The sequence below is a fragment of the Halorhodospira sp. 9628 genome (assembly GCF_022228075.1).
GTDB lineage: Bacteria > Pseudomonadota > Gammaproteobacteria > Nitrococcales > Halorhodospiraceae > Halorhodospira > Halorhodospira halophila_A.
This window is the reverse complement of the sequence record NZ_JAJNRF010000001.1, coordinates 57,410-168,541: the sequence shown is the minus strand read 5'-3', so window position 1 is coordinate 168,541 and position 111,132 is coordinate 57,410. Positions and strand designations below refer to the sequence as shown.

General features: G+C 66.9%; 105 protein-coding genes and 3 tRNA genes (2 of these 108 only partly in view). 71 read left to right on the top strand and 37 right to left on the bottom strand.

All coding sequences use genetic code 11. The annotated features are described in order from the left end of the window. The 6 genes from LRG10_RS00785 to metF form a co-directional block, all read left to right on the top strand. Nucleotides 1–406, top strand: the end of a protein-coding gene (locus LRG10_RS00785; protein ID WP_238634426.1) for a hypothetical protein. Its footprint begins 1,370 nt before the window's first position; the window shows 406 of its 1,776 coding nt (coding positions 1,371–1,776); its start codon lies beyond the left edge, outside the window; it ends in the stop codon at nt 404–406. 349 nt (nt 407–755) lie between these two features. Beyond that, a complete protein-coding gene (locus LRG10_RS00780) occupies nt 756–1,562 on the top strand; it encodes a glycine/sarcosine N-methyltransferase (protein WP_201171175.1) in 807 nt (268 codons plus the stop codon). A gap of 4 nt (nt 1,563–1,566) precedes the next feature. Further along, nucleotides 1,567–2,403, top strand: coding sequence for a sarcosine/dimethylglycine N-methyltransferase (locus tag LRG10_RS00775; RefSeq protein WP_201171173.1), 837 nt, complete (start codon nt 1,567–1,569; stop codon nt 2,401–2,403). Between the two features lie 96 nt (nt 2,404–2,499). Next, nucleotides 2,500–3,666 carry a methionine adenosyltransferase gene (metK, locus tag LRG10_RS00770; protein ID WP_201171171.1) on the top strand — a complete coding sequence of 389 codons (1,167 nt, stop codon included), beginning with the start codon at nt 2,500–2,502 and terminating at the stop codon, nt 3,664–3,666. Between the two features lie 28 nt (nt 3,667–3,694). Further along, nucleotides 3,695–4,987, top strand: a complete 1,293-nt coding sequence (gene ahcY / locus LRG10_RS00765; protein WP_201242169.1) for an adenosylhomocysteinase — start codon at nt 3,695–3,697, stop codon at nt 4,985–4,987. A 162-nt stretch (nt 4,988–5,149) separates the two neighbouring features. Continuing rightward, the gene (metF, locus tag LRG10_RS00760) at nt 5,150–6,064 is read left to right on the top strand and encodes a methylenetetrahydrofolate reductase [NAD(P)H] (protein WP_201171167.1); all 915 of its coding nucleotides are present in this window, start codon (nt 5,150–5,152) and stop codon (nt 6,062–6,064) included. A gap of 96 nt (nt 6,065–6,160) precedes the next feature. Here metF and LRG10_RS00755 read toward each other — a convergent pair whose 3' ends face one another. Then, complete coding sequence (locus LRG10_RS00755) at nt 6,161–7,939, bottom strand: phosphoenolpyruvate carboxykinase (GTP) (protein WP_201171165.1); 1,779 nt, start codon at nt 7,937–7,939, stop codon at nt 6,161–6,163. A gap of 141 nt (nt 7,940–8,080) precedes the next feature. Between LRG10_RS00755 and LRG10_RS00750 the strand changes: the two genes are divergently transcribed. Next, a complete protein-coding gene (locus LRG10_RS00750; RefSeq protein WP_201171163.1) occupies nt 8,081–8,407 on the top strand; it encodes a HigA family addiction module antitoxin in 327 nt (108 codons plus the stop codon). On the opposite strand, the gene LRG10_RS00745 is transcribed toward LRG10_RS00750, so the two are convergent. From LRG10_RS00745 to LRG10_RS00730, 4 genes are read right to left on the bottom strand one after another with little or no spacing between them, the layout of a single operon-like run. After that, a complete protein-coding gene (locus LRG10_RS00745) occupies nt 8,382–9,053 on the bottom strand; it encodes an SDR family oxidoreductase (RefSeq protein WP_238632506.1) in 672 nt (223 codons plus the stop codon). The genes LRG10_RS00750 and LRG10_RS00745 overlap by 26 nt on opposite strands. Before the next feature lie 11 nt (nt 9,054–9,064). Beyond that, nucleotides 9,065–9,646: a class I SAM-dependent methyltransferase gene (locus tag LRG10_RS00740; protein WP_201171155.1), complete on the bottom strand. Its 582-nt coding sequence runs from the start codon at nt 9,644–9,646 to the stop codon at nt 9,065–9,067. After that, entirely contained in the window at nt 9,643–10,704 is a 1,062-nt protein-coding gene (locus tag LRG10_RS00735) for an FAD-binding oxidoreductase (protein WP_201171154.1), read from the bottom strand. The genes LRG10_RS00740 and LRG10_RS00735 overlap by 4 nt, the downstream gene beginning before the upstream one ends. A gap of 19 nt (nt 10,705–10,723) precedes the next feature. Continuing rightward, nucleotides 10,724–11,617 (bottom strand): deoxyribonuclease IV, encoded by an 894-nt coding sequence (locus tag LRG10_RS00730; RefSeq protein WP_201171153.1) that lies wholly within the window; start codon nt 11,615–11,617, stop codon nt 10,724–10,726. Between the two features lie 89 nt (nt 11,618–11,706). On the opposite strand from LRG10_RS00730, the gene LRG10_RS00725 reads away from it, so the two are divergent. Further along, nucleotides 11,707–12,153 (top strand): host attachment protein, encoded by a 447-nt coding sequence (locus LRG10_RS00725; RefSeq protein ID WP_201171150.1) that lies wholly within the window; start codon nt 11,707–11,709, stop codon nt 12,151–12,153. Nucleotides 12,154–12,256: 103 nt separating this feature from the next. On the opposite strand, the gene LRG10_RS00720 is transcribed toward LRG10_RS00725, so the two are convergent. The 6 genes from LRG10_RS00720 to rlmM all read right to left on the bottom strand — a co-directional run bounded on the left by LRG10_RS00720 (nt 12,257) and on the right by rlmM (nt 17,025). Continuing rightward, nucleotides 12,257–12,628 (bottom strand): hypothetical protein, encoded by a 372-nt coding sequence (locus tag LRG10_RS00720; protein WP_238632504.1) that lies wholly within the window; start codon nt 12,626–12,628, stop codon nt 12,257–12,259. 29 nt (nt 12,629–12,657) lie between these two features. Next, nucleotides 12,658–14,043, bottom strand: coding sequence for an NAD(P)/FAD-dependent oxidoreductase (locus LRG10_RS00715; protein ID WP_201171137.1), 1,386 nt, complete (start codon nt 14,041–14,043; stop codon nt 12,658–12,660). Nucleotides 14,044–14,223: 180 nt separating this feature from the next. Next, nucleotides 14,224–15,249 carry an alpha/beta hydrolase gene (locus tag LRG10_RS00710; RefSeq protein WP_238634423.1) on the bottom strand — a complete coding sequence of 342 codons (1,026 nt, stop codon included), beginning with the start codon at nt 15,247–15,249 and terminating at the stop codon, nt 14,224–14,226. A 19-nt stretch (nt 15,250–15,268) separates the two neighbouring features. Next, nucleotides 15,269–15,427, bottom strand: a complete 159-nt coding sequence (locus LRG10_RS00705; protein ID WP_201171187.1) for a hypothetical protein — start codon at nt 15,425–15,427, stop codon at nt 15,269–15,271. Between the two features lie 74 nt (nt 15,428–15,501). Further along, nucleotides 15,502–15,918: a SufE family protein gene (locus tag LRG10_RS00700; RefSeq protein WP_201171135.1), complete on the bottom strand. Its 417-nt coding sequence runs from the start codon at nt 15,916–15,918 to the stop codon at nt 15,502–15,504. A gap of 84 nt (nt 15,919–16,002) precedes the next feature. Beyond that, nucleotides 16,003–17,025, bottom strand: a complete 1,023-nt coding sequence (gene rlmM, locus LRG10_RS00695) for a 23S rRNA (cytidine(2498)-2'-O)-methyltransferase RlmM (protein WP_238634421.1) — start codon at nt 17,023–17,025, stop codon at nt 16,003–16,005. Between the two features lie 84 nt (nt 17,026–17,109). On the opposite strand from rlmM, the gene LRG10_RS00690 reads away from it, so the two are divergent. Both LRG10_RS00690 and xerD read left to right on the top strand, forming a co-directional pair. Next, nucleotides 17,110–17,919 (top strand): slipin family protein, encoded by an 810-nt coding sequence (locus LRG10_RS00690; RefSeq protein WP_201171132.1) that lies wholly within the window; start codon nt 17,110–17,112, stop codon nt 17,917–17,919. 89 nt (nt 17,920–18,008) lie between these two features. Beyond that, nucleotides 18,009–18,884: a site-specific tyrosine recombinase XerD gene (gene xerD, locus LRG10_RS00685; RefSeq protein WP_238632550.1), complete on the top strand. Its 876-nt coding sequence runs from the start codon at nt 18,009–18,011 to the stop codon at nt 18,882–18,884. A gap of 14 nt (nt 18,885–18,898) precedes the next feature. Here xerD and fdxA read toward each other — a convergent pair whose 3' ends face one another. Together fdxA and mutS are read right to left on the bottom strand one after the other, a co-directional pair. After that, nucleotides 18,899–19,222, bottom strand: coding sequence for a ferredoxin FdxA (fdxA, locus tag LRG10_RS00680; protein WP_011814444.1), 324 nt, complete (start codon nt 19,220–19,222; stop codon nt 18,899–18,901). 105 nt (nt 19,223–19,327) lie between these two features. Beyond that, nucleotides 19,328–21,937, bottom strand: coding sequence for a DNA mismatch repair protein MutS (gene mutS / locus LRG10_RS00675; protein WP_238634419.1), 2,610 nt, complete (start codon nt 21,935–21,937; stop codon nt 19,328–19,330). A 37-nt stretch (nt 21,938–21,974) separates the two neighbouring features. Between mutS and LRG10_RS00670 the strand changes: the two genes are divergently transcribed. The 8 genes from LRG10_RS00670 to LRG10_RS00635 all read left to right on the top strand — a co-directional run bounded on the left by LRG10_RS00670 (nt 21,975) and on the right by LRG10_RS00635 (nt 28,810). Then, nucleotides 21,975–22,475 carry a CinA family protein gene (locus tag LRG10_RS00670; protein ID WP_201171127.1) on the top strand — a complete coding sequence of 167 codons (501 nt, stop codon included), beginning with the start codon at nt 21,975–21,977 and terminating at the stop codon, nt 22,473–22,475. Nucleotides 22,476–22,739: 264 nt separating this feature from the next. Then, a complete protein-coding gene (recA, locus tag LRG10_RS00665; protein ID WP_201171181.1) occupies nt 22,740–23,804 on the top strand; it encodes a recombinase RecA in 1,065 nt (354 codons plus the stop codon). Then, the gene (recX, locus tag LRG10_RS00660; protein ID WP_201171124.1) at nt 23,801–24,286 is read left to right on the top strand and encodes a recombination regulator RecX; all 486 of its coding nucleotides are present in this window, start codon (nt 23,801–23,803) and stop codon (nt 24,284–24,286) included. Before recA ends, recX begins: the two co-directional genes overlap by 4 nt. A gap of 4 nt (nt 24,287–24,290) precedes the next feature. Then, nucleotides 24,291–26,882, top strand: coding sequence for an alanine--tRNA ligase (alaS, locus tag LRG10_RS00655; protein WP_201171178.1), 2,592 nt, complete (start codon nt 24,291–24,293; stop codon nt 26,880–26,882). A gap of 71 nt (nt 26,883–26,953) precedes the next feature. Then, nucleotides 26,954–28,204: an aspartate kinase gene (locus tag LRG10_RS00650; RefSeq protein WP_201171121.1), complete on the top strand. Its 1,251-nt coding sequence runs from the start codon at nt 26,954–26,956 to the stop codon at nt 28,202–28,204. Nucleotides 28,205–28,327: 123 nt separating this feature from the next. Then, nucleotides 28,328–28,543, top strand: a complete 216-nt coding sequence (csrA, locus tag LRG10_RS00645; protein WP_201171118.1) for a carbon storage regulator CsrA — start codon at nt 28,328–28,330, stop codon at nt 28,541–28,543. 49 nt (nt 28,544–28,592) lie between these two features. Beyond that, a tRNA-Ser gene (locus LRG10_RS00640) sits at nt 28,593–28,682 on the top strand. A gap of 51 nt (nt 28,683–28,733) precedes the next feature. Continuing rightward, nucleotides 28,734–28,810, top strand: a tRNA-Arg gene (locus tag LRG10_RS00635). A 62-nt stretch (nt 28,811–28,872) separates the two neighbouring features. Here LRG10_RS00635 and LRG10_RS00630 read toward each other — a convergent pair. Both LRG10_RS00630 and LRG10_RS00625 read right to left on the bottom strand, forming a co-directional pair. Continuing rightward, on the bottom strand, nt 28,873–29,040 hold the full coding sequence (locus LRG10_RS00630) for a hypothetical protein (protein WP_238634417.1): 168 nt from the start codon (nt 29,038–29,040) through the stop codon (nt 28,873–28,875). Between the two features lie 406 nt (nt 29,041–29,446). Further along, on the bottom strand, nt 29,447–30,247 hold the full coding sequence (locus tag LRG10_RS00625; protein ID WP_238634415.1) for an NF038132 family protein: 801 nt from the start codon (nt 30,245–30,247) through the stop codon (nt 29,447–29,449). Nucleotides 30,248–30,981: 734 nt separating this feature from the next. Between LRG10_RS00625 and LRG10_RS00620 the strand changes: the two genes are divergently transcribed. After that, nucleotides 30,982–32,034 carry a glycosyltransferase gene (locus LRG10_RS00620; protein ID WP_238634414.1) on the top strand — a complete coding sequence of 351 codons (1,053 nt, stop codon included), beginning with the start codon at nt 30,982–30,984 and terminating at the stop codon, nt 32,032–32,034. Nucleotides 32,035–32,433: 399 nt separating this feature from the next. On the opposite strand, the gene LRG10_RS00615 is transcribed toward LRG10_RS00620, so the two are convergent. Continuing rightward, entirely contained in the window at nt 32,434–33,315 is an 882-nt protein-coding gene (locus LRG10_RS00615) for an ATP-binding protein (RefSeq protein ID WP_201242179.1), read from the bottom strand. 63 nt (nt 33,316–33,378) lie between these two features. Here LRG10_RS00615 and LRG10_RS00610 point away from each other — a divergent pair, with 63 nt between their 5' ends. Further along, complete coding sequence (locus LRG10_RS00610) at nt 33,379–35,307, top strand: ATP-binding cassette domain-containing protein (RefSeq protein ID WP_238634652.1); 1,929 nt, start codon at nt 33,379–33,381, stop codon at nt 35,305–35,307. 65 nt (nt 35,308–35,372) lie between these two features. On the opposite strand, the gene LRG10_RS00605 is transcribed toward LRG10_RS00610, so the two are convergent. Beyond that, nucleotides 35,373–35,933, bottom strand: coding sequence for a hypothetical protein (locus LRG10_RS00605; RefSeq protein WP_238632499.1), 561 nt, complete (start codon nt 35,931–35,933; stop codon nt 35,373–35,375). 170 nt (nt 35,934–36,103) lie between these two features. Then, the gene (locus LRG10_RS00600) at nt 36,104–36,973 is read right to left on the bottom strand and encodes a LysR substrate-binding domain-containing protein (protein WP_201171089.1); all 870 of its coding nucleotides are present in this window, start codon (nt 36,971–36,973) and stop codon (nt 36,104–36,106) included. Between the two features lie 145 nt (nt 36,974–37,118). Here LRG10_RS00600 and LRG10_RS00595 point away from each other — a divergent pair, with 145 nt between their 5' ends. Beyond that, nucleotides 37,119–38,054: a DMT family transporter gene (locus LRG10_RS00595; protein ID WP_238632548.1), complete on the top strand. Its 936-nt coding sequence runs from the start codon at nt 37,119–37,121 to the stop codon at nt 38,052–38,054. Here the strand turns inward: LRG10_RS00595 and LRG10_RS00590 are convergent. Continuing rightward, the gene (locus tag LRG10_RS00590; RefSeq protein ID WP_238634413.1) at nt 37,952–39,463 is read right to left on the bottom strand and encodes an SDR family oxidoreductase; all 1,512 of its coding nucleotides are present in this window, start codon (nt 39,461–39,463) and stop codon (nt 37,952–37,954) included. The two genes, LRG10_RS00595 and LRG10_RS00590, sit on opposite strands and share 103 nt — an antisense overlap. A gap of 126 nt (nt 39,464–39,589) precedes the next feature. Here LRG10_RS00590 and LRG10_RS00585 point away from each other — a divergent pair, with 126 nt between their 5' ends. Then, complete coding sequence (locus LRG10_RS00585) at nt 39,590–40,156, top strand: lipocalin family protein (protein ID WP_201171082.1); 567 nt, start codon at nt 39,590–39,592, stop codon at nt 40,154–40,156. A gap of 34 nt (nt 40,157–40,190) precedes the next feature. On the opposite strand, the gene LRG10_RS00580 is transcribed toward LRG10_RS00585, so the two are convergent. Further along, nucleotides 40,191–42,095 (bottom strand): ATP-binding protein, encoded by a 1,905-nt coding sequence (locus LRG10_RS00580; protein WP_238634411.1) that lies wholly within the window; start codon nt 42,093–42,095, stop codon nt 40,191–40,193. Between the two features lie 176 nt (nt 42,096–42,271). Between LRG10_RS00580 and LRG10_RS00575 the strand changes: the two genes are divergently transcribed. Together LRG10_RS00575 and LRG10_RS00570 are read left to right on the top strand one after the other, a co-directional pair. Beyond that, nucleotides 42,272–43,636 (top strand): TrpB-like pyridoxal phosphate-dependent enzyme, encoded by a 1,365-nt coding sequence (locus LRG10_RS00575; RefSeq protein WP_201171074.1) that lies wholly within the window; start codon nt 42,272–42,274, stop codon nt 43,634–43,636. Nucleotides 43,637–43,677: 41 nt separating this feature from the next. Next, nucleotides 43,678–44,130 (top strand): hypothetical protein, encoded by a 453-nt coding sequence (locus LRG10_RS00570; RefSeq protein WP_201171072.1) that lies wholly within the window; start codon nt 43,678–43,680, stop codon nt 44,128–44,130. On the opposite strand, the gene LRG10_RS00565 is transcribed toward LRG10_RS00570, so the two are convergent. Beyond that, entirely contained in the window at nt 44,113–45,375 is a 1,263-nt protein-coding gene (locus LRG10_RS00565) for a coenzyme F420 hydrogenase/dehydrogenase beta subunit N-terminal domain-containing protein (RefSeq protein WP_201171069.1), read from the bottom strand. The two genes, LRG10_RS00570 and LRG10_RS00565, sit on opposite strands and share 18 nt — an antisense overlap. 85 nt (nt 45,376–45,460) lie before the next feature. Beyond that, a complete protein-coding gene (locus LRG10_RS00560; RefSeq protein ID WP_238632491.1) occupies nt 45,461–46,072 on the bottom strand; it encodes a helix-turn-helix domain-containing protein in 612 nt (203 codons plus the stop codon). Between the two features lie 300 nt (nt 46,073–46,372). Between LRG10_RS00560 and bchF the strand changes: the two genes are divergently transcribed. The 12 genes from bchF (at nt 46,373) to LRG10_RS00500 (ending at nt 61,027) form a co-directional block, all read left to right on the top strand. Continuing rightward, a complete protein-coding gene (bchF, locus tag LRG10_RS00555) occupies nt 46,373–46,885 on the top strand; it encodes a 2-vinyl bacteriochlorophyllide hydratase (RefSeq protein ID WP_238634410.1) in 513 nt (170 codons plus the stop codon). Continuing rightward, nucleotides 46,882–48,156 (top strand): ferredoxin:protochlorophyllide reductase (ATP-dependent) subunit N, encoded by a 1,275-nt coding sequence (locus tag LRG10_RS00550; protein WP_201242185.1) that lies wholly within the window; start codon nt 46,882–46,884, stop codon nt 48,154–48,156. The genes bchF and LRG10_RS00550 overlap by 4 nt, the downstream gene beginning before the upstream one ends. A gap of 3 nt (nt 48,157–48,159) precedes the next feature. Beyond that, a complete protein-coding gene (gene bchB, locus LRG10_RS00545) occupies nt 48,160–49,740 on the top strand; it encodes a ferredoxin:protochlorophyllide reductase (ATP-dependent) subunit B (protein WP_201171054.1) in 1,581 nt (526 codons plus the stop codon). Beyond that, the gene (locus LRG10_RS00540; protein ID WP_238634409.1) at nt 49,715–53,467 is read left to right on the top strand and encodes a magnesium chelatase subunit H; all 3,753 of its coding nucleotides are present in this window, start codon (nt 49,715–49,717) and stop codon (nt 53,465–53,467) included. The genes bchB and LRG10_RS00540 overlap by 26 nt, the downstream gene beginning before the upstream one ends. Beyond that, the gene (bchL, locus tag LRG10_RS00535) at nt 53,464–54,369 is read left to right on the top strand and encodes a ferredoxin:protochlorophyllide reductase (ATP-dependent) iron-sulfur ATP-binding protein (RefSeq protein WP_201171042.1); all 906 of its coding nucleotides are present in this window, start codon (nt 53,464–53,466) and stop codon (nt 54,367–54,369) included. Before LRG10_RS00540 ends, bchL begins: the two co-directional genes overlap by 4 nt. Beyond that, nucleotides 54,369–55,073, top strand: a complete 705-nt coding sequence (bchM, locus tag LRG10_RS00530) for a magnesium protoporphyrin IX methyltransferase (protein WP_238632487.1) — start codon at nt 54,369–54,371, stop codon at nt 55,071–55,073. The genes bchL and bchM overlap by 1 nt, the downstream gene beginning before the upstream one ends. Continuing rightward, nucleotides 55,070–56,497 carry a BCD family MFS transporter gene (locus LRG10_RS00525; protein WP_201242187.1) on the top strand — a complete coding sequence of 476 codons (1,428 nt, stop codon included), beginning with the start codon at nt 55,070–55,072 and terminating at the stop codon, nt 56,495–56,497. Before bchM ends, LRG10_RS00525 begins: the two co-directional genes overlap by 4 nt. Before the next feature lie 121 nt (nt 56,498–56,618). After that, nucleotides 56,619–57,455 (top strand): photosynthetic reaction center subunit H, encoded by an 837-nt coding sequence (gene puhA, locus LRG10_RS00520; protein ID WP_238632486.1) that lies wholly within the window; start codon nt 56,619–56,621, stop codon nt 57,453–57,455. Continuing rightward, nucleotides 57,452–58,090, top strand: a complete 639-nt coding sequence (gene puhB / locus LRG10_RS00515; RefSeq protein ID WP_201242189.1) for a photosynthetic complex putative assembly protein PuhB — start codon at nt 57,452–57,454, stop codon at nt 58,088–58,090. Before puhA ends, puhB begins: the two co-directional genes overlap by 4 nt. Nucleotides 58,091–58,130: 40 nt before the next feature. After that, the gene (puhC, locus tag LRG10_RS00510; RefSeq protein WP_201242190.1) at nt 58,131–58,616 is read left to right on the top strand and encodes a photosynthetic complex assembly protein PuhC; all 486 of its coding nucleotides are present in this window, start codon (nt 58,131–58,133) and stop codon (nt 58,614–58,616) included. Continuing rightward, nucleotides 58,616–59,437: a putative photosynthetic complex assembly protein PuhE gene (puhE, locus tag LRG10_RS00505; RefSeq protein WP_201242191.1), complete on the top strand. Its 822-nt coding sequence runs from the start codon at nt 58,616–58,618 to the stop codon at nt 59,435–59,437. The genes puhC and puhE overlap by 1 nt, the downstream gene beginning before the upstream one ends. Nucleotides 59,438–59,446: 9 nt before the next feature. Beyond that, the gene (locus tag LRG10_RS00500; RefSeq protein WP_238634406.1) at nt 59,447–61,027 is read left to right on the top strand and encodes an alpha/beta hydrolase; all 1,581 of its coding nucleotides are present in this window, start codon (nt 59,447–59,449) and stop codon (nt 61,025–61,027) included. Between the two features lie 22 nt (nt 61,028–61,049). Here the strand turns inward: LRG10_RS00500 and bchJ are convergent, their stop codons facing one another. The 3 genes from bchJ to LRG10_RS00485 all read right to left on the bottom strand — a co-directional run bounded on the left by bchJ (nt 61,050) and on the right by LRG10_RS00485 (nt 64,016). Then, the gene (gene bchJ, locus LRG10_RS00495; RefSeq protein WP_238634405.1) at nt 61,050–61,658 is read right to left on the bottom strand and encodes a bacteriochlorophyll 4-vinyl reductase; all 609 of its coding nucleotides are present in this window, start codon (nt 61,656–61,658) and stop codon (nt 61,050–61,052) included. A 10-nt stretch (nt 61,659–61,668) separates the two neighbouring features. Continuing rightward, a complete protein-coding gene (gene bchE / locus LRG10_RS00490) occupies nt 61,669–63,345 on the bottom strand; it encodes a magnesium-protoporphyrin IX monomethyl ester anaerobic oxidative cyclase (protein WP_201171021.1) in 1,677 nt (558 codons plus the stop codon). Nucleotides 63,346–63,587: 242 nt separating this feature from the next. Continuing rightward, the gene (locus tag LRG10_RS00485) at nt 63,588–64,016 is read right to left on the bottom strand and encodes a high-potential iron-sulfur protein (protein ID WP_201171020.1); all 429 of its coding nucleotides are present in this window, start codon (nt 64,014–64,016) and stop codon (nt 63,588–63,590) included. A 218-nt stretch (nt 64,017–64,234) separates the two neighbouring features. Here LRG10_RS00485 and idi point away from each other — a divergent pair, with 218 nt between their 5' ends. The 7 genes from idi to LRG10_RS00450 all read left to right on the top strand — a co-directional run bounded on the left by idi (nt 64,235) and on the right by LRG10_RS00450 (nt 71,508). After that, nucleotides 64,235–64,762: an isopentenyl-diphosphate Delta-isomerase gene (gene idi, locus LRG10_RS00480; RefSeq protein WP_238634404.1), complete on the top strand. Its 528-nt coding sequence runs from the start codon at nt 64,235–64,237 to the stop codon at nt 64,760–64,762. Between the two features lie 96 nt (nt 64,763–64,858). Further along, on the top strand, nt 64,859–65,887 hold the full coding sequence (gene bchI, locus LRG10_RS00475) for a magnesium chelatase ATPase subunit I (RefSeq protein ID WP_201242195.1): 1,029 nt from the start codon (nt 64,859–64,861) through the stop codon (nt 65,885–65,887). Beyond that, entirely contained in the window at nt 65,884–67,767 is a 1,884-nt protein-coding gene (locus LRG10_RS00470) for a VWA domain-containing protein (RefSeq protein WP_238634403.1), read from the top strand. Before bchI ends, LRG10_RS00470 begins: the two co-directional genes overlap by 4 nt. Nucleotides 67,768–67,783: 16 nt before the next feature. Continuing rightward, nucleotides 67,784–68,695 (top strand): alpha/beta fold hydrolase BchO, encoded by a 912-nt coding sequence (gene bchO / locus LRG10_RS00465; protein ID WP_201171011.1) that lies wholly within the window; start codon nt 67,784–67,786, stop codon nt 68,693–68,695. Between the two features lie 31 nt (nt 68,696–68,726). Beyond that, nucleotides 68,727–70,253, top strand: coding sequence for a phytoene desaturase (locus LRG10_RS00460; protein WP_201242196.1), 1,527 nt, complete (start codon nt 68,727–68,729; stop codon nt 70,251–70,253). Beyond that, nucleotides 70,234–71,328, top strand: a complete 1,095-nt coding sequence (locus tag LRG10_RS00455; RefSeq protein ID WP_238634402.1) for a phytoene/squalene synthase family protein — start codon at nt 70,234–70,236, stop codon at nt 71,326–71,328. Before LRG10_RS00460 ends, LRG10_RS00455 begins: the two co-directional genes overlap by 20 nt. 33 nt (nt 71,329–71,361) lie before the next feature. Then, the gene (locus LRG10_RS00450) at nt 71,362–71,508 is read left to right on the top strand and encodes a hypothetical protein (protein WP_201171005.1); all 147 of its coding nucleotides are present in this window, start codon (nt 71,362–71,364) and stop codon (nt 71,506–71,508) included. Nucleotides 71,509–71,563: 55 nt separating this feature from the next. Here the strand turns inward: LRG10_RS00450 and LRG10_RS00445 are convergent, their stop codons facing one another. Both LRG10_RS00445 and crtD read right to left on the bottom strand, forming a co-directional pair. Further along, nucleotides 71,564–72,283 carry a carotenoid 1,2-hydratase gene (locus LRG10_RS00445; protein ID WP_238634401.1) on the bottom strand — a complete coding sequence of 240 codons (720 nt, stop codon included), beginning with the start codon at nt 72,281–72,283 and terminating at the stop codon, nt 71,564–71,566. Nucleotides 72,284–72,438: 155 nt separating this feature from the next. Then, nucleotides 72,439–74,001: a 1-hydroxycarotenoid 3,4-desaturase CrtD gene (crtD, locus tag LRG10_RS00440; protein ID WP_201242198.1), complete on the bottom strand. Its 1,563-nt coding sequence runs from the start codon at nt 73,999–74,001 to the stop codon at nt 72,439–72,441. 84 nt (nt 74,002–74,085) lie between these two features. On the opposite strand from crtD, the gene LRG10_RS00435 reads away from it, so the two are divergent. The 12 genes from LRG10_RS00435 (at nt 74,086) to pufC (ending at nt 84,949) form a co-directional block, all read left to right on the top strand. Further along, nucleotides 74,086–74,961, top strand: coding sequence for a polyprenyl synthetase family protein (locus tag LRG10_RS00435; RefSeq protein ID WP_238634400.1), 876 nt, complete (start codon nt 74,086–74,088; stop codon nt 74,959–74,961). Continuing rightward, nucleotides 74,958–76,103, top strand: a complete 1,146-nt coding sequence (locus LRG10_RS00430; protein WP_238634398.1) for an acetylserotonin O-methyltransferase — start codon at nt 74,958–74,960, stop codon at nt 76,101–76,103. Before LRG10_RS00435 ends, LRG10_RS00430 begins: the two co-directional genes overlap by 4 nt. A 43-nt stretch (nt 76,104–76,146) precedes the next feature. Next, nucleotides 76,147–77,130, top strand: a complete 984-nt coding sequence (gene bchC, locus LRG10_RS00425) for a chlorophyll synthesis pathway protein BchC (RefSeq protein WP_201242201.1) — start codon at nt 76,147–76,149, stop codon at nt 77,128–77,130. Beyond that, on the top strand, nt 77,130–78,056 hold the full coding sequence (locus tag LRG10_RS00420) for a chlorophyllide a reductase iron protein subunit X (protein ID WP_238634397.1): 927 nt from the start codon (nt 77,130–77,132) through the stop codon (nt 78,054–78,056). The genes bchC and LRG10_RS00420 overlap by 1 nt, the downstream gene beginning before the upstream one ends. A gap of 22 nt (nt 78,057–78,078) precedes the next feature. Next, nucleotides 78,079–79,446, top strand: a complete 1,368-nt coding sequence (gene bchY, locus LRG10_RS00415) for a chlorophyllide a reductase subunit Y (RefSeq protein ID WP_201170984.1) — start codon at nt 78,079–78,081, stop codon at nt 79,444–79,446. Further along, nucleotides 79,446–80,975: a chlorophyllide a reductase subunit Z gene (gene bchZ, locus LRG10_RS00410; protein ID WP_201242202.1), complete on the top strand. Its 1,530-nt coding sequence runs from the start codon at nt 79,446–79,448 to the stop codon at nt 80,973–80,975. The genes bchY and bchZ overlap by 1 nt, the downstream gene beginning before the upstream one ends. A 112-nt stretch (nt 80,976–81,087) precedes the next feature. Further along, entirely contained in the window at nt 81,088–81,321 is a 234-nt protein-coding gene (locus LRG10_RS00405; RefSeq protein ID WP_238632474.1) for a hypothetical protein, read from the top strand. Nucleotides 81,322–81,489: 168 nt separating this feature from the next. Next, nucleotides 81,490–81,714 (top strand): light-harvesting antenna LH1, beta subunit, encoded by a 225-nt coding sequence (gene pufB / locus LRG10_RS00400; protein ID WP_201170961.1) that lies wholly within the window; start codon nt 81,490–81,492, stop codon nt 81,712–81,714. Between the two features lie 12 nt (nt 81,715–81,726). Beyond that, complete coding sequence (gene pufA / locus LRG10_RS00395) at nt 81,727–81,930, top strand: light-harvesting antenna LH1, alpha subunit (protein WP_201170958.1); 204 nt, start codon at nt 81,727–81,729, stop codon at nt 81,928–81,930. Nucleotides 81,931–82,052: 122 nt separating this feature from the next. Further along, the gene (pufL, locus tag LRG10_RS00390; protein ID WP_201242203.1) at nt 82,053–82,883 is read left to right on the top strand and encodes a photosynthetic reaction center subunit L; all 831 of its coding nucleotides are present in this window, start codon (nt 82,053–82,055) and stop codon (nt 82,881–82,883) included. Between the two features lie 6 nt (nt 82,884–82,889). Beyond that, on the top strand, nt 82,890–83,861 hold the full coding sequence (gene pufM, locus LRG10_RS00385; protein ID WP_201242204.1) for a photosynthetic reaction center subunit M: 972 nt from the start codon (nt 82,890–82,892) through the stop codon (nt 83,859–83,861). Beyond that, complete coding sequence (gene pufC / locus LRG10_RS00380) at nt 83,861–84,949, top strand: photosynthetic reaction center cytochrome PufC (protein ID WP_201242205.1); 1,089 nt, start codon at nt 83,861–83,863, stop codon at nt 84,947–84,949. Before pufM ends, pufC begins: the two co-directional genes overlap by 1 nt. A 424-nt stretch (nt 84,950–85,373) precedes the next feature. Here pufC and LRG10_RS00375 read toward each other — a convergent pair whose 3' ends face one another. The 5 genes from LRG10_RS00375 to serB form a co-directional block, all read right to left on the bottom strand. Continuing rightward, nucleotides 85,374–86,591, bottom strand: coding sequence for a geranylgeranyl diphosphate reductase (locus LRG10_RS00375; protein WP_238634395.1), 1,218 nt, complete (start codon nt 86,589–86,591; stop codon nt 85,374–85,376). Continuing rightward, nucleotides 86,591–87,934, bottom strand: coding sequence for a BCD family MFS transporter (locus tag LRG10_RS00370; RefSeq protein ID WP_201170942.1), 1,344 nt, complete (start codon nt 87,932–87,934; stop codon nt 86,591–86,593). The genes LRG10_RS00375 and LRG10_RS00370 overlap by 1 nt, the downstream gene beginning before the upstream one ends. Further along, nucleotides 87,931–88,848 carry a chlorophyll synthase ChlG gene (gene chlG / locus LRG10_RS00365; RefSeq protein ID WP_201170941.1) on the bottom strand — a complete coding sequence of 306 codons (918 nt, stop codon included), beginning with the start codon at nt 88,846–88,848 and terminating at the stop codon, nt 87,931–87,933. The genes LRG10_RS00370 and chlG overlap by 4 nt, the downstream gene beginning before the upstream one ends. Before the next feature lie 76 nt (nt 88,849–88,924). Continuing rightward, the gene (locus LRG10_RS00360; protein ID WP_238634393.1) at nt 88,925–90,028 is read right to left on the bottom strand and encodes a BamA/TamA family outer membrane protein; all 1,104 of its coding nucleotides are present in this window, start codon (nt 90,026–90,028) and stop codon (nt 88,925–88,927) included. Between the two features lie 90 nt (nt 90,029–90,118). Beyond that, complete coding sequence (serB, locus tag LRG10_RS00355) at nt 90,119–91,333, bottom strand: phosphoserine phosphatase SerB (RefSeq protein WP_201170935.1); 1,215 nt, start codon at nt 91,331–91,333, stop codon at nt 90,119–90,121. 148 nt (nt 91,334–91,481) lie between these two features. On the opposite strand from serB, the gene LRG10_RS00350 reads away from it, so the two are divergent. Beyond that, nucleotides 91,482–92,216, top strand: a complete 735-nt coding sequence (locus LRG10_RS00350; protein WP_338018467.1) for an NAD-dependent deacylase — start codon at nt 91,482–91,484, stop codon at nt 92,214–92,216. A gap of 18 nt (nt 92,217–92,234) precedes the next feature. Here the strand turns inward: LRG10_RS00350 and LRG10_RS00345 are convergent, their stop codons facing one another. Continuing rightward, on the bottom strand, nt 92,235–94,274 hold the full coding sequence (locus LRG10_RS00345) for a CocE/NonD family hydrolase (RefSeq protein ID WP_238634391.1): 2,040 nt from the start codon (nt 94,272–94,274) through the stop codon (nt 92,235–92,237). A gap of 166 nt (nt 94,275–94,440) precedes the next feature. On the opposite strand from LRG10_RS00345, the gene msrB reads away from it, so the two are divergent. From msrB to minE, 7 genes are all read left to right on the top strand, one after another. Further along, entirely contained in the window at nt 94,441–94,845 is a 405-nt protein-coding gene (gene msrB / locus LRG10_RS00340; protein ID WP_201170932.1) for a peptide-methionine (R)-S-oxide reductase MsrB, read from the top strand. A gap of 178 nt (nt 94,846–95,023) precedes the next feature. Continuing rightward, a complete protein-coding gene (gene ilvB / locus LRG10_RS00335; protein WP_201170929.1) occupies nt 95,024–96,913 on the top strand; it encodes a biosynthetic-type acetolactate synthase large subunit in 1,890 nt (629 codons plus the stop codon). Nucleotides 96,914–96,932: 19 nt separating this feature from the next. Then, nucleotides 96,933–97,442 (top strand): methylated-DNA--[protein]-cysteine S-methyltransferase, encoded by a 510-nt coding sequence (locus tag LRG10_RS13040; protein WP_304118975.1) that lies wholly within the window; start codon nt 96,933–96,935, stop codon nt 97,440–97,442. Nucleotides 97,443–97,545: 103 nt separating this feature from the next. Further along, complete coding sequence (gene htpG, locus LRG10_RS00325; protein ID WP_238634388.1) at nt 97,546–99,447, top strand: molecular chaperone HtpG; 1,902 nt, start codon at nt 97,546–97,548, stop codon at nt 99,445–99,447. Nucleotides 99,448–99,458: 11 nt separating this feature from the next. Next, nucleotides 99,459–100,199 carry a septum site-determining protein MinC gene (minC, locus tag LRG10_RS00320; RefSeq protein WP_201170921.1) on the top strand — a complete coding sequence of 247 codons (741 nt, stop codon included), beginning with the start codon at nt 99,459–99,461 and terminating at the stop codon, nt 100,197–100,199. A 22-nt stretch (nt 100,200–100,221) separates the two neighbouring features. Further along, nucleotides 100,222–101,031 carry a septum site-determining protein MinD gene (minD, locus tag LRG10_RS00315; protein ID WP_201170918.1) on the top strand — a complete coding sequence of 270 codons (810 nt, stop codon included), beginning with the start codon at nt 100,222–100,224 and terminating at the stop codon, nt 101,029–101,031. Between the two features lie 8 nt (nt 101,032–101,039). Further along, nucleotides 101,040–101,321, top strand: coding sequence for a cell division topological specificity factor MinE (gene minE / locus LRG10_RS00310; RefSeq protein WP_011814375.1), 282 nt, complete (start codon nt 101,040–101,042; stop codon nt 101,319–101,321). A 78-nt stretch (nt 101,322–101,399) separates the two neighbouring features. On the opposite strand, the gene LRG10_RS00305 is transcribed toward minE, so the two are convergent. Both LRG10_RS00305 and gloB read right to left on the bottom strand, forming a co-directional pair. Then, the gene (locus tag LRG10_RS00305; protein ID WP_238632468.1) at nt 101,400–103,025 is read right to left on the bottom strand and encodes a LysM peptidoglycan-binding domain-containing protein; all 1,626 of its coding nucleotides are present in this window, start codon (nt 103,023–103,025) and stop codon (nt 101,400–101,402) included. Between the two features lie 92 nt (nt 103,026–103,117). Further along, nucleotides 103,118–103,885 (bottom strand): hydroxyacylglutathione hydrolase, encoded by a 768-nt coding sequence (gene gloB, locus LRG10_RS00300; protein ID WP_201170915.1) that lies wholly within the window; start codon nt 103,883–103,885, stop codon nt 103,118–103,120. A gap of 148 nt (nt 103,886–104,033) precedes the next feature. Here gloB and LRG10_RS00295 point away from each other — a divergent pair, with 148 nt between their 5' ends. From LRG10_RS00295 to LRG10_RS00265, 7 genes are all read left to right on the top strand, one after another. Continuing rightward, nucleotides 104,034–104,765 (top strand): class I SAM-dependent methyltransferase, encoded by a 732-nt coding sequence (locus LRG10_RS00295; protein ID WP_201242211.1) that lies wholly within the window; start codon nt 104,034–104,036, stop codon nt 104,763–104,765. After that, a complete protein-coding gene (rnhA, locus tag LRG10_RS00290) occupies nt 104,762–105,211 on the top strand; it encodes a ribonuclease HI (protein WP_201242212.1) in 450 nt (149 codons plus the stop codon). Before LRG10_RS00295 ends, rnhA begins: the two co-directional genes overlap by 4 nt. A gap of 80 nt (nt 105,212–105,291) precedes the next feature. Further along, nucleotides 105,292–105,567 (top strand): HU family DNA-binding protein, encoded by a 276-nt coding sequence (locus LRG10_RS00285; RefSeq protein WP_201170905.1) that lies wholly within the window; start codon nt 105,292–105,294, stop codon nt 105,565–105,567. Between the two features lie 12 nt (nt 105,568–105,579). Further along, nucleotides 105,580–105,912 carry a hypothetical protein gene (locus LRG10_RS00280; RefSeq protein WP_201170903.1) on the top strand — a complete coding sequence of 111 codons (333 nt, stop codon included), beginning with the start codon at nt 105,580–105,582 and terminating at the stop codon, nt 105,910–105,912. A gap of 218 nt (nt 105,913–106,130) precedes the next feature. Further along, the gene (gene glnA / locus LRG10_RS00275; RefSeq protein ID WP_201242213.1) at nt 106,131–107,546 is read left to right on the top strand and encodes a glutamate--ammonia ligase; all 1,416 of its coding nucleotides are present in this window, start codon (nt 106,131–106,133) and stop codon (nt 107,544–107,546) included. A gap of 164 nt (nt 107,547–107,710) precedes the next feature. Beyond that, nucleotides 107,711–107,787: transfer RNA gene (locus LRG10_RS00270), tRNA-Met, on the top strand. Nucleotides 107,788–107,875: 88 nt separating this feature from the next. Further along, nucleotides 107,876–108,076: a hypothetical protein gene (locus tag LRG10_RS00265; protein WP_238634387.1), complete on the top strand. Its 201-nt coding sequence runs from the start codon at nt 107,876–107,878 to the stop codon at nt 108,074–108,076. Nucleotides 108,077–108,132: 56 nt separating this feature from the next. On the opposite strand, the gene LRG10_RS00260 is transcribed toward LRG10_RS00265, so the two are convergent. Then, nucleotides 108,133–108,984 (bottom strand): hypothetical protein, encoded by an 852-nt coding sequence (locus LRG10_RS00260; protein WP_238634385.1) that lies wholly within the window; start codon nt 108,982–108,984, stop codon nt 108,133–108,135. Nucleotides 108,985–109,206: 222 nt separating this feature from the next. After that, complete coding sequence (locus LRG10_RS00255) at nt 109,207–110,169, bottom strand: sensor domain-containing diguanylate cyclase (protein WP_238634383.1); 963 nt, start codon at nt 110,167–110,169, stop codon at nt 109,207–109,209. 341 nt (nt 110,170–110,510) lie between these two features. On the opposite strand from LRG10_RS00255, the gene LRG10_RS00250 reads away from it, so the two are divergent. Further along, nucleotides 110,511–111,132: the 5' portion of a sigma-54-dependent Fis family transcriptional regulator gene (locus LRG10_RS00250; RefSeq protein WP_238634382.1), read on the top strand. Its footprint extends 584 nt past the window's final position; 622 of the gene's 1,206 nt are visible here — the first part of the coding sequence; its start codon is at nt 110,511–110,513; its stop codon lies off the right edge, out of view.

Below are 111,132 nucleotides of genomic sequence, written 5' to 3'. Positions count from 1 at the left end.
GGCCGTTGCGCAGATCGATCGGCAGACCGCCGAGCGTCTGGTGCTTCGCCGCCGGGGCGGCGAGTACCGCAGCGTGATGGACCTCATCATCCGCGGTTTCGGGGGTACGGCGCCGGCGCAGCAGATTGAGCCGCTGATCTTCTCCGGTGCATTGGATCCGTTCGGCCGGGATCGCTGGCGGTTGCGCAGGGAACTGGACGAGGCGCGGGTCGGCCAGGGGTGGCAATACGCCGCGGATGGGTGGGCAAGCTCCTCTGTGCCGGGCGGTTTGGATGCTTGGGGGGGTGTCGACCCCGGGGAGGGGTGGGCCTTCCAGCGCGAACTCGACGTGCTCGCCTGTGTCCCGTCACGTCAGTACTTTCCGGAATCCGCGTCGGCCGAGCAGCGCCTGCGTCCGGTCCGGTGACCCTGCGGGGCCGGGGCTTGAATTCGCCGCCGATCTCGCGCACAGTATGCCCACGCTAACGGCCGACGCGGTCGTATAGGCATGTAAAGGAAGGTGCCGAGACCCGGAGTCGCTCGACGGCCCGCGGCTGGCTCGGCATCGTCAAATGGGCCTAGGCCCCTGTCCGAGACACGCCCCGCACGGTGCGCGGGCGCATGCCGCACAAGAACCATCGGAAGCAGTAGAGAGGCGAACAATTCGCAACCTGCCCAAGCGTTGGCGGTGACGTGGAAGTCTCCGATCCGAAGCGGGGCACTGTATCCATGGCGCGCGTGCGCCGATAGGGAAGATCGCCAGACAGAGGTGACCTATGAGTGTTCAGACTGAGCAGGACTTCGGGGCGGACCCGACCCAGGTGCGGGACACCGACCACTACACGGAGGAGTACGTCGACGGGTTCGTGGACAAGTGGGACGACCTGATCGACTGGGACAGTCGGGCCCAGAGCGAGGGTGACTTCTTCATCCAAGAGCTCAAGAAACGGGGTGCCAAGCGGGTACTCGACGTCGCAACCGGCACGGGTTTTCACTCGGTTCGTCTGCGCGAGGCCGGTTTCGAGGTCGTGAGTGCCGATGGTAGCGCGGAGATGCTGGCCAAGGCCTTCGAGAATGGGCGAAAACGTGGCCATATTCTGCGCACCGTCCAGGTCGACTGGCGATGGCTGAACCAAGACATCCACGGTCGCTACGACGCCATCATCTGCCTCGGCAACTCCTTTACCCACCTATTCAACGAACGCGACCGCCGCAAGACCCTCGCCGAGTTCTACTCCGCCCTCAACCACGACGGTGTCCTGATCCTGGACCAGCGCAACTACGACGGCATCCTGGATCACGGCTACGACTCCAGCCACACCTACTACTACTGCGGAGACGACGTCTCGGTCTATCCCGAGCACGTGGACGACGGGCTGGCGCGGTTCAAGTACGCGTTCTCCGATGGGTCGACCTATTTCCTGAACATGTTCCCGCTGCGCAAGGAGTACACGCGGCGGCTGATGCGGGAGGTCGGCTTCCAGAAAATCGAGACCTACGGCGACTTCAAGGAGACCTATCGGGACGCCGATCCGGACTTCTTCATCCATGTCGCCGAGAAGGCCTATCGGGAGGAGGAATAACCTGATGAGTCAGTATGATGACGAGGCCATCGAGGTGGCCCGCCAATATTACAACAGTCGCGATGCGGACAACTTCTACTTCCACATCTGGGGTGGTGAGGATCTGCACGTCGGCATCTATCATGACGAGGACGAGCCGATCTTCGACGCCAGTCGTCGGACCGTCGAGCGCATGGCCTCGAAGCTGAGCAACCTGAGCGCCGACAGCTACGTGCTGGACGTGGGCGCCGGTTATGGCGGCGTGGCGCGCTACCTGGCGCATACCTACGGCTGCCGTGTGGTCGCCCTGAACCTCTCCGAGCGCGAGAACGAGCGCGACCGGCAGATGAACAAGGAGCAGGGCGTCGATCACCTGATCGAGGTGGTCGATGGTGCCTTTGAGGACATCCCGTTCGACGCCGAGACCTTCGACATCGTCTGGTGCCAGGACTCGTTCCTGCACAGTGGTGATCGCCCCCGGGTGATGAGCGAGGTGACCCGTGTGCTCAAGAAGGGCGGCGAGTTCATCTTCACCGACCCGATGCAGGCCGACGACTGCCCCGAGGGCGTCATTCAGCCGATCCTGGACCGGATCCACCTCTCCACCATGGGCACGCCGAGCTTCTACCGCGACGAGCTGAAGAAGAACGGCATGACGGAGCTGGAGTTCGAGGACAACACGCCCCAGCTTCCGCGCCACTACGGCCGTGTCCACAAGGAACTGGAGCGGCGCGGGCACGAGCTCGACGGCATCGTCTCCGACGATTACGTCGCCCGCATGAAGAAGGGTCTGCAGCACTGGGTCGAGGGTGGCAACAACGGCTACCTGACCTGGGGCATCTTCCACTTCCGGAAGGACTGATCCCGCGCACTTATCCATTTCTCCCGGGCCGCGCGCGGCTGCGGCCGCGCCGCCGGGTTTGTATAACCTGAGAATCCTTAGCGAGAAGGAGTAACCATGAGCAAGCGCTACCTCTTTACGTCTGAGTCGGTGTCCGAGGGCCATCCGGACAAGATGGCCGATGCCATCTCCGATGCCCTGCTGGACGAGTTCCTGCGCCAGGACCCGAAGTCCCGCGTCGCCGCCGAGACCATGATCCAGACCGGCATGGTCGTCGTTGCCGGCGAGATCAAGACCACGGCCAAGATCAACGTCGAGCCGCTGGTCCGCGACGTGGTCCGGGAGATCGGCTACACCAGCTCGGACATGGGCTTCGACGCCGACACCTGCGCGGTCCTGAACGCGCTGGGCGAGCAGTCGCCCGACATCAACCAGGGCGTCGATCGCGAGAAGGAAGAGGAGCAGGGCGCTGGCGACCAGGGCCTGATGTTTGGCTACGCCACCAATGAGACCGACGTGCTCATGCCGGCGGCCATTCACTACTCCCATCTGCTGGTCAAGCGCCAGGCCGAGGTGCGCAAGAACGGGAAGCTGCCGTGGCTGCGCCCGGACGCCAAGAGTCAGGTCACCTTCCAGTACGAAGGCGACAAGATCGTTGGCTGCGATGCGGTGGTGCTCTCCACCCAGCACGACGAGACCGTGGACCAGAAGACCGTCCACGAGGGCGTGATGGAGGAGATCATCAAGCCCGTGCTCGGCAGCACCGGCTGGCTGACCAACGACACCAAATACCACATCAACCCGACCGGGCGCTTTGTTACGGGCGGCCCGCTGGGTGACTGTGGCCTGACCGGCCGGAAGATCATCGTCGACACCTACGGCGGCATGGGTCGCCACGGTGGTGGCGCCTTCTCGGGCAAGGACCCGTCCAAGGTCGACCGTTCGGCCGCCTACGTCGGCCGCTATGTGGCGAAGAACGTCGTCGCCGCCGGCCTGGCCGATCGTTGCGAGGTGCAGCTCTCCTACGCCATCGGCGTCGCCGAGCCGACCTCCGTCAACGTCGAGACCTTCGGTACCGGCAAGGTCGACGAGGAAGTGATCAACAAGCTGGTCCGCGAGAACTTCGACCTGCGTCCGTACGGCATCCTCAAGATGCTGGGTCTGGAGCAGCCGATCTACCGCCCGACCGCCGCTTATGGCCACTTCGGCCGCGAGGACATCGACGTGCCGTGGGAGCGCACCGACCGTGCTGCTGCCCTCAAGGACGCCGCTGGCCTCAAGTAACTGAATACGCAAGGAGTAACTCGATAGCATGAGTAATCAAGACTACAAGGTTGCCGATATCTCCCTGGCCGACTGGGGCCGCAAGGAGATCAAGATCGCCGAGAGCGAGATGCCGGGTCTGATGGAGACCCGGCGCGAGTTCGCCGCGCAGAAGCCCCTCAAGGGTGCGCGCATCGCCGGCTGCCTGCACATGACCATCCAGACCGCGGTCCTGATCGAGACCCTGCAGGAGCTGGGGGCCGAGGTTCGCTGGTCCTCCTGCAACATCTTCTCCACTCAGGACCAGGCGGCCGCTGCCGTTGCGGCCAACGGCACCCCGGTCTTCGCCTGGAAGGGCGAGACCGAGGAGGAGTACTGGTGGTGCATCGAGCAGACCATCAACGGTCCGGACGGCTGGAAGCCGAACATGCTGCTGGACGACGGTGGTGACCTGACCGCCGTGATCCACGAGCAGTACCCGGACATGATGAAGGACATCTACGGTGTCTCCGAGGAGACCACCACCGGCGTGCACCGTCTCTACGAGATGAGCCGCAAGGGCGAGCTCGGCATGCCGGCGTTCAACGTCAACGACTCGGTCACCAAGTCGAAGTTCGACAACCTCTACGGCTGCCGTGAGTCGCTGGTCGACAGCATCAAGCGCGCCACCGACGTCATGATCGCCGGCAAGGTGGCTGTCGTGGCCGGCTTCGGCGACGTCGGCAAGGGCTCGGCGCAGTCGCTGCGTGGCCTGGGCGCCCAGGTGTGGGTCACCGAGGTCGACCCGATCTGTGCCCTGCAGGCCTCCATGGACGGCTACAAGGTCGTCACCATGGAAGAGGCCGCCCCGGTGGCCGACATCTTCGTCACCGCCACGGGCAACTACAATGTGATCACCCACGATCACATGAAGGCGATGAAGGACGAGGCCATCGTCTGCAATATCGGCCACTTCGACAACGAGATCGACGTGGCGAGCCTGAAGCAGTACAAGTGGGACGAGATCAAGCCGCAGGTCGACCACATCGAGTTCCCGGACGGCAAGAAGATCACCCTGCTCGCCGAGGGCCGTCTGGTGAACCTGGGCTGCGCCACCGGCCACCCGTCCTTCGTGATGTCCAACTCGTTCACCAACCAGGTCATGGCTCAGATGGAGCTCTACAACAACCCTGGCAAGTACGAGAAGGACGTCTACGTGCTGCCCAAGCACCTGGACGAGAAGGTTGCGGCGCTGCACCTGGGCCGCGTCGGCGCCAACCTGACCCGTCTCAGAGAGGAGCAGGCCGAGTACATCGGCGTCTCCGTGGATGGGCCGTTCAAGCCGGAGTGGTACCGCTACTAAGCCGGTAAGCCACTACGGCTTGACCGACAGACCCGGGGGCGGCCCAGCAGCCCCCGGGGTCTCGGTTGAGCGCCCAGAGCGTTCAGCGTTCAGCGTTCGGGCCAAGCGGTCCGAACGCTGAACACTGAGCACTGAACGCTTCGAGTCAATCGGAGGGGTTCAATGGAAAGTCAAAAGAAACACCCCCGCGTCTTCAGTTTCGAGTTCTTCCCGCCCAAGACGGACGAGGGGGCCGAGAACCTGAAGGCCACGCGGGAGCGCTTGGAGCGGCTGAACCCGGCCTACTTTTCGGTGACGTTCGGCGCCGGGGGGTCGACCCAGGATCGCACCTTCGAGACGGTCATCGACATCCAGCGCAGCAGCACCGCCGACGCGGCGCCCCACCTGTCGTGCATCGACGCCAGTCGGGATCGGCTCAAGCAGATGATCCTCGACTACAAGGAGCAGGGTGTGAAGTACATCGTTGCCCTGCGCGGCGATCGGCCGTCCGGCTCCGGATCCATGGGCCAGGGCGAGCTGAGTTACGCCAACGAGCTCGTCGAGCTCATCCGCGAGGTCACCGGTGACCACTTCTACATCGAGGTGGGTGCCTATCCGGAGTTCCACCCGGAGGCCCCGGACGCCCTGACCGATATTGAGAACTTCGTCCGCAAGGCCAAGGCCGGCGCGGACTCGGCAATCACGCAGTTCTTCTACAACGCGGATTGCTACTACCGCTTTGTCGAAGATTGCGAGAAGCGCGGGGTGGACATCCCGATCGTCCCCGGCATCATGCCGCTGATGAACTTCGAGCAGCAGGCGCGTTTCGCCGCGGCCTGCAAGGCCGATATGCCGCGCTGGCTGGCACAGCGGATGGAGGCCTGGAAGGATGACCCGCAGTCGCGGATGGAGTACGGCATCGACGTCGTGACGCGGCTGTGCGAGGACCTGCTGGACAACGGTGCGCCCGGTATCCACTTCTACGCCCTGAACAAGGCGCCGGTGGTCGAGCGCATCTGGCACAACCTCGGGCTGTCGGAGCAGACCGGCGGCGAGGTGCGCAAGCCGGACGAGGTCGAGGTGCCGGCGCAGCCCTGAGACCGGCGCTGCACCAGAATCGGCCGGAACGAGACCCCCGCCGGGCAGGTGCCTGGCGGGGGTCTTTTGCAATGGGCTGGGGCCGATGGGTCGGTTTTAGAGGTTCTCCTCCAGCCATTCCAGCTCCTGCCAGAGCTGCGCCGGGAGCCGGTCGCCGAACTGCGCGTAGTGATCGCGGATAAGCTCGATCTCCCGCCGCCAGCCCGGGGCGTCCACCTCCAGCAGGTCGGTGAGGGTCTCCGGGCCGATCTCCAGGTCGCTGAGGTCGACGTCGCCGGGGCGAGGCAGCCGCCCGATCGGGCTCTCGAGGGCGTCGATCTCGCCTCGGTTGCGCTGGAAGATCCACTTCAGGACCCGGGCGTTATCGGAGAAGCCCGGCCAGATGAAGCGGCCGTTGTCGTCCTTGCGGAACCAGTTGACGTGATAGATCGTCGGTAGCTGGCGTCCCGACTGCTCGCCCAGCCGGAGCCAGTGGGCGAAGTAGTCAGCCATGTTGTAGCCGCAGAACGGCAGCATGGCCATGGGATCGCGGCGCAGGGCCCCCAGGTTGCCGGTGGCAGCGGCGGTCTTCTCGCTGCCCATGACCGAGCCGAGGAAGACCCCGTGCTGCCAGTCTCGCGCCTCCTGGACCAGGGGGATGGTCTCGCCCCGGCGGCCACCGAAGATGATGGCGTCGATGGGCACACCCGCCGGGTCGTTCCACTCGGGGGCGATCGCCGGGCACTGGTGGGCCGGGGCCGTGAAGCGGGCGTTGGGATGGGCTGCCGGCTCGCCGCTGTTCGGCGTCCACGGGCGTCCTTTCCAGTCGGTGAGTTCGGCCGGCGGCTCGTCGGTCATCTCTTCCCACCAGACGTCGCCCTCGGGCGTTCCGGCGACGTTGGTAAAGATGACGTTGCCGTGGAGGGCCTCCATGGCGTTGGCGTTGGACTTGTACGAGGTGCCCGGCGCCACCCCGAAGAAGCCGGCTTCGGGGTTGATGGCGTAGAGGCGCCCGTCAGAGCCGAACTTCATCCAGGCGATGTCGTCGCCGATGGTCTCGACCTTCCAGCCCGGCATGGGCGGCCGCAGCATGGCCAGGTTGGTCTTGCCGCAGGCCGACGGGAATGCCCCGGCCATGTACTGGACGTCGCCATCGGGGCTGGTGAGCTTGAGGATCAGCATGTGCTCGGCCAGCCAGCCCTCGTCCCGGGCCATGGCCGAGGCGATGCGCAGGGCGAAGCACTTCTTGCCGAGTAGCGCGTTGCCGCCGTAGCCCGAGCCGTAGGACCAGATCTCCCGGGACTCGGGGAAGTGGACGATGTAACGGTTGTCCGGATCGCAGGGCCAGGGCACGCCGGGGTCGCCGTCACGCAGCGGATAGCCCACGGAGTGGAGGCAGGGGACGAAGCGTCCGTCACGGCCGAGGACGTCGAGCACCGGCTGACCTACACGGGTCATGATGTGCATGTTGGCCACGACGTAGGGCGAGTCGGTGAGCTGGACGCCGATGTGCGCGATCGGCGAGCCCACCGGCCCCATCGAGAAGGGAATCACGAAGAGGGTGCGGCCCTCCATGCAGCCGTCGAACAGGCCGCGGAGGTGGCTGCGCATCTCCTCCGGGTCGGCCCAGTTGTTGGTGGGGCCGACGTCGTCGGGATCGGTCGAGCAGATGAACGTGCTGTCTTCAACCCGAGCCACATCGGCCGGGTCCGAGCGAATGAGCAGGCTGTTGGGGCGTAGCTCGGGGTTGAGCCACTGGGCGGTTCCGTCGGCGACCATGAGCTGGCACATGGCCTGGTACTCGTCCCTTGACCCGTCACACCAGTGGACGTTGCTCGGTCGGCACAGCTGGCGGATCTCCTCGACCCAACGAAGCAGCTGTTGGTGTTCCGTCATGGTTCCTCCCGTGGGGCACGGCGTCGGTTTTAGCAACGACCTATCAATGAACATGATGGGTCATGGTTTCGCGATTGTTAAGTCGCAGCCTACCACGGTGTCCGCGTTTGCGGCCTGAACGGGGTGCGTTATGGTTACGGCATGAGCCAAAGACGGAACACCACCGCCGGGATGCCTATCCACCCGGGCGAGGTGCTGCTCGAGCAGTTCCTTGAGCCGGCCGGGTTGTCCCAGTACAAGCTGGCCCGCGCCATCGGCGTGCCGCCCCGGCGCATCAATGAACTGGTATTGGGCAAGCGCGGCATCTCAGCGGATACCGCGCTGCGTCTGGCCCGTTTTTTCGGCACTGCGCCGGAACTGTGGCTGCAGCTGCAGAATCAGTACGACCTGGATCGTGCGCAGATCGTTTTGCAGGGCAAGTTGGAGACGATCCAGCCGCTGGCTACCAGGGAAGGATCTCCCGGTTAGGGGCGTGCCAGAAGCGCCCCGAGTCCTCCAGGCTGACGTGGTCCATCCGGTCGATCAGCCCGGCAGCGGACTCCGGCGGGTCGATTAGGCCGTTTTGGCTGGTCATGTCCGTGCGCACCCAGCCGGGGTGTAGCAGGGCCACGGCGATCCCGCGCGGGCGTAGGTCGTGGGCCAGCGAAACGGCCGCCATGTTCACCGCGGCTTTCGACATCCTGTATCCGTAGCTATTGCCAGAGGTGTTGTCGCCGATCGAGCCCATGCGACTGGTGACGATCCCCAGTTTACCGCCGTCGCTGAGCAGGGGATGGAGAGCTTCCGCGGCCATCAGCGGGCCGAGGGCGTTGGTCTCGAACTGGGCGCGGATACCCGCCACTGCGGCCTCGTCGAGGGCGCCCAGGCGCTGGACCCGCATCAGCCCGGAGACCACCAGGACCCATTCCAGGGGTTGCCCGGACAGTTGGTCGGCCAGGGCATCGAGCGTGTCGTGCCGGGTGATGTCCACTCCTTCGTGGACCTGGGCGCCGGTGTTGCGCAACTCCTCCGAGGCGCTGCGCGCGGTAGCGATTACGTGGTCGCCGCGCGCACAAAGCTGCCGCGTGGTCTCCAGGCCGATGCCTCGGTTGGCGCCTAGGATCAATTTCGCCATTATGCTGCCTCCTAGTGGTGATCGCCCTCGGCGCGGCGCCAGAGCAGGTGGAGGATCGGGGCGGTATCGCCGCCACTCCCCCGCTCCTGCCAGAGGTCGCCGGCGGCCGCGGCGGTGGCCATCCAGCTCGCCACACAGCGGGCCTCATCCGGACCGCCGGGATGCCCCCGGTAGGCGATGACGCTGATCAGGCCGCCGGGCCTGAGCAGTTGCCGGGCGGCGTCCAGTGCCGGCCTGGTCCGCTCCGGGTGCGTCGTGACGCTTCGGTCGCCTCCGGGCAGGTAGCCGAGGTTGAACATGACGGTATCGACGCTGCCGTGCCAGTCCGGCGGCGTCAAGCCGGCAAGGTGCCGATGATCGGCCTGGACCAGGTGGCAGGCGGGCAGGTGTCCGCGTGCTGCTAGGCGAGCCCGCGTATTCTGCAGGGCGTCCCACTGCAGATCGATGACCAGGATACTGCCTCCGGGGTTGGTCTGGGCGGCCAGGAAGCAGGCATCGTGGCCGTTGCCGGCCGTGGCGTCGACCGCGCGGCCGCCACGGCCCAGCACCTGGGCCACGTGGCGGTGAGCGGTCTGCGTCAGGGGTTCGCTCATTCCGGGCGAGCGGGTGCCAGGCAACCCTCGGGCAGTGGTGCGTCCTCGAGCAGGTGCTCGGCCAGCCGCTCGGCTAGGTAGGGGGCCTGGAGCATGGCGCGGGCGCCGAGGCCGTTGAGTACGGCGGCCGGTCGGCCGGGGATTCGGCCGAGCACCGGGCAGCGCTGCGGGGTGGCCGGTCGGGTGCCGGCCCGATGCTCGACGACCTCCATCCGTGGCGGCCGAGAAAGCAAACGGGGGAGCTGGCCGAGCAGGGTTTCGCGACCGGACTCGGTGGCTGCGGCAGGGGTGTCGGGCTTGCCGTAGGTGGCGCCGAGCCGGAAGACGCCGCGCTGTCCGGGCTGCGGTGCCAGGTAGCCAGCTCGGCCATGGTAGATGTGGTTGGGGATCGGGTGCGTGGGGCGCACGGTGAGCACCTCGCCGGGGACGCACTGCAGACCGACGCCGGCCAGCCAAGGGTTGTCCGAGCCGCTGGGGCCGTCGCAGAAGACCACCTCACGGTAGCGCTGGCCCTGCCAGGTGACTCCATCGGCATCGGTTCGGAGCGCCTCGGTCGTTACCATCCCGTCGCGCAGCGAGTCCCGATCGCGCAGATAGTCGGCGACGTGACCGAGCAGCGCCGGGACGTTGACCTGCCCACCGCGGATCTCGAACCCGCCCCAGGGGTCGGCCAGAACGCCATCGTGATCGCCGGGTGAGAACTGCCGCCCGAGCCAGCGGGCAAATGCCGGGTCGAGGCTGCGCTTCTGGAATTGCCGCAGTTCTTCGCGGCCGCCGGCCATGTGCAGGATGTCGTGGGACTGCAGCAGACGCTGCCCGAAGCACCGCTCCAGGCTGCGATAGCGCCGCCACGAGCCGGCGGCGGTCTCCGCGCCGCTAGGGGGGAAGGTCAGGCGCGGACCGGCGATCGGTGTGGCCAGTCCCGGGGTGACCCGCGAGGGGGCGTCGGTCTTGCCGTCATCCACCACAGTCACCGCCGCTCCGCGTTCGAGCAGACTCAGGGCGACCAGGCTGCCGGCGAGGCCCTGGCCGACGATAAGGAAGGGGGGTTGGCTCATTGGGGACTCCTCACAGCGGTCACAGGTTGATGTTGCGGTCTTCGATCTCCGGCAGAGCAGGGCGCTCGCCACGGGCGCAGCCACGCAGCCATTCGATCTCGCGCGCCCAGCCCTCGGGGCCGGCGGGCGTCTCGAGCAGTTGTGGCAGGGCGCGGGTGCGGGCGTCGGTGACCGCGCGCTCAAAGGCGTCGGGGCCGATCTCGCCACGGCCGATAAGCGCGTGCCGATCCTTGCGACTGCCGCAGGGTGGGCGCGAGTCGTTCAGGTGCAGCGCGACCAGCCGGCGCAGGCCGATATGGGTGTCGAAGGCTGCCCACATGGCCTCCCAGCCCGTAGCGGTATGCAGCTCGTAGCCGGCGGCAAAGGCGTGTGCGGTGTCGATGCAGACCCCGAAGCGTTCCGGGGTCTCCAGCCGTTCCAGGATGGCGGCCAGCTCGGCGAAGTCGGCGCCCACGGTGGTGCCCTGGCCGGCGACGTTCTCCAGGACGAGACAGACATCCGTTTTGTCCGGGTGGTTGCGGCAGATGGCATTGAGCGTGGCCGCAATGGCCTCGATCCCGGCCTCGGTTCCGGCCTGGAGGTGGGCACCGGGATGGAAATTGAGCAGTTCAATGCCGAGCCGGTGGCAGCGCTCGAGTTCGGCTTCCAGCGCTGCCTGCGACTTGGCGTGCTTTTCCGGATCGGTGGCAGCGAGGTTGATCAGGTAGGAGGCGTGGCTCATCACCGAACCGATGCCCTGCTCCGCCCGAACGCGTCGGAAGGCTTCGGCCTCCTCGGCAGTGATCGGCTTGACCTGCCAGCTGCGCTGGTTTCGGGTGAAGACCTGGATGCTATCGCAGCCGATCTCCCGGCCGCGTTCCGGGGCGCGCTGCGGCCCGCCGGCCGCCGAGACGTGAGCGCCGAGTTCGGGCATGGCTTGTCCTCCTCGGGAAAGGGGCGCAGTCTACTAATATTGGGGTAGGCACGCATGGGTTATGACATCAGCGCGAAGGAGGTCGCAACATGTCGAAAGTGTGGGTAGTGGCAGCCGACGCAGCCCAGGCACGGGTCTTTGCCAGCGACCAGCGCTCGGGCCAGTCCCTGCAGGAGGTCGAGACTTGGGTGAACCCGGAGCTGCGTGTACCGGCCCATGAGTTGGTGACCGACCGCCCGGGTCGGATCTCGGAGTCCGCCGGAGGTGGGCGCCATGCGATGGATCCGCCCACCGACATCAAGGAGGTGGAGTCAGATCGTTTTGCCCGTGAGCTGGTGCGATGGCTTGAGCAGGCCCATCAGCAAAAGCGTTTCGAGCATCTGGTGGTGGCGGCTGCGCCGCATTTTCTCGGACAGATCCGGCATCACTTAGATGGTGGGCTGAAAGCGGCGATCAGCCATGAGGTGGACAAGGACATCTGCCACTTGGAGCGGCCCGAGCAAATCCGCAAACATCTGCCGGATTTCCTCTTCTGAGCAGCCGATGCCACACCCGCAGACAGCAAGGCCGCCCTTCGGGGCGGCCTTGCTGTATTCCACCGGTCCGTGGGGAAGACCCGGCGCCCGGGTATGGTGCCGATCAGGCGCGGGCCCTCTGGCGCTGCCCATGCCCCGACGGGGCCATGCCCAGCAGGTACTGGATCGGCGGGAAGGTCGCGGCGGCCGCGGCCAGGCCGAGCCCCACGGAGATGCCGAGCAGGCCCAGATAGTCGGTGGCTCCGTACAGGTTGGCCCAGCTCGCGCCGGTGTGGGCCGGCAGCAGGAATACCGAGATGAGGGCCACGACACCGCCCACGCCCAGGGCGCTGCCCAGGGCCCGACCGAAGTTGCGGAAGCTGCTGCCTACGCGTGCGATGAGCAGGGCCAGCAGGATAAGGTCGACGATGGCCAGGATGATGATCGCGGGCAGGGTGCCCCCGAGGAACTGGATCGCCACGGTAATGGTTTCCATAATCATGCTTCTCTACCCCCTTCGCTGGTTCAGGACATGCGGCCGTGGAGCATGGCGTTGTAGGCCGGGAGCAGCAGGTGCTCCTTCATCACCCAGGCCATCCAGTGCTCGCGGTAGGGGCTGATGAAGCCGAACGAGGGCGTCATTTCCAGATCGTAGTTGAACTCCACCAGGATCGCCTGGCCGATTTCGGTAATCAGCGGGCAGGAGGTGTAGCCGTCGAACTCGGCGGTGGGCTCCCGGTCCTGGATGACGCGGATCAGGTTCTCGACCATGACCGGGGTCATGTTCTTGACCGTGGCCGAGGTCTTGCCGATCGGCACGCCGCAGCAGTCGCCGGCTCCGAAGACGTTCGGGTAGCGCTTGTGCCGGAGCGTGTACTGATCCACCTCCAACCAGCCGCCATCAGCGTAGGGGGCTTCCCGGGCCGCGAGATCGCTCTCGCGCAGCGGCTCGGGGGCGCTCATCGACGGCGGCAGGTGGATGAAGTCGTAGGACTCGGTGTACTCCCCGTCCCCGTCCGATTCGAAGGTGACCCGCTTCTGCTCCGGCTCGATGCCCTTGACCCGGTGGTGCCAGTGCACGTCGATGTCCCGCTCCTCGGGGAAGTGGCGCTTGAGGAACTCGTCGATATCCGGTTGTGAGAACAGGCCGTCGCCCGGAGCGTAGTAATGGAGGTCGGCATTGCCGCGCATGCCTCGCTGGCGCAGGCGGTGCTCGGTGATCATGCTCATCTTCAGCGGGGCGCCGGCGCACTTGATCGCCCCCGGCGGGCGGATGAACAGGCCCTTGCCGCCTTCCTGCAGGTAGTTCTCCACCGCGTTCCAGGTGGCGGACGCGTTGCCGGGGTTGTCGTAGACGCAGCCGATGCCGTGGGAGCCGATCAGGTCGGCGCTCATGCCGTCGATGCGGTCGAAGCGCAGCTCCAGACCAGTGGTCACGACCAGGTAGTCGTACTCCAAGGTCTCGCCCTCGTCGGTGACGAGGCGGTTGTTCTCCGGGTCGTACTCGGCGACCATCGCTTTGACCCAGTTGACCCCGCTGGGGACGTAACGCTCGTTACGGTCCTCGGTCTTGCTCCGAGGCCACTCGCCGGTGGCCACCAGCGTCAGTCCGGGCTGGTAGTAGTGGTCCTCGCGGCGGTCGACGAGGGTGATCTCGGCGCCGTCCAGGGCCCGGCGCAAGCGGTTGGCGGCGTTGAGCCCGCCGGCGCCGGCACCGACGATCACGATGCGGGCGTTGGTCTGAACCGCCCGGGCCGGCTCGCTGTGGAGCAGGGTGCCCGCCCCGAGGGCGCCGGCCGCGATCGCCCCGGTGCTCATCCCGGAGAGCTTGAGGAAGTCGCGCCGGCTGCAGGCCTCCACCAGGCGCTTGAGGTCGAGCCCCTCGGACCCGGATGGGGAGTGGTCGTTCATCTCGCTCCTCCTGACTGCATGCTGCAGTTGTTTTTTGTCCGCTTGTGAAGCGCCGCGGATCGGTTATATCGATCTCTCGCGATGTTTGCTCAATGTATACGAGTGGCGGGCGCTGTCAAAGCGTCGATTTGATATTAATCATGTCAATGATGGTTCGTCGCCCCGGGGTGAGGGGGCGGCTCAGTCGCGGTGACCGCACAGTCGCGACAGCCCCTCCCGATGCCCGACCTCGTGGCTTGACGGGAGACGCGCCCCCTCCGGGTCCTGGAGCCAGGCAAGCAGGTCCGCGTGTACGCGGTCGCGCTGCAGGTCGCGGGTCAGCAGGTGATGGCCCTCCGGGTAGAGGGCCAGGCGCCACTGTCTCGGCGGGCGCTGCGGGAGCCGATGGAGCATCAGACAGGTGGGTTCTGGCGGGATGACCTCATCCTGCTCGCCGTAAAGGATCAGTGCCCGCGAGTCCAGCTGCTCGCTGGCCTCTAGGGCGCGGTCCATGAGGTCGGTGACCCCGGCCAAGGCGCGGGCACTGACTTCGCGCTGGATGAGCGGATCCTCTCGCCACTCCTCGAGGACCTCGGGGTTGTCCGTCGGATCGACCCCCAGATCCTCGCCGCTCAGGCGCAGACCGGGGGTCAGGCGTGAAGAGAGCCACAGGCCGGTGCGCTGATACCAGGGCATCGCCTCGCGCCCCCAGACCGCCGGGGCCAGGAGCGCGGTGCCGGTGATCGCCTCCGGCGATTGTTCGGCGACCAGGATCATGGCGATGGCCCCGCCCATGCTATGGCCCATGAGGTAGAGCGGGGTATCGGGGTAGCGTTCGGCCAGCAGCTCGACGGCCGTGGCGGCATCGTCGATCAGTGCCTGCCCCCCAGGCCAGGTGCCCGCGTCCCCGGTTTCACCGAAACCTCGGTGGTCGTAGGCGTAGGTGGCGACCCCGCCCTCGGCGAGGTATTCGGCAGCGAAGCGCATGCCGCGGCTATAGTCATTGAGCCCGTGCAGCGCCAGAACCACAGCGTCGGCGCTGTCGTCGTGCTCGGGGCCCCAGCGTCGGTAAGGTAGCCGGTAACCGTCGTCGGCGAGGATGTACCCCTCACCCCAGGCGGGTGTCTCGCCGGGCGGGTCTGCCGGGCCGTCCACAGCGGCGCGGCTGCAGCCGACCGCCAGCGTGGCAAGCAGCAGCGGGGTGATGGCGAGGGTCAGTCTGCGCAAGGGGGCCCCGGTTGGCTGCCTACTGGTCGCGACGGCGCATGAACAGACGCATCTGCGCCTCGAGGCTGTCGGCAAAGGAACGCGCCTCGATCTCCCGGTCGATGGCTCGGTGGAGTTCCCGCAGCTGGTCGAGGGAGAGTTCCTGCAGCCGCTGCTTGATATCGGGTTGTTTCTGCAAGGGGTCTCGGTTCATCCGTCCTGAGTTGGTTGGCGCCTGGTGGGTGGCTTGCGTCTGCGACCTGTTCCGGTGGCTCAGGCGGCCTGAGCCTCGGCGGCCAGCTCATGGATGCGATCGACCATGGCGAAGAAGCCGTCCCGCCGGTTGGGGCTGAGGTTGCGCTCCAGTCCCAGCTGGCGGAACACCTCACGGATATCGGTTCGCTGGATCTCGTCCGGCGTGGCGCCGGAGTAGGCCATGAGCACCAGCGCAATCAATCCCTTGACGATGAAAGCGTCGCTGTCGGCGAGGAAGACCAGCCGCTGCGGGTCGTTTTCATCGCGCCGGCACACCAGCCAGACGTTGCTGGTGCAGCCCTCCACCCGGTTGGCCTCAGTCCGTTCCGCCTCCGGGAATTCCGGCAGTTGCCGGCCCAGGTCGATCAGGATGCGGTAGCGTTCCTCCCAGTCCTCAATGAACTCGAAGGTCTCCTTTAACTCGTTGAGATCCATAGGCTTTTGTCGTGATCGGAGTCTGGCCGGTGCGGTGGGTCCGGCACCGGGCGGAGTACAGATAGGGATCTATAGGATAATACGTTACGACCGATTCCGCGAGGCCGTCCGCCGTGCGTAGACGGTGATCTCCTCACGGTCGTGATAGAGCTGCGCGGCGTGCACCCGCGCGCCGGTGGCTCGGATCGCCTCCAGGGCGTGGCGCACGGTCTCCAGTGGACGGCGCATGGGCAGCTTCAGATTGAATACTGCCGCCCTGGCCCGCGCCTCGCGCAGCCACTGTGCCATCAGGCGTGTGATCCCCTGCGGCCGGTCCACGACGTCGCAGACCAGCCAGTCCACCTCCGCTCGTGTCCGGAAGCGGAAGGCGTCGGTACGCCGGTGTTCGACACCGGGATCTTGGGCAAGGTCCGGGGCGAGCGGGCCGTTATCGATGGCGGTCACGGTGAGCCCGCGCTCGCGCAGCAGCCAGGTCCAGCCGCCCGGGGCCGCCCCGAGGTCCACGGCGTGTTCGCCGGGGTAGGGCTGCTCGTGCTCCGGAACCAGGCGGTGGAGCGCCTCCTCGAGCTTGAGCACCGAGCGGCTTGGCGCGCTTCGCGGCATCCGCAGCCGGGGGATGCCGCCCGGCCAACCGCTGGCAGGGCCGACACCGGCTAAGCAGTGGCGGGAGTCGGGGAACAGCAGGCGCAGACGCTGCTGCGGATCGCCGGCAGTCACCCCGGCCTGAGTCAGCGCGTGGCGCAGGGGGCCAGCGAAGCGTCGGCAGAAGCGGGCCAGGGGACGGCCTTCGTCGCTGTCCGGGTACTCGAGCCATGGGGAGGCACCGCCGGTCGCCGGGGGCAGCGCCGCCGCAATGGCTTCCGCGCGGCCGCCTTCCGGGAGCCCCTGCAGCTCGTCGAATAGGCCGGCTGCAGCGCGTGCAAAGACCAATGGCGGTGGCTGTTGCGGGGCGTCCCCGGCCGGGGCGTGGAAGACCACATAGGCGCTCTGCTCCCGTGCCCGGCAATAGCCGTGTACGCCGATTTCGCGCGCCGCTGCGGTAGCCTCGGAGGCGAGGCTCTGCTCGTAGCCGGCGCGGCAGTGGAGGATCCAACCTTGCCATTCCATGGCCCCATTGTACGGGTAGCGAGCCCGCCCCGGGGGCGACTATGCTGAGAAGGCGCATTCGTACCGTGCCTGAGGGGTATACCCATGGAAACCGTTCTTATTGTCGTCCTCGCCGTGCTGCTTTCGATCGTCGTCTCGGCGATCCGGGTCCTGCGCGAGTACGAGCGAGGTGTGATCTTCCAGCTCGGGCGTTTCTGGAGCGTTAAGGGCCCGGGCCTGATCCTGGTCATCCCCTTCATCCAGCAGATGGTCCGCGTCGACCTGCGCACGGTGGTCATGGACGTACCGAGCCAGGATGTGATCTCGCGGGATAACGTCTCGGTCGGCGTCAACGCGGTGCTCTACTTCCGCGTCATCGACCCGCAGCGGGCCATTATCAATGTTGAGGACTACCTCTCGGCGGTCAGTCAGCTGGCGCAGACCACGCTGCGATCGGTGCTTGGCCAGCACGAGCTCGACGAGATGCTGGCCGAGCGGGACAAGCTCAACGCGCACATCCAGGAGATCCTGGATCAGCAGACGGACTACTGGGGCGTGAAGGTGGCCAACGTGGAGATCAAGCACGTCGATATCGACGAGTCGATGATCCGGGCCATCGCTCAGCAGGCCGAGGCCGAGCGTGCCCGGCGGGCCAAGGTCATCCACGCCGAAGGCGAGATGCAGGCGGCCGAGAAGCTGCGGGATGCCGCCGAGGTGCTCGGCCAGAGCCCGGCCTCGCTGCAGCTGCGCTACCTGCAGACGCTGGTCACCGTGGCCAACGAGAATGAGAGTTCTTCGATCGTCTTCCCGCTTCCGCTGGAGCTGTTGCGTGCCTTTGGATACAGCGAGGGGCACGGGCCTGGTAGCGGTGCCCACGGGCAGGGGACGACCACCGGTGATGGAGGTGCGCGCTGAGCCGACGGCGGAGCCAGGGGGTCGAAGGTGGGGAGCGCCGGGGACGGCCGCGGCAGCGGCCCGCCCCCGGCGCCGAGGATGCCGCGCAGATCGAGGGCTTTCTCGACGCCCTGTGGGCCGAGCAGGGGCTTTCCGATGCGACCCTGTCGGCCTATCGCTCGGACCTGGAGGGGTTTGCCGCGTTCCTTGACCGGCGCCACGGGGGCGGGCTTGCCACGGCGCAGCGCAGCGATGTCTTGGCCTATCTGGCCGAGCGGGTGGCCGCCGGGGCGCGGCCGCGGACCACGGCGCGTCTGCTCAGCAGCCTGCGCCGCTTCTATCGCCGGCTGGTATCGACCGGGGTCCGTGGCGAGGATCCCACCGCCGAGGTCGAGGCGCCCCGTCTCGGCCACCCCCTGCCGGGCACGCTGACCGAGCGCCAGGTCGAGGCCCTGCTTGCTGCGCCGGATACCGACGAGCCGCTGGGACTGCGGGACCGCTGTCTGCTTGAGGTGCTCTACGCCACCGGGCTTCGGGTCTCGGAGCTGGTGGCATTGCGGGTGGACGGGGTAAGCCTGCGCCAGGGTCTGGTGCGGGTCGTCGGCAAGGGGGGGCGGGAGCGTCTGGTCCCGCTAGGCGAGGAGGCCCTGGACTGGCTGCGCCGATACCTGGATGAGGTGCGTCCGCTGCTGCTTGGTGGTCGGGTGGCCGAAGCCCTATTCGTGACGCGCCGCGGAGAAGGGCTGACGCGTCAGGCCTTCTGGTACCGGGTCAAGCGCTACGCCGTCGAAGCGGGGATCGATCCGGCCATCTCGCCCCACACGCTGCGCCATTCCTTCGCCACGCATCTGCTCAACCACGGTGCGGATCTGCGTGCTGTACAGATGCTGCTGGGCCACGCCGATCTGTCCACCACCCAGATCTACACCCACGTGGCCCGGCAGCGTCTGCAACAGCTCCATGCCGCGCACCACCCGCGCGGCTGAACCCGGCCGGAGGCTCAGCGCTCCAGGTGCTGGAGCTTGTCCGGCTTGCCGTCCCACTCCTCGGCGTCCGGCGGCGGATCCTTCTTCTCGGTGATCAGCGGCCACTTCTGGGCGAGCTCGGCGTTGAGCTCTAGGAAGTGCTCCATGGACGGCGGCAGGTCGTCCTCGGAGTAGATAGCCTCGGCCGGGCACTCCGGCTCGCAGAGGGTGCAGTCGATGCACTCATCCGGGTCGATGACCAGGAAGTTCGGCCCCTCGTGGAAGCAGTCCACGGGGCAGACCTCCACGCAGTCGGTGTACTTGCACTTGATGCAGTTCTCGGTGACGACGTAGGTCATGTAACTGGCTCCGTTGCCGTTTCAGGTCCTTCACCTGGGAGGTGATGGTGCCCAACCGGGCACCCTACCCGCGGCGAGCATTCTAACGACTCATGCACCGCGGTCCTACTCCTCGCACTGTCCCTTCAGCCAATAGATGGTCTCGAGGGCTTCCCGCGGGGTCAGCCCATCCGGGTCAAGGTTTTCGACCGCCGTGCGGACCGGGTCCGGTTCGGGCTCCGGCTGCGCCGGCGGCTGCAGGACCGGTTCGGGGCCGAACAGCGGCAGCTGGGCGGAGCCGCTGTCGTCGCCATCGCCCGACTCGAGGCTGCGCAGCTTCTCCCGAGCTGCCTGGAGGACCTCCTGCGGGACCCCGGCGAGGGCGGCCACCTGCAGTCCGTAGCTCTGGTTGGCGGGGCCGTCGCGCACGGCGTGCAGGAAGACGATGCGTTCGCCGTGTTCGGCGGCCTCCAGGTGGACATTGATGACCCCGGGGTGGATTTGCTCCAGGGCGGTCATCTCAAAGTAGTGGGTGGCGAACAGCGTGAAGGCCCGGATGCGCGTGGCGAGGCGCTCGGCCGTCGCCCAGGCCAGGGCCAGGCCATCGAAGGTGCTGGTGCCGCGGCCGATCTCGTCCATCAGCACCAGGCTCTCGGCGGTGGCGTTGTGGAGGATGTTGGCCGTTTCGGTCATTTCCACCATGAAGGTGGAGCGGCCCGAGGCAAGGTCGTCGGCGGCACCGATGCGCGTGAAGATGCGGTCGATGGGGCCCAGGACCGCGCGTTGCGCCGGGACGAAGGCGCCGGCGTAGGCTAACAGCGTGATCAGGGCGGTCTGCCGCATGTACGTCGATTTGCCGCCCATGTTCGGACCGGTGATCAGCAGCATGCGCCGGCGGTTGTCCAGGCGGACGTCATTGGGCACAAAGGGGGCATCCAGGGCCTGTTCGACGACCGGGTGCCGGCCGCCCTCGATGCGTACCCCGGGGGTGTCGGCCAGCTCCGGCTGGACATAGTCGAGGGTCCGGGCCCGCTCGGCAAAGGCGGCCAGGGCGTCTAGCTCGGCCAGTGCGGCGGCGCTGTGCTGGAGGGGGGTTAGCTCGGTGGCGAGGCCGGCAACCAGCTCTTCGTAGAGCGCCTTCTCGCGGGCCAGGGCGCGCTCGCGGGCGGAAAGGACCTGCTCTTCGAAGCGCTTGAGTTCCGGGGTGATGAACCGCTCGGCCGCCTTGAGGGTTTGGCGGCGGGTGTAGCGCTCCGGCATTTGGCTGCTCTGGCTGCGGCTGACCTCGATGTAGTAGCCGTGGACTCGGTTGAAGCCCACCTTGAGGGTCGGGATCCCGGTGGCCGCCCGCTCCTCGGCCTCCAGCGCAGCCAGGTAGTCATCGGCATTGCGCGACATCGAGCGCAGCTCATCGAGTTCGCCGTCGAAGCCGTCAGCAATGACGCCGCCGTCACGCACGGTTGCCGGCGGTGCATCGATGATCGCCCGCTGCAGCAGGTCGACGGTCTTCGGGTGTTCATCGAGCTCGACCCCAAGCTCCTGCAGGCGGTGGCTGTTGAGCTGCCCGAGAAGGATCTGCAGCTGGGGCAGACGCTCCAGCGCATCGCGCAGGCCGGTCAGATCCCGGGGGCGCGCCGTGCCGAGGGCGACCCGGGCGAGGATGCGCTCGACGTCGGCGCAGCCTTCTAGGGCGTTGCGCACGTCGGCGAAGGCACCGTCGGCCAGGGCAGCCACGGCGGCATGGCGGGCAGCGATGGTCCCGCTCTGACGCAGGGGGCGTTGGAGCCAACGGCGCAGCAGCCGGCCGCCCATCGCGGTGACGCTGGTGTCCATCACCGAAGCCAGGGTGTGCTCGGTCCCCCCGGAGAGGTTGCGCTCGATCTCCAGGTTGCGCCGGCTGGCGGCGTCGATGGTGATGGCCTCGTCCCTCGACTCGACGGTCAGGGCGCCCACGTGGGGCAGGGCAGCCCGCTGAGTCTCATTAATGTACTGCAGGAGCGCACCGGCGGCGGTCACCGGGGCGTGCAGCTCCTCGGCGCCGAAACCGGAGAGGTCGTGAGTGCCCAGCTGGCGCAGGAGCAGGCGCCGGGCTGTATCGTGCTCGAAGTGCCACGGCGGGCGGCGCTGTGCCACGCATCCCCCCTCCGGCGCCGGAGTCTGGTCATCATCGGGGAGGATGAGTTCCGCGGGCCTTAGGCGCTCGAGCTCGGCAGCGAGGGACTCCTGGTCGGGTGCTTCGAGCACCGAGAAGCGCCCGGAGGAGAGCTCTAGGGAAGCCACGCCGAATCGGCCCTTGGGCCCTGGGGCCACGGCGGTGAGCAGGTTGGCACTGCGCTCCTCGAGCAGGGCGTCCTCGGTCAGGGTGCCGGGGGTGACCACCCGCACCACCTGGCGCTCCACCGGCCCCTTCGCGGCGTTGGGATCGCCGATCTGCTCGCAGATGGCCACCGACTCGCCGAGCCGGACCAGGCGGGCGAGGTAGCTCTCGACGGACTGGACTGGCACGCCGGCCATCGGGATCGGCGCGCCCGCTGATTCGCCCCGGGTGGTCAGGGTGATGTCGAGGAGTTTCGCGGCGCGCTCGGCATCCTCATAAAATAGTTCGTAGAAATCACCCATCCGGTAGAACAGCAGAGTCTCCGGATACTCCGACTTGATGCGCAGGAACTGTCGCATCATCGGGGTGTGTCCGGCGCCTGCCTCGGCGGTTTCGGCCTCTTGGGTAGCTGCTGCCATGGGGTGATTCCGGTGCCGCGTTGGATGAGGGGGAGATATGGTACACGACGACCGCACACTGCAAGAGCACGCGCGACAGGTTGGTGAGGCGTTGCAGCGATACGACCTCAGTCTGGCGGTGGCGGAGTCGTGCACGGGCGGGTTGCTGGCCAAGATCCTGACCGATGGTGGTGGTGCGTCCAGCTGGTTCGAGCGTGGGTTGGTGGTTTACAGCAATACGGCCAAGCGGGAGTTGGCAGGCGTCCCGCAGCGACTGATCGAGCAGCACGGCGCGGTCAGCCAGGAAGTGGCCGAGGCGTTGGCCCTTGGGGTGCTGGGCCGCGCGCCGGTGACCCACAGCGTGGCGGTGACTGGTGTCGCCGGCCCCGAGGGCGGGACGGCGGCCAAGCCCGTGGGCACGGTGTGGATCGCCTGGGGGTCGCCGGCCGGGGTCCAGGCCCGGATGTACCGGTTCCCAGGGGATCGGGACGCCGTGCGCCGGGCCAGCGTGGCTATGGCCCTTGAAGGGCTGCTGGAGCGTTGCCGGGGGGCGGCTTGAGCGGTGGTGCGGACAGGCCGCGTCTATATCAGATACTCCAGCGCTGGGCGCTAGCGGCCGATACCTCGAGTCAGGGGGCGTGACGGCGCCAAGGATGCCGGCGGGGCTGTTAGAATCGTTCGATGGTGCCGGGTGAAAGACTCGGCCGGGTTGTGGAATAATCCGCGACCCTGGCGGCGGGCCGGTGGCAGGGACGCAGACCGGGTCGAGGGGGCGCCGGAGCCCGTCATCATGGGGCAATCACGCGACGAGGTGGATTCGGAAATGGATGACGATCGCAAGAAGGCGCTCGGCGCCGCATTGGGGCAGATCGAGAAGCAGTTCGGCAAGGGCGCCGTCATGCGCATGGGTGACGCCCGTGCCGTGCGCGGGGATGTCAAGAGCATCTCCACCGGGTCACTGGCCCTGGATGTGGCGCTGGGTATTGGTGGCCTGCCGCGCGGGCGGGTGGTCGAGATCTACGGGCCGGAGTCGTCCGGGAAGACGACACTGACCCTGCACATCATCGCCGAGGCGCAGAAGGCCGGTGGCGCGGCGGCATTCGTTGATGCTGAGCACGCCCTAGACCCGGACTACGCGGAGGCGGTCGGGGTGGATATCAACGACCTGTTGGTCTCGCAGCCGGATACTGGCGAGCAAGCGCTGGAGATCGCCGATATGCTGGTCCGCTCGGGAGGGCTCGACGTGGTGGTGGTCGACTCGGTGGCCGCCCTTACGCCGAAGGCCGAGATCGAAGGCGAGATGGGCGATTCCCACGTGGGTCTGCAGGCGCGGCTGATGTCCCAGGCGCTGCGCAAGCTCACCGGCAGTATCCAGCGCTCCAACACTTTGGTGGTTTTCATCAACCAGATCCGCATGAAGATCGGTGTGATGTTCGGCAGCCCCGAGACCACTACCGGTGGCAACGCGCTCAAGTTCTACTCGTCGGTGCGCATGGACATCCGCCGCCTCGGGGCCATCAAGAAAGGTGACGAGGTCCTTGGTAACGAGACCCGGGTCAAGGTGGTCAAGAACAAGATGGCACCGCCGTTCAAGCAGGCGGAGTTCGAGATCCTCTACGGCGAGGGGATTTCCCGCGAGGGTGAGATCATCGATATGGGCGTCGCCCAAGGGTTCGTGGACAAGTCCGGTGCCTGGTACAGCTACAACGGGGATCGCATCGGGCAGGGCAAGGACAACGCCCGGCAATTCCTGCGCAACAATCCGCAGATCGCCGCCGACATCGAGGCCCGCATCCGCGAGAAGGTCCTCGGTACGGCTATTCCCGAGGCCGAAGCGACCGAGGGCGACGGTTCCGGCTCGGATTCGGACTCCGGCAAGGGGGCATGAGCGAAGCCGGGGTGGAGCCCGGGGCTGTGCGGGATGTAGCCCTGCGCCTGCTGGGCCGGCGCGAGCACACGCGGCGTGAGCTGGCGCAGAAGCTGGCCCGCCGCGGTTTCGATCCGGGCGAGGTGGAGCCGGTGCTCGAGGCCCTGGTCGATGAGGGGTTGCTGGACGAGACGCGCTTTGCGGAAGTCTTTGTGCGCAGCCGCGTCGAGCGGGGCCAGGGTCCGGTGCGTATCGCGCAGGAGCTTCGCCAGCGCGGAGTGATCGGCGGTGTGATCGACGAGGCGCTGGCGGACGCCGGTGTCGATTGGTGGGAGCAGGCCCGCGCGGTCCGTCAGCGTCGCTTCGGCGCGGTCGTTCCTGCGGATCGTCGAGAGGCGCTGCGGCAGGCGCAATTCCTGCAAAGGCGCGGGTTTACGGCAGAACAGGTGCGTGCGGCTGTGGCCGCCGCGGACGAAGACGACGAAAGGGGCCCGTATGGGTGAGAACATGACATCGGCGCAGTTGCGCGCCGCCTTCCTGGAGTTCTTCAGGGAGCGGGGGCACGAGGTCGTGCCGAGTTCGCCGTTGGTGCCGGCCAACGACCCGACGCTGCTCTTTACCAACGCCGGGATGGTCCCCTTCAAGGAGGTGTTTCTCGGGCGGGAGCAGCGCGGCTACCAGCGGGCCGCGAGCAGCCAACGCTGCGTGCGCGCCGGCGGTAAGCACAACGATCTTGAGAACGTCGGCTACACCGCCCGGCACCACACCTTCTTCGAGATGCTTGGCAACTTCTCGTTCGGCGATTACTTCAAGCGGGATGCCATCCGCTACGCCTGGACATTCCTCACCGAGGTGGTCGGCCTTCCGGCCGAACGGCTCTGGGTTACGGTTTACGAGGACGACGACGAGGCGGCGCGGATCTGGCTGGAAGAGATCGGCGTGGATCCGGCGCGCTTCCGGCGAATCGGTGCCCACGATAACTTCTGGTCCATGGGCGATACCGGCCCCTGTGGTCCGTGCTCCGAGGTCTTCTACGACCACGGCCCCGAGGTTGCGGGCGGTCCGCCGGGGTCCGAGGACGAAGACGGCGACCGCTATATCGAGGTCTGGAACCTCGTCTTCATGCAGTATGACCGCGACGCCGAGGGCAATCTGCACCCGCTACCGAGCCCATCCATCGACACCGGCATGGGGCTGGAGCGTCTGGCTGCGGTCATGCAGGGCGTTCACGATAATTACGAGACGGACCTGTTCACGCCGTTGCTGGATGCTGCCGGCGAGATCGCCGGGGTGGCCGACCGGCGCAAGCCGTCGCTCAAGGTGGTCGCCGACCACATCCGGGCCTGCTCCTTCCTGATCGTCGACGGGGTGCTGCCCTCCACGGAGGGGCGCGGCTATGTGCTGCGACGCATTATTCGCCGGGCCGTGCGTCACGGCTACCAGCTGGGCATCGATGAGCCGTTCTTCTATCGCCTGGTCGAGTCGCTCGACACGGTCATGGGGGAGGCGTTCCCTGAGCTTCGCGAGCGCCGGGAGTTTGTCGAGAAGATCCTTTTCCAGGAGGAGAAGCGCTTTCGCGAGACCCTCGAGGACGGTCTCGCGCTGCTCGACGACTACCTTTCGGGCAGCGACAGCGGGGTGATCGACGGTGAGGTCGTGTTCAAGCTCTACGACACCCACGGGTTCCCGGTGGACCTGACCGCCGATATCGCCCGCGAGCGCGGCCTGGAGGTGGATGATCAAGGCTTCGAGGCGCGCATGGCCGAGCAGCGCGAGCGCGCGCGGGCGGCGAGCCGGTTCGGCGGTGCCCGCGAAGAAGTGGTCGATGCCGGGGAGAGTCGCTTTACTGGCTACGAGACGCTGGAGGATGTCGGCTCGGTGACCGGCCTGTATCAGGATGGCCGCTCGGTGCAGCAGCTGCAGGCTGGTGAGCAGGGCATGGTGGTTCTTGACCGGACCCCGTTCTACGCCGAATCGGGTGGCCAGGTGGGCGATCGCGGCGAGATCCTGGCCAACGGGCTACGCTTCCGGGTAGAGGACACCGTCAAGCAGGGAGACGCCCACGGCCACCTGGGGCGGCTTGAGGCGGGCCAGCTGGGCGTGGGGGACCAAGTGACCGCTCGGGTGGATCGCGGGACTCGCGAAGCGACCGTGCGCAACCACTCTGCCACCCATCTGCTGCACGCAGCCCTGCGCGAAGTCCTCGGCGACCATGTCCAGCAGAAGGGGTCTCTCGTGGCACCGGACCGGCTGCGTTTCGATTTCTCCCACTACGAGGCGCCGTCGCGCGAAGAGCTGGCGGGAATCGAGGCGCGCGTCAACGAGGAGATCCTCACCAACCACCCCGTCGAGGCCGCGAACATGGCCTACGAGGACGCGGTGCAGGCTGGGGCCATGGCCCTGTTCGGTGAGAAGTACGGGGATACGGTGCGGGTGATCTCGGTGGGTGATTATTCCCGGGAGCTCTGTGGCGGCACCCACGCCGCGCGGACTGGTGACATCGGTCTGTTCAAGATTGTTGACGAGACCGGCGTTGCCGGCGGGGTGCGCCGTATCGAAGCGTTGACCGGTGAGCGTGCCCTTGGCTGGGTCCAAGAGGCCGAGGAGCGACTCAATCGCCTCTCGGATCTGTTGCGGGTGGGTCCCGACAACCTGGTGATGAAAGTCGAGCAGCTCAGCGAGCGCGCCCGCGAGCAGGAGAAAGAGATTGAGCGCCTCAAGCAGAAGCTCGCGACCCAGGCCGGTCGGTCACTGCTAGACGATGCTGGCGAGGTTGCCGGTGTCCGCTTCCTGGCCACCTGCGTTGAGGGGGGTGGCAAGGGGTTGAGGGATACGCTGGATCAGCTCAAGAACCAGCTCGGTAGCGGGGTGATCGTGCTGGCGGCGGTCCAGGGCGAGAAGGTTCAGTTGGTCGCGGGCGTGACCAAGGACCTGACCGATCGCCTCTCCGCCGGTGATCTGGTTAATCATGTCGCCGCCCAGGTCGGGGGGCGTGGCGGAGGACGGGCGGACTTCGCCCAAGCGGGCGGGAAAGACCCAAGCCGCGTCAATGATGCGTTGGCTTCTGTGGAAGCCTGGATTAAGGATAACTTGACTTAATGGCGTCTAATAACCATCCTATAATGCTTTCAATAGGAGGGTGAGGCGCCCCTGCTAGCTGAGGAATGCCCATGGGGCTGGTAGTCAAAAAATTCGGTGGAACTTCGGTCGGGACGACCGAGCGCATCCAGGCAGTGGCCGAGAAGGTCAAGGCTAGCCGCGAGGCCGGAGAGGACGTGGTCGTCGTCGTCTCCGCGATGAGTGGTGAGACCAATCGCCTGGTCGAGCTTGCCGAGTCGATCCACTCCGATCCTCCGGCACGTGAAGTGGACGTGCTTCTGTCCACCGGTGAGCAGGTCACCATCGCCCTGCTGACCATGGCGCTGGAGCAGATCGGCTGTCCGGCGCGCTGTTACACCGGTGCGCAGGTGCGGATCCTGACCGACAGCTCATTCAGCAGGGCGCGGATCCTCGATATCGATGCTGAGCCGTTGCAAGAGGATCTGCAGCGGGGACGTGTCGTGGTGGTCGCGGGCTTCCAGGGTGTCGACGAGGAAGGCGCGCTCACCACGCTGGGCCGTGGCGGTTCCGATACCACGGCCGTGGCGCTGGCAGCTGCACTGGAAGCGAGCGAGTGCCAGATCTATACCGACGTGGATGGGGTCTACACCACCGACCCGCGCGTCGTGCCCGAGGCGAGGCGGTTGGACCGTATTACGGTCGACGAGATGCTGGAGCTATCCAGCTTAGGCTCCAAGGTCCTGCAGATCCGGGCCGTGGAGTTCGCCGGCAAGTACCGCGTCCCCCTGCGGGTGCTGTCCAGCTTCGAAGAAGGGCCTGGAACGCTCATCACCTACGAGGAAGAGGGAATGGAAGAGCCGCTGATTTCCGGTATTGCGTTCAATCGCGACGAAGCGAAGATCTCTGTCATCGGGGTGCCGGATACGCCGGGGATCGCGGCGAAGATCCTCGGGGCGGTGGCCGACGCGAACATCGAAGTGGACATGATCATCCAGAACATCAGCCAGCAGGGGCTGACGGATTTCACGTTTACGGTCCACAAGCGCGATTATCAGGCCACCCTGGATCTGGTCCGGGACAACGCCGAACAGTTGGGGGCCCGGGAGGTTTATGGCGATGACAAGATCGTCAAGCTCTCCCTGGTCGGCGTCGGGATGCGTTCCCACGCCGGCGTGGCGAACACCATGTTCCGTGCGTTGTCCAACGAGGGGATCAATATCCAAATGATCTCAACCTCGGAGATCAAGATCTCGGTGGTTGTCGAGGAGAAATACTTGGAGCTTGGCGTGCGCGCCCTGCACAAGGCCTTTGAGTTGGATGTCCAGCCCGTGGCCGAGCTTGAGGGTCTCTCCGACGAGTAGCGCAGTTTCGGTCCTTCGGGGCGGAAAGGGGTGACGGCTAGGTCCCGGACCGCCCTGGAGGGCGAAGCGGCCGCCCGCTCAAGAGGCGCCGGTAGCGGTGGCATAATCAAGGAGTCAAGTTCGATGCTTATACTCACGAGGAGAGTGGGCGAGACGCTGATGATCGGCGACGATGTCAGTGTGACGGTGCTCGGGGTCAAGGGTAACCAGGTGCGAATCGGTGTAAATGCGCCGCGGGATGTCTCCGTGCACCGTGAAGAGATCTATGAGCGGATCCGTCACGAGAAGGATGGCGATGTCCCGGAGGCGGCCCCTGGGCAGGGTGCCGATTCGCAGTAGCTCGAGGGTTTACGGGGAGGGGGTCTATCCCTTAAGGTACGCACCCTACGGAGAGATGGCCGAGTGGCTGAAGGCGCTCCCCTGCTAAGGGAGTAAGGGCGAAAGCCCTTCGAGGGTTCGAATCCCTCTCTCTCCGCCAAAACAACGGTTGACTCGGCAAGCAGTCAACGGCAGAATAAAGCGCTTTATAGCGCCGGTAGCTCAACTGGATAGAGCATCTGACTACGGATCAGAAGGTTGGGGGTTCGAATCCTCCCCGGCGCGCCAACTTACAGCAGATTGTCTGCCAAAACGGCCAGGCTGTCTGCCATCCTCCTTGGACGTGGCACTCACCGGGTGGGCGCCACGATCACTTTATCCCTCGCCCGCACGTAGGTCTCGGTGGTCTCGCCAATCGAGTGAGCGGCCAGGGTCAGGCGCAGCAGGTCGGACTTGCGCAGCGCGGTGAGACAGCCCACCTCGATGATCGCCCGAAGCTGCGGGCCGGAGGCGGCCATCAGCGCCCGCAGCTCCCAGTCTTCCAGGTAGCGCTCGGCGCGCCTGCTCCCGGTTGCGCTGGATGCCCTGACAGGGGTTGGTGTCGGGTACCCCGGCCATGCCCCAGCGCCGGGCGTGGTTGAACGCGGTCGAGAGCGTGGCGATCTCCCGGTTGGCCGTGGTCGGGTAGGGGTGGTTGTCTAGGTACTTGGCGATGTGATGGGGCTTGATCTGATCGAGCCGCGCCTTGCCGAAGAGCATGTGCAGCTTCTGGGCGTAGCGCCGGTAGTCGACCTGCGGGGGTCAATCGGAAACGTACAACCGGCTCGGGGGGTGGTAAGGAAAAGGGGTAGCGCCAAGATACACCGGGGGGCGCCCCCCCCGATGTATCGATTTGGTCGCACGGAGGTCAAAGGCCTTTTTCGTTTAATAGAGATTGCGCGGGCGCCGGCGTAGGGTCAGGCCCATGGCCGCAAAGCCAACCGCCATTAGGCTTAGCGCACCGGGTGCAGGGACCGGTGCCGTGATCTCCTCGCCTTCGATCGTGGCACCATCGAAGGCTAGGCCAGACTGAAACTGGGTATCGTTCCAGTTTACAACGCCGAATTCCAAGGCGTACTCCCCGGGATCCTCGAATTCGTAGGACGCATTGAGCCAGTCCGTGTACCCGCAGCCCTCATCCCAACAGCTTCCGGAGCTATCCCCGAGCGGGGACCAGTCGGGTGCGCCGCCGATCACCGGTGTCTCTTCCGGATCGAGGGTTACGTCGACATCGGGCTCCGGCAAGTTAAACCCGGGCACGGTGTTGCCTTCCGGGGTTGTGCGTGCGGAGAACAGCTGAATCGGATCGTCACCTACGGGAAGTATCTGTGCCCAGGCGTAGTCGGTAAAAGTACCACCGTCAGATGTTACGTAATTGAAATAAAAGCTCAATTCGTCGCCGGCACCTGCTGAAAAATTCGGAGAGGTGATGAGGGACCCTGTGGTCTCGTTTCCAGCGCCGAGCCCGTCTTGATCGACACCGTTGGCGGTGGAGATCCACCCGTACTCGCTGCTACCGAATGGCGATAAATCCACTACCCCGTCGGCCCCGGAAGTGCCACTATTGCCTTCCGTGGTCCATCCCGATAAATCGATGGGGGCTCCCATCGCCGTGCCGCTAAGGCCGGCCGCTGCGACCAAAGTGGCGATACCCACGCTCCAGTGAACCCTTGTGATCGTCTTCATGATCGCCTCCACTTCTCATGCGCTGTCTGGAATCAGAAGGTTTCATCCTTTACCAATGTGAGTGAATCGACTCGTTTCCCCCCGGGGGTGCGAATAGCAAGCAATTGGTGGGCCAACCCTGAAAGGGCGGCGGGAACCGGGGTAGTGAGTGTCTCGGGCAAGTGGTAGCCCGGTTGCGGGCGTGCTGGGTGTAAAATTCGCCGACACCTGAGAGCGCGTTTCAACAAAACCCCCGTTCGCCGCCCCCGCCGGCCGGCGTGACGATGTCGCGCGAGGACAGCCCCTCGCCGCCCTCCGGGGGCGCTAACGAAATCTGCATGGGTGACGGCCTCATCAGGTCACGCCGCGGTGGCCCGAGATGTTGTGCGATAGGGTAAGGCCGACAGATGGCTGAGTTTGCCCTAGATCAGGACACCTGCGAGGCAGTCCGGATGGGCTATATTGCCCCCTGGGAGGCGGGAGGGGCGTATGGCAACTATCGACAAGCGCTTCAGGCGCTGGCTGGCGGGGGCCACCGCGAGGGCCGTCGTAGATCCGCAAGCTGTCCAGAATCCAGGCCGACGCGCGGAGATGGGCACGGCAGCGGGAGCCCGGGGTGGACACCGGCTCCTGCCCCGACGTGACCGCGGGCATTTCTGCCCTCTGCGCAAGCTCAAGCAGTCGTACGAGGAGAGTCCTGGTCTAGTCCACAAGTAGAGGTATGACCAGTCAGCTCGCGACGATTAGGAGCTACAATGCGCATCCTTTTTGCCACTCACCATAAATACCCTCCTGAAATCTTCGGCGGGCTTGGCGTCAACACACACCGTCTTGCATGCGGACTTCTCGAGCGCGGGCACCACGTGGCCGTGGTCGCGGGGTTGAAAGGTGTTGGTCGCACCGGGTTAAGCGCACGACTCAGGATGAAGCTCTTACGGGACCCATCGCCTCAGGATCGACGCATGGGTTACCCCGTTTGGAGAAGTTGGAATCCTGCTACCGTGGTCGAGAAGCTTTCCGCAAAGTTCAAGCCCGACGTCGCCGTACTACAAGGCGGTGCACATTTCGCGCCCATGCTGCAATCACTGCTGTGCCTGGGGATTCCTGTGGTGGCCTATCTCCACACATCCGACCGTCTTCCAATGCAGCATGATGCCCCCAAGCCGCCACGTCTTTCCTTCTTGGCCAACTCAAGTTACACCGCGTCGCTGCACGGCGATAAATATGTGTCGAGAATCATCCCTCCCTTGGTCCATCCCGAGGACTATCAAACCGAGACGGATCGCTCCTCGGCGATCTTCGTGAACCCGGCAGGCTACAAGGGACTGGACATCGTTCTGGCGCTAGCGCGGGCACGCCCGGACGTGTCCTTCCTTTTCATCGTGAACAGCATGCGCAAGTCCCTTGACATCAGCGGGTTTCACAACATTCGCGTTATCGCCCCCGTTGAAGACATGAGAAAGGTGTATGGCAGGGCGAGAGTCGTGCTGGCGCCCAGCAAGGAGGAAACCTGGGGGCGTATTGCGACCGAAGCGCATGTCAACGGTATCCCCCTTTTAGCTAGCAATGCCGGGGGGTTGCCCGAGGCCGTTGGGCCAGGCGGGATTTGCCTACCGTTCAAGGCGCCCACGGCGGAGTGGGTGCGGGCCTTTTCCCGTCTGTGGGACGACCCGGCTACCTACGCTCATTTTTCGAGGGCTGCTCAGCGTTATTCGCAAAGGAAAGAGATACAGCCTGAATACCTCATTCGAGCCTTTGAGGCCCACTTGGATTCGCTCGTGAAGCCCAGTGATAACCATTGGCAGTGATCTCGTTGTCGATCCGTTCCGCGGTGTGGAGGTCCGTGCTGGGCAAGATCATCCCTTCTGGTGCTGACTATCGGAGTCCGCAGCGCCTGACTGAGGTTTCAGATTTCGGGGCTTCTCTACGGCCGGCAGTGCGCCCGCCGTCGCGGGCCGCTTCCCCATCCCCAGCCGCCTCGCAGCCGGCGCAGTGCGCCGCTGGGCCGAAGGCAGCGCGTCGCGTTTATAGTGTGTTGGATATTATGGACGCTACACACAACAGCGATATGGCGAGGAGGTCTTCGGCATGGCGATCACCACTGAGCAGGTCCACGCCGCCGCCGATGCCATCACCGCGCGAGGAGAGCGCCCGAAGAAGGGGGGATCACGTCCTTAAAGCCCGGCCCGTAAGGGCCGGGCTTTTTTTTACGGGTGGTGCTCGCCCAGGCCCTGACGGCCGACCCAGTCGCGGGCGAACTGCCAGGCCACCCGTCCGCTGCGCGAGCCGCGATCCAGGGCGTAGGCCAGTGCCGCCTGGCGGGTCGTCTCGGTGTCGCCATCGATCCTCCCGCCCAGATACTCGATCCAGCCACGGACGATCTCCAGGTAGCGTTCTTGGGCAAAAGGGTGGAAGGAGAGGCGTACGCCGAAGCGCTCGGACAATGAGATGCGTTCCTCGACCCCGTCGCCGTGATGGAGCTCGCCCCCGCTGAGGTGCGCCTGGCGATTGTCCGCCATGTGCTCGGGGACCAAATGCCGTCGATTGGATGTGGCGTAGAGCAGGGCGTTTTCGGCGCTGGAGGTCAGGGAGCCGTCCAGCACCGCCTTGAGGGCGCGGTAGTGCTGGTCGCTCGCGTCGAAAGAGAGATCATCGCAGAAGATGATGAACCGTTCGGGGCGTTGGCCGAGCAGCGGCAGCAAGCCGGGTAGATCGGTCAGGTGCTCGGGCTCGATCGCGATCAGGCGCAGGCCCTGCTCGGCGTAGGCGGTGTGCAGGGCCTGAATCAGTGACGATTTGCCGGTGCCGCGTGCCCCCCAGAGTAGCGCGTTGTTCGCTGGCAGCCCGGCCAGGTGCTGCCGGGTATTGCGGACCAGGGTCTCTTTCTGGCGCTCGATGCCCCGCAGGTGACGGAGTTCGACCCGCGTCGCGGCGGGGATGGGTTCCAGCCAGCCCTGGCCGGCGCGCCGGCGCCAACGAAAGGCGGTGGCCGCGTCCCAGTCTGGCGCCGCCTCGGCGGGCGGGAGAAGGGGTTCGATGCGTTCGAGGAGTTGCTCGGCGCGGTCGAGGAATTGTTCGAGGCGGTCCATGACCCTCCCTTTCTCGTTGGCGTTGCACGCTTGAGTCCTGGTTCAGTTGTTACCATGGCGATCATGATCCGCTTTCACGATATCACCCTGCGCCGCGGTCCAGAGCCCCTCCTGGAAGGGGCGAGTGCCGCCATCGACCCGGGGCACAAGATCGGGTTGATCGGTGCCAACGGCTCGGGCAAGAGCACCCTGCTGGCTCTGCTTCGCGGTGAGCTGGCCACGGATCGCGGCGAAGTCGAATACCCCGGGGGGTGGCGGATCGCCTCGATGGCACAGGAGACTCCGGCGCTCGAGCGCGCGGCGGTGGACTTTGTCCTCGATGGGGATGCGGTTCTGCGCGCGGCAGAGCAGGAGGTGGCCGCCGCCGGGCGCGCGGGGGACGGGCACCGGATCGCGTCCGCGCATGCCCGGTTCGAGGCGGCGGATGGCTACAGCGCGCGGGCGCGGGCCGAAGAATTGCTGCACGGCCTCGGGTTCGCCCCCGCAGATTCGCAGCGGCCGGTATCGGCGTTCTCCGGCGGCTGGCGGGTGCGGCTGAGCCTGGCCCAGGCACTGATGACGCCGTCGGATCTGCTGTTGCTCGACGAGCCGACCAACCACCTCGATCTGGAGGCGGTTCTTTGGCTCGAGCAATGGCTTCGCGAGTACACCGGGACGCTGTTGCTGATCTCCCACGACCGGGCGTTGCTCGATCGGGTCGTCGACGGGGTGCTGCACATCGAGCAGCGCCGACTCACCCTCTACAGCGGCGGCTACAGCGATTTCGAGCGCCAGCGGGCCGAGCGCCTCGCCCGGCAGCAGGCGCTTTACGAGAAGCAGCAGCGTGAAATCGCGCACATGCAGCGGTTTATCGATCGCTTCCGGGCCAAGGCGAGCAAGGCTCGGGCCGCCCAGAGCCGGATCAAGGCGCTGGAACGTATGGAGCGGGTTGCACCGGCATACGCAGATTCGCCCTTCGAGTTCGGGTTTAGCGACACGCCTGCCGTGGCCAACCCCTTGATCATGCTGGATGGGGTAGATCTGGGATATGCCGCCGACCCCGTCCTGCGCGGGGTGGCCCTAAGTCTGGCGAAACAGGAGCGCGTTGGCCTGCTGGGAAACAATGGCGCCGGCAAGTCGACGCTGGTGCGTGCCCTTGCCGGCGAGCTGGCCCCGCTGGCTGGCGAGATGGTGCAGGCGTCGGGCCTGCGGGTCGGCTACTTCGCCCAACATCAACTGGAGCAGCTGGATCCCGAGGCCAGTCCACTGGAGCATCTTCAGCGCCTTTCGCCGGAGGCCTCGCCCCAGCGGCTGCGGGATTTCCTGGGTGGTTTCGCCTTTGTCGGGGATCAGGCTACCGCCGCGGTGGCGCCGCTCTCCGGTGGCGAGAAGGCCCGGCTGGTGCTGGCGCTGCTGGTCTGGCAACAGCCGAACCTGCTGCTGCTCGACGAGCCGACCAACCACCTCGATCTGGAGATGCGCCACGCACTCACCCGGGCCCTGCAAGGGTTCACCGGGGCGGTGGTGGTGGTTTCCCACGATCGCAGCCTGCTGGGGGCAACGGTTGAGCGCTACTGGCTGGTCGCCGATGGCGGTGTTCGGGGCTTCGATGGCGATCTGGACGACTACCACCGCTGGCTGCTCGAGCGGCGCCGTGGGGGAGACGGACCACGACGAGGTGACGGGCGTGGTGCCCGGGAAGCCACCCCGGAAGCCGCCCATACTGCCGAGCAGCGCAAGGCGCAGCGGCGCCGGCAGGCTCAGCAGCGCGCGGCACTGAAGCCGTTGCGCGAGCGCGCCGAGCAACTGCTCGAGCGCATCGAGGCGTGCGATCAGGCGCTGGCTCGTTTGGAGGCGCAGCTTGCCGATCCGGAACTCTACAGCGGCGACAACGAGGCCCTGACCGGGCTTCTGCAGGAGCAGGGTCGGCTGCAGCGTGAGCGGGATGCGCTGGAAGCGCAGTGGATCGAGGCGGAGGAGGCGGTCGAGGCCGCTCAGGCCGCGGGTCAGTAGCTGTCGTGAAGCGGATGTCAGGCGGGGGTGCCGGCCGGGCGCTGGCTACCCGGCCGGCCAGGGGGTCAGGCGCTCAGGTCGCTACGGATCTGCTCGCGGACCCGGTGGATCCAGACCAGCGCCGCGATGATCAGCGCTGCGCCGAGGCCCAGCACGGCGGCCTGCTCCGGATTGCTGAGCAGCTCCATCTGTTTGCCCGGGGCGAGGTCCGTCAGCACCTTGCGGCTGGCGTCGTCGGCGGTGGCACAGAACTGCGCGAAGGCGAACCCGACGTAGACGACCACGGTGCCCAGAAAGCCTACTAGCGCCGCCTGCCGGATTCGTTCGGACTGCTGGTAGCCACGTTCATAGTCCCAGTAGCCCAGCGCCGTGCGCTGGAACTCGAACTCTGCGGCGCGCAGCTTGTTGCCGATCTTCTCGTAAAGGAAGAAGGCAATGCCGATCAGCACTGCGGCGATGGCCACCCACGGGCTCACCGCCAGGTGCTCGCTCCAGAACTGCTCCACCAGGTAGGCGGTGACGAAGTGCGCCACCAAGAGGATCGCCAGAACGCTGCCCCAAAGCAGCGGGATCCGGCGATTGGTGTAGATCCGTAGCGCTTCGATAATCTCTTCGTTGCGTTTCATAAGCCAATCCTTTCCGTTGTCCGCTCCGGTGCGTGGGGCGAGGGCGCCCGGGGCTTCGCGCGGAGCAATCCGCTAGCAGCGCGGCATTAACCTACTCGCCGGTGTCTGCGGCTGCAAGCAGTCGAGGCGTTTTTCTGCATCCGAGGTATCGGTTTTTCTAACAGTGTCGGTCAGCCGTGGCTGACGTTGCCGAGTCGTTCCTGGAGCGTGTTGAACAACTGGCGTGCCGGCTCGCTGGGCCGCCCGGCGCCACGGTGGAGGGCCAGCTCGATGCTGGGCAGTTCCGGTAGCCCCGTCTCCTGTCCCAGTGTGCGCAGATCCGGATCGAGCATCGAAGGGGTGAGAACCGTCACGGCCAGCCCGGAGCGGACTGCCGCGCGCAGCCCGGCCAGGCTGGTACTGGTATAGGCAATGCGCCAGGGGAAGTCGGCGGCCTCCAGGGCTTCGACGGCTTGCTCGCGGAAGGTGCACACGCCCTGGCGGGAGAGGGCGAGCGGGAGTGGTTCGCGCTCCTCGGCGGCGTACGCCGCCGCTGCCGCCCAGACGAGGGGCTCGCGGCGCAGGACCTCGCCGCCCGGGCTTTTCGGTTGCCTGGTAACGACGGCCAGGTCCAGCTGGCCCGCCTGGACCTGCTCGATCAGGTCAACGCTCAGGCCGCCACTGACTTCGAGCTCGATGCCGGGGTAGCGGGCCTCGAAATCGCTCAGGCTCTCCGGCAGGAACATGATGTAGTCGTCGGGGATTCCCAGCCGAACCCGTCCCTCCATGCGCTCCTCCTGAAGCTCCTGCCAGGCGAGGGCATTTTGCTGCAATAGCCGACGCGCGTGGGCGAGCAGTCGTTCGCCCTTGGTGGTTGTCGCCAGCTTGCGCTGGTCGCGGCGCAGAAGGCGGTGGCCGGCCAACTCCTCCAGGCGGGTAATGTGAGCGCTGACAGTGGATTGGGCAAGGTGCAGCTGTTCGCCGGCGGCCGTGAAGCCGCCTTGTTCAACGACCGCGACGAAGGTCTGGAGCAGCGTTAGATCGAGGATGCGTGTCTTCATGAGCGATCGAGCAACGTGATCGGTTGATTACGAAGATTCGTTTGGAAGATCGAATGATGAGCCCTATATAACGCGGCCCGTTCAGGTCCATCAAAAGGTTAGAGGAGGTCATGCGTTGCTGAACCGTGCGCTGCTTTCGGGTCTTGTGGCTGGTGTTTTTTCGGTAAGTCTGTGGGGCAGTCTGCCGTTGTTGCGCCAACTTACCGAGTTGCCGGCCATGATGACGACGGTAGTGGCCCTGATGGCGGCCGCTGCGGTCGCTTGGTGTTCGGCAATTTTGGTGCGTGAGCCGCACGGCCGAATGCCGGACCCGGATCTGAGCTACTGGCTCGGCGGCGTGCTCTCGCTTGTGGCAGCGCTCTACCTCTACTTCGCCGCGCTGGCCTGGGGGGAGCCAGCACGCGTGACGTTGGTCACGTACCTGTGGCCAGTGGTGTTCGTGCTTGTCGCCAATTGGTTGGCCGGGCGCGGGGTTCAGCCCCGGGTGCTCGTCGGGATGGTCGTGGCGTTTGTCGGCGTGGCGCCGCTGATCCTGGGAGACGCGCCTGCCGGGGTGGAGACTCCGCTGGTCGCTTACGTCTTCGGGGTGATCAGTGGTTGTGCTTGGGCGGCGTTCTCGGTCTACCTCACGCAGGCGGGCTCGATCCCGTTCCGCGGCTATGCGCGAATGTTCGCCCAGGCGGCGCTCATCGCCGTGGTGCTCCAGCTCCTGCTTGGTGAGAGCGTCAGTGCACCTCAGGGTACGGACTGGCTGGCGGCCGCCCTGATCGGCGTGGGTCCGTACGGGATTGCGTTCATGACCTGGGGGCTCGCCCTGCGCAAGGGTCCCACCGGGCTGCTCGGTGTGCTGACCTACATGGTCCCGGTCATCTCGGCGGTCCTGCTGGTTCTCACCGGCTTTACCGAGCCGGAGCCGGCTCTGCTGATCGCGGGCCTGGCCGTGGTCGGCGGTGCGCTGCTGGCGCAGAGCGCCGAGGGTCAGTCCGAGTCGGGTGCCGCCGAGCGGGACCCGGACGCAGTGGAAGAAGCCTCAGCCCGCCGGGCGATGGATCGGGCCAGCCCCGAGAATATGAGGGAGTGAGCTGGGGCTAGGGCGTACCAGTAGAGTAGGCCCCAGACCCCGGCCGGGTGCCAGTGGTTGGCCACCGTGATTTCGGTGCCGCCCCCGGTTCGCGGCGTGAGCTCGATCTCTAGTGCGCCGGAGCCGGGGGCGCGCATGCCGAACCACAGGGTCATCCGCCGCTCCGGTTCCAGTTCGATAACCCGCCAAGAGTCGATCATGTCGCCCACGCGTAGCTCCGTCGGGTGGCGTCGGCCATAGTTCCTGCCCGGTCCGCCTACCAGCCAGTCCAGGGTCTCGCGGATTTTCCACAGCGCGTTGGCGTAGTAGTAGCGGTTCTCGCCCCCGATGGCGGTGACCACGGGCCAGACGGCATCGGGCTCCGCGGTGGTGACGGCGGAGCCGTGGGCCTTTTTGGCGTAGTAGCTGTAGTCGATCCGGTAGTTGCGGAACATGAAGGCGCCCTCGGTCCAGCGGGCCGCCACGGACCGCTCGCGCTCGGCGCGGAAGACGTCGCGCACGGCGCCGCGGAAGTCCCGCAGCTGCTGGGGTACCAGGCGGCGGATCTCGCTGTCATCGGCCCGGTAGTCCTCACGCAGCCCCTCGATCAGGGCTCTGGCGATCGGTGTGGGGACGGCGGTGACGAGGCGCAGCCAATAGGAGGAGAGCTTCGGAGTCAGCAAGGGGACCGGGATCACTTTCGGGGGGCGCCGTCCCGCCTCCTCGGCGAGGATGCGCATCATCTGGGCGTAGGTCAGGTGTTCCGGGCCGGCGACGTCCAGAATGGCTCCGGCGGTTTCCTCGCACTGCGGTGCCCGACGCAGGTACTCAAGAAGATCCTGCAGCGCAATGGGCGGCGACTGCGCAAAGACCCAGCGCGGCGTGACCATGATCGGGAGGTGGAGCACTAGGTCGCGCATGATCTCGAACGCCGCCGACCCAGGTCCAACGATGATGCCGGCCCGCAGCTCGGTCACCGGCACGGATCCTTCGCGCAGGGTATCGCCGGTCTGTCGCCGCGAGAGGATGTGCGCGGAACTCGCCGACTCGGGCACCAGTCCACCGAGGTAGACGATTCGGCGCACCCCGGCCTCCGCGGCGGCAGCCGCGAAGTTGCGGGCCGCCTCGACATCCAGGGTCCCGAAGGCCTTGCCGGCGCCCATGGAGTGGACCAGGTAGTAGGCCACGTCCGCACCCTGCAGGGCCGGTACTAGGGTCTCGGGCTTGAGGGCGTCGGCAGCGACCAGTTCGGCCCCTTCCCACTCGCGGGCTTCGAGCACCTCGCGGTTGCGGGCAACCGCCCGCACCCGGCAGCCGGCTTCGAGCAGTTCGGCGACCAGGTGGGAGCCGATATAGCCGCTGGCGCCGAAAACCACGTAACGCGAGGAGTTGTTCGCCGCGGAGTCGTGCTGCGGATGGTCCGTGTCCATGATCCTGCTCTTCCCCTGCGTCTGGTCTCCTATCCAGTAGGATGACGGATCAGGGCGATAAGTTCATCGGTTGATTCCGGGCTGTGACACCATGACCCGGTGATGCGGTCGAAGGAGGGGGCGTTGATGGCAAGGGTCCTGGGGCGTTGTCTGCGTGGAGCCGGGGTGTTGCTGCTGCTTGCAGGGGCGCTTTCGATAGCCGGAGGGTGTACCGGACTGCCCGCGGGGGTGGATCCCGTCGATGGGTTCGAGGCGGAGCGGTTTACGGGGCAGTGGTATTCCATCAAACGGCTCGATCATCGCTTCGAGCGGGGCCTGACCGACGTCAGCGCGGAATACTGGATCCGCGAGGACGGGCGCCTCGGCGTACGCAACCGCGGGTACGATCCCAGCGATGAGCAGTGGCAGGAGATTGAGGGTACCGCGCGGTTCCAGGGCGAACCGGACGTGGCCAGCCTGACGGTGACCTTCACATGGCCCATCCGCGGCGGCTACCACGTCATCGCGCTGGATAAGGACGCGTATGAGTGGGCGATGGTCTCCGGTCCGACCCGTGGGTACCTGTGGATCCTCTCCCGGGAGCCGGAACTCGATGAGCAGATTCTGGAAGAGTTGGTCGGCCGGGCCGAGGCGCTGGGGTTCGATGTCGAGGAGCTCCAGCGGGTGGAGCACGGCACGGCGCCATCGGGGTGAGCGGCGGCGGCTGCGGATCCGGCCACTGGCCGGCTCATCGCGGGGCGAATCGGGCGATCAGCGCATCCAGGTCGGCCAGTCGAAACGGCTTGAGCAGGTAGCCGTCCAAGGTGCCATCGGCGGTTTCCAGCGTCTCGTTGGCCGCATCGGCACTCAGCGCCACCACAGGGAGTCGGCACAGCTCGGGATCCGCGCGAAGGGCGCGCAGCACCTCGCGGCCATGCATGTCGGGCAGGTGCATGTCCAGAAGCACCAGATCGGGCTGACACTGCCGGACGCGCGCCAAGCCCTCGGCGCCGGTCCAGGCCTCATCCAATTCGACCCCCGTTTTGCGGCGGATCAGACCGCGGACGACCATCATGTTCAGCTCGTTATCCTCGATGTAGCAGATGCGCATGGGCGCTGCGGGCCTCGTCTCATCGAGGCGCAGGGGGATCTCCGCGCTTGACGGGGAGGGCTCGTTGAGGTGGTGGGGCAGGGTTAGTCGCATGGTGGTCCCGCGTTCCGGGGCGGTGGTGAGCAGGTTCAGGTCGCCGCTCATCATCCGGGCTAGGCGCCGCGACAGCGATAGACCAATGCCACTGCCTTCGATGGAACCGGCCTCGCGTCCGAGCCGCTCGAACGGCTCGAACAGGCGTTCGCGTCGGGCATGGGGGATGCCGCTGCCCGTGTCCGCGACATCGATATGTACGCCGTGCTCGGCGGCGGACCAGGAGACGCTGATCGTGCCCCCCGGGCGGTTGTACTTGATGGCGTTGGAGAGCAGGTTGAGCAGGATCTGGCGGCTGCGGACCGGGTCCGCTCGGGCCCAGGGGGCCGGTTCGGCAGTGTCCTGGCAGTCCACGAAGAGCCCGCGGCGCCGCGCCTGCTCGCCGATCATCGCCAAGCTGTTGCGCACGAGGGCGTCGACGGCCAGCGGCTCGGCGTGAACAGCCAGTTGACCCGCCTCGATCTGCGCGAAGTCGATGACGTCGCCGATCAGATCGCGCAGGTGCCAGCCCGCCGACAGGATCTGGTCAAGGTGGTGATCCCGGTCTGCGGACGCTTCAGGCGGGGTGTGGTGGAGCAGCTGAGCGAAGCCAGTAATGGCGTTCAGCGGGGTGCGCAGCTCGTGGCTCATGGCGGCGAGGAATTCCGATTTGGCCCGGCTGGCTCGTTCGGCGCGCTCGCGGGCCTGGCGCAGATCCTCGTTCAGTTGAGCCATCTCCGCTTCGCCCTGCTTGCGCTGGGTGATGTCGCGGAAGTAGACCGCCAGCCCCTCTTCGGAGGGGTAGGCCCGCGCCTCAAACCAGGTCTCGACCGGCGCGAAGTAGGCCTCGAAGACCACTGGATCCCGCTTGGCCATGGCATGGCGGTAATTTGCCTCGAACGCGGTGCCCAGCGCTTCAGGGAAGACCTCCCAGGCCACGCGGCCGAGGATCTGCTCGCGCCGGCAGTTGAGTTGGCGTTCCGCCTCGCGGTTGAGATAGGTGAAACGCCAGGCTGGATCGACCAGGAAGAAGGCGTCGGTGATGCTCTCCAGCGTGGTCTCCAGGCGCTGTGACAGGCGCCGGGCCTGACGTTCGGCGGCCTTGATGTCGGTCAGATCCTGCAGCGCGCCGCGCAGGCCCAGGATGTTGCCGTAGTCGTCCATCAGCGGTTTGCCCAGCTTGCGGACATGGAGCCGGCGGCCGCTGGTGGTGAGGATATCGACATCGACCTGGAAGGGGCGGGCATGGTGGAGGGCGGCGTGGGTGGCTCGGGTGACCGTGGCCCGATGCTCGGGCGGGTAGAGGCCGAGTCCGGTGCGCAGGTTCAGGGGGCGGTCCGGGGGCAGTTCGAGGAGTCGTCGGGTCTCCATGGACAGGTGGATGACCTGTGTGGAGCGGTCGAGCATCCAGCCACCGATCGCGGTGGTCGCCTGCGCGACCTCGAGGAGGGTTTGCTGATCGGTCACCATGGCGTTGAGCCTTCCCTAGCTGCGGCAGCTTGTCCCTCATCCATACCGTGTAAGGGTGTCCGGTGGCAACCCTCATTGTTCCGGCGGCGGCGTGTCGCGCCCTGTCAGCTTTCCCTGACGCGCGGGCGCGGCTACCATAGCCGGCGTTCTGATCAGGGCCAGCGCGAGAGCCAACCATGAGTGAGACCGTCAAGTATGTGCTCGATGAGGCGCGGATACCGCGCGCCTGGTACAACATCAGTGCCGACCTACCTGCCCCGCTGGCACCGGTGCTCCATCCGGCGACGCGGGAGCCCGTCTCTGAGGGGGATCTGGCGCCGCTGTTCCCCCGTGGCGTGATCGAGCAGGAACTGAGCACCGAGCGGGAGATCGAGATCCCCGAGCCGGTCCGTGACGCGTACCGGCAGTGGCGGCCGGCGCCGCTTTACCGGGCGCGCCGCCTGGAAAGGGCCCTCGATACGCCGGCACGGATCTATTACAAGTACGAGGGCGTCAGTCCCGCCGGGAGCCACAAACCAAACACGGCTCTCCCGCAGGCCTTCTACAACCACGCCGAGGGTGTGCGCCGCATTACCACCGAGACCGGGGCTGGTCAGTGGGGTTCTTCACTGGCCCTCGCTGGTGCCATGTTCGGCCTCGATATCGAGGTCTTTATGGTCGGGGTGAGTTACAGGCAGAAGCCGTACCGGCGCGCTTTCATGGAGAGCTTCGGGGCGCGGTGCATCGCTAGCCCGAGCCAAGAGACGGCCTTCGGGCGCTCGGTGCTGGCGGACAACCCGGACAGCACCGGGAGCCTGGGCATCGCCATCGGTGAGGCGGTCGAGCTGGCCGCGCAGCGCGACGACACGAAGTACGCGCTGGGCAGCGTGCTCAACCACGTGCTGCTGCACCAGACCGTTACGGGGCTCGAGGCCATGGAGCAGCTGGCCATGGCCGATGATTACCCCGACACCGTCATTGCCTGCACCGGGGGAGGCAGCAACTTCGCGGGCATCGTCTTCCCCTTCCTGGGGGCGGCCATGCGCGGCGGGCCGAGCATCGAGGCCATTGCCGTCGAGCCGTTGGCCTGTCCGACCCTGACGCGGGGCCGGTTTGCCTACGATTACGGCGATTCGGCGCAGTTGACGCCGCTGACCAAGATGCACACCCTTGGCTCCGGTTTCATGCCGCCGGGGTTCCACGCCGGGGGGCTGCGCTACCACGGTATGGCCCCGCAGATCAGCCACCTGATGGACCTCGGCTACCTCGACGCGCGGGCCTACGATCAGCTCGACTGCTTCGCCGCCGGGCTGCAGTTTGCCCGGGCCGAAGGAATCATCCCCGCGCCGGAGGCCAACCACGCGGTCAAGGCCGTGATCGATGAGGCACAGGGGTGCCGCGAGCGTGGCGAGTCGAAGGCGATCCTGTTCAATCTCTGCGGCCACGGCAATTTCGACATGCAGGCCTACACGGATTACCTGGCGGGCAACCTCAGCGACCTCGGCGGGAGCCAGGTCGAGACGGCCATGGCGCTGTCCGGACTGCCGTCGGTGGAGCGCTGACGGCGGCCTGCCCATCCCACTTTCAGAGTAAGGAGCGCAGCATGACCAACGAGATCCTCGAGGAGCGGAAACGGTTACTCCAGGAACTCACCAAGTCGACCTGGCTCTCCGCCGGGATCAGCTTCTCGCTGGCGGCGATCGGTGGCGTGATCGCCTACCTCATCGGTATCCAGCGGGATCTGCTCCCCGGTGCGGAGCAGACGCTGGCGGTCATGATCATCGCCATCGCACTGCCGGCCGCGATCTTCGTGCTTGTCGGTCTGCGCAAGATGTTCTGGATCCGGGCCATCAGCGCTGAAACGGAGCGGCTGCAGTCCCGGCAGTTCCTCACCCGCTACGTCGAGGCGCTCGGGCCGATGGGGCTGCGCAGCCTATCCGTCATTGCCAAGGCGCAGGTGGATCGGGCCCTTGAGCGCGAGAAGAACGGCGAGAAGGCCACTGCCCGGGAGTACGCCGAGGCGCTGCGCTATGTGCTACTAATCGATCCGGTCTGAATCCGCCCCGCTCCGGGCCTCGGTGTGCCGGGGCCCGGGGTGCTGCTGCGGGGTGGTGATACGATAGCCTTCGACCAGCCGGTTGACGTGTGCGGGCACCATGGTCCGGGCGCGCCGGGGCGCCTTATGTCGGAGGTGGATGAGGGTCTCGGCGGCCTTCATCTCCAGCCGCGCCCGCGCCAGCTCCAGCCCGCGTGGGCCGACATACGGCATGAGCCGGCCGACGATCGGCCGCAGCCAGTTCGGCATGCCTCGCGCCGGCATGCCCCCCGCTGCGCGCTCAGTATTGTCGATGAAACCCTGCACCGGGCCAGCGCGCTTGCCCCCGGAGCTTGGCTGGCGCAGGCGCACTTCGTCGCCCAGCAGCTCCAGCATGGCCTCGCCGCGTTCATTGCGCACGATGATCCACTGCTCGCCCCGCCCGGCCATGTAGCCGACGGTGATGTCCGCCAGGGCGTTGGTGTAGTCGACGCAGGTGCGGCAGGTTAGCGGCCAGAAGTCGGCGGGCAGCCTGGAGATCGGCAGCTGCAGGAAGGGGATCTCGCGTTTGCTGCCGTCGCGGAAGCGCAGTTCGACGTAGTAGTCGGCCCGGAACTCCAGGTAGGTCACGTCCTCTGGTGCAGGGGTCAAGAGTTCGAGGAAGCGGTGGAAGTGCTCTGTCGACGTGTTGTCCGAGCACGGCGTGCCGATGATCTCCAGGCGTTCCAGGCCGAGTTCGCGCTCGAGGGCTCTCAGCGGGTAGGTCTGGCAGGGCAGTGCGATCACCCCTAGCCGTCGGTAGCCCTGCGCCAGCGCAGGCTCAAGCAGGGCGAGCAGGGGGGCATAGCCCATGCGCATGCCGCGGCACTGAGTCAGCTGCGCCGGATCGGTGACCAGAACGGGGCGGGGTCGCCAGGGGTCGTCGGCGTTGCCCGTGACGGTCAGGACCGCGTCCACGCGCCCGCTCTCCAGCAGCCGTTCCGCCAGTCGGGTGGTGACGCCGGTCCACTGAGCGCCGGCCCGCGGGCGTCGCAGGGCGGCCTGGTGCATGCTCCGGAAGGGGCCGAAGTGCAGCTCGTCCGGGCGCTCAGGATCCCGGCTGCGGCCGTGCGTCCGGCGCTCCAGTCCAGGGTAGTCCGGACGGATGAACTGACAGGCTCGGCCGCAGCGCTTGGGCTCGGAGCTGCGCGAGAGTCCGCAGTCGGTGCAGAGATCCCGCGGGGCCGCAGCGGCCAGGGGGGGGGTCTGCGCAGTGGCTGGATCCATGACAGGGCCCTCGCTCAGTCGCCCAACGACAAGGAGCTCAAGCTAGAGGGGTGTGCGGGGTGGGTCAAGGGAGGTGCGGCACCGGTCAGTCGGCGTCGTTGTGGGAGGTCATCAGGCCGTGGCGTCGCAGCTTGGAGTAGAGGCTCTGGCGGCTGAGTCCGAGTAGTTCCGCTGCCGAGGCCCGGTTGTCGTGGGTGATGTTCAAGGCCGTCTCGATGCACATGCGCTCGATCAGGTCGGTCGCTTCGCGGACCAGATCGCGCAGGGGCACCTGGCCGACCAGGGCCGTAGTCTGCTCGATGGAGCGCAGGCGGTTGTGTTCACGCGGCTGCTGGCGCAGTGCGGCGCAGGGGCGCAGGTCCCGGCCCACCGCGGCGATTCGTCCGTCGCCGAGCGGGATCAATCGGTAGCGCACCGGGATCGGGTTTCCGCGCTCGTCGATGTGCTGCAGGGTTGCGCTCTGCTGGTCGACGAGCAAACGGTCGACGGTCTGCTGCTCCGTCGCACCGACCACCTCGCGCCATTGCCGGCCCCGCCAGCCAGCGGCGGCGCGGACACCCGGGTCATCGCTGCCCACCGCCACGTCGTGGATGGTTCCTTCAGCATCCACGATCAGGGCGATATCCGCGGCGGCCTTGAGCAGCCGGGCGACCGTCTCCGCGGGCAGATCGCCCAGCGTCTGTTGCGGCGCGTTCATCGATTTCAACTTCGGCCGTCCTCTGGGGCTTTGATCGGGTTTTTCGGGGGATTCGGGGCGTTGAATTCGGACCGATTTCATCGAGAATACTTGCGCACTCAATATTGACGCCATCCGGCGCGGATAGTTCAAGGGCGTAACGCGGGAATGCGACGATCTGTCGTCCTGCGCGACCGAATGCTAAGGCCCTGTATTGAAAGGTTGTGTCAATCGTGAGGCACGTCCAGCCAGCTTGACACACCCCGGGGGGCGCTTTAGATTCGCCGAGAAGTCACTCCCGTAAAGTGGGGATGCAGCGCAATGCAGCATCAGGGTTCCATGAAATCACCTCCCGCCGGTCTATACACCGACGAAGAGCGCCGCCGTCGAGACGAGTCGCCCTGGACCCTCGTCCAGGGGATTCTGGCTCCCACGCAGTTCATCGTGTTTCTGGCCAGCCTGGGGCTGGTTCTGTGGTATCTCGCCACCGGCGAACTGCTCGAGTGGGCAGCCTGGTCGATCATCATCAAGACCCTGATCCTCTACACGATCATGGTCACCGGGGCGATCTGGGAGAAGGAGGTCTTCGGGCACTACCTTTTCGCTCCCGCGTTCTTCTGGGAGGACGTGGTCAGCATGGGGGTGATCGTCCTGCACACCGCCTACCTCGTGGTCTGGTTCGGTGACTTCCTGACCTCGGTCCAGCAAATGTGGATCGCGCTGGCCGCCTACGCGGCCTACGTCGTCAACGCCATGCAGTTTCTCCTCAAGCTCCGCGCCGCGCGCCTGCAGGAAGAGCAGATGCGCGCCGCCGGGCAGGGAGGGGCGGAATGACGCAAGCGGATCGCTGCAATGCCGGCGGGGTCTGCGGGGGGCTGGCCCAGGAAGAGGGGCAGCGCCAGGTCTTTTGTGGCCTGACAAGCATCGTATGGCTGCACCGGAAGATGCGCGACGCCTTCTTCCTGGTGGTCGGGTCGCGGACCTGCGCCCACCTGCTGCAGTCGGCGGCAGGCGTGATGATCTTCGCCGAGCCCCGCTTCGCAACCGCGGTGCTCGGCGAGCGCGATCTCGCCGGGATGGCCGACTGCAACGAGGAACTAGATCGGGTCGTCCACGAGCTCCTCGCCCGCCGTCCGGAGATCCGCACGCTGTTTCTGGTCGGCTCTTGCCCCTCGGAAGTCATCAAGCTCGACCTGGACAAGGCCGCGGAGCGGCTGACGGCGGCCCACGAGGGGCGGGTCCGCGTGCTCCCGTATTCGGGCAGCGGGCTCGAGACAACGTTCACCCAGGGTGAGGATCAGTTCCTGAGCACGCTGGCGCATGAGCTTCCGCCGAGTCAGGAGGACACGCCCTCGCTTATCGTTCTCGGCACCCTCGCGGACGTGGTCGAGGACCAGTTCCGGCGCCTGTTCGATCAGCTGGGAATCGGTCCCGTTCATTTCCTGCCGCCGCGCACCGGGGCCGAGCTGCCGCCGGTCGGCCCCGGGACCCGCGTCCTGCAGGCTCAGCCGTTCACTGGCGAGGCGACTCGTGCGCTCATTCGCCGCGGCGCAGAGCGGATCGATGCCCCGTACCCTCTGGGGATTGAAGGAACGCGCAGCTGGCTCCAGGCGGCCGCCCGATCCTTCGGGGTCTCCGATGAGCGGCTTGAGACGGTCATCGAAGCGCCCATCGCGCGGGCACAGGCAGCGCTGGAGCGGCAGCGGGAAGTGCTGCGCGACAAGCGCATCACCTTCCTGCCGGACTCGCAGCTGGAACTGCCGCTGGCGCGATTCCTCAGCGTGGAGTGCGGCATGCAGCCAGTTGAGGTGGCCACGCCGTACTTCGACCGCGAGTTCCACGGCCGGGAGCGGGATGCTCTCGCAGAGGGGGTTCGCTTGGTCGAGGGGCAGGATGTCGACGCCCAGCTGGACCGGTTGCGCGAGGACCGTCCCGATCTGACGGTCTGCGGGTTGGGGCTGGCGAACCCGCTGGAGGCGGAAGGCCTGCGCACGAAATGGTCCATCGAGCTGGTCTTCTCGCCCATCCAGGGCTTCGAGCAGGCTGGCGATCTCGCCGAGCTCTTCGCCCGCCCGCTGGTCCGCCACGAGACGCTGAAGGTGTAGAGGATGCAGCTGACGCTCTGGAGTTATGAAGGCCCTCCCCACGTCGGCGCGATGCGGATCGCGGCGTCGATGAAGGGGGTCCACTGCGTCCTCCACGCTCCTCAGGGTGACACCTACGCCGATCTGCTATTCACCATGATCGAGCGCCGCCCCGGGCGTCCGCCGGTGAGCTATACCACCTTCAATGCGCGGCACCTGGGCCGGGATACCGCCGAGTTGGTGCGCGAGACGGTGACCGCTGCCTACCGGCGCTATCGGCCGGAAGCGCTGTTGGTCGGCGATTCCTGCACGGCGGAGCTGCTGCAGGATCAGCCCGGGGATCTGGCACGCGGCATGGACCTGCCGGTCCCGGTGATCGGGCTGGAGCTGTCGGCATACTCACGCAAGGAGGGGTACGGCGCCAGCGAGGCCTTCTACCAGCTGGTTCGCGGACTGCTCGAGGGCGACAGTGGAGGCGCCGCTGCACAACCGGATACGGCGCGTGCCCCGCGCGCCAATCTGCTCGGTCCCACGTCGCTTGGTTTCCGCTGCCGGGATGACGTGCAGGAGGTTGCCCGGCTGCTCGAATCGGTCGGTGTCGAGGTCAACGTGGTTGCTCCGCTCGGGGCTAGCCCAGATGACCTGCGCCGCATCCCCGAGGCCGATTTCAACGTCTGCCTCTATCCCGAGGTGGCGCGCACGACCTGCGACTGGCTGCAGCGCCGTTTCGGGCAGCCGACCGTCACTACGGTGCCCCTTGGCCTGGGCGCTACCCGCGATTTTCTGGCCGAGGTCGGGCGGGTGACCGGCCTGGACGTCAGCGAGGTGCTGGCCGAAACCGATGCGCGCATGGCCTGGTACAGCCGCTCGGTCGATTCCAACTACCTGACCGGAAAGCGGGTGTTTATCTTTGGTGACGGTACGCACGCCGTCGCCGCGGCGCGTATCGCCAGCGAGGAGCTCGGCTTTCAGGTCGTCGGACTGGGGACCTACGCCCGCGAAGAGGCGCGGGAGGTGCGTCGGGCCGCCAAGGCCTACGGGGTCGAGCCGCTGATCACCGACGACTACTTGGAGGTGGAGCGTGCCGCGGCCGAGGCCAGCCCGGAGCTGGTGCTCGGCACGCAGATGGAGCGGCACATCGCCAAGCGCCTGGGACTGCCGTGCGCGGTGATCTCGGCACCGGTGCACGTACAGGATTTCCCGGCGCGCTATGCGCCGAACATGGGCCTGGAAGGGGCCAACGTCATCTTTGACACCTGGGTCCACCCGCTGATGATGGGCCTGGAAGAGCATCTGCTCGGGATGTTCAAGGAAGACTTCGAGTTCACGGCTGACGCACCGTCCCACTTGGAAGCCGGCGCAGCGCCGGCTTCGGGCGGGGCGGCTCGGGAAGAGGGACAGACCGAGACGACGGCTGCCGTCGCCGAGTCGGAGCAAGGCGCTGAGATACGCTGGACGCCGGAGGCCGAAGCCGAACTCAAAAAGATCCCGTTCTTCGTGCGGGGCAAGGCCCGGCGCAACACCGAGCGCTTCGCCGCCGACCGAGGCATTGCGACAATAACAGTGGAGACAATTTACGATGCCAAAGCCCACTTCAGTCGCTGACCCGACGCCGGTGCGCGTCGCCATCATCACGCTGGACAGCCACATGGCGGGCGCCGTGGAGCGCGCGCGACCGGCCCTGCAACGCGATATCCCGGGTCTCGAGCTCAGCTACCACGCCGCCTCGGACTGGAACAACAACCCCGCGGCGCTGGAGCGCGCGCGGGAGCGGATCGCCTCGGCGGACATCATCGTCGTCACCATGCTGTTCATGGAGGAGCACATCGAGCCCGTGCGCGAGGACCTCGAGGCGCGCCGGGACGACTGCGACGCGCTGGTTGGCATCATGTCCGCCGGCGAGGTGATGAAGCTCACGCGGATGGGCAAGTTCACCATGGACGGCAGCTCCCGTGGGCCCATGTCCCTGCTCAAGAAGTTGCGCGGGAAGAAGGGCAAGGCAGAGCAGCAGGATGACGACGACGACAGCAGCTCGGGGGAGAAGCAGGCTGCGATGCTGCGCCGCATCCCTCGGATCCTGCGCTTCATCCCGGGCACGGCGCAGGATGTCCGGGCCTACTTCCTGACCTGGCAGTATTTTCTGGCCAGTTCCGACGAGAACGTCGAGAACATGGTCCGTTTCCTCGTCAATCGGTACGCGGCGGGCCCGCGCAGCGGCCTGCGCGGAAAGCTGGAGGTGCAGGACCCCATCGAGTATCCCGATGTCGGCGTCTACCACCCGCGCATGGAGCGGCGCATTGGCGACAGCCCGGCCCATCTTCCGGAGCCGGAGGGTGGCGCCTCGCGCGGGACGGTCGGACTGCTGCTGATGCGCTCGTACGTACTGGCCGGTGATTCGGCGCATTACGACGGCGTCATCGAGGCCCTGGAGAGCCGCGGTTATCGGGTCATCCCGGCCTTCGCGAGCGGCCTCGACAACCGTCCGGCTGTCGAGCGGTTCTTCATGGCGGACGGCCGCGCCTGTGTCGATGCGGTGATCTCGCTGACGAGTTTCTCGTTGGTGGGGGGGCCGGCCTACAACAACTCCGGCGCCGCCGAGCGGCTGCTGCGCAAGCTCGACGTGCCGTATCTCAACGCCCAGGCGCTGGAGTTCCAGTCCCTGGAGCAATGGGAAGGTTCCGATCGCGGCCTTACCCCGGTAGAGACCACCATGATGGTGGCCATCCCCGAGCTTGATGGTGCCACTGGACCGGTGGTCTTCGGTGGCCGTGCGGCGATCCCTGGGGCCGACGGTGTCTGCCGCATGGAGGCCCACCCCGAGCGGGCCGCGATGCTGGCCTCCCGGGTCGATCGGCTGATCCGCCTGCGGCGTAGCCCACGCAGCGACCGCAAGCTGAGCATCGTCATCTTCAGCTTCCCGCCGGAGGCCGGCGCCTTGGGCTCGGCGGCATACCTGTCGGTATTCGCATCCCTCTACAACACCCTGGTGGAACTCGATGATGCCGGCTATCGGGTCGATCTGCCCGAGTCCGTGGACGATCTGCGCGATCGCATCATCAAGGGCAACGCCGGCAGCTATGGGGCCCACGCCAACGTCCACCACCGGGTGACGGTGGACGACTATGTTGCCCGCGAGCCCTATCTCAAGGAGATCGAGGAGCAGTGGGGACCAGCTCCGGGCAAGGCGCAGAGTGACGGACAATCCATCCACGTCCTCGGCGCGCAGTTCGGCAACGTCTTCGTGGGCGTGCAGCCGGGCTTTGGTTACGAGGGCGACCCGATGCGGCTGCTCTTCGAGAAGGGGCTGACACCGACCCACGCCATGTCGGCGTTCTACCGGTACATCCGAGAGGATTTTGGGGCGGATGCGGTGCTGCACTTCGGCACCCACGGTGCCCTGGAGTTCATGCCGGGCAAGCAGTGCGGCATGAGCGCGGGTTGCTGGCCCGATCGGCTGATCGGCGATCTGCCCAACTACTACCTCTACGCGGCGAACAACCCCTCCGAGGGGTCCATCGCCAAGCGGCGCTCTGCCGCCACGCTGATCAGCTATCTGACCCCGCCGGTTGGCAAGGCGGGCCTGTACAAGGGGCTGCTCGAGCTCAAGGCTTCCGTGGAGCGCTACCGCTCTGCGCCGCCGGACAACGTGGAAGAGCGCACCGAGCTGGCCCGCCTGATCCAGGCCCAGGCCGCCGAGGTGGATCTGGCCGAACTTGAGCCCGAGTGGGCCGAGGAGGAAGCGGAGCGGCGCATTGCGCAGCTCAGCGAGGACATCCTCGAGATGGAGTACACCCTCATCCCCGAGGGGCTCCATGTGGTGGGTCAGCCCCCGTCCCGCGAGGGCCGGGTCGACCAGCTGGTGACCATGGCGGAGACCACCCACGGTGTGACCGTGGAGCGGGCCTGTGTCGAGGCACTGGTTGACGGCTGTTCGCCACGGGAGGCGCTGGCCCGGGCCGAGAACGATGACCCGGAGGTCACCGAAGAGGTTCTGGAAGGACTGGCCGACACGGCACGGAAGTTGGGGGATAACCAGGAGCTGCAGGGCATCGTCCACGCCCTGGATGCCCGGTTCGTGCCGCCGGTCTCGGGTGGTGACCTGCTGCGTAGCCCGCAGATCCTGCCTACCGGGCGGAACATGCACGGCTTCGACCCCTACCGCCTGCCCAGCGCCTTCGCCGTCCAGGACGGCGCACGGCAGGCCGAGCGGCTGCTCGAGAAGCACCGCGAGGAGGGCCAGGAGCTGCCCGATTCCATCGCTATGGTCCTCTGGGGGACGGACAACCTGAAGAGCGAGGGAGCCCCCATCGGTCAGGCCCTCCACCTGATCGGTGCCCGGCCGCGTTTCGACAGTTACGGTAAGCTCGCCGGGGCGCAGCTCATCCCGCTCGAGGAGCTAGGTCGCAAGCGCATCGACGTGGTGATTACCCTCTCTGGGATCTTCCGCGACCTGCTGCCCCTGCAGACCCGGGTGTTGGCCGAGGCAGCGTACCTGGCTGCGTCCGCCGAGGACGAGCCGCCGGAGATGAACCCGATCCGCCGCAACGCCCTGGCGTATCAGGAGCAGCACGGGTGCGATTTCGAAACCGCCGCGCTGCGGGTGTTCTCCAACGCGGACGGGGCCTACGGCTCCAATGTCGGCTCGATGATCGACCAGGGCGCCTGGGAAAACGAGGACGAACTGGCGGATACCTATACCCGGCGCAAGTGCTACGCGTACGGGCGCAGCGGTGAACCGAAGCGCCAGGAGGAGCTGCTCGGCAGCATGCTCTCCGGGGTTGAGCTGACCTACCAGAACCTGGAGTCGGTGGAACTCGGCGTGACCACGGTCGATCACTACTTCGACACCCTCGGGGGCATCAGTCGCGCGGTCGCGCGCTCCCGCGGAGGTGAGCACGTGCCGGTCTACATCGGCGACCAGACCCGGGGGGAGGGCAAGGTGCGGACCCTCTCCGACCAGGTGGCGCTGGAGACCCGCACCCGGATGCTCAACCCGAAGTGGTACGAGGGGCTGCTGGAGCACGGCTATGAGGGGGTGCACCAGATCGAGGTCCACCTGACCAACACCATGGGCTGGTCGGCGACCACCGGCCAGGTACAGCCCTGGGTGTATCAGCAGTTTACCCAGACCTTCATGCTCGACGACGAGATGCGCGAGCGCATGGCGCAGCTCAACCCGGCGGCGTCGGCCAAGCTGGCGAACCGGCTGCTGGAAGCCCACGAGCGCAACTACTGGAACCCCGATGAGGAGACGCTCGAGGCCCTGCGCCGGGCCGGGGACGAGCTCGAGGACTACTACGAGGGCGTCAACGAGGAGGAGCAGGCCGCATGAGCAATGGCTCGGTGCCGGTGTCCGGGATCGGAGGCCGAGGCGATGGCGAGGGGAGCTCGCAGGTCCACATGGAATCCACCGGCGGCATGGACCGGGCCAAGGTCTTCGCTGTCTATGGCAAGGGCGGGATCGGCAAGAGTACGACCTCTTCCAACCTTGCCGTCGCCTTCAGCCAGCTGGGCAAGCGCGTGCTGCAGATTGGCTGCGACCCCAAGCACGACTCGACCTTCACGCTCACCAAGCGTCTGGTGCCAACGGTGATCGACAGCCTCGAAGAGGTGGACTTCCACATGGAGGAGCTCCGCCCCGAGGACTATGTCTACGAAGGCTACAACGGCGTGCTCTGTGTGGAGGCCGGTGGCCCGCCGGCCGGAACCGGGTGCGGCGGTTACGTCGTGGGGCAGACGGTCAAGCTGCTCAAGCAGCACCACCTGCTGGAAGAGACCGATGTGGTCATCTTCGACGTGCTCGGCGACGTGGTCTGTGGCGGGTTCGCGGCGCCTTTACAGCACGCGGACCAGGCGCTGATTGTCACCGCCAACGACTTCGACTCGATCTTCGCCATGAACCGGATCGCCGGTGCCATCCAGGCCAAGGCAAAGAATTACAAGGTGCGCCTCGGCGGGGTGATCGCCAATCGCAGCGAGCGGACCGATCAGATTGACCGGATCAACGAGCGCATCGGGCTGCGTACCCTGGCGCACGTGCCGAACTACGACGTGGTGCGGCGCAGCCGTCTTCACAAGGCCACGCTGTTCGAACTCGACGAGCAGTCCGATGAACTCGACCGCGTGCGCGACGAATACCTCAGCCTGGCGGCTGCGCTGTGGAATGGCGTCGATCCGTTGAACCCCGCGCCGTTGAAGGATCGCGAGGTCTTCGATCTGCTGGGGTTCGACTGATGCCTACGGAGTCGTATCAACAACGGCGCAGCCGGGTCACCACCTACTTCGACCGAACGGCCACCAAGGCCTGGGAGCGGCTGACCTCGGATGCCCCGGTCAGCGGTGTCCGGGCCACGGTGCGCGCCGGTCGGGCCGAGATGCGGCAGACGCTGCTCGACTGGCTTCCGGCCGATCTCACCGGTGAACGCATCCTGGATGCCGGGTGCGGCCCCGGTGAACTGAGTGTCGAGGCCGCGCGCCGGGGCGCCCATGTGGTTGGTGTCGACGTCTCGCAAAACCTGATCGATATCGCCCATCAACGGATGCCGGATGACGTGGGTGCCGGACGGTTGGCGTACCACGTCGGCGACATGCTCGATCCGGACTGGGGAGAGTTTGATCGGGTCGTGTCGATGGATGTGCTCATCCACTACCCCTGCGCGGACGCCGTGGCGGCGCTGGCGGGCCTGGCCAGGCGTACACGACAGCAGATGGTGTTCACCTTCGCGCCGCGCACGCCGCTTCTGGCGACCATGCACGCCGTCGGCAAGCTCTTCCCGCGGGGCGATCGCTCTCCGGCGATTGAGCCGGTTGCCGAGCGCCGGCTGCGCCAGGCCATTGGCAACGAGCCGACCCTGGGTAGCGGCTGGCAAGTCGGTCGGACACGCAAGATCGCACGGGGGTTCTACATTTCTCAGGCGTTGGAGCTGCAGCGACCATGACGGATACCGCGTCTCTTCTCAAGGCGCGCCTGCGCCGCCTGGCCGTCCCCTTCGCCGATGTCGGGACCCGGGAACTGCCCATGACGCAGATCCTGCGTCTGTCCCTATTCCAGGTCACTGTGGGCATGCTCTACGTCATGTTCACGGGGACGCTCAATCGCGTGATGATCTACGAGCTGGGCATTGCAGCCTCCCTGCTCGGCGCGGTCATCGCCCTGCCGATCCTGTTCGCACCGCTGCGCCTGCTGATCGGGCACCGCTCGGACCACCGGCGGTCGGCGCTGGGGTGGCGGCGGGTGCCGTACCTCTGGATCGGCACGCTGCTGATGTTTGGCGGCCTGGCGGTGATGCCGTTCGGGCTTCTGGTCCAGGCCGAGTACGGCGCCGATGCGCCCTTCCTGGCATCCCTGGGTGCGGCGCTGGCGTTCTTCCTGGCCGGCCTCGGTGTCCACGTCACCCAGACGACCGGCCTGGCCCTGACCAACGACCTTGCGCCGGAGGGAAAACTGCCGCAGGTGGTCGGCGTGATGTACGTCATGCTGCTGCTCGGCATGGTCATCTCCACCGGTGTGTTCTATCTGCTGCTCTCTGACTTTAGCCACGAGCGCCTGGTGCAGGTGCTTCAGGGGGCCGCTCTGGTGGTCTGGGCGCTCAATGTGTTCGCGCTCTGGCGCCAGGAGCCACGGGATCCCGAGCGCAGCCGCGTCGATCGACCGCGTCCACCGTTAAGCGAGTCGTGGCAAAGTTTCGTAGAGAGGGGGCCGGTGGTTCGCCTCCTGGTGGTCATCGGTATCGGTGCCGCCGGTTTCGGGATGCAGGACATCATCATCGAGCCCTACGGGGCCTCAGTCCTGGGCCTGGAGGTCGCCGGTACCACGCTGCTGACCGGCTTGTGGGCGATTGGCATGCTCATCGGCTTCTGGTTCGCCAAGATGGCCCTTGAGCGCGGGATCAACGCCTACGGTGTGGCGACCATCGGTGCCCTGGTTGGCGTGCTGGCGTTTTCGCTGGTGATCGTCTCGGCACCCCTCGACTCGCCGACGGTCTTCAGGATCGGGCAGGTCGTGATCGGGGTCGGAGGGGCCCTGTTCTACGTCGGGACGCTCGCCGCAACGATGTCGATGGCGACGCGCGAGCAGAGCGGGATCGCCATCGGTGCATGGGGTGCAGTGCAGGCAACCGTGCTCGGTGCCGCACTGGCTGCTGGTGCCGGGATCTCGGATCTGGTCCCGGCGTTGGCGGAAGCCGGCCGGATGCCGGAGTTGTATCTGCACCCGGCGGCAGGGTACAGCGTGGTCTACTCGGTGGAGATCGTGCTGCTGCTCGCCATGGTCGTCGCGGCGTGGCCGCTGGCGCGGTTTGCAAGAGAGGGGGGGAGGAGCGTATCGCCGTCGACAGCAACGTCCAACGAGTCGGGTTACTAGCGACTGCGGTCGCACACGGGCCCTTGGCGCGCCCAGCGTGGCAGGGTTAGGCAAACGTCATCGTCGTCTCGTACAGGCCACGCCGTTCAATCGGTAAGGCCCTTTCGAGTGGAGGTTCGTTATGGAAGGAACTGGCGCTCTTACTGACTACATGAACGTAGCTCAGATGACGCTCTACGCGTTCTGGCTCTTTCTGGCCGGCTTGATCGTCTATCTGCGGATGGAGGACAAGCGCGAGGGGTATCCGCTGCAGGCGGAAGCCAACGAAAACTGCAACCGGACCCCGGAGAAGAAGCTCGGCTTCCCGGCTCCGCCGAGTCCCAAGGTCTTCAAGCTCGCGGACGGCCGCAGCATCCAGGTGCCGCGTGCCGAGAAGACCGACTATGAACTCAACACCCAGCTGCGTGCGGAGCCGACCGCGCCTTGGGACGGTGCGCCCCTGGAGCCGACCGGCAACCCGATGGTTGATGGCCTTGGTCCCGCCGCGTGGGCCAAGCGTGAGGACGAGCCGGAGGTCACCCACGGCGGCAAGCAGAAGATCTGCCCGCTGCGGGTTGCCACCGAGTTCGAGGTGGGCATGAGTCGTGATGTCGCCCGCTTCTGGCCGGAGATTGATCCTGACCCGCGTGGCTACCAGGTGCTTGGTTGCGACGGCAAGGTCGCCGGTAAGATCGTGGATATCTGGGTCGATCGTGGCGAGCTGCGCCCGATGTACCTGGAGATGGACCTCTCCGGCGTGGGTTCCAGCGGCGACCGAGTCCTGCTGCCGATCAACTTCGCCCGCGTCGGCTACGACAGCAAGGTGCGCGTCAACGCCATCACGGGGCAGCAGTTCACCGATGTCCCGCGGCTGCGTGAAGCGGATCGCATCTCGCCGCAGGAAGAGGACTTCATCACCGGGTACTTCGGCGGTGGTGTCCTGTACGCGGTGCCTGGCCGCACGGAGCCGTTCCTTTGAGGACGCACGAGTTCGAACCCATCCCGGGGCTCCCCGAGGAGCTCCCGGATGGGGAAGAGATCCTGTGGCAGGGAAAGCCCGCTTGGTGGTCGCTCGCCAAGCGGGCGCTTCATGTCCGCAAGGTTGCCGCCTACTTCGTCATCGTCGGCACGTGGTTCGCCACGGACGCGCTGCTCCAGGGCGAAGGGGCGGTGGCCGCGGGCGGTTACGCCCTGAACCAGCTGCTCATCGGTGCGGTTGCAGTGGGCCTGCTCATGGCACTGGCTTGGTGGATGGGCACTACCACGCTCTACACCATCACCAACCGGCGTGTGGTGATGCGTATCGGGGCGTCGTTACCCACGACGGTCAATCTGCCGTTTGACCGCATCGAGGCAGCGAACCTGGCCCAGCACAGGGACGGCACGAGTGACGTTTCCCTGCGGCTGGATGAGGGCGAGAAGGTCCGTTTTCTGCTATTTTGGCCCCACGTTCGGCCCTGGCGGCTGAGCCCCCCCGAGCCGACCCTCCGGGTCATCCCGGATGGCGACGAGGCGGCGCGGATTCTGGCCGAGGCGCTGGAGGCCCACCGGGCACGGGAAGAGGGTACGCAGACCGCCTCCGGGGTCGATCAGGAAGCCGCCGCGCACTCCTGAGTGCGGCGGCATTGACCTTCGCCGGAGAGACGATCTGACCATGGCTTCTTCCGACAACGACGAGCATCTTAAGGCAGGACCGATCTCCAAGGTCATTATGCCGGTGACCGCCTTGGGGCTCATCCTGATGCTGACCGTCTACGTGCTTTACACCGAGTTGGTCCTCGGCACGACCGGGACGGATTTTCAGCCCCCGGTGGCTGAGCGTGCGCTGTCGTTCCACGATGTGGATGGCGAGATCGTCGTCCGTGATGGCCGCACCGGCGAGGAGCTGGCGAGGGCTGGCGAGGGCGAGGAGTCGTTTATGCGCCAGACGGTTCGGCAGCTCGCCCAGTCGCGGGTCCGGACGGGCGGCAGTGACGAGGTCCCATTCATCCTCAAGGGGCGCGCGGACGGACGGCTCATCCTCGAGGATCCGGTCACCGGGCAGGGGGTCGACCTGGCCGCGTTCGGTGAGGACAACGCCGGCGCCTTCGTCCGTTTCCTGGACACTGAGGACGAAGAGAACGGCGTCGAGGGGCCGTAATGGTCGAATACCTGCTGCCAGCGCTCTTCGCGCTGTTTCTCTGGTGGTTCAGCACCGGCGTGGTGATCTATCTGGACAACCTCCCGGTGCATACCTTCCGCTGGAGCATGCTCGGTGGGACCGTCGGGCTCGGGATGGGGCTCTACGGGGTGGCGATTAGCAGCACCGACACCTCGGTTGGCGGTGCCTACATCGCCTTTACCAGCGCTTTGCTGATCTGGGCGTGGGTGGAGCTGAGTTACTATACCAATTACCTTACCGGGCCACGGCAGATCCGTTGCCCGCCGGACTGCTCGGGCTGGCGTCACTTCGGTCATGCGCTGCAGAGCAACGTCTACCACGAATTGGCCATCCTAGTGCTCGGCGTCGTGCTGGCGATCCTGACCTGGGGGGACGGCAATCTGGTGGCGCTGTGGACCTTCCTGGTGCTGGCCTGGATGCACGAGAGCGCGCGGGTGAACGTATTCCTCGGGGTGCGCAATCTCAACGAGGAGTTCGTGCCGGAGCACATGCAGTTCCTGCGCGGTTTCATGCGGCGGCGCCCGATGAACCTGTTTTTCCCGTTTTCGGTGAGTGTCTCTACCGTTGCGCTGGTGCTTCTGGTTCAGGCCGCTATGGCCCCGGGGGTTGATGCGTTCACCGCCGTGGGGCTGACGCTGGTGGCGACTCTGATGGCGCTAGCCATCCTGGAACACTGGTTCCTGGTCATCCCCATGCCCACCGCCTTCCTTTGGCATTGGGGCCTCAAGGCGCGCAACCGGGGCACGCGGGAAGTGGCTGCCAAGCCGGCCGACGCGGACGCCTCCTCCTCCTCGGGGTGACCGCCGAAGATGGCTGGCAGTGGACGCTCTGCGCGGTGGGATCTGGGGCTGGCACTGGCTGCGCTGATCGCTATCGGCGTGGCGCTCCATCAACTTTTCGGCGACGAGGTCGGCATTGAGCGCGAGGTGCTGACCATCGCTGATACACCAGCTACGATCTATCGGCCGGAAGCCGGTCAACCGGGGCCGGTCGTGCTTGTCTCCCACGGGTTTGCCGGCTCGCGCCCCCTCATGGATCCCTTCGCCCTGACGCTGGCCGGTAACGGCTATACCGTGGTCAGTTTTGACTACCTCGGCCACGGTCGGAATCCACGCCCGTTGCACGGTGACATCACCGCACAGGATGGCGCAGCTCAGGCGCTGGTGGAGCAGACGGAGCGGGTGGCCGACTACGCTCGGGCGGAATTGATGGGCGAGGCTGAGCCCATGGCCGTCCTTGGCCACTCCATGGCGTCGAACATCATCGTACGGTTCGCGCAGCAGCGGGACGATGTGGTGGCCACGGTGGGGGTGTCCATGTTTGCGCCGACCGTGGATGCCGAGACCCCGGCCAACGTAATGAGTGTGGTTGGGGGGTTCGAGCGTCGTCTGCAGGAGGAGGGTCAACGCGTGGTGGCGATGGCCTTTGCCGAGCTCGAGCCCGAGGACGTGGAGTTCGGGCGGACCTACGGCGACTTCGGCGACGGCACTGCGCGGCGCATTGCGGTGGCGCCGGGGGTCGAGCACGTGGGTGTGCTGTACAGTCAGGTCAGCCTGAAGGAGGCGGTGGCCTGGCTGGATCAGGCGTTCGAGCGCGACAGCGACGGTTGGGTGGCGGCCCGCGGGCCGTGGGTGGCCCTCCTGCTGGCGGCGGTGATCACCCTGGCGCGGCCGGCTGCGCGCCTGCTGCCGCGGGTGGCCGTGGTCGGGCAGGGAGCGGGTGCCGGATGGCGGCGTTTGGCCGTTGTTGCCGGTGTCCCGGCGCTGGCGACGCCACTGGTGCTTGCGCCGGTGCCTACCGACTTCCTGCCGGTGGTGATCGGCGACTACGTTGCCATCCATTTCGGGGTTTACGGGCTGCTGAGTACGGTCCTGCTGTGGTGGACCGCGGGGCGGCCCGGCGTGCGGGATATCGCCGCCGCCGTCGGCGTGTCCGGACGCACCGGGGGGCGCTGGCTGCTCGGCGCTGCTGCGGTCACCGCCTACTGCCTGGTCATCCTTGGTGCGGTGCTCGATCAGTTCGTGACCGTTTTCTATCCCTCCATCGAGCGGCTGCCGCTGATGCTAGCGATGGTGGCCGGCACGCTGCCGTACTTCCTCGCCGATGAGTGGCTGAGCCGGGGGCAGGGGATGCGCCGCGGCGCCTACGCCGCCACCAAGGTGCTCTTCCTGGTCTCGCTGGGACTGGCGGTGGCACTCGATCCGCAAGGGCTGTTCTTCCTGCTGCTCATCGTCCCGGTGGTGGTGGTCTTCTTCGCGGTCTACGGGCTGTTCAGTCGGTGGGTCTACCGGCACACGGGGCATCCGCTGGTGGCCGGCTTGGCCAACGCGGTGGCGTTCGCCTGGGCGCTCGGAGTGACCTTCCCCATGTTGGGCGGTCCGGCCGGCTGATATCGCGGCGGGCGGAGAGAAGTCAGCGGTAGCGCAGCTCGAAGACGCAGCGTTCGTCACCAGCGGCCGCGCAACGGGTCTCGCGGATGGTGGAGTCGCCGTGGACGAGCGACCGGAACAGGTGCTCAAAGGCGGCGGCATGCCAGTGGCAAACCGGCCCTTCGGCCCGCTCGCCGGCGATGACCGGGTTGTGGGCCAGCTCCAGCAAGCAGGGTCGACCCTTGCGAATGGTCAGCTGTCCGGAGCCGACAAACGTCCAGGCGTGCTGGGAGATGGCCTTGAGCAGCATTGGTCCGGCCAGGACCGGCGGCAGAAACCGCAGCAGGGCCCGGATAGGGGCGGGGATGCGGTTGTTCAGGACGTACTCCCCGGTCCGCTCGCCTGCCTCGCGCATCACCCGCGCGCCCCGGTCGGCGCCGATTTCGCGTCGTACGCACTGGTGGAGTGCGGCGACCGTTGACTCCGGAACCATCGCCTCTGGGGGATGCTCGAGCCAGTCGGATAGCCCAGCGGCGTCAAAGCACCGCCGGGCGGTATCCTCGTCTTCGAGGGCGGACAACGCCGCCGCAACCTGAAGGATCGCGTTCGGCCCGATGCGGGCCTCTTCATGTTGCCCGGTCGCTGCGTCCACTCTGGAACCCTCAGACTTCGTCGGTCTCAGCAGCCTTCTGCTGCTTGTCCTTGCCGGGGACTCCGTCCCGGTGGACCTGCACGGTGGCTTCCGCCGGAGTGCGTTCCGTCTCCGTGCCCGCCTTGTGAGACCGGGCAGCCTTGATTTCTTCCTTGGATGCGTGCTCCTCGTACTCCGCCCGCTGTGCCTCGGAAAGGGTCCGCGATTTGTCGAAGTTCTTCTCGATGTTCTCGCTGACCTTCTTCCGGGTTTGCGGACCCCAGTAGCCATGCTTGCCCAGGTCGTAGAACTTGCGCTGGAAGCCAGCCTTGAGGAAGGCCTTGAGGCAGCCGAAGAGATACTTGCGCCGGTCACCGGTCCCCGCCCACGGGTAGGAGAACAGCGCCTTGCGCATGTAGAAGCGCCGGTAGTTGCTCATCGTGCGATCGAGCAGCTCGCCGCGGTCCATGGCCTGCGGCTTGATGATCGGCGTCACGAAGTTGTACTTCTCGAAGTCGTACACCTCCACGGTGTCCTTGAGCTCGCGGAACAGGTCCGAGAACGGCCAGGGGGTGTACATGGCCCAGTTGGCCAGGTCCGGCTTCCAGTCCTGGGCCATCTGGTAGGTCTCTTCGAGCGTCTCGGCGGTTTCGTTCTCGAGACCAACGATGAACTGAGCCTCGACCACGATCCCGGCGTTGCGCAGGAGTTCGATCGCCTTCTTGTTCTGGGCGACGGTGGTCTCCTTGTTGAACCGGTCCAGCTTGAGCTGCGCGGCTGCCTCTGTGCCCAGCGAGACGTGGATCAGGCCGGCCTTGCGGTAGAAGGGCAGGAGTTCCTCGTCGCGCAGCACGTCGGTGACACGGGTGTTAATGCCCCAGAGGATGCCGCGTTCCGGGAGTCCGCGGTCGATCAGCTCCTGACAGAACTCGATGAACTTCTTGCGGTTGATGGTCGGCTCTTCGTCGGCAAGGATGAAGAATCCGACGTCGTGCTCGTCGGCAAGCTTCTCGATCTCGTCCACGACCTTCTTCGGATCGCGGATCCGGTAGTCGCGCCAGAACTTCCACTGCGAGCAGAACGAGCAGGTGAACGGGCAGCCCCGCGCCATGTTGGGGATGGCGACTCGGGTGTTGAGCGGGATGTAGGTGTACTTCTCCCACTCCAGGATGCCCCAGTCCGGCTCGATGCTGTCGAGGTCCTTGATGGTCGGCGCCGCCGGCGTGGCGACGATCTGCTCGCCGTCGCGGTAAGCGATCCCGAGGATGGACTCGCGCTCATCGGGCCAGCGCCCCTCGTCAACCGCGCGAGCGAGGTTGACCATGATCTCCTCACCCTCGCCACGGACCACGGCGTCAATCCAGGGCGCCTCGCTGAGGACCTGCTTGTACATGAAGGTCGGGTGGATACCACCGATGAGGGTGACGACCTCGGGGTCAACCTCCTTGGCGATCTCCAGGCTTCGCTCGGCGACGTAGATCGAAGGCGTGATCGCCGTTGTCGCCACGATGTCCGGTTTTTCCTTCTCCAGCTCCTCGCGGATGTACTCGTCGGAGAAGTTGTTGGTCATCGCGTCGATGAACCGAATGTTGTCGTAGCCGGCGCGCTTGAGATGGCCGGCCAGGTAGGCGACCCATGCCGGGGGCCAGTTGCCCGCGATTTCCGCACCGCCCGAAGAGTAGTTGGGATGGATAAAGACGATACGCATGGGTCGAGCCTCCGCGACTGCCTTGGTAACTGCGTGATTCGGTCTATCCGCGTAACTTGCACGGCTAGACCGCCTGCTGTCTAGGGTCCTTGACGCTGGATCTTCGATGGTTGACCGATATCGTGATCGGCCGCGCCAATAAGACGTCGCCGGGCGCCTGGATCAGGCAGCCCGGCGGTCTCTGGCGCAGCAACCGGGGCGCTCCCGCCCGGCTGGTTCACCCCGTACCTGAAGCGGTGGGGTCAGCCCCGCCGCAGCTGGTCCGCGGGGACGTCGCGGGGACCCACCTCGGCGGCATCACCGGCGTCTTCCCAGGCCCAGCACCAGCCGTTGGCATTGACCAGGCGCTTCTCGTCCATGCCGAAGGCGGCGCAGTAGCCGTGGTCTCCGTCCTCCTCGTGGGGGACGTAGAGCAGGCAGTTGGCGCAGAACTGGTGGCTTTCGAAGCGGGGATGGTCCATGTCGGCGTCGGCCTGATTATGCACGTAGCCGATGCCCTTGGCCTCCGGCGCATCCTCGCTGATGATCTCCCAGGTCCGGTCGTTGCCGTTGTTGTTGTCATCCGCCATGGCCTTGGAGCCGAACAGGCTCGCGGCCGGGATCGCCGCCGTGCTCATTAGGCCCAGGCGCAGGAACTTGCGGCGGGAGCGGTCACACGGTTTCTTGCTCATCATTCTGGCTCCTCTCACGTCAGGGTCGAGGTGACCTTCCAATGCACCACCCCGGCCGACTCAGGGGGCCGGTGATGGATCTTTCCAGTATACGGTTCTGTGCGACGTAACGGCGCATTTGCCAGCGTTTAGAGAATGGTCGTACTATCGCGCCAGGCGCAAGGGGGGCGCGACGATGTTGCCCAATGCGCGCCGAGGTCTCTAGCGGGGAGGACACGATGGAGCACGTGGTGATCGTCGACCCGGAAGGGCAGCGCGTCGGCACCGAAGAGAAGATCCGCGCCCACGCCGACGGCGGGACCCTGCACCTGGCGTTCTGCGTGCTCGTGTTCAGTCCGCGCGGTCATTTGCTCCTGCAGCGTCGCGCCGATAGCAAGTACCACTTCTCGGGGCTCTGGTCGAACTCCTGCTGTGGCCATCCGCGGCCCGGCGAGGGCGTCACCGAGGCGGCCGAGCGCCGCCTGGGCGAAGAGTTCGGTTTCACGACCCGCTTGCAGCCGGTTGCGCAGTTTACCTACCACGCCGAAGATCCTCATACCGGGCTCGCCGAACATGAATACGCCCATGTGCTGATTGGCCGCGCCCTGGACGATCAGCCCGCCCCGGATTCGGCTGAAATCGGCGCATGGGCCTGGGCGGCCCCGTTGCGGATCCAGGCGGATACCGAGCAGCATCCCCGGCGTTACACGCCGTGGTTCCGGCGTCTGATTCGTGAGCAGCCGGTCGCGGAGTGGGCGGCCCGGTAGGGCTGTACCGGGCGTGTCCCTCTGTTAATCTGCGCGCGGGCCGGGCGGCCCGTTTCCGCAAGGTCACTGACTCCAAAAACTGGGACGGCACAATCCATGGCACCAGCGTTTCCCTTCTCGGCGATCGCCGGGCAAGACGAGATGAAGCTCGCGATGACCATTGCCGCGGTGGACGGCTCCATCGGCGGTGTATTGGTCTTTGGCGACCGCGGCACCGGCAAGTCGACGGTAGTCCGTGCCCTGGCCGGGCTGCTGCCGACGATTCGCGCAGTGTCTGACTGCCCGTACCACTGCAACCCGGATCACGACGATACCCTCTGCGATCACTGCCGGGAGCAGACCCAGGCGGGCAAGCAACTTAACGTGCAAGAGATCAACGTGCCGGTGGTGGACCTGCCGCTGGGGGTGACCGAGGACCGTGTCGTCGGTGCCCTCGACCTTGAGCAGGCGCTGACGCGGGGGGAAAAGGCCTTCGAGCCGGGGCTTCTGGCACGCGCCAACCGCGGTTTTCTTTATATCGACGAGGTGAACCTCCTCGAGGATCACATTGTTGATCTCCTGCTTGACGTGGCCGCCAGCGGCGAGAACGTGGTCGAGCGCGAGGGGCTCAGCGTGCGCCACCCGGCCAAGTTCGTCCTGATTGGCAGCGGCAACCCTGAGGAGGGAGAGCTTCGCCCGCAGCTGCTCGACCGTTTCGGGCTGTCGGTGGAAGTCTCCACGCCGGAAGACCTGCATACGCGCATGCAGGTGGTCCGCCGGCGCGATGAGTACGAGTCCGACCCGAAGGCGTTCGTGCGCAAGTGGGCGGATCATGACGCCGAGGTGCGGGAGCGCATCGAGCGCGGACGCGAGCAGCTGCCGCACGTCGAGGTCACCGATGAGATCCTTGAGCGCACGTCGACGCTGTGCATCGCCCTGGGCACCGACGGGCTCCGCGGTGAACTGACCCTGATCCGTGCCGCCCGCGCTGCCGCTGCCCTCGAGCAGGCGGGTCAGGTCGAGGTCAAGCACCTGCGCCAAGTGGCGAGTGTGGCGCTGCGCCATCGGCTGCGCCGCGATCCCCTCGACGAGTCCGGGTCCACCACCCGGGTCCAGCGAGCCGTGGAGGAGCACCTGCCTGCATGAGCGCCGCGCTCGATTACACCAACGCCGAGTCCGCCTGGGAGGATGCGACGTGCGCCGCGGCGCTGCTGGCGATCGACCCCCCCGGCGTGGGGGGGGTATGCCTGCGCTCGCTGCCCGGGCCGGTGCGCGAGCGCTGGGTGCAGATCGCCCGTGAGCTGCTGCCCGCGGGTACGCCCTGGCGCCGCATCCCGATCAATATCTCGGACAGCCGCCTGCTAGGCGGGCTCGACCTGACCGCTACGCTGCGTTCCGGCCGGCCAGTGGTCGAGCGCGGGGTGTTGGCCGAGGTCGATGGCGGCGTGGCCGTGCTGGCGATGGCTGAGCGCATTGCGCCGGCCACGGCCGGCAAGCTGGGGGCCGTGCTCGATAACGGCGAGGTCCGGCTGGAGCGGGACGGCCTGGCCGATCGGATGACGAGTCGTTTCGGGGTGATCGCCCTGGACGAGGGGGCCGAGGAGGACGAGCGGCCGGTGGGACCGCTCCGGGACCGCCTGGGTTGCCATCTCGAGCTTAACGGGATTCCGGTCCACGTCGCTGGCGGCTGCGAGTACACAGCGGAGGATGTCGCTGCGGCCCGCGAGCGCCTGGACCAGGTCACTTGCTCCGACGACCTCGCCGAGGCCCTGTGTGCCGGCGGGCTGGCGCTCGGCATCGGCTCGCTGCGCGCACCGCTGCAGGCCCTGCGCGCCGCCCGGGCGGCCGCAGCGCTGGATGGGCGGACCGAGGTCAGCCAGGAGGATGTTGCCCTGGCCACCCGCCTGATCCTGGTGCCGCGGGCCACCCGCATTCCGGAGATGCAACAGCCGGAACAGGAGCAGCCCGAAGAGCAGCAGGAGCCTGAACAGCAGGAGGCCGAGCAGCAGGAACAGGAGGAGTCGCCCCCGCCGCCAGAACAGGAGACGGATGAGGAGCGGCCGGAGGATGACGGCGGCGAGCAGGACCAGCCCGAGGAAGGGCCGGACGAGGAGGACGACGAAGAGCAGGCGCCGGCGGAGATCCCCGCCGAGGTGGTGCTCGATGCAGCGCGTGCCGTACTGCCTGACAACCTGCTGCAGCAGATGAAGATCCGGGAACTGGCCCAGCGCAACCGCTCGCAGACGCCGGGGCGGGCCGGTGCCCTTCAGCAGGGCGGTGGGCGCGGCCGGCCGGCCGGGGTGCGCCCGGGCAGTCCCGGTGGCGGGGCTCGGTTGAATGTTGTGGAGACCCTGCGCACGGCGGCCCCCTGGCAGCCCCTGCGGCGCCAGCACGACCAGACCGGCCGCCGGGTGATCGTCCGCCCCGAGGACTTTCGTATTACCCGGTTCAAGCAGCGCAGTCAGACGACGACCATCTTCGCGGTGGACGCCTCGGGGTCATCAGCCATGCACCGCCTCTCCGAGGCCAAGGGCGCCGTGGAGCTGCTGCTGGCCGAATGCTACGTGCGTCGGGACGAGGTGGCGCTGGTTGCCTTCCGGGGCCGAGGGGCTGAGGTGCTGCTGCCGCCGACGCGCTCGCTGACCCGCGCCAAGAAGGGGCTTGCCGGGCTGCCCGGGGGAGGCGGCACGCCGTTGGCTGCAGGCATCGATACCGCCCGACAGCTCACCGACGAGGTCCGCCGCAAGGGCGCCACCCCGGTGTTGATCCTGCTCACCGACGGCCGCGCCAATGTCACCCGTGAAGGGGTGGGCGGTCGGGAGAAGGCGCAGCAGGAGGCCACCGAGTCGGCTCGCGCCATCCGGGTGATGGGGATCCGGGCTCTGGTGGTGGACACCTCGCCGCGGCCGCGGCCGATGGGTCGTGAGCTGGCCGAGGCCATGGGCGCCGAATACCTGCCCCTGCCGCGTGCCGATGCCTCTTCGATCAGCTCAGCGGTGCAGGCGGTGACCGGTACCGGGCGCTAGACCTAGGAGGGAGGCCATGGGAGCGGGTTTGGCCTGGGAGCGGGAGGCTGCCGGGTGGCCGAACCACAAGGCGAGCCGTTTCGTCGACGCGGGCGGGTTGCGCTGGCACGTCCAGGTCTACGGAGAGGGGCCGCCCGCCCTGCTGCTGCATGGCAGTGCCGCTTCCGTTCACTCCTGGCGCGATTTCGGCCCGCGGCTGGCTCGGCACTATACCGTGGTCGCGCCGGACCTGCCGGGTCACGGATTCAGCGCCCCGCCGCCGCGCCGCCTGCAGACTCTGGGCGGGGCCGGGCAGGGGATCGCCGAACTCCTCCATGCGCTTGAGCTGTGTCCACGGGTGGCTATCGGCCACTCGGTGGGCGCAGCGCTGCTGGCGCGCATGGCCCTCGACGCGCGGATCCGCCCGGATGTGCTGATCAGCATCAACGGCGCCTTTCTGCCCTTCAGCGGCATCGCCGGCCACCTGTTTCCCACCACCGCCCGTCTCCTGACTTACAACCCGCTGGTCCCCTTCTGGCTCGCTTTTCGTGCCCGCAACCGGGATTTCCTCGCGGATGTGCTGGCGCGCACCGGATCCCGGATCGACGAGGCGGGTATCGACCTCTATCAGCGGCTGGCCACCCACCCAGGGCATGTGGCCGCTGCGCTGGGGATGATGGCCCGCACCCATGACGGTCTCTACGCGCTGATGGAGGATCTGCCGCGGCTGACCGTGCCGCTGGTCCTGTTCGCAGCCAGTGGGGATCGCACCGTGCCCCCGGCGCAGGCCGAGCGGGTTCGGCTGCGGGTGCCGTCGGCGCGACTGGAAACCCTCTCCGACCTTGGCCATCTGGCGCACGAGGAAGCACCGGATCGGGTGGCCGAGCAGGTCCTGGCCGCCATCCGCACGACCGCGCCAAAAGGTCGCGGTGAAGCGGATGTTCGTTGACATAGTCCCGACCGTACTTAAGGTGAAACCTATGCGAATGAATCCTGATGCTCCTGCACCCGCTGTCGGCGGTCAGTCTCCCCACGCCGTGGTCATCGGGGCCGGCTTCGGCGGGCTGGCGGCGGCCATCCGTCTCGGCGCGCGTGGCTACCGGGTCACCGTGGTGGACCGTCTGGACGGACCAGGGGGGCGGGCCTACGTGCATCATCAGGACGGATTCACCTTCGATGCCGGGCCGACCATCGTGACCGCGCCATTTCTCTTCCGGGAACTCTGGGAGCTGGCGGGTCGGCGCTTTGAGGACGACATCGACCTGCGCCTGATGGACCCCTTCTACCGGGTCCGTTTCGATGACGGCAGTCACTTCGACTACACCGGCGATCCGGAGCGGATGCGGGCCGAGGTGGAGCGCTTCGCACCCGGCGATGTCGATGGCTACCACCGCTACATGGCGGCCAGCGAGGAGATCTTCCGGATCGGCTTCGAGGAGCTCAGCTACAAGCCGTTCAACCGGTTTACCGACATGCTCCGCGTGGTCCCGGACCTGATCCGGCTGCAGAGCTACTACAGCGTTCATGGGCTGGTTTCGCGCTACGTCAAGGACGAGCGGCTGCGTCAGGTGCTCAGCTTCCACCCGCTGCTCATCGGCGGCAACCCGTTTTCGGTGACCTCGGTCTACTGCCTGATCGAGTACCTTGAGCAGCACTGGGGGGTCCACTACGTCATGGGTGGTACGGGCAGGCTGGCCAGCGGCATGGCCGATCTGATCGCCGGGCAGGGGGGCGAGGTCCGTTACAACGCCGACGTCGAGGCGATCACCGTGGATCAGGGGCGGGCGACCGGCGTGGAGCTGAGCAGCGGCGAGCGCATCGCGGCCGATGTCGTTGTATCCAATGCCGATGCCGCCTGGACCTACCGCAAGCTGGTGCCGGCCAGTGCCCGCCGCCGCTGGAGCGATCGCCGCCTGGACCGGGCGCGCTACTCCATGGGTCTCTACGTCTGGTACTTCGGTACCCGCCGCCAATACCACGACGTGCCGCATCACACCATCCTCATGGGGCCACGGTACAAGGAGCTGATCCGAGACATCTTCGAGCGCAAGGTGCTGGCGGAAGACTTCAGCCTGTACCTGCATCGGCCGACGGCCACCGATCCGTCCCTGGCGCCGGAGGGGTGTGACGCGTTCTATGTGCTCTCGCCGGTGCCCCACCTCGGTGGGGACGTGGACTGGGAGGCGCAGGCCGAGCCCTACCGGCAGGCGATCTCGCAGTACCTCAGCGAGACGGTCCTGCCCGGGCTGGAGGAAGAGCTCGTGACCTCCCTGGTGGCCACGCCGCTTGATTTCCGCCACCGGCTGAAGTCGTGGCTCGGCACCGGCTTCAGCCTGGAGCCGGTGCTCCAGCAGAGCGCCTGGTTCCGCCCGCACAACCGCAGCGAAGACGTCCAGAACCTTTTCCTGGTCGGTGCCGGTACGCACCCCGGCGCCGGCCTGCCCGGTGTAGTCTCATCCGCCAAAATCCTCGACGAGGTAGTCCCAGATGCTCGTACCTTCGCCTGATCCAAGCCTGGCGCCGGAGCCGTACCTGCTCCATACCGATCGCCGAGCTTGTCGGGCCCTGCTCAGCACCGGGTCGCGGACCTTCATGGCGGCTTCCTGGCTGCTCCCGCGGGAGCAGCGGGATGCCGCGACGGCCCTTTACGCCTTCTGTCGCGAAGCGGATGACGCCGTGGACGAAGGACCGGGTGATGCGGCGGCCCTGGCCGCGCTCCGTGAGCGCCTGGAGGCGGCCTACGCCGGCCGGCCCCAGTCGCACCCGGCGGACCGTGCCTTTGCCTGCGTCGCCCACTACTACAACATCCCGCAAACCTTGCCGGGGGCCCTGATCGAGGGGTTTCGCTGGGACGCCGAGGGACGCGGCTACGAGACCATCGAGGAACTCTACGAGTACGCCGTGCGCGTTGCCGGGACCGTCGGCGTAATGATGTCGCTGCTTATGGATGTGCGCAGTCCGTCCGCCCTGGCTCGGGCCTGCGATCTTGGGATCGGCATGCAGCTGACCAACATCGCCCGCGATGTGGGTGAGGACGCGCGGCGTGGCCGGCTCTATCTGCCGCGGCAGTGGATGCGCGAGGCCGGCGTCGACCCGGACGCCTTCCTCGCCCGGCCGCGGTTCTCGTCGGAACTCGGCGGCGTCATCCAGCGACTGCTGCGGGACGCCGATCGCCACTACGAACGGGCGATGCCGGGATTCCACGCGCTGCCTCGCCGGGTGCGTCCCGGCCTGTGCGCAGCACGTCTGCTCTACGCCGAGATCGGCCGCGAGCTGGAACGCCGCGGCTGTGACTCGGTGAACCAGCGGGCCGTGGTCAGCGGGCAGCGCAAAGTGCGTGTCCTCTCTCAGGTTGCCTCGACGCTGGCCGCCGCGCCGCGGGACGATTCGGCGCCGGCCTTGCCTCAGGGGCAGTACCTGATCGATGCTGTCAGGCAGGTTCCCGAGGCCGTCGGCCCGCCGGGGCGCTTAGAGGGGCAGGTCGCCTGGGTGCTGGGCCTGTTCGAGCGCCTCGAGCGGATGGACGCGGAGCGCCTGGAGCGTATGGACGCCGCCCGCTCCGGGCGTCAGGTCTCCGGATAGTCCGGGCGGCATCGCTGCGCGGAGGGGCGGTCGATGGATCTGCCCGGTTTCATCATCTTCAAGCTCGCACTCGTGGCTTTGGCCATGGCCTACGCCGTACGCGAGATCGTGATCATGCGCCGCGACCTGCGGCAGATCCGCGAGGAGCGCGAACGCGATCGGGACGGCGCCGGACGCTGACAGGCCACGGGCAGCCGGGGCTGCTCGTGGCGACGGTCGCCGCTTGCCCAGTACCTCAGCCGGTACGCGTCACGCGGCGAGGCATCCGGAATGGCAGCAAGGGTTTGACCCAGGCGCTGGCGAAGCGGTTGAGGTCTAGGCTTTCGTGGACCGCTCGCAACGGGCGGCCGTCCACCGCCGTATCGACCAGGGAGCGCGCGTAGAACGGCGTGTCCTCCAGGGTCTCGATGAGTCGGGCCTGCTCCGGGGCGTCGGCCGGGATGCGCCTGCGGATGCCCCACAGCGCCGTTGGCAGGGGGGCCGATGCCGGAGCAGGGGCCTCGCTGACCGCCCCCTGCCGGTCGAAACGGATCGTCTTGCGGTACGCCTCCCCCTGCCGGGGGGTGACGTCGTAGAGCACCGTGGTGCCGTCGGCATCGCTGGCGCGCGACCAGTGCCAGCCGCTGAATCCGTCCTCCAGCGGTTCATCGCCGGCGTTGGTGTCGAGGTAGCCCTCGCCCTCCCAGCGGACCCGCGGCTTCTCCAGCTCGACCTGGACCCGGGCGCAGGGGGCCAGGGCACACCAGCGGTGGCGGCCAGCGGGGTCGAGAACCAGCGCCTGGTCGTTGGCGACCCGGGGGGTCAGGCGAATGCGGCCGCGCAGGTACGCCGGGCGCGGGAAGGTTAGCTCGTCGATGTCCAGCAGGAGCTCCCCGTCCACCCACCGCGCCTGGCTGGGGCCGACGACCAGGGTGTCACGGTCGCGTCGCAGCGCGTGTCGGTCCCGTTCGGTCATGCACCAGTGTCCGCGCTTCTCGCCGTAGAGGGCGACGTTGAAGGCGCAGTGGTCCTCCGGAATGGGCGTCCCGCGCTGCCGTGCCCACGCATAATAGGGTGAGAAGACGCTGCCGACGAACAGGATGACCGTCAGCCCGTGACGGCCGTCATCGCTCAGGGCGTCGAGGTACCACCAGACGTAGCCCCCCGAAGGGACCGTGTGACGGAAGTCAGGTCGGCCAGCACTTGCGCCGCCGCCAGGCGCCCGGACATCATCGCCATCGGCAGACCCGCCCCCGGGTGCGTGCTGCCCCCCGCCAGATAGAGCCCCGGCACCCGCGTGCGCGCCGCTGGACGCTGAAACGAGGCCCGCCACCCGTGGCTGGCCATCCCGTACAACGCCCCGCCCGTCGCCGGGTAACGCGCCTCGAAGTCCGTGGGCGTGTGGATGACCGGCGTCTCTTCCGTGGGCTGGATGCTGAGGCCGCAGCGCTCCAGGAGCGAGAGGGTCTGGTGCTGGCATTGTTGGATCTCCGTGTCGCTGAAGCTTTTCCGGTCGCCTTGGGCCGGCGCGTTGATCAGGCAGAGGAGGCGCTCGGGGCCGGCAACCGACTGCTGGTCGTGGCGATCCTGGGCGCAGATATAGACCGTTGGTTCCGGGGGCGGCTCGCCGCGGCGGAAGACGGCCTGGAACTCGTCTGCGTAGTCGCTGCTGAAGAAGACCGAGTGATGGTGAAGCGGGAACCCCCCGGTCTCGGCCCGCCAGTTCCAAGTGATCGCGGACTGCGAGCGGGTCCGGGGCGGCTGTCTGCGCACCGCCGAGCGCAGGTGGTCGCCGAAGAGCCCGCTGGCCAGGGCGGCGGCATCGCCGTTGCTGACGACCGTCCCGGCTGGCAGGAACTCGCCGTGGGCCAGTTCGACGCCGCTGACCCGGCCTCGGGCGGTTTGGATGGCCCGTGCCCGGGTGGCGCAGCGCAGTTCGACCCCGCACCGTTCAGCGAGCCCGGCCAGAGCGGTGGCCAGACGGTGCATTCCGCCCTCGACCTGCCAAACTCCTTCCGACTCCACGTGGGCGATCAACATCAGTGTGGCTGGTGCCTCGAACGGGGAGGAGCCGCAGTAGGTTGCGTAACGGCCGTAGAGTTGTCGCAGGCGCGAATCGTGGAAGTAGCGGCCAAGAGCTTGCCAGAGGGTGGTGAACGGACTGATGCGCAGCATGGCGCCGAGGTTGCGGTACCCGACGCGGTGGAAAAGACCCAGCGGGGTAGTGCGCTGTGCGCGCATGAACGTGTTGTCCAGCGTGTCGTGGATCTCCGCGGCGCGGCGGCAGAAGGCACGGAAGCGCCGCGCCTCGGCGGGGCCTGCGAACTCGCCGATCGCCTCGGCGGATTGTCGTGGATCGGCAAACAGATCCAGCTGCCCGCCTTCGACCCAGGCGTGCCGGGCCAAGCGCTCAACGGGGCGCAGTCGCAAATGGTCCTCAAGGCGTTCCCCCGCGTCGGCGAAGAGTTCCTCGAAGGCACCGCGCATGGTGAAGACCGTCGGCCCGGCGTCCAGCCAGGCGTTACCGATGCGCACCGGGCGCAGTTTCCCTCCCGGTGTCGGTGCCTGTTCAACCAGGGTGACTTGCAGTCCGGCGCAGGCCAGGTCGATGGCGGTGGCGAGCCCGCCGACACCGGCGCCGATCACCACGGCGTTCTGTTCTCCTGCGGCTGGGCTTCGCATCGACGTTGACATGGGGTGGGTCCCTGACTAGCGTACTCGACGACTCACGTCTTCCCTGGAACGCAAGCCTACACGCCGCCGGCGGGAGGGGGCTACATGGAACCAAGCAAAAGAATCGAAAGCGCCCTGGAGGCCGCAGTGGCCCGGGCAACGGCTGCCCCGGCCCCGCCACAGCTGGCGCATGCCGTGCATCATGCCGTATTTGCCGGCGGCGCCCGCGTCCGGCCGCGCCTGTGCCTGACCGTCGCTGCGGCCTGTGGCGATGATCACCCCGAGTTGGCCGACGCGGCGGCCATCGCTATCGAGTTGATGCACTGTGCCTCGCTGGTCCACGACGATCTGCCGTGCTTCGACGATGCGGCGACGCGTCGCGGGCAGCCGTCGGTGCACGCCGCCTACGGCGAGCGCTTGGCTGTACTGGCCGGCGATGCGCTCATCGTCCACGCGTTGGAGACGTTGGCGCTGCAGGTGCCCCAGGCCCCGCAGCGGGCCGGTGCCCTGCTGGCCACGGTGACCCGGGCAACCGGTATGCCCTACGGCATTACGGCCGGGCAGGCCTGGGAGTCCGAGCCGGAAATCCCGGTGGCGGAGTATCACCAGGCCAAGACCGGCTCGCTGTTCGCGGCTGCCACCGTTGCCGGAGCCATCGCCGTCGGCGCCGAGGAGCAGGCCGATCGGTGGCGGACGGTAGGCGAGCGGTTGGGCGAGGCGTATCAGGTCGCCGATGACCTGCGTGACGCTGTCGGGGCCGAGGATGAACTCGGCAAGCCCACCGGCCAGGACTCGTCCCACGGCCTGGCTAACGCGGTCTCGGAGCACGGCCTTGAGGGGGCCAAGGAGCGTCTGGATCGGCTGGTGCAGGAGGCGGTCGACGCGGTTCCGGACTGCGCCGGTGCCGAGCAGCTGCGCGCCGGTATCCTCGAAGAGATGGAGCGGGTCCTGCCCAAGACGCTGGGCCGCAGCGCGGCGTGATCCGTAGCTGGCGAGACAGCCGATGGCGGGATCGCCTGCATGACTGGCGAGACCGCCTGCTGGCCAGCCCCCGTTTCCATCGGCTGGCGGCACGCTTCCCGCTGACCCGGCCAATCGCCCGACGGCGCTCCAGCGAGCTGTTCGACCTGTGTGCCGGGTTCATCTACTCGCAGGTCGTTCTGGCCAGCGTGCGCAGCGGCCTGCTGGATCTGCTCAACGAGGGGGCGCAGCCCCGGGAGCGTCTGCTGAACCGCCTCGGGCTGCCGGAGATGGCGGGGCAACGGTTGCTCGAGGCAGCCGAGGCCTTGCGCTTGGCAGAGTCTCGCAGCGCAGGGCGGTACGGTCTCGGTGACCTGGGGGCCGTGCTGGTGGCCGCGCCGGGCATCCGCGCCATGGTCGATCACCACGCCCTGCTTTACGAGGATCTTCAGGATCCGCTGGCGCTGCTGCAGGGCGAGCGTGGCGAGACCGCCCTCGGGCGTTATTGGGCCTATGCCGGCAACCAGTCGCCGGACGCGCTGACGGGCAGCGAGGTGGATGGCTACAGCGGGCTGATGGCTGCCTCGCAGCCGATGGTGGCCACCGAGGTGCTCGATGCCTATCCGCTGCGCCGGCACCGGAGGTTGATGGATGTGGGCGGGGGCGAGGGGGCCTTCCTGATCGCCGCTGCCCGTCGATGGCCCCACGTGCATGGGCAGGTGATCGATCTCCCCGCCGTAGCCGAACGCGCCCGTGCCCGTATCGCCGAGGCAGGCCTTGAAGAACGCCTGACCGCCGCGGGGGCCGACTTCTTCCGGGACGCTCTGCCCGCCGATGCGGATGTGGTCTCGCTCGTGCGCATCCTGCACGATCACGACGATGAAGAGGCAGCCCGGCTGCTAAAGAACCTGCACCGCAGCCTGCGCCCCGGAACCACGGTCCTGGTGGCCGAGCCGATGTCGGGGACACCGGGGGCCGAGCGGGTGGGCGGTGCCTACTTCGGGATCTACCTTTTCGCGATGGGGCGTGGGCGGCCCCGAACCGTGGCCGAAAACCGCGGGCTTCTCGAGGGGGCCGGGTTTGAGCAGATCCGGTTATTGCCAGGCTGCAATCCGCTGCAGGCCCGTGTAATTGCGGCTAAAAGCCGCAGCCTATCCCGGTGATCGACCAGCTTGACACACGGGGAAGTCAAGTTAGGCTGACACCATGTCTGACCCAAGCCCTGTATCGAATGCCGATCCGGGTGGGCCGTCCGGCGGCCCGTACTCGGCTCGTGCGGTCCTTTTCGAGGCCCCTGAGCGCCTCGCCCTTCAGGATGTGGCCTTGACGGACCCCGGGCCGGGGGACGTCGTGGTCGATATCGACTTCAGCGGGATCAGCACCGGCACCGAGCGCCTGCTCTGGAAGGGCACCATGCCCCAGTTTCCGGGGCTGGCCTACCCGCTGGTTCCCGGCTACGAGTCCGTGGGCCGGGTCATCGCGGCCGGGGCCGAGTCGGGGCGGCAGGAGGGCGAGGCCGTGTTCGTCCCCGGCGCCCGCTGCTACCGGGAGGTCAGCGGGTTGTTCGGCGGGGCCGCCTCGCGCCTGGTGGTCTCCGGCGAGCGGGTCATCCCGTTGCCGGATGGCCTCGGCGAGCGTGGCGTGTTGTTGGCCCTGGCCGCTACGGCGTGGCACGCGGTGGCCGAGGCACCCCCGGATCTGGTGATCGGCCACGGTGTGCTGGGCCGGCTGATAGCGCGCATCGGGGTGTCGCTCGGCCATCCTCCGACGGTCTGGGAGACCAACGAGGACCGGCGAACCGGTGCCGACGGCTACACGGTGCTGGAACCGGACAGCGATGAGCGCCACGACTACGCGCGCATCTGCGATGTCAGTGGCGATGCCGCGCTCCTCGATACCCTGATCGGGCGGCTGGCGCACGGAGGTGAGGTGGTGCTGGCCGGTTTCTACAGCGAGCGCCTGTCGTTCGCGTTCCCGTCGGCCTTCATGCGTGAGGCCCGGCTGCGTGTGGCGGCCGAGTGGCAGCGGGACGATCTGCAGGCCGTAACGCGGCAGATCGAGTCAGGGGCGCTCAGCCTCGACGGTCTGATTACGCACTGCCTCGATGCCGCCGAGGCGGCATCGGCCTACCGGATCGCCTTCGGTGATCCCGACTGTCTCAAGATGGTCCTCGACTGGAGAAACAGCTGATGAGCAGCGAGCAGCCGGCGAAAGAGACCCAGATCATCGCCATCTACGGCAAGGGCGGCATCGGCAAGAGCTTCACGCTCTCCAACCTCTCCTACATGATGGCGCAACAGGGCAAGAAGGTCCTGCTCATCGGCTGCGACCCCAAAAGCGATACCACCTCGCTGCTCTTTGGCGGGCGGGCCTGCCCCACGATCATCGATACCTCCTCGCGCAAGAAGGCCGCCGGCGAGACGTTGAGCATCGGCGACGTCTGCTTCAAGCGCGATGGGGTCTTCGCCATGGAGCTCGGCGGCCCGGAGGTGGGCCGCGGCTGTGGTGGACGCGGGATCATCCACGGGTTCGAGATCCTGGAGAACCTGGGGTTCCACGACTGGGACTTCGATTACGTCCTGCTCGATTTCCTCGGCGACGTGGTCTGTGGCGGGTTTGGCCTGCCCATCGCGCGTGACCTGTGCCAGAAGGTCATCCTGGTGGGGGCGAACGATCTACAGTCGCTCTACGTCGTCAACAACGTCTGCTCGGCGGTGGAGTATTTCAGCCGCCTGGGCGGGAGTGTCGGCGTCGCCGGGCTGGTGGTGAACAAGGATGACGGTACCGGCGAGGCGCAGGCACTCGCCGAGCAGGCTGAGATACCGGTGCTCTCGAGCATCCCCGCGGACGACGAGATCCGGCGCAAGAGCGCCAACTACGAGATCATCGGCTACCCGGGTGGTCCCTGGGGAGACCTGTTCGGGCAGCTGGCGCAGAACATCGCCGGTGCCCCGCCGGTCATGCCTCAACCCCTGAGTCACGACCAACTGCTCGGGCTGTTCAAGAGTGACGAGGTCGGCGGCGAGGTCGAACTCGTGCCGGCCACTCCGGAGGACATGTGCCCGCAGGGGGCGACCAGGAAGCCATCCCTGGAGATCGTCTACGACGATACCTGAGCCAGACCCCGGAGTAAGGGCCATGAACGATCGAGCGGGACCCCATGATCAACCCCAGACCATGTGCCCGGCCTTCGGGTCGTTGCGCGTGGGGCTGCGCATGCGCCGCACCGCCACCGTGGTGGCGGGTTCGGCTTGCTGCGTCTACGGGCTGACCTTCACTTCGCACTTCTATGGTGCCCGGCGCAGCGTTGGCTACGTGCCCTTCGACTCCGAGTCGCTGGTGACCGGGGGGCTGTTCGAAGACGTCCACCAGGCGGTGTACGACCTTGCCGACCCGGCGCGCTACGACGCCATCGTGGTCATCAACCTCTGCGTGCCGACGGCCTCCGGCGTGCCCCTGCGGCTGTTGCCCGAGGCGATCAACGGTGTCCGCGTGGTGCCGCTGGAGGTGCCCGGTTTCGGCGTGCCCACTCATGCCGAGGCCAAGGACAAGCTGGCGGCCGCCATGCTGCGTTACGCCCGGCAGGAGGCCGAACAGGGCCCTGTGGCGGCGCCGCGAAGTGGCCGGGGCGATCTGCCCACGGTGGCGCTGCTCGGCGAGATGTTCCCGGGCGATCCGGTCAGTATCAGCCGTTTGCTCGAGCCCATGGGCCTGGCGGCGGGGCAGGTGGTGCCGACGCGCGAGTGGCGCGAGCTTTACGCGGCCCTCGATTGCCGCGCGGCTGCCGCAATCCACCCGTTCTATACGGCGTCGCTGGCGGAGTTCGAAGCAGCGGGGCGGGCGCTGGTGCCCTCGGCCCCCGTCGGACGGGATGGCACCGCAGCCTGGCTCGAGGCGGTCGGAGCGGCCTGCGACGTCGGGCGTGCCGAGATCGACACGGCGAAATCGGCTGCGCTTCCCGCCATCGAAGAGGCCATCGCGGCTGCGCCGGTGCACGGCCGGATTACGGTCTCCGGATACGAGGGCTCCGAGCTGCTGGTTGCCCGGCTGCTCGTCGAATGTGGCGCGGACGTGCGCTACGTGGGCACGGCCGTGGGTCAGACGCGGTGGTCGGATCCGGATCGCGAGTGGCTCGAGGCGCGAGGGATCCCAGTGCGTTTCCGGGCGACGCTGGAGGACGATACCGCGGCGGTGGACGAGCACCAGCCCGATTTGGCCATCGGCACCACACCCGTGGTCCAGCACGCCAAGGAGCAGGCCATTCCCGGCCTGTACTTCACCAATCTGATCTCTGCGCGACCGTTGATGGGGCCGTCGGGGCCAGGGGCGCTGGCTCAGGTTATCAACGCCGCGATCGGGAACAAGGAGCGCTTTGACGCCATGAACGCATTCTTCGCCGGCGTGGGTACGGGCGAGACCGGCGGCGTGTGGAGCGAATCGCCGCAGATCCCGCCGCGGGTTGAGATCAAGGCGGGCGGCGTCGGGCGTTGTGGGGAGGGACGCTGATGCTCATCCCCGATCTTGATCGTGCTGGCGGATACTGGGGGGCGGTGTACGCGTTCACGGCCGTCAAGGGCCTGCAGGTGATCATCGATGGCCCGGTCGGGTGCGAGAACCTGCCGGTGACCGCCGTTTTGCACTACACCGACGCCCTGCCGCCGGAAGAACTCCCGGTGGTCGTCACCGGCCTCTCCGAGGAAGAGCTCAACCGAGAGGGCACCGAGGGCGCCATGAAGCGGGCCCACGGCACCCTCGATCCCCAGCAGCCGACTGTCGTCGTAACCGGTTCCATTGCCGAGATGATCGGCGGCGGCGTGACGCCTGAAGGCACCGGGATACGCCGTTTCCTGCCGAGAACCATCGACGAGGATCAGTGGCAGGCCTCGGATCGGGCGCTGCGCTGGCTCTGGGAGCAGTTCGGCATGCGCCGCGGGCGCGCGCCGCGTCCGCGCGAACGGGAGGCCGGCGCGCCGCCGCGGGTCAACATCATCGGCCCGGCCTACGGGATGTTCAATATGCCCTCGGACCTGGCCGAGATCCGCCGGCTGGTCGAGGGCATCGGCGCGGAAGTCAATCTGGTCTTTCCTCTTGGTTGCCACGTGGATCAGATCCCGCGGCTGGTGGATGCTGACGTCAACATCTGCATGTACCGGGAGTATGGGCGCGGGCTCTGCGAGGCGCTCGGACGGCCCTATCTGCAGGCGCCGGTCGGCCTGCACAGTACGACGCGATTCCTGCACGCCCTCGGCGAGCAGCTCGGGCTCGATCCGGAGCCGTTTATCGAAAAAGAGAAACACACCACACTAAAACCGCTCTGGGATTTGTGGCGTTCTGTCACACAGGATTTTTACGCCACGGCCAGTTTCGGGATCGTTGCAGCACAAACCCATTCGCTGGGCATTCGGAAATTTCTTGAAAATGACCTGGGGATGCCCTGCAATTTCGCCTTCTCTCGGGCGCCCGGCGTCAAGATCGATAACGACGCCATTCGTGCCGCGATCCGCGGCAATCCGCCACTCGTGCTTTTCGGAAGCTACAACGAGCGGATGTATCTTGCGGAAGTAGGAGGACACGCCAGATATATCCCCGCCTCCTTCCCCGGTGCGGTCATACGCCGCCACACGGGGACCCCGTTCATGGGGTACGGTGGATCCTGTTACATCGTGCAGGAGGTTTGTAACGCGCTCTTCGACGCCCTGTTCCATATCCTGCCGTTGGGCACGGAAATGGATCAGGTGGAGGCCACTCTGGCCCGCGGCGTGCAACCGGAAAAAACGGCGCAGAATGTCGCAGCCGAATCCGAAGCCGCCCCGGCCGAGGCCTCCGAGACCCTGACCTGGGACGAAGAGGCTCGAGCGATACTTGACCGCTGGGTTCAGGAGCAACCGATGCTGGTCCGCATCTCGGCCACCAAGCGGTTGCGCGATGCAGCGGAACAGCGGGCCAAGGAGGCCGGCGAGACTCGAGTCACCGCAGCCCGGGTCAAGAGCTGCAGCGACGTGCTGCCAGGGTCGGGTCCGGGGCGCGGCAACTAAAGCACGAAAAGGGCGCGGCGAAAGCGCGCTATCCCGTTGAAGCCTTACGCGTTGTGCTTTGTTATAGACGGGTAGAGGCGCAGCGGAGAGTTCGACGAGAGGAGGCACTCCGATGGCACACGCAGTCAAAGCACGGCCGAACTCAGCGCGAGCCCGCCGCAAGGAAGAGGCGCAGTACCGCCTGCTGATGGCCGTCAGCTTCGCGGTCTTTCTGGTCGGCGCTCTTCTGGCCCGTCTCGTCCCGGCACGCTGGCGTGCTGCGCAGCAAAAGGGCGAGCGGCAGTCGGTAATCGCCGAGGCACGCGCGGCGGCGCAGACCTCGGTCCCCTTTGCCTTCATGAGCTGATGCGCGGCATTGGGCCGCAGCTCGCAGGGGAAGAGAGAACGAATAACCGATTTTTCTGATCGAGGATCCATCCTCGGTCGGGAAAAAAGCACCACCAAAGCGTGGTGACCAACCCGAGCCGCGCGGGGGCGCGCGGCGCAGGCGAAAAGTCGAACGGAGGAAGTAATTATGGCTGACGAGATGCGGAACGTTAGCGACGAGGAAGCCAAAGAGTTTCACGCGATGTTCTCTCAGGCCTTCACCGTCTACATCGGTGTTGCCGTTGTGGCGCACATCCTGGCCTGGGCCTGGCGTCCGTGGATCCCGGGTGACGAGGGCTTCGGTGCCGCTCTGATCGAGGGTGCCAACGCCGTCACCGCCGCTGTTCAGTCCATCGCGCCCATCGCTGCTTAAGGAGACGTAATCATGTGGAGAATGTGGAAGATCCTCGACTATCGCCGTACGGTGGTTCTGGCCCACGTGGGCATGGCCGTCCTGGCTCTGCTTATTCACTTCATCCTCCTGAGCACGGAGAACTTCAACTGGCTCCAGGGTAACCCCTACGGCGACGCCGAGTCGGCTGCCGAGGTCGCCGATGCTGCGGTCATGCCGCAGCAGCGGGAGGTCTAAGCACCCGAGCCCCCGGCTCTTCGGGAGGACCGCCCCGGTGTGCTTCACACCCGGGGCGGTCGCTCGCCGAAGGCTTCGGGATCCCTGAGGCGCCGTGTTGCCCGTGATGTGAGGACCCAGCCATGGCGATGCTCGACTTTGAAAAAAAATATCGTGTCCGAGGAGGTACACTCCTCGGAGGGGACTTGTTTGACTTTTGGATTGGGCCGTTCTACGTGGGCATCTTCGGGGTGCTTACGGCGATCTTCGCGGTCCTTGGCACCGTCCTGATTATCTACGGTGCTTCCCAAGACACCTTCAATCTGTGGCAGATCTCGATCGCCCCGCCCGACCTTAGCTACGGGCTGGCCCTTGCGCCCATGATGGAGGGCGGCCTCTGGCAGATCATCACCGTCTGCGCTCTGGGCGCGTTCATCACCTGGGCCCTGCGGCAGGCGGAGATCTCCAAGAAGCTCGGCATGGGGTATCACGTGCCGGTGGCGTTCGCGGTCGCGATCCTCGCCTACGCGACGCTGGTGGTCTTCCGGCCGCTGCTGATGGGCGCCTGGGGCCACGGGTTCCCGTACGGGATCCTGAGCCACCTGGATTGGGTGTCGAACGTGGGGTATCAATACCTCCACTTCCACTACAACCCGGCCCACATGCTGGCCGTCACGTTCTTCTTCACGACCACCCTGGCCCTGGCGCTGCACGGTGGCCTGATCCTCTCGGTCACCAACCCCAAGAAGGGTGAGCCGGTTAAGACCGCGGAGCATGAGAACACCTTCTTCCGTGACGTCATCGGCTACTCCATCGGCAGCCTGGGCATCCACCGCCTCGGCCTGTTCCTGGCCCTGAATGCGGGCTTCTGGAGCGCGGTGTGCATCATCATCAGCGGCCCGTTCTGGACCCGCGGTTGGCCCGAGTGGTGGAACTGGTGGCTCAACGTCCCGATCTGGTCCTGGGGGGGGTAATCAGAAATGGCTGAGTATCAGAACATCTTTACCCGCGTTCAGGTCCGGGGCCCGACGGATCCGGGCGTCGAGCTCCCAGCCGCGGATTGGCCCCGGACCAAGGGAGCGACGCACTCTTGGCTGCTCGGGAAGATCGGCGACGCCCAGGTCGGTCCGATCTATCTCGGCACGACCGGTGTGATGTCGATCCTCTTCGGCATCGTGTCCATCGTCATCATCGGCATGAACATGCTGGCGTCGGTGGACTGGAGCCCGCTCGAGTTCATCCGTCAGTTCTTCTGGGTGGCCCTGGAGCCGCCGCCGCCGGAGTACGGCCTGAGCCTCCCGCCGCTCAATGATGGCGGGTGGTGGCTGATCGCCGGGTTCACGCTGACCCTGTCGGTCCTGCTCTGGTTCGCGCGGACCTACAACCGGGCACGGGCGCTCGGGCTCGGCACCCACGTGGCCTGGGCCTTCGCTGCAGCGATCTTCCTGTTCCTGGCGATCGGCTTCATCTGGCCGGTGCTGATGGGCAGCTGGGCGAAGAGTGTGCCGTTCGGCATCTTCCCGCACCTGGACTGGACCACGGCGTTCTCGCTGCGGTACGGCAACCTGTACTACAACCCGTTCCACATGCTGTCGATCGTGTTCCTGTTCGGTTCGGCTCTGCTGTTCGCGATGCACGGCGCCACCATCCTGGCGGCGGGTCGCTACAACGCGGAGCGCGAGATCGAGCAGATCACCGACCGCGGTACCGCTGCGGAGCGTTCGGCGCTGTTCTGGCGCTGGACCATGGGCTTCAACGCTACGATGGAGTCCATCCACCGGTGGGGTTACTGGTTCGCCATCCTCTGCGTGATTACGGGTGGCATCGGTATCCTGCTGACCGGCACCGTGGTCGAGAACTGGTACCTGTGGGGTGTCCACCACGGCATCGCCCCCGAGTATCCGGAGTTCTTCACACCGGCAGTGGATCCGGCAGCAGGGGGGACGGAGTGATGAGCAGTAAAATGTATCTGAACCGATCCTTGGCAGTTGGTGCCCTGTCCGCCGGTCTCGCAGTCGTCGTCGGGTGTGAGCGTCCGCCGGTAGATACCGAGCAGAAGGGCTACCGTGGCACCGGCATGGAGGAGGTCAACAACCCGCGGCTGCGGGACGATGACCTCCATCTGGCGCCGGAGGCCGCGGATCCGGTCTCGGCTGAAGGGCCCCGCGCCGGCGAGATCTACCAGAACGTGGAGGTGCTCGACGACCTGAGCGTGGCGGAGTTCACCCGGCTCATGCAGAGCATGACCGACTGGGTGTCGCCGGACGAGGGTTGCACCTACTGCCACGATGGCAACGATTTCGCCAGCGAGGAGCTGTACACGTACCAGGTCTCTCGTCAGATGATAGAGATGAACCGGTATGTGAACGCCAACTGGGACAGCCACATGGATGACACGGGTGTGACCTGCTACACGTGTCACCGTGGCGAGAACCTGCCGGAGGAGAGCTGGTTCGCCGAGCCGACTCCGGATGTGAACATGGCCGGCCTCGGCAACACCATGATGCAGAACCTGGCCAGCGAGAAGACCGAGTACACCTCGCTTCCGCGGAATGCGTTCGAGCGGTACCTGCTCGGGCACGACGATCTGCGGGTCGAGGGCGACACGATCCTGCCCCACCTCGATGAGTGGGACGTCTCGCTCCAGGACACCGAGGCTTCCTACAGCCTCATGATGCACATGTCCGCTGCAACCGGCTCCAACTGCACCACCTGCCACAACACCGGCCGGCTGGGGCAGTGGGACGAGAGCCCGGAGGAGCGGGAGATCTCCTGGCACGGCATCCGGATGACGCGTGATATCAACGCCAACTGGATCGAGCCGCTGGAGGCTGGTCAACCCGAGGTTCGCCTGGGGCCGACCGGTGACATCGCCAAGGTCCAGTGCGCCACTTGCCACTACGGTGAGCAGCTGCCTCTGGACGGGGCCAAGATGGTCGATGACTATCCGGGCCTGATGGGCGAGGAGGACGCGGACTTCGACTTCCTGCAGTTTGGCGATCTCGGTACCGACGGTCTGCGCGACCGCAACGCCGAGTAAGAGGCAGGAAGCGATCCCGGGGGCCTCGGCCTCCGGGCCCGTCCTGAAGAAAACGGCGCCTTAAGGCGCCGTTTTTCTTTTTGTGGTGCGCCAGCGCCTTGGCTGGCTCTATTCGGGGAACTGTGGTGGTTGCCGGATGACTTGGAGGTGCGAGTCTTCTACCGGCCCGGCAAGAGGAAGGTTAGCCGAACGGCAAGGGTGTCCATCGTGAGGTGGAACCTGAAGGAAGCCGAAGGCAAAGCATTGGCCCGACAACTAGAAGTCGGTGCAAGGATAAGTGGGCGAAGTGTCCGTCGCGTACGGCGTATTGGCTGAGTCAGAACTGCGGCGAGCCACGGTAGAGGGTCGGGTCCGGGGGCGGAGGTAGGAGCGGAGCGAGTAGGGGCACGAGCGGCCGGGTTCGGCCGCCGCACCCCTTGCGCGGTCAGCGGACCGGTGCCAGCCCGGTCAGGTGCGCGATGTTCTTGAAGAAGATGCGCATATGTGCGAGCGGACGTGCTCGAACCAGGCGCTTGTTCATGTACGCATCCCAGGTCAGTGCCTGCACGTCCGGGTCGGCACAGATCCGCACGAACCGCTCCCGGCGGTTGTTGTTGGTGTACCAGAAACGCTGCATCACGCCGAGTACCCGGAAGACCTGGCCGTGGTCCCTGGTGAAGGCCTTCTCCGCCTGTGCGAGGGCCGCGCCGTCGCCGGTGTCCAAGGCCTGCTTCACGGCCTGGGCGGCATTTTGTCCCCCAACCATGGCGTAGTAGATCCCCTCGCCGGAGGCGGGAGCCACGGTCCCGGCGGCGTCGCCGGCTAGGACCACATTGCGCCCGTTGTCCCAGCGCTTGAGCGGGTGCATCGGGATCGGTGCCCCCTCCCGGCGCAGGGTTGTCGCCTGTTCCAGTCCGGCGTCCTGGCGCAAGCGCTCCACGGCCGAGCGCAGGGAGAAACCCTTGACCGCGCTGCCGGCGCCGACACTGACCGTGTCGCCATGGGGAAAGATCCAGCCGTAAAAGTCGGGAGAGATCGAGCCGCGGTAGTAGACGTCGGCCCGGCGTGGATCGAAGCGGTCGTCGTCGTCGGCAGCCGGGGCTTCGATGATCTCATGGTAGGCGGCGACCTGGGGGATCTCGGTCGCCCCCTGGATGGCCTGCCGGCCCACGGCGGAGTTGGCGCCATCAGCGCCGATAACGAACCGCGCCCAGACTTGCCGGGGCTCGGCCTCCGGGCCACCCCGACCCTCGGTGTAGCGGAGGTAGACGCCGCCGTCGCCCTCCTCAAGGTGCTTGAAGGTGGCCTCGCGTCGCTCGGCGCCGGCCTCGGCGGCACGGTTGCGCAGCCATTCGTCGAAGACCTCGCGATCGACCATGGCCACGTAGCCGTCCTGGATCGGCATGTCCACGTGGCGGTCGGAGGGCGAGACCATGCGGGCGGAGCCCACGGTTGCGCAGATCATTTCGTCGGGGATCTCGAAATCCTGGACGCAGCGCGGAGGGATCGCGCCGCCGCACGGCTTGATGCGGCCCGGGCGGTCGAGTAGTAGTACGGCGTGACCTTGTTGCGCGAGGTATCGGGCTGCAGTGGCACCCGCAGGGCCACCACCGACGACAGCGACATCGAAGCGCTCGACATTCTGCGAGTTGCTCATGGGCATCAGCTCCCTGCTGTGGCGGTGCCGTATTTCTGGTCGGTCTCGCCGGCTCGGTCCACCCGCGCAGCCAGCCAGGCCGAGACCAGGAAGAGCAGGGCGGCGAGCCCGAAGACCATGGAGTATCCGGCCGTCTCGTCACCGGCCAGGTAGCGGATTGCGTCGACGCCAACGGTTCCGAGGAAGCCGCCGAGGCCGAAGGCGATGGCCTGGGCAGCGCCCCAGAGGCCGACGCGGACCCCCTCCCGGCGCTCCTGGCCCTCGCTGGCGAGGCGCATCATGGAGCCGATGGCGGCTACGGCGAAGGCGCCGTTGGCCGCGCCGAGCGCGAACACCGGCAGGCCGACACGCCAGAGGCCGCTCTCGGAAACACTCTCCCACCAAAGCTCTTGGACGCCAGCGACGACGATCAGGTTGCCCAGAGCGATGCTCGAGGCGATGCAGCCGCCGATGGTCCAGGTGCGCAGGCTGCCGAGTTTGCCGCGACCGGCGAGGGCCGCGAGCAGCATCCCAGCCAGGACGCCGCCATTCTGAAACCCGCCCAGCTGGGTGGACTGCCCGGGGGTCAGGCCGAAGACCAGGCCGGCGAACGGCTCCAGGATAAGATCCTGGGAGTTGTAGGCGAGCATCGAGAAAAACACGAAGATGGTGAACCGCCGCGCCTTCGGTTCATCCCAGATCTGGCCCAGCGCCTGAAAGAAGGGGGTCGTTGGGGTGCTCTGCGCATGGGCGCCGACGCTCTCGCGCCCTTCGCCCTCGACGCCCCAGACGGCGACGAAGGCCAGGACGACCGCCAGGGCGCAGACGACGCTGGTGACCCCTACCAGGCGCTCCATGGAGAACGGATCAAGGAAGTGCCCGGCGGTGCCTGCCGTTACCGCGAACCCGGCGATCATCATCACCCAGGTGACCATCGCTGCAGGTGCACGTCGCTCCGGTGACACCCGCGTCGCCAGCAGGGCGAGCAGCGCGGTACCGGCACTGCTGACACCGGCCCCGATCATGAGGAAGGCGACCGTGGCGAGGGCAACACCGCCGGCAGTGTTGGTCTCCATGAGCGCCGTCGCGAAGGAGGCGGTGACCCCGCCGGCGGCAAGCACCAGGATGCCGCCAAGGATCCAAGGGGTTCGTCGCCCGCCCACATCCGATCCGTAGCCCAGGCGCGGGCGTAGGATCTGAACGGCGTAGTGGAAGCCGACCAGCATGCCGGGCAGCATCGCCGGCAGGGCCAGCTCGACGATCATGACGCGATTGAGGGTAGTGGTGGTCAGCACCACCACAGCGCCCAGGGCCGTCTGGACGAGGCCGAGCCGGAGGATCCCCAGCCAGCCGATGTTGGGTGCGCTCATGCGCTGCCTCCGAGCATGCCGCCCAAGGCGAAGGCCGTGGCCAGCATGCCGAGCACGTAGAGGGTCGTGCCCGTGGCGTTATACCAGGGGGCGTAAGCTTTTGGATCGCGTAGCAGCCGGATCATCAGCAGAAGCTGAGCGGCCAACAGGGCGCTGACGATCAGGGCGTGCCAGGGCTGCTCCCAGGCGAGGAGCAGGCCGATCACCACCGCCTGCGGCAGCGCCATGACGACACAGGCCAGGCGCGCCGCATTCTGCGCGCCGAGATGAACGGGCACCGTCTTGAGCCCGGTCTGCCGGTCGCCCTCAATGGCCTTGAAGTCGTTGAGGGTCATGATGCCGTGGGCGCCGATGCTGTAGAGCAGGGCGACGAGCAGGATCCGCCAGTCCGGAAGCCCGGTGGCCATGATGGCCGCACCGGTGACCCAAGGCAGCCCTTCGTAGGAAAGGCCCACAGCGGCGTTGCTGATCCAGCCGTTGCGCTTCAGGCGTATGGGAGGGGCGCTGTAGGCCCAGGCCAGAAAGAGGCCGATACAGGCGGCCAGGAGGACCACCGGCCCGAGGGCAGCGGCGACGGCCAGGGCGAGCAAAGTGGTGCCGATCCCGATGTAGAGCCCCCAACGCCCGGGCATGCGGCCCGAGGGAATGGGGCGGTCGGGCTCGTTGATGGCGTCCACGTGGCGGTCGTACCAATCGTTGACGATCTGGCTGGTGCCGCAGACCAGCGGACCGGCGAGCAGCACACCGGCGGCGATCATCAGCCAGTGGATCCCCTCCGGGGAAGCGCCCACGGAAATGACACCACAGGCGAATGCCCACATCGGCGCGAACCAGGTGATCGGATGCATGATCTCGAACACCGTCGCCAGGCGCGGGCGCGTGAGCGCTGTATCAGGATGAGCTGCCCCAGACATGACGGTACAGTAAGGAGCCCCGATCCCCGGCGTCAAGCGGGCGTGACAGTCGGCCGCGCCCATTCGCCGCGGCGGGTCAGAACGCCTCGCCCAGGTTGAAGTAGACGGCCAGGCCGTCGCCATCTTCCGCGTCGCCGCGGGCGTACCCGCGGGCGAAATCGAGACGCAGGTGGATGCCGGCGTCGGGCACGAGGACGTAACGCAGGCCGCCGCCAACCCCGTACTTCAGGTGTTCTGAGGAGGCCTCCGAAAGGCGCGGGAAGACGTTGCCGGCGCCGGCGAAGGCAGCGCCCTGCCACCGCCCGGCGATGGGAAAGCGCCACTCGGCCTGTCCGGCAAGCAGCACGTTGTCGATGTAGCGCCCCTCGTAGAACCCGCGCAGGGTGCTGCCGCCCAGTCGGGGTTGGAGCGGCAGCGGTGCGTGGTCACCGGCGTACTCGCCGACGAATTGCAGCGCGACGGCGTGTCGCTCGCCGATGCCGAAGTAGTGGCGATGGTCGAGCTCGATCACACCGAACGCCTCATCGGCCCCCAGTGACTCGGGGAAGGCCACCGCCGCCAGCTCCGTGCGACTGCCGGAGGTGGGGAAGAACGGGCCGCTGCGAGTGTCCTGGGAGACGGTGGCACCGACGCCGTGGAGCCGGTTCTCGCGCGGCAGTTCACGCTCCTGGTAGTACCGATCCACCTTGCCGCCCGCATCGACGTCCTCCAGGTCGTAGCGAGCGGCATCCCAGCGCACGCCCGCGTACCAGGGGCCGCCAACCCAGCGTTGCAGGCGGAGGCTGTTGCTGCGGCGCAGTGCGGTGTACGACTCCTCATCGTCCTGCCGAGCCAGGGGGCCCTGCCCATAGTAATCCCGGGGAAACTCGCTGAGTGTGGTGCTGTTGGCGATCAGCCAGCGCCCATCAGCCAGGTAGGCGCGGCCACTGAGGGCGGCCAGGTACTGGCTTTTTGCAGTATAGAAGCCTACCAGGCTGAGGGTGTCGGTGCCCTCCGCACCGGTAGCCAGCTGGCGTGGCCGGAAGAGCACCGCCGTTGCTCCGCCGGCCCCCCCGGTCTCCGGGGTGTAGAAGACCAGCGGCACGACCACGCCCCCCGGTGAGCCGGCGCTCAGGAGGGCGGGGGCGCCGCCCAGGCCGATGAACAGGGCGGCCAGCAGTTGGCGGGCGCGTCGGGCCATGGGGCTGTCGTCGGCGATCGGGCTAGCGGGACCGACGCCACTATAGCCCCGGGCAAGCCCCTGGCGGAAGGCGCCCTTATCCCGGCCGCGTCAGGCCGGGGTGTCGGTGTCCTTGATGCCCATCAAATACAGGGTCCCGTCCAGGCCCAGGGTGGAGATCGATTGCCGCGCGCTCTCCTGGACCACCGGCTTGGCGTGGAAGGCGATACCGAGCCCGGCCAGGCGCAGCATGGGCAGGTCGTTGGCGCCGTCCCCGACGGCGATTACCTGTTCCAGGGCCAGGCCCTCCTGCTCCGCGATGTGGCGCAGCAGCTCGGCCTTGCGCGGGCCATCGACGATCTCGCCCTGGACCCGCCCGGTCAGTCGACCGTCGACAATCTCCAGGTCGTTGGCGTAGACGTAGTCGATGCCCAGGTGTTTCTGCAGATGGCGCCCGAAGTAGGTGAAGCCACCGGAGATAATCGCGGTGACGTAGCCGAAGGCCTTCAGCGTGCGCATCAGCCGCTCGGCGCCCTCGGTTAGCGTCAGGCTCCGGGCGACCTCTTCCAGGGTCTCTTCGGGCAGTCCCTCCAGGAGCCGGACGCGCTGGCGCAGGCTCTCGCGGAAGTCGATCTCGCCGCGCATGGCCTGCTCGGTGACTCGCGCGCACTCCTCGCCGACGCCGGCCGCCTTGGCCATTTCGTCGATGACCTCCTGCTGAATGAGCGTGGAGTCCATGTCGAAGGCGACCATGCGACGGTTGCGCCGGTACAGATTGTCTTCCTGGAAGCTGATGTCGATCCCGAGCTGCTGGGAGATCTCCATGAAGTCGCGCTTCATGGCGTCGGTGTCGACGGGCTGGCCCCGCACCGTCAGCTCCACACAGGCTCTTGAGCGTCGACCCTCCAGATGTAGCGGGCGACGGCCAGAGAGTCGCACGATGTCCTCGATATTCAACCCCTGGGCGGTGACGACGCTGGAGATGCGGGCAATCTGTGCGGCGCTCACGCTTCGGCCGAGCAGGGTGATGATGTGCCGCGGCTTGCCGGCGCCACGCACCCAGTGCTCGTACTGCTCCTGTGCCACCGGGGTGAAACGCACCTGCATCCCCGCATCGTGGAGGTGGAACAGCACGTCCTTGAGCACCGGGGAGACGTCCTTCTGCTCCGGTACCTCGATGAGAATGCCGAGCGACAGGGTGTCGTGGATCATCGCCTGCCCGATGTCGAGGATGTCGACATCGTACTCGGCCAGGATGCCCATCAGGGAAGAGGTCAGTCCCGGCTGATCCTCGCCGGACACGTTGATCAGGATGATCTCGCTCATAGCATCTACCATTCCGGGGTGAGCGCGTCATTGTAGGGGATCCGGCCCCGGCCGTGGTGGACACCGTGAGCCCTTGCCGAATCCGCGGGCTCATCGCAGACTAAAACGCTTCCGCGCGTTTCCCTGACTGGTGGCGAGGAGATTGCAAGTGACGCACATCGAAGAGGGGCTCAGGCGGGTGCTTCATCGGGCCGCCCGGGTGGTGGCGCTGACCGGCGCCGGGATCTCGGCCGAGAGTGGTGTGCCGACGTTCCGGGATGCGCAGAGCGGCTTCTGGGAGCGTTTCGACCCCGAGGAGCTGGCTACACCGGAAGCCTTCCGGCGCAACCCCCGCCGGGTCTGGGCCTGGTACGCGCAGCGCCGGCGCCTGGCCGAACAGGCCGAGCCCAATGCCGGGCACCGCGCCTTGGCCGACTGGGAGCGGCAACTTGGCGGCCTGCGCGTAATCACCCAGAACGTTGATGGCCTACACCAGCGCGCCGGGAGCCACGACATCATCGAGCTGCACGGCAATATCCACCGCGACCGTGTCTTCGAGGGTGCGGTAGCCGGCGCTTCAGATGCCCCGGAGTTGCCGCGGTGTCCGTACAGTGGCGATTTGCTGCGTCCGGATGTGGTCTGGTTCGGCGAGGCCCTGCCGTCCGGTGCCGTCGAGGCTGCGGTGACTGCGGTCCGGGAGGCCGACCTGGTCCTCTCCGTTGGCACCTCCTCACTGGTCCAGCCGGCTGCTTCCCTGCCGCTCGAAGCGCTGGAGCGGGATATCCCGGTCCTGGAGGTCAACCGGGAGCCCACACCGCTGACCCCGGTGGCGGACTGGAGCCTGCGCGGCAGCGCCGGCGAGATCCTGCCGGCGCTGGTCGGGGCGGCGACCGAGCAGGTCTGAATCGCCGCGTGCCGCGGTTCAGAGGAAAGCGCGCGGCACCCGCTCATCCCAGGTCTTGGCGAAGACGCGCAGCCCGTTCTCGTAGGCATCTAGGGTGGCGTGGATTCGGAAGTGGCCCTCGTCGCAGGTGAGCAGGGTGCGGGTCTCGGTGTAGATCGACCAGTCACCGCGGCGTAGCCGTCGGCGGTGGATGACCTCGCCGCTCAGGGAGGTGAAGTCGTCGCCGCGTGCCCGATACCACTCGTCCGCGGAGCGTTCGACCTCTAGGTCCACGTCCTCCAGGTAAGCGCGGCCATCGTCCTCGATCACGTGTAGGGTCGACTCATCCCGTGCCAGGTCGCGCGAAACGATCCAATTGCCGTGGCCGTGCTCCAGGGCCGTCGATGCCGGGGGTGGCGCCGCCTCGGCCTCATCGAACGCGGGCAGCCCCCGGTCCTCCTCCCGGGGCGGGCGCACCGGTAGACCAAGGTGACAGCCCTCCGGATAGAGGGTCAGACGCACCGGCTGCGGTGGCGGCCAGGCCAGGGGCCAGTAGGAAGTGGATACAGCGAGTCGGATGCGGTGGCCCCGGGGGAATGACTGGGCGATGTGGTCCAGGGGGACCCGGATGCGTTCACGGCTGCCCGGCTCCAGGTAGGCGGGCTGGTCGTGGCCGTTGCGGTGGCAGAGGTTTAACACGCCGTAGGTGACGCGGGTCGCCTTGCCGTCCGGGGCCTCGTCGGAGAGGCGCACGGCGATCTGCGCCACTGGCCTGCTGGATTCAAGATCCAGCTCCACGACGGGGGCGCCGAGGATCTCCACCGCCTCCTCCAGGGGCTGCGTGTCGAAGATCAGGGCGCCACCGTCCTCCTCGCGCTGGTCGTAGGGCAGGTCGGGGCCGTTGTTGTAGGAGCACCACTTGCCGCCGAACAGCCCCAGGGAGAGTGGCGACTGGATGGCCACCGGTTTGCCCGCGTCGGTCTCCGGCGGAGGTTCACCGGGCCACTGCATGTGCCGCGGTGACAGTTGCAGCCGGGTCCAGTCGATGTTCGGCGACGGCCAGCCCGGCTCGGCCACCCAGCGGCCAGGGCGGCTGGCGTACTGGGTGCGCGGGCGCACGCTGTCCTGCATCCAGACCCGCAGGCGCGGCTCCTCCAGAAGGCCCCGCTCCTCGCCACGGAGCCACTGATCCCACCAGCGCAGTGCCTCCTGAAGGAAGCCGATCTGGGGGCCTGGCAGCCCCATATGGGGATAGATATGGCTCCAGGGGCCGACCAGGCCCTTGCAAGGAGCCTGCAGGTTTTCGACCAGGCGGAAGACCGGATTCGGGTAGCCGTCCGCCCAGCCGGAGACGATCATCACCGGGATCTGGATGGCGCTGTAATCCTCGCAGACCGAGCCGTGGCGCCAGTAGTCGTCGCGCTGCGGGTGACTCATCCACCGCTTGACCCACAGTCCGCTGTCTTCCAAGCGTTGCATCCACATCTCCCGCCAGCGGTCGCCGACAATCTTCGGGTCGGGTGGCATGGAGTTGAAGGCGAACATCACCGATGCCCACGACAGGTTGTCGTTGAGCAGGCAGCCGCCCTTGTAGTGGACGTCGTCGGCGTAGCGATCATCCGTGGCTGCGACGGCGATCACGGCCTTGAGCTGCGGCGGCCTGCGGGCGGCCACCTGAAGGGCGTTGAAGCCCCCCCAGGAGATGCCCATCATCCCCACGTCCCCGGTACACCAGGGCTGCTCGGCGAGCCAGCGCAGGATGTCCTCGGCATCCTCCTGCTCCTGCAGCAGGTACTCGTCGGTCAGGACCCCTTCGGAGTCCCCGCTGCCACGCAGGTCGACCCGCACCCCGGCGTGGCCGTGGGCCGCGAAGTAGTGGTGGATCTGCGTGTCGCGCATGCGCTTGATATCGCGCTTGCGGTAGGGAATGAATTCGAGCACCGCCGGGACCGGGTTCCGCTCCGCTCCGGCGGGCTTCCAGATGCGCGCCGAAAGACGGGTGCCGTCGCGCATGGTGATCCACTGGTGCTCGACGACCTCGACTTCGTTGGGTAGTTCATGGACCGCTCTGGCTGCCATGGGGTACATGCTCCCGTGCGGATGTCATCCTCTCAATATAGCGCCGTGGCCGGTGGATGGCACCTGGGTGGTCGGCGGCGCCATCCCCCGTTATGTTGAAGGGAAGTGGATGGGACGGTGTAGCCCGTCCGGGTCCGGGCACGGCGGTAGATCGAAGGGGTGACGTGTGGCCAAGATCGACAAGAGCGAGGCGGAGTGGCGGGAACTGCTGACGCCGGAGCAGTTTGCGGTGACCAGGCGGGGCAGCACCGAGACACCGTTCAGCGGGGCCTATTACCACTGTGATCGGTCCGGGGTGTATCGGTGCGTGTGCTGTAACTCAGCGCTGTTCTCCTCGCGCACCAAGTTCGAGTCCGGTACCGGGTGGCCCAGCTTCTGGGCACCGGTCGACGATGACCAGATCGTGATCCGGGAAGACCGTTCCCTCGGCATGGTCCGAGAAGAAGTCCTGTGCGCGACCTGTGACGCTCACCTGGGGCACGTCTTCGCCGATGGTCCGCCACCGACCCAGCTGCGTTATTGCATTAACTCGGTGGCACTGCAGCTCGATGAGGAAGCCGCCCCGGAGTGATCGCCTCGTTCGCGGTGCCGGGCGGCGTTTCCGGGGCAGAGTATCCTTGCTGAACAGGCAGGTGGCGGCGTAGGATATCCGGTCCACCGGTGTACGTACCCCGCGGCGGTCGCGTCGCCCGGCGCGCCCGCTTGCAGTGTTCGTGGAGCAATCGAGAGGCCGAAGAGCCGTGAGGAAAATGGATACCGCAATCGTCAACCCCCAGGCAGAGACCGACGCAACCCGCCATCCGCTTGCCGGCAAGACCATGAGCGGCGGTGAAATCATTGTAGAGGTCCTGGCGCAGGAGGGGGTGGATACGCTCTTCGGCTACAGCGGCGGCGCGATCCTTCCCACTTACGACGCCATCTTCAAGTACAACGAGCGCCGCCGGAAGGAGCAACAGGCCGGCGAAGAAGAGGACCCCATTCGGCTGATCGTCCCCGCCAACGAGCAGGGTGCGGGGTTCATGGCGGCCGGCTATGCGCGCGCCACCGGTAAGGTGGGCTGCTTCCTGGTGACCTCGGGCCCTGGGGCGACGAACACGGTGACCCCGATTCGCGACTGCATGGCCGACTCGGTGCCGGTCGTGGCGATCACCGGCCAGGTGCCGACCCACGCCATGGGGACCGACGCCTTCCAGGAGGCGCCCATCGTCAATATCATGGGCAGTTGTGCCAAGCACGTCTTCCTGGTCACCGACCCGGAGCAGCTCGAGGCCACGGTGCGCACCGCCTTCGAGGTGGCCCGCTCCGGACGTCCCGGTCCGGTTGTGGTCGATGTGCCCAAGAATATGCAGAACTGGATCGGCGAGTTCCGGGGCGAAGGGGTTCTGGAGGTGCGCGGTTATCGTCAGCGCATGGAGTCCCTGCGCTCGGCCAAGCTCTCGGACCGCAAGTGCCGCGCCTTCATGGAGATGCTCGAGCACTCCCGGCGGCCGCTGCTCTACGTCGGCGGCGGCGTGGTCAACGGTGAGGCCCATCAGGAGCTGCGCGACTTCGCACAAACGTTCGGGATCCCGGTGGTCAGCACCCTGATGGGGCTGGGCGCGATGGATACCACCGACGATCTCTATCTGGGCATGCTCGGCATGCACGGGACGGCCTACGCCAATTACGCCGTCGAGGACTGCGATTTCCTCATCGCGGTCGGCGCGCGCTTCGATGACCGTGTGGCCGGCAAGGTGGAGGAGTTCGCGCCGCTCGCCGAGCAGATCGCCCACATCGATATCGATGCCGCCGAGATCGGCAAGGTCAAGGGGGTTGACTGGGCGCACGTCGGCGAGGCCGGGCGTAGCCTGCGCCAGCTGCTGCGCTATGGGGAATCCATGGGGTTCGAGCCTCGCTTCGACGCCTGGCTCGAGCACGTCCGCGGTCTGCGCGAGCGCCATCCGATGAACTACGATCGCGACAGCGCGCTGATCCAGCCCCACTACGTCCTCGAGAAACTCAACGAGCTGACGGCGGGGGAGGCGATCATCGCCACAGGCGTCGGCCAGCACCAGATGTGGGCGGCGCAGTACTGCGACTTCCGCGGTCCGCGCCAGTGGCTGACCTCTGGCGGCCTGGGCACCATGGGCTTTGGCCTGCCGGCGGCCATTGGCGCCTATCTCGGGCGTCCGGACCGGATGGTCATCGATGTCGATGGCGATGGCTCGCTGCGCATGAACCTTGGCGAGCTGGAGACGGCCACGACCTACGACCTGCCGGTCAAGATCCTGTCGCTGAACAACGTCGGCGACGGTATGGTCCGGCAGTGGCAGAAGCTCTACTTCGGCGATCGTTTTTCCGGGTCGGACAAGTCGCTGCACCGCAAGGACTTCATCAAGGCGGCGGAGGCCGACGGCTATGAATTCGCCCGCCGGGTCGCCGATAAGGCGGAGCTTGAGGAGGCCCTGCGAGCCTTTGTCGAGTTCCCCGGGCCGGCCTTCCTTGAGGTGATGATCGATCCCGATGCTGGCGTGTTCCCGATGGTTGGGCCGGGCAGCAGCTACAAGGAGATGGTGACCGGCGATTACATCCCGAGCCGGGATGTGGCCCTGCGCCCGCGCACCAAGCTCGAGGACGGCGAGTCTCCGGACCTCTTCTGAGCGAGCCGGGCCGAGGGCCGTGAGCAGTGGTCCCGCTCCGCACGGGGTGGCACGGCTCGGTGGCCTGTGGCTGGGGGTGTTCCTGGACGCGCAGGGGCGCGTGGCCCGTGTGGCGGTCTCGGTGAATGCTCCCACGCCGGCACCGGACGAGACCGCTGATCCGCAGGCCCTTCGCGTGGTGCGCTGCCTAGAGTCGTGGGAGCAGCACCCTGCCGGTCCGGCGCGGCTCCCGCGGGCGCCGGCCGCTACCCCGTTTCAGGCGTGCCTGCGTGACGCCCTGCTCGAGCTGCAGCCGGGGCAGACGGTTTCCTACGGGGCGCTAGCACGGCGTCTCGGGACCTCTCCGCGTGCCGTCGGTGCCGGGTGCCGGGCCAACCCGCTCCCTCTGCTTGTCCCCTGCCACCGGGTGGTGGGGCTTCGGGGCAGCGGTGGTTACGCCGGTGCCCGACAGGGCCATTTGACGCAGTTCAAGGCGTGGTTGCTGGAGCGCGAGCAACGGGCGTCGGCGCCTCGTGGTCCGTCCCCTTGAAAAGCCGCGCAGAAGGTCCCACATCCGGACGACGCAGGCCGTCGACGCCGTGCTCCGGCGCGCGGATCCACGTGTTCAACGAGAGGAGGAGGGGACCCCACCCATGAGCGCAGGTACGCAGAGCGAGACCCTCGAATTCCAGGCCGAGGTTCAGCAGCTGCTGAGCCTGATGATCCACTCGGTGTACTCGAATCGGGAGGTCTTCCTCCGCGAGCTCATCTCCAACGCTTCGGATGCCATCGACAAGCTCCGCTTCGAGGCACTCCAGCAAGAGGCCCTCTACGAAGGCGACCCTGAGCTCAAGATCCGTGTCGACTTCGATTCCGAGGCACGCACCATCACGGTGGCGGACAACGGCATCGGCATGAGCCGGGACGACGTGATCGAGAACCTCGGGACCATCGCCCATTCGGGAACCCGCCGTTTTCTCGAGCAGCTCACCGGTGATCAGCACAAGGACGCGCAGCTGATCGGGCAGTTCGGGGTCGGGTTCTACTCGGCCTTCGTGGTCGCCGACCGGGTCGAGGTCTACACCCGCAAGGCCGGCGCGCCCGCGGGCGAGGGCGTGCGCTGGGTATCCGACGGCCAGGGCTCCTACACGGTAGACACCATCGAGCGCTCCGAACGGGGGACGGCCGTGGTGCTGCATCTGCCCGAGGCGCAACAGGAATTCTGTGACGGCATGCGCCTGCGGCAGATCATCCGCAAGTACTCCGATCATATCTCGGTGCCGATCGAGATGCCCGTGCCGAGCACGGCCTCGGACGACGACTCCGGCGAAGGGGCGGAGGAGCCAGGCCGGGAAATCGTCAACCGGGCCTCGGCGCTTTGGATGCGGCCGAAGAGCGAGGTCTCGGACGAGGACTACCGCGAACTCTACAAGCACGTTGCCCACGACTTCGACGATCCCCTGACCTGGATCCACAACCACGTCGAGGGGCGGCAGTCCTACGTCTCGCTGCTCTACATTCCCAAGCGGCCGCCGTTCGACCTCTACGAGCAGAAGCCCGCGCACGGGGTCAAGCTCTACGTCCGGCGGGTGTTCATCACCGAGGACACCGAGCACCTGCTGCCGCGCTACCTGCGCTTCGTGCGGGGCGTCATCGATTCCGATGACCTGCCGCTGAACATCTCCCGCGAGATGCTCCAGCACAACCCGATGATCAGCTCGCTGCGCTCGGCCTCGGTCAAGCGTATCCTCGACCGTCTCGAGCGCATGGCCAAGAACGAGCCGGAAGATTACGCCGCGTTCTGGCAGGCCTTCGGCCGGGTCTTCAAGGAGGGCGTTGCCGAAGATCCCGGTAATCGGGAGCGCATCGCCCGGCTGCTGCGCTTCTCCTCGACGCACGAGGAGAAAGAGACCCCCGACGTGAGCCTGGACGACTATGTCGCCCGGATGAAGGAGGGCCAGGAGAAGATCTACTACGTGACGGCGGAGAGCTTCAACGCCGCGCGCAATAGCCCCCACCTGGAGATCTTCCGGCGCCACGGTATCGAGGTCTTGCTCTTGCCAGATCCGGTGGACGAGTGGCTGGTGGCCCACCTGCATGAGTACGATGGTAAGCAGCTGGCCTCGGTGGCCAAGGGTGAGCTGGACTTGGAGGCCCTTGGTGAGGAGGGCGACAAGGAGGCTCGCGAGGAGAAGGAGCAGGCCTGCCAAGAGCTGTGCCAGCGTCTGCAGGCGTCCCTGGGGGAGCGGGTCAGCGAGGTTCGGGTCAGCCACCGGCTGACGGACTCGCCGACCTGCCTGGTGGTCGGCGAGTATGACTTTGGCATGGGCATGCAGCGTCTGCTGCAGGCTGCCGGCCACCAGCTGCCCACCGGCAAGCCGGCGCTGGAGATCAACCCGGATCACTCGGTGATCGAGCGGCTGGGGGCAGAATCGGGGCAGCGCTTCGAGGACTGGGCCCTGACCCTCTACGAGCAGTCCCTGCTCGCCGAAGGCGGGCAGCTTGAGGATCCGGCGGCCTATGTCCGGCGTGTCAACAACCTGCTGGCCGGCTGAAGAGGGTGACCATGGCATCAAGACCCCCGGATGCATCGTCGTCGGAGGCCTTCGAACTCAAGGGACGCATGGCGACGCTAACGGTGGTCCGGGTCCTGACCACCGATGTCGATGCCCTGATCGGGCAGTTGACCGCAAAGCTCGAGGAGGCGCCCCGCCTGCTGCGCGGGGCGCCTATGCTTCTCGATCTCGATGGGGTTGACGGCGGGGCGCTGGATCTGCAGCGTCTGACCCGCGAGATGCGGGCTCTGGGCGCTGCCCCCGTGGCGGTGCGTGGTAACGGTGTGGATCCGGCGCGGCTCGAGTCCGCCGGGCTGGGGGTGTTGCCCGCCGAGGAGGAGCGGGACACCGGCGGGCAGGCGGTTGGACGGCCTGCGCGGCGCGAGGCCACACCTGCCCCGTCGGCTACCGCGCCCGCGCCCACACGGGTGATCGAGACGCCGGTGCGCTCCGGGCAGCAGATCTATGCGCGCGGAGGCAGTCTAGTGGTGCTCGGTCCGGTGGGACCGGGGGCCGAGGTCCTGGCCGACGGCGACATCCACATCTATGGTGCGCTGCGAGGCCGCGCACTCGCCGGGGTGCAAGGCAACGCCGGGGCGAGTATCTTTTGTCAGGGACTGGAAGCGGAGCTGGTCTCCGTGGCCGGCGAATACCAGGTCAATGAGCGGATCGCCACCGATCTGATCGGCCGCCCGGCTCGCGTCCACCTGGATGAGCACTCAGGCCTGCGGATTGAGGCCTTCGGAAAATAGTAATCACGACGGGGGAGCACGCGTGTCGAGGATTGTCGTCATAACATCGGGCAAGGGCGGGGTCGGCAAGACGACCACGGCTGCCTCGCTGGCGGCCGGGCTCGCCAGGGCCGGCCATCGGACCGCGGTGGTCGATTTCGATGTCGGCCTGCGCAACCTGGATCTGGTGATGGGCTGCGAGCGCCGGGTGGTGTTCGATTTCGTTAACGTGATCAACGGGGATGCGCGGCTGAATCAGGCCCTGATCAAGGACAAGCGGCTGTCGAACCTGTCGATCCTGCCGGCGTCTCAGACCCGGGACAAGGACGCGCTGACCCCGGATGGGGTCGAGCGCGTGCTCGATGAGTTGCGGGCGGAGTTCGATTACATCATCTGCGATTCGCCGGCGGGTATCGAGCGTGGGGCGCATCTGGCCTCGTATCACGCCGATGACGCCATCGTGGTGACCAACCCCGAGGTTTCCTCGGTGCGCGACTCCGACCGCGTCCTCGGGTTGCTTGCCAGCCGGACGCGGCGGGCGGAGCAGGGCGACGATCCGGTGCGGGAGCATCTGCTGTTGACCCGTTACGATGCGCAACGGGTCAAGAAGGGGGACATGCTCAGTGTCGAGGATGTCCAGGAGATCCTCGCCATCAATCTGCTCGGCGTGATCCCGGAGTCGCAGTCCGTGCTCAATGCATCGAACGCCGGGATTCCGGTGGTGCTGGAAGAGGGCGAGGACGCCGGGCAGGCCTACGACGACGCCATCGCTCGCTACCTGGGCGAGGATCGGCCCCACCGGTTCCTGCAGGCGGAGCGCCGCGGGCTGTTTGGCCGGATGTTTGGAGGTTAATGAAGGCTATGGGGATCGCCGACTACTTTCGTGAGCGGCGGCGAAGCCGGCGCGGCAGCGCCAGCGTCGCCAAGGAGCGGCTGCAGATCATCGTCTCCCATGAGCGGGCCGAGCGTGGCGGACCGGATTACCTGCCTATGCTGCGTCAGGAGCTGCTGGAGGTGGTTCGCCGCTACGTGACGGTCGACCCGGACGCGGTGCGGGTGGATGTCGAGCGCGACGGGCCGCACGAGGTTCTGGAGCTGAACATCACCCTCCCGGAGCGCGAGGAGGAGGGGGCGCAGCGCTAACGACGGCTGCGCCGCGGTGCCCGGAGCCTCAAGGCCCCAGCGCCTGGCCTTGGGCCAACACCTGGTCCCACTGTGCTGCTAAAGGCTGCTGCTTTGCTGCGTAACGTCGACTTCCAGCTTCAGCTGGTCCCCGGGATGTAGATAAGAGCCTTCCGAAATCCCGTTCCAGCGCTTGATATCCCCGACGTTAACGTTGAAGCGCTGCGCAATCCGGGCCAGCGAGTCCCCCTGGCGGACCGTGTAGGTGACCGACTGGGTGCTGCTGTCGCCGGGACCGCCGGCGGCCTGCATGACGTCTCCCTCGACCCAGACGACCAGCTCCTGGCTCGGCCGCAGGGTGTCCCCGGGCGCCATCCCATTCCAGCGTGCCAGCTCCTTGACCCCGACATTGTAAGTGCGGGCGATGTCCCACAGCGTCTCGCCCGCCTGCACCGTATGCTCGCGCCGTTCGCCCTGGCGCTCCCGATTCTGCAGCGCCTCCAGGCGATTGGCAGCGCTCAGCGAGTACTCGCTGGGCGGGCGGCTGGAGACGGGGACGTAGAGGTGGTCGCCGGCGCGCACGGTATCGCCGCGCAGCCCGTTGATATCCCGTAGCAGCTCGACGGTGACGTTGTACTGGTTGGCGACGTGGGTCAGTGTCTCGCCGGATTCGATGCGGTGGCGGCGCCACTCGACAAAGTCCTCCGGGTCCATGGCGGCGAGTTCCCGCTCGAACCGGTCCGCGTTCTCCTTGGGGAGTACCAGGCGATGCGGCCCTTCCGGGGCCGTGGCCCAGCGGTTGAGACCGGGGTTGAGGATGTAGAGCCGGTCGATGGAGATATCGGCGAGTTCGGCGGCCAGCGCCAGGTCGATCTGGCGGTCCGCCTCGACCACCCGGATGCGCGGCTTGTTGGGGATGTTTGGCAGTGCCACGTCGTGGGCCTCGGGATCCTGAAGGATATCCCGGATCGCCAGTATGCGCGGGACGTAGCGCATCGTCTCGGCAGGCAGCTGCAGGTTCCAGTAGTTGGGGTCCTTGCCCTCGGCGCGGGCTCGCTGTATGGCGGCCCGCACGTTACCTTGGCCGGCGTTGTAGGCGGCCATGGCCAGCAGCCAGTCGCCATCGAACGCCTCGTTGAGCCGCTCCAGGTAGTCCAGGGCCGCGTCCGTGGAGGCAACCAGATCCCGTCGGCCGTCGTACCAGTAGTTCATCTCCAGGCCGAAGAAACGTCCGGTACTCGGGATGAATTGCCAGATGCCGGCTGCCCGACCGTGGGAGTAAGCGAAGGGGCGGAACCCGCTTTCGACGATGGCGAGCGCGACCAGTTCGGCGGGGAGATCGCGCTCCTCGAGCTCGTCGAGGATGTAGTGAAGGTACGGCTCGGCCCGCCGGCCGACCGCCTCGAAATAAGCATCGCGGCCCGCGAAGAGCTGCAGTTCGCGCTCGACCCGTTCGTTCTCGTAGCGGTCGATCCGGAACGAGGTGCGCAGCCTGTCCCAGACCTGCAGGGGGTAGTCGGGTACGGTGCGGGTGTAGTGGCCGGGCTGGTAGTCATAGTCCGGTGTCAGTTCGAAGGGGCGACCCAGGCCGGCTTCCAGGGTTTCGGTCTCCAGGTCCCGCACCCAGGCCGGGATGTCCCGGCCGTCCGCTTCCGGACCGTGCAGATCATGGACAAAGGTGCGCGAGTCAAAGCTGGTGCAGGCGGTGACAGAAAGCGCGGTCAACGCTCCGGCAGCTGTCCGTTTCACGTCCACGGTCATGCCCCCAAGGTCCGGGTTGTTGTTCTTGATTGCTCGGTACCGGCGGTGGCCGGGCCTCAGCTGGCGTCTTTCCACTGCCGCAGCGCGGCGAAGACGTGATCCGCCTGCTCCAGGTCTTTGCCGCACCAGTCCTGAGCCGAACGGCGCAGCTCCGGGCGATCCGCGCGCAGGAACGGATTGGTGGCCAGCTCCTCGGCCAGCGTCGACGGGACCGTAGGCTGTCCCGCGGCGCGGGCATGCCGCGCCGCCTGCAGGCGCTGGGCCAGCCGTTCGTTGTCCGGATCAGCCCGGTGGGCGAATTCCAGGTTTTTGACGGTGTATTCGTGCCCGCAGCAGACCCGGGTATCGGCCGGCAGTCCGGCGAGGCGCTGCAGGGAGGCGTGCATCTGCCCGGCCGTGCCCTCGAAGACTCGGCCGCAGCCCCCGGCGAAGAGGGTGTCGCCACTGAACAGGTGACCGTCCCAGAGGTAGGCGATGTGCCCGGCCGTGTGCCCGGGGCAGTCCAGTACCCGGAAGTCACCGAAACCATCCAGGGCGAAGTGATCCCCGCCGGAGACCGGGTGGTTGACAGCCGGGATCGCCTCACCAGCGGGGCCGAACACGGGCACTTGGTGCCGTTCGGCCAACTCCGCCACGCCGGCGGTGTGATCGCCGTGGTGGTGGGTGACCAGGATGCCGGCAAGGCGAAGGCGGTGGTCGTTCAGCCAAGCCGCGACCACCTCGGCGTCGCCTGGATCCACGGCGATCGCGGCGGCGCCCGCGTGGTCCCGGGCCATCCAGATGTAATTATCGGCAAGTGCCGCGAGGGGTTCGGCGCTAATCATCGCCGAGCATCCTACCGTGTCAAGCCCGTGCGGCAAACCCCCCGCGGCCGCAGCGTTTCTCCGGGGCGCCGGAGGGGGCGAGCAGATGAGTTCAGTGCAGTGCTCGGGTAAGGTTGGACCTGAAAGAATGCGCGCCACGGGGGGGCACATGCAGAACCTTCACGCCTGGTACGGCACACCGTTGGGGCAGCGGGTCGGTGCTGCCGAGCGCGGGGCCGTGGCCGACGCCCTGGCGCATTTGGGGATTGGCGATACGGTCTGCATCGGTCCGGTTGCACATCCGTTGCCTTTGGCCCCCACCGTCCGGCAGTGGCGGGTGGGGCCCGGGGGCGATCTAGTGGCAACCCCCCAGCAGCTGCCGTTTCGCGGCCACAGCGTCGATGCCGTGATCCTCAGTCACGTCCTCGAGTTCGGTGAAGAGCCGGCGGCCGTGCTTTCCGAGGCGTACCAAGTGCTGGCCCCCGAGGGGCGGTTGGTCGTGCTGACCTTCAATCCGTTGGGGTTGTGGGGCGTTTGTCGGTTGTGGGGTTGGTGCCGGTCATCCCGGGCCCCGTGGTGCGGGCGGCAGTGGCCGGCGTCCAGCGTGGGGGTCCACCTGCGGCGTTGCGGGTTCGAGACGCTGGCGCGTCACTCGCTCTGTTTTCGGTTGCCCATGCAGGGTGAACGCCTGCAAAAGCGACTGGATCCGTGGGAGGATAGGCTCCGCCGGCTCGGGCGCTTTGCCGCCGGCGTACAGATGACCGTAGCGGTGCGGCGGGAGCCGGGATCGCTACGGGGGCATACCCTGGTCGAGCGCGTGGGCCGAGGGGCTCGCGTCGGTGCAGCGCATCCGGCGGGACGGGTCCGCGTGCAGGCCCTGAATCGAGGAGGTAGTGCGTGACCGAGCAGCGCGGTGTGGTCGAGGCATTCACGGACGGCGCGTGTCGGGGCAATCCCGGCCCCGGTGGGTGGGGCGTGCTGCTGCGCTACGGCGAGCATGAGCGTGAACTCTACGGCGGGGAGCCGGAGACCACCAACAACCGCATGGAGCTCACCGCGGCGATCCGGGCCCTGGAGGCCCTAGAGCGGCCCTGCCGCGTGGTTCTGACCACCGACTCGCAGTACGTGCGCCGTGGGATCACCGAGTGGCTGGACGGCTGGAAGCGCCGGGGGTGGCGAACTGCCTCGCGCAAGCCCGTGCTCAACCAGGATCTGTGGCAGCGGCTCGATGAGCTGGCGGCCTACCATCGGGTCGAGTGGCGCTGGGTGCGCGGCCACGCCGGTCACGCCGAGAATGAACGCGCCGATGCCCTGGCCAATCAGGGGATCGACGAGCTGGTCGCCTAGGTCCGCTGCCCGTCCCCGGCGGGCCTGGGCTAGAATCGGAACGCCCAATTCCCAATCTGTAACAAACCGGAGAGTAGCGCATGAACAAAGCCGATCTGGCTGACAAGGTCGCAGCCGAAACCGGGGTCTCCAAGCGTGTCGCCACGGATGCGGTCAATGCTGTCTTTACGGGCATCGAGGAGAGCCTGGCGAGCGGGGAGGATGTCTCGATCCCCGGGTTTGGCAAGTTCGCCGTGGTCGCGCGCCCCGAGCGGCAAGGGCGCAACCCGCAGACGGGGGAGTTGATCGACATCCCCGCCGGCATGAACGTCCGCTTCAAGCCTGGGGCGCCGCTCAAGCGTTCGGTGGATCAGTAACAGGAGGTTGCCATGTCCCGTCGGCTTCGGCGTTGGGTCGGAGCAGGGTGCCTGGGGATTGCAGGCGCCCTGATGGCCGCGTGCAGCGGTGGTGACGCTGGCACGCTGGCTGCCGATTACTGCGACTACATCCGCAACGCCGACGACATGCCCTTCGAGCAGCAGCAAGAAGCCATCACAGCGCTCGACGAGCGTTACCAGCGCAAGGGCATTCGCGAGAGCAGCATTCGTGTGGCGATTCAGCGCGAGTGTCCGGATGCCCTGGCCGAGCACGATGTCCGTATGCTGGGCGTGCTCGGCGAGATGCTGCGTGAGACGCGAGACGAGCTACAGGAACTGCGATAGCGCCTGGCCCCGGGAGAGCCCCTCCCGGGTCGCACTATGAGAGTGCGCACTCGTGCCCGGTTGCATCACGATGGTGCAACCGGGCCTCCATCCCGCTCGGCTGCACCATCATAAGGCCCCGTCTGGGCGGGAATCCCGGAAGCTGGCACAGGGATTGCTACCACCTTCGTGAGCCCCAGCTGGGGAACATTGATTAGCCGATTCGGAGGTGGAACCCCATGGCTGCAACCGGTAAGGACGTACTCAAGCTCATCAAGGATGAGGACGTGAAGTTCGTCGATCTGCGCTTCACCGACACCCGCGGCAAGGAGATGCACGTGACCTTGCCCGTCTCCCAGGTCGACGAGGATCTGTTCGAGCACGGCAAGATGTTCGATGGCTCCTCCATCGACGGCTGGAAGGGGATCCAGGAGTCGGACATGATCATGCTCCCGGATCCGGAGAGCGCCGTCCTTGATCCCTTCACCGATGAGCCCACTCTGAAGCTGGTCTGCGACATCCTCGAGCCCAGCACCCTGCAGGGCTACGACCGCGATCCCCGCTCGGCCGCCAAGCGGGCCGAGGCGTACCTGGCCTCCACCGGGATCGGGGACAGTGCCCTGTTCGGCCCCGAGCCGGAGTTCTTTGTCTTCGACGACGTCCGCTGGGGCGCCGATATGAGTGGCTGCTTTTACAAGGTGGACTCCGAGGAGGCCGGCTGGAACTCCGAGCGGGTTTACCCGGACGGCAACATCGGCCACCGCCCCGGCGTGAAGGGCGGTTACTTCCCGGTCCCGCCGGTGGACTCGCTGCACAACATCCGCGGTGCCATGTGCCAGGCGCTGAGCGACATGGGCCTGGAGCCGGAGGTCCACCACCACGAGGTGGCCACCGCCGGGCAGGGCGAGATCGGCACCAAGGCTCGCACCCTGGTCAAGAAGGCCGACGAGCTGCAGACGCTCAAGTACTGCGTGCACAACGTCGCCCACGCCTACGGCAAGACCGCCACCTTCATGCCCAAACCCCTGGTGGGTGACAACGGCAACGGCATGCACGTCCACCAGTCGGTGTCGAAGGGCGGCAACAACATCTTCACCGGCGATCAGTACGGCGGCCTCTCGGAGGAGGCGCTCTACTACATCGGCGGGATCATCAAGCACGCCAAGGCGATCAACGCCTTCGCCAACGCCTCGACCAACAGCTACAAGCGTCTGGTGCCGGGCTTCGAGGCGCCGGTGCTGCTCGCCTACTCGGCGCGCAACCGCTCCGCTTCGGTGCGGGTGCCCTACGTCTCGAGCCCCAAGGCGCGGCGCATCGAGGTGCGCTTCCCGGACTCCACGGGCAACCCGTACCTGACCTTTGCCGCCATGCTGATGGCCGGTCTCGACGGCATCCGCAACAAGATCCACCCCGGCGAGGCGATGGACAAGGACCTCTACGACCTGCCGCCGGAGGAGGAGAAGGAGATCCCCAAGGTCGCCTTCCAGCTCGATCAGGCGCTGGAGGCGCTGGACAGCGACCGGGAGTTCCTCAAGCAGGGCGGGGTCTTCTCCGACGACCTGATCGACGCCTACATCGAGCTGAAGATGGAGGAGGTCACGCGCCTGCGCATGACCACCCATCCGGTGGAGTTCGACCTGTACTACAGCGTCTGAGCCTCCCCGGGGCGCCCGCCGGGCAGGGCGCAGGCCCCGCCCGGCGGGCGTTGCGCCCCGGCAGATCGTTTTTCGGCGCGGTCATCCGGGCCGCCGCCTCTCCGGTTGTGCGTCACGATGAATTGACGCTCGGCTCCCTGGTGCCTAGAATGCGCCTCACCAGTTGCGGGGTGGAGCAGTCAGGTAGCTCGTCGGGCTCATAACCCGAAGGTCGCAGGTTCAAATCCTGCCCCCGCTACCAGTCAGTCATCGAGATGAGCCCCCGCTCAGCGCACACGTGCAGTGTCCGCCGATCGGGGGTTCTTTTCGTTTCAGGGAGTGCATGACCGATGGCGGAATCTGCTGCGAGACGGGGGGCGGTGCCGACTTGGCTGATGGTGGTTGCCTATCTGAGCGCCGTGTTCCTGCCCACGCTGGGGCTATTGCTCGGTATGTATCTGGGCTACCGCCGAGTGCTGCTTCACGCCTTTGTGGTCGTCGGCATCAGCACGATCGTCGGATTCTTCTGGTATCCGATGGTGTTCGGATGATCATTCGGCGGCGGTCAGCCCCCTGTTGCTGACCGCCGCAGGAACAATCCTGGGACCTAGTAGAGCACTAGGTCCTGCCCCCAGCCGCCGAAGACCTCCAGCACATCTTCAAGCTCTTCGTCGATCCGTTCCTCCAGGCCACTGCGGCTACCGAAGGCCTCCAGAACCGAGTCCGGGCAGCTGATGATCTTGTAGGGAAAGCTCCCTTCCCCCGGTCGGCCGAAATAGAGGGAGACCCCCTCCAGCTCCCCGTCGAGGAACTCGATGTAGTCCAGGGTATCCAGCTCGTCGAGAAAGAACCGGTAGCTGTGTTCCGACCAGACCACGTAGCCCCGCTCCCAGTCGTCTTGGGGGGTGGAGGGAGGCGCGGCGGCGCCGGCCAGATTGGGGTTCTTCAGCTGGCGTAGGTATTGCCGCAGGGCGCGCAGATCGCCGAGCCGGACCTCGCGGTCGCAGGTCTCGCGCAGGGCGCGGAAGTAGCCTGTGGCCGCCTGGTTGATGAGCGCCGCCACGATCAACAGCCGGCGATAATCGGGTACATCGGGGTCGATCACCTCCAGGTCGCCGCGCGCCCCCAGGACATCACCGAAGATCGGGTCCATGAGCTGGTGCAGGGTGTATCCCCAGAGGACGATGGCTCCGATCGTCAGGCCCAGCAGCGCCACCCCCACCGCCTCTTCGCTGGCGTTCATGAACGCGGCGATCTGGGGCTCGTGGCGGGTCGCCAGCACCAGGACAGCGGCAACCCCCAGCGCACCCAGGAACAGCAGGGTGCGCTCCCGGGCCCGCACCTGCATGCGCTCCTGGAACGCCCCCAGCTCCTCCTGCTCGGGGGGATCGCTATCGGCCACGCGGTCGGCGTTAAAGGGGCCTTCCGGGTGCGGGGGGCGATCGTAGCGCTTGGCCATGGGCGGCTCCTTGGTACCTGGAACGGGCGACATTCTACAGCCTGCCGCGGGCGGAGGCCGACGGCGCGTCCGCGCGGCGGGGTCTGCGCTTGGCAGGGTGGCGACGGAGAATGTCTGCCCGATGAGGACGCCCGCAGGCAATGGCGAGGATTGTCGCGGGCGGTGGGTTGCCGGCGGTGTGCAGAAGCGGGGCTGGGGGAAGCGTACCCAACCGGTGGAGTTTTACAAGAACCCTTCCCGGTAGCGCACGACTCGATTGCGTCCGGTGCGTTTGGCCTCGTAGAGGGCGAGGTCCGCCCGGCGCAGCCAGGCTCCGGTGGCCTCCGGCGGCCGGTAGGTGGCGATGCCGATGCTCACCGTGACGTGTCCCGGCCCCGGCTGCAGGGTCGCCACCCGCTCGCGGATACGCTCCGCGACATCGATGGCACCGGATTCGTCAGTCTGCGGGAGAACGACCAGAAACTCATCCCCGCCCCAGCGTCCGAGGTGGTCCGCAGTGCGCAGCTGAGGCCGGAAGCAGGATTGTACCAACTCATGGAGCAGCAGATCGCCGGCCTCGTGGCCATAGGTGTCGTTGATCTGTTTGAAGCCGTCTCCATCGATGATCAGCAGAGACAGCGGGTCCTGGTAGCGCAGCGCCCGCTCACGTTCGTCATGCAGGACATGATCCATCCGACGCCGGTTGCTGGTTCCGGTTAGTGGGTCGTGCTGCGCCTGCCGCTCCAACTCCCGTTCCAGCAGAACCCGATCGGTAATGTCCTCTTCAAAGCCTACCGCATAACGCGGCTTACCCCCGGAGTGGGCGGTCAGTCGGCCCTCGCAGCGCAGGTGCCGGATCTCAGCATCCGGGCGGACCAGCCGAAAGCGCAGCTGCCAAGGCTCGTCGTTCCGGAACGCCTGCCAGAAGCGCTGAAAGACCCACGGGCGGTCCTCCGGCAGAATGTGCCCACGCCAGGACTCCAGATCCATGACCACCGGCCCGGTGGGGTGCTGGTAGCCGTAGATCTCCTGGAGTCGCGCATCCAGGTGGACGCGCTCGCCCACCACGTCGTAGGTCCAGAACCCGATCCCGCCGACCTCCTGCAGGACGGCGATCTTGCCCTCGGCGCTCACGCCCCGTAGAGCAGGGTGATTCGGGGTGCCCGGTCCCGCTGCGGGCTGGCTATCCAGGCTGGGGCCTTTCATCCGAGGATCCTTGGCGCGCACTGATGTCACCTGATGGTAGATCAACGATCCGGAAGGGGTTGCGAGTTGGACGGCGGGCCATGGGCAGTCGTCCATAAAAGTGGACATCCGTGCTTCCGAAACGGCCCGCCGACCGTGGTATTCACCTGACAGGGTGCTAATTTTCTAGCGAAGGTTCTCGCCGAAGAACGCAAACACGACGCTTCCCCGGTCCTTGGTCTGGCTTCAGTTTTGTGTTCCGGGCGGCCGGCTGACGTTTGGGTCCAACGGTTCATCGGAGAGGGGGCGTCGCTCAATGCGTGTCATGGCCGCAGACTGACAAACGGTCAGGGTGGACGAGCATGGCTCAATGGGAAGAAGACGCGCGGGAAACGCCTCGAGCGTGGTGTCTGGTTGAACACGGCGAGGGGCTGCGCCTGGGGCGGGCGGAAGTCGACTCCGAAGGTTCGGTCTCCCTGAAATCGGAGATCCAGGTGGAGCCTGTTACCGCGGCATCGCTGATCCGGGCGGTGGAGCGGGCCATGGTCGGTGAGGCAGCATCGGGAGACCTCTGCGGGGGCGATGATGCGCCGACAGGCGGCGTGCGCAGTCAGCCCGGAGAGGCCGGCCCGCGGCAACTCGGGCTGGTCACGGGCGATCCGCGCATGATCCAGCTCTGCCGGGACACCGAGCAGCTGGCCCCCTCGGATGCCACGATCCTCCTGCTCGGAGAGAGCGGCACCGGCAAGGAGCTCTTCGCCAAGGCCCTGCACGAGCTTAACCGGGCCCGAGCCCGCGGGCCGATGGTGGCCATCAACTGCGCCGCCATCCCCTCGGAGCTGCTCGAGAGCGAGCTCTTCGGTTTCGAGCGAGGCGCCTTCACCGGAGCCTACCGGTCACAGGTGGGGCGGATCGAGCGCGCCCACCGCGGCACCCTGTTTCTGGATGAGATCGGTGAGCTCCCTTTGGAGGTTCAAGCGAAGC

What these genes read in the sequence shown, in the direction of transcription:
- bchZ (WP_201242202.1), top strand. Translation starts at nt 79,446, where the DNA reads ATGCTCATCCCCGATCTTGATCGTGCTGGCGGATACTGGGGGGCGGTG.
- LRG10_RS00610 (WP_238634652.1), top strand. Translation starts at nt 33,379, where the DNA reads ATGATCCGCTTTCACGATATCACCCTGCGCCGCGGTCCAGAGCCCCTC.
- bchE (WP_201171021.1), bottom strand. Translation starts at nt 63,345, where the DNA reads ATGCGTATCGTCTTTATCCATCCCAACTACTCTTCGGGCGGTGCGGAA.
- csrA (WP_201171118.1), top strand. Translation starts at nt 28,328, where the DNA reads ATGCTTATACTCACGAGGAGAGTGGGCGAGACGCTGATGATCGGCGAC.
- mutS (WP_238634419.1), bottom strand. Translation starts at nt 21,937, where the DNA reads ATGGCAGCAGCTACCCAAGAGGCCGAAACCGCCGAGGCAGGCGCCGGA.
- bchC (WP_201242201.1), top strand. Translation starts at nt 76,147, where the DNA reads ATGTCTGACCCAAGCCCTGTATCGAATGCCGATCCGGGTGGGCCGTCC.
- pufB (WP_201170961.1), top strand. Translation starts at nt 81,490, where the DNA reads ATGGCTGACGAGATGCGGAACGTTAGCGACGAGGAAGCCAAAGAGTTT.
- metF (WP_201171167.1), top strand. Translation starts at nt 5,150, where the DNA reads ATGGAAAGTCAAAAGAAACACCCCCGCGTCTTCAGTTTCGAGTTCTTC.
- rlmM (WP_238634421.1), bottom strand. Translation starts at nt 17,025, where the DNA reads ATGGAATGGCAAGGTTGGATCCTCCACTGCCGCGCCGGCTACGAGCAG.
- LRG10_RS00575 (WP_201171074.1), top strand. Translation starts at nt 42,272, where the DNA reads ATGAGTGAGACCGTCAAGTATGTGCTCGATGAGGCGCGGATACCGCGC.
- bchO (WP_201171011.1), top strand. Translation starts at nt 67,784, where the DNA reads ATGGGAGCGGGTTTGGCCTGGGAGCGGGAGGCTGCCGGGTGGCCGAAC.
- alaS (WP_201171178.1), top strand. Translation starts at nt 24,291, where the DNA reads ATGACATCGGCGCAGTTGCGCGCCGCCTTCCTGGAGTTCTTCAGGGAG.
- chlG (WP_201170941.1), bottom strand. Translation starts at nt 88,848, where the DNA reads ATGTCTGGGGCAGCTCATCCTGATACAGCGCTCACGCGCCCGCGCCTG.
- fdxA (WP_011814444.1), bottom strand. Translation starts at nt 19,222, where the DNA reads ATGACCTACGTCGTCACCGAGAACTGCATCAAGTGCAAGTACACCGAC.
- LRG10_RS00650 (WP_201171121.1), top strand. Translation starts at nt 26,954, where the DNA reads ATGGGGCTGGTAGTCAAAAAATTCGGTGGAACTTCGGTCGGGACGACC.
- LRG10_RS00755 (WP_201171165.1), bottom strand. Translation starts at nt 7,939, where the DNA reads ATGACGGAACACCAACAGCTGCTTCGTTGGGTCGAGGAGATCCGCCAG.
- LRG10_RS00720 (WP_238632504.1), bottom strand. Translation starts at nt 12,628, where the DNA reads ATGGAAACCATTACCGTGGCGATCCAGTTCCTCGGGGGCACCCTGCCC.
- glnA (WP_201242213.1), top strand. Translation starts at nt 106,131, where the DNA reads ATGGCTGCAACCGGTAAGGACGTACTCAAGCTCATCAAGGATGAGGAC.
- LRG10_RS00360 (WP_238634393.1), bottom strand. Translation starts at nt 90,028, where the DNA reads ATGGCCCGACGCGCCCGCCAACTGCTGGCCGCCCTGTTCATCGGCCTG.
- serB (WP_201170935.1), bottom strand. Translation starts at nt 91,333, where the DNA reads ATGAGCGAGATCATCCTGATCAACGTGTCCGGCGAGGATCAGCCGGGA.
- LRG10_RS00445 (WP_238634401.1), bottom strand. Translation starts at nt 72,283, where the DNA reads ATGACCGAACGGGACCGACACGCGCTGCGACGCGACCGTGACACCCTG.
- LRG10_RS00570 (WP_201171072.1), top strand. Translation starts at nt 43,678, where the DNA reads ATGACCAACGAGATCCTCGAGGAGCGGAAACGGTTACTCCAGGAACTC.
- LRG10_RS00775 (WP_201171173.1), top strand. Translation starts at nt 1,567, where the DNA reads ATGAGTCAGTATGATGACGAGGCCATCGAGGTGGCCCGCCAATATTAC.
- LRG10_RS00725 (WP_201171150.1), top strand. Translation starts at nt 11,707, where the DNA reads ATGTCGAAAGTGTGGGTAGTGGCAGCCGACGCAGCCCAGGCACGGGTC.
- bchB (WP_201171054.1), top strand. Translation starts at nt 48,160, where the DNA reads ATGCAGCTGACGCTCTGGAGTTATGAAGGCCCTCCCCACGTCGGCGCG.
- LRG10_RS00585 (WP_201171082.1), top strand. Translation starts at nt 39,590, where the DNA reads ATGGCAAGGGTCCTGGGGCGTTGTCTGCGTGGAGCCGGGGTGTTGCTG.
- pufA (WP_201170958.1), top strand. Translation starts at nt 81,727, where the DNA reads ATGTGGAGAATGTGGAAGATCCTCGACTATCGCCGTACGGTGGTTCTG.
- LRG10_RS00620 (WP_238634414.1), top strand. Translation starts at nt 30,982, where the DNA reads ATGCGCATCCTTTTTGCCACTCACCATAAATACCCTCCTGAAATCTTC.
- LRG10_RS00735 (WP_201171154.1), bottom strand. Translation starts at nt 10,704, where the DNA reads ATGAGCCAACCCCCCTTCCTTATCGTCGGCCAGGGCCTCGCCGGCAGC.
- LRG10_RS00600 (WP_201171089.1), bottom strand. Translation starts at nt 36,973, where the DNA reads ATGAAGACACGCATCCTCGATCTAACGCTGCTCCAGACCTTCGTCGCG.
- LRG10_RS00715 (WP_201171137.1), bottom strand. Translation starts at nt 14,043, where the DNA reads ATGAACGACCACTCCCCATCCGGGTCCGAGGGGCTCGACCTCAAGCGC.
- htpG (WP_238634388.1), top strand. Translation starts at nt 97,546, where the DNA reads ATGAGCGCAGGTACGCAGAGCGAGACCCTCGAATTCCAGGCCGAGGTT.
- LRG10_RS00605 (WP_238632499.1), bottom strand. Translation starts at nt 35,933, where the DNA reads ATGAAACGCAACGAAGAGATTATCGAAGCGCTACGGATCTACACCAAT.
- LRG10_RS00280 (WP_201170903.1), top strand. Translation starts at nt 105,580, where the DNA reads ATGTCCCGTCGGCTTCGGCGTTGGGTCGGAGCAGGGTGCCTGGGGATT.
- LRG10_RS00255 (WP_238634383.1), bottom strand. Translation starts at nt 110,169, where the DNA reads ATGAAAGGCCCCAGCCTGGATAGCCAGCCCGCAGCGGGACCGGGCACC.
- recA (WP_201171181.1), top strand. Translation starts at nt 22,740, where the DNA reads ATGGATGACGATCGCAAGAAGGCGCTCGGCGCCGCATTGGGGCAGATC.
- LRG10_RS00265 (WP_238634387.1), top strand. Translation starts at nt 107,876, where the DNA reads ATGGCGGAATCTGCTGCGAGACGGGGGGCGGTGCCGACTTGGCTGATG.
- LRG10_RS00420 (WP_238634397.1), top strand. Translation starts at nt 77,130, where the DNA reads ATGAGCAGCGAGCAGCCGGCGAAAGAGACCCAGATCATCGCCATCTAC.
- LRG10_RS00590 (WP_238634413.1), bottom strand. Translation starts at nt 39,463, where the DNA reads ATGGACACGGACCATCCGCAGCACGACTCCGCGGCGAACAACTCCTCG.
- LRG10_RS00550 (WP_201242185.1), top strand. Translation starts at nt 46,882, where the DNA reads ATGACGCAAGCGGATCGCTGCAATGCCGGCGGGGTCTGCGGGGGGCTG.
- LRG10_RS00745 (WP_238632506.1), bottom strand. Translation starts at nt 9,053, where the DNA reads ATGGCGAAATTGATCCTAGGCGCCAACCGAGGCATCGGCCTGGAGACC.
- LRG10_RS00500 (WP_238634406.1), top strand. Translation starts at nt 59,447, where the DNA reads ATGGCTGGCAGTGGACGCTCTGCGCGGTGGGATCTGGGGCTGGCACTG.
- minE (WP_011814375.1), top strand. Translation starts at nt 101,040, where the DNA reads ATGGGGATCGCCGACTACTTTCGTGAGCGGCGGCGAAGCCGGCGCGGC.
- LRG10_RS00730 (WP_201171153.1), bottom strand. Translation starts at nt 11,617, where the DNA reads ATGCCCGAACTCGGCGCTCACGTCTCGGCGGCCGGCGGGCCGCAGCGC.
- LRG10_RS00750 (WP_201171163.1), top strand. Translation starts at nt 8,081, where the DNA reads ATGAGCCAAAGACGGAACACCACCGCCGGGATGCCTATCCACCCGGGC.
- LRG10_RS00285 (WP_201170905.1), top strand. Translation starts at nt 105,292, where the DNA reads ATGAACAAAGCCGATCTGGCTGACAAGGTCGCAGCCGAAACCGGGGTC.
- bchM (WP_238632487.1), top strand. Translation starts at nt 54,369, where the DNA reads ATGCCTACGGAGTCGTATCAACAACGGCGCAGCCGGGTCACCACCTAC.
- gloB (WP_201170915.1), bottom strand. Translation starts at nt 103,885, where the DNA reads ATGATTAGCGCCGAACCCCTCGCGGCACTTGCCGATAATTACATCTGG.
- LRG10_RS00260 (WP_238634385.1), bottom strand. Translation starts at nt 108,984, where the DNA reads ATGGCCAAGCGCTACGATCGCCCCCCGCACCCGGAAGGCCCCTTTAAC.
- LRG10_RS00630 (WP_238634417.1), bottom strand. Translation starts at nt 29,040, where the DNA reads ATGGCCGCCTCCGGCCCGCAGCTTCGGGCGATCATCGAGGTGGGCTGT.
- LRG10_RS00540 (WP_238634409.1), top strand. Translation starts at nt 49,715, where the DNA reads ATGCCAAAGCCCACTTCAGTCGCTGACCCGACGCCGGTGCGCGTCGCC.
- puhE (WP_201242191.1), top strand. Translation starts at nt 58,616, where the DNA reads ATGGTCGAATACCTGCTGCCAGCGCTCTTCGCGCTGTTTCTCTGGTGG.
- puhA (WP_238632486.1), top strand. Translation starts at nt 56,619, where the DNA reads ATGGAAGGAACTGGCGCTCTTACTGACTACATGAACGTAGCTCAGATG.
- LRG10_RS00700 (WP_201171135.1), bottom strand. Translation starts at nt 15,918, where the DNA reads ATGGATCTCAACGAGTTAAAGGAGACCTTCGAGTTCATTGAGGACTGG.
- LRG10_RS00670 (WP_201171127.1), top strand. Translation starts at nt 21,975, where the DNA reads ATGGTACACGACGACCGCACACTGCAAGAGCACGCGCGACAGGTTGGT.
- LRG10_RS00740 (WP_201171155.1), bottom strand. Translation starts at nt 9,646, where the DNA reads ATGAGCGAACCCCTGACGCAGACCGCTCACCGCCACGTGGCCCAGGTG.
- LRG10_RS00615 (WP_201242179.1), bottom strand. Translation starts at nt 33,315, where the DNA reads ATGGACCGCCTCGAACAATTCCTCGACCGCGCCGAGCAACTCCTCGAA.
- LRG10_RS00435 (WP_238634400.1), top strand. Translation starts at nt 74,086, where the DNA reads ATGGAACCAAGCAAAAGAATCGAAAGCGCCCTGGAGGCCGCAGTGGCC.
- LRG10_RS00560 (WP_238632491.1), bottom strand. Translation starts at nt 46,072, where the DNA reads ATGAACGCGCCGCAACAGACGCTGGGCGATCTGCCCGCGGAGACGGTC.
- LRG10_RS00450 (WP_201171005.1), top strand. Translation starts at nt 71,362, where the DNA reads ATGGATCTGCCCGGTTTCATCATCTTCAAGCTCGCACTCGTGGCTTTG.
- LRG10_RS00295 (WP_201242211.1), top strand. Translation starts at nt 104,034, where the DNA reads ATGCAGAACCTTCACGCCTGGTACGGCACACCGTTGGGGCAGCGGGTC.
- LRG10_RS00470 (WP_238634403.1), top strand. Translation starts at nt 65,884, where the DNA reads ATGAGCGCCGCGCTCGATTACACCAACGCCGAGTCCGCCTGGGAGGAT.
- LRG10_RS00405 (WP_238632474.1), top strand. Translation starts at nt 81,088, where the DNA reads ATGGCACACGCAGTCAAAGCACGGCCGAACTCAGCGCGAGCCCGCCGC.
- LRG10_RS00375 (WP_238634395.1), bottom strand. Translation starts at nt 86,591, where the DNA reads ATGCCCATGAGCAACTCGCAGAATGTCGAGCGCTTCGATGTCGCTGTC.
- ilvB (WP_201170929.1), top strand. Translation starts at nt 95,024, where the DNA reads ATGGATACCGCAATCGTCAACCCCCAGGCAGAGACCGACGCAACCCGC.
- LRG10_RS00780 (WP_201171175.1), top strand. Translation starts at nt 756, where the DNA reads ATGAGTGTTCAGACTGAGCAGGACTTCGGGGCGGACCCGACCCAGGTG.
- LRG10_RS00455 (WP_238634402.1), top strand. Translation starts at nt 70,234, where the DNA reads ATGCTCGTACCTTCGCCTGATCCAAGCCTGGCGCCGGAGCCGTACCTG.
- bchF (WP_238634410.1), top strand. Translation starts at nt 46,373, where the DNA reads ATGCAGCATCAGGGTTCCATGAAATCACCTCCCGCCGGTCTATACACC.
- LRG10_RS00625 (WP_238634415.1), bottom strand. Translation starts at nt 30,247, where the DNA reads ATGAAGACGATCACAAGGGTTCACTGGAGCGTGGGTATCGCCACTTTG.
- LRG10_RS00525 (WP_201242187.1), top strand. Translation starts at nt 55,070, where the DNA reads ATGACGGATACCGCGTCTCTTCTCAAGGCGCGCCTGCGCCGCCTGGCC.
- crtD (WP_201242198.1), bottom strand. Translation starts at nt 74,001, where the DNA reads ATGTCAACGTCGATGCGAAGCCCAGCCGCAGGAGAACAGAACGCCGTG.
- LRG10_RS00345 (WP_238634391.1), bottom strand. Translation starts at nt 94,274, where the DNA reads ATGGCAGCCAGAGCGGTCCATGAACTACCCAACGAAGTCGAGGTCGTC.
- LRG10_RS00370 (WP_201170942.1), bottom strand. Translation starts at nt 87,934, where the DNA reads ATGAGCGCACCCAACATCGGCTGGCTGGGGATCCTCCGGCTCGGCCTC.
- idi (WP_238634404.1), top strand. Translation starts at nt 64,235, where the DNA reads ATGGAGCACGTGGTGATCGTCGACCCGGAAGGGCAGCGCGTCGGCACC.
- bchI (WP_201242195.1), top strand. Translation starts at nt 64,859, where the DNA reads ATGGCACCAGCGTTTCCCTTCTCGGCGATCGCCGGGCAAGACGAGATG.
- pufM (WP_201242204.1), top strand. Translation starts at nt 82,890, where the DNA reads ATGGCTGAGTATCAGAACATCTTTACCCGCGTTCAGGTCCGGGGCCCG.
- ahcY (WP_201242169.1), top strand. Translation starts at nt 3,695, where the DNA reads ATGAGTAATCAAGACTACAAGGTTGCCGATATCTCCCTGGCCGACTGG.
- LRG10_RS00460 (WP_201242196.1), top strand. Translation starts at nt 68,727, where the DNA reads ATGCGAATGAATCCTGATGCTCCTGCACCCGCTGTCGGCGGTCAGTCT.
- LRG10_RS00580 (WP_238634411.1), bottom strand. Translation starts at nt 42,095, where the DNA reads ATGGTGACCGATCAGCAAACCCTCCTCGAGGTCGCGCAGGCGACCACC.
- LRG10_RS00485 (WP_201171020.1), bottom strand. Translation starts at nt 64,016, where the DNA reads ATGAGCAAGAAACCGTGTGACCGCTCCCGCCGCAAGTTCCTGCGCCTG.
- pufC (WP_201242205.1), top strand. Translation starts at nt 83,861, where the DNA reads ATGAGCAGTAAAATGTATCTGAACCGATCCTTGGCAGTTGGTGCCCTG.
- bchY (WP_201170984.1), top strand. Translation starts at nt 78,079, where the DNA reads ATGAACGATCGAGCGGGACCCCATGATCAACCCCAGACCATGTGCCCG.
- bchL (WP_201171042.1), top strand. Translation starts at nt 53,464, where the DNA reads ATGAGCAATGGCTCGGTGCCGGTGTCCGGGATCGGAGGCCGAGGCGAT.
- metK (WP_201171171.1), top strand. Translation starts at nt 2,500, where the DNA reads ATGAGCAAGCGCTACCTCTTTACGTCTGAGTCGGTGTCCGAGGGCCAT.
- minC (WP_201170921.1), top strand. Translation starts at nt 99,459, where the DNA reads ATGGCATCAAGACCCCCGGATGCATCGTCGTCGGAGGCCTTCGAACTC.
- recX (WP_201171124.1), top strand. Translation starts at nt 23,801, where the DNA reads ATGAGCGAAGCCGGGGTGGAGCCCGGGGCTGTGCGGGATGTAGCCCTG.
- LRG10_RS00565 (WP_201171069.1), bottom strand. Translation starts at nt 45,375, where the DNA reads ATGGATCCAGCCACTGCGCAGACCCCCCCCCTGGCCGCTGCGGCCCCG.
- LRG10_RS00690 (WP_201171132.1), top strand. Translation starts at nt 17,110, where the DNA reads ATGGAAACCGTTCTTATTGTCGTCCTCGCCGTGCTGCTTTCGATCGTC.
- puhC (WP_201242190.1), top strand. Translation starts at nt 58,131, where the DNA reads ATGGCTTCTTCCGACAACGACGAGCATCTTAAGGCAGGACCGATCTCC.
- pufL (WP_201242203.1), top strand. Translation starts at nt 82,053, where the DNA reads ATGGCGATGCTCGACTTTGAAAAAAAATATCGTGTCCGAGGAGGTACA.